Raw genomic sequence first — 115,343 nt, 5'->3', positions numbered from 1 at the left:
TTGAATGTGGCAGCGGGTGGGACTTTAATAATTAATTTACCTCCGGAAAGTCCTTTCCCCAAATAATCATTACAGTTTCCATGTATTTTAAAGGACAAGCCATTAGTTGCAAAAGCACCAAAACTTTGACCTGCTGAACCTGTGAAATCTACCAATATGGTATCATCTGGTAATCCTTGTGCACCATATATTTTTGAAATTTCATTACTCAATATAGCTCCAACGGAACGATCTGTATTTTTAATATCAAATGTAACTCTCGTTTTCTCTTTCCTGTAAATGGATGGAATAGCGGCTTTTATGATGTCAAAGTCAAGCACGTGTTCTAGTGCGTGATCTTGTGTTGTAGTATTGTGGTTTGGAACCTCTTTTGCTTTTTCAGGTTTATACAAAATAGCCGATAAATCTAATCCGCTGGCTTTATAATGCTTGATGGCTTTATTGACATTTAATTTTTGAGATTGTCCCACCATTTCTTTTAAGGTTCTATATCCGAGTTGTGCCATGATTTCTCTTAACTCCTCAGCAATAAAATACATAAAGTTAATAATATGTTCCGGTGTTCCTTTGAAATTTTTTCTCAGTTCTGGATCTTGTGTCGCAATACCTACGGGGCAGGTGTTCAAGTGACAGGCTCTCATCATAATACAACCGGATGCGACTAAAGGAGCAGTCGCAAATCCAAATTCTTCAGCTCCAAGTAAAGCTGCAATAGCTACATCACGTCCTGTTTTCAATTGTCCGTCACATTCTAATACGACACGGCTTCTTAAATCATTCAAGATTAAAGTCTGTTGCGCTTCGGCAAGGCCAAGTTCCCATGGAATACCGGTGTGTTGTAGTGAAGTTAATGGTGCAGCTCCAGTTCCTCCATCATATCCTGAAATCAAAATCACATCGGCTTTTGCTTTGGCAACACCGGCAGCGATCGTTCCAACGCCCACTTCTGAAACTAATTTTACATTAATTCTAGCTTCACGATTGGCATTTTTTAGATCAAAAATTAATTGGGATAAATCTTCAATAGAATAAATATCGTGGTGTGGCGGCGGTGAAATTAATCCAACATAAGGCGTAGAATTTCGTACTTCGGCAATCCAAGGCACTACTTTTTCGCCGGGTAATTGTCCACCTTCTCCGGGTTTTGCACCTTGAGCCATTTTTATTTGAATCTCTTTGGCATTGGTCAGATAATTAATAGAAACTCCAAATCTTCCGGAAGCGACTTGCTTGATAGCACTATTTCTAGAATCTCCATTTAAGTCTTTTTGGAATCGTTTTGGATCTTCTCCACCTTCTCCAGAGTTGCTTTTTCCACCAATTCTATTCATAGCAATTGCTAGATTTTCATGGGCTTCCTGACTGATTGAACCATAGGACATGGCTCCAGTTTTGAATTTTTTTACAATTTCGGTCCAAGGTTCGACTTCATCAATTGAAATAGGATCCAGATTATTGAACTCAAACAAACCTCTAATTGTCATTAGATTTTCACCTTGGTCATTGACCATATCAGAGTATTCCTTATAACTTTCAGGACTATTTAAACGTACCGCTTGTTGTAATTTAGAAATCGTTGTTGGATTAAACATGTGTTTTTCTCCTGATCTTCTCCATCTATAAATTCCGCCAATTTCCAGAGGCAGTAAATTACTCACTTTCGAATTTGGAAAAGCCTTCTGGTATCTTTTTTTGATTTCTTTTTCGATTTCCATTAGACCAATTCCTTCAATTCTGGAAGGAGTGTAGGGAAAATATTTAGAAGTGAATGTTTTATTTAATCCCAAAATTTCAAATATCTGTGCTGCTCTGTACGAATGTAGCGTAGAGATACCAATTTTATTCATGATTTTTAGGATCCCTTTTGCAATCGCTTTATTATAGTTTTTAATGGCATAATCTGCATTAATACCAGTAATAAAACCTTGGTTAACTTGGTTATGAATGATTTCATTTACCATATAAGGATTGATTGCACTAGCACCATAACCAAATAATAAGGCAAAATGATGCGGCTCTCGTGGCTCTGCAGATTCAATGATGATTCCAAACTTAGAACGAGATTTCAGGATGTTCATCGAATGATGAATATAGGAACAAGCCAATAGCATTGGGATTGGAGCCATTTTTTCGCTCACGCCTCTATCCGAAATGATTACAATATTACAGCCTTCAGAAACGGCTTTGAAAGTAGCTTGAACCGCTCTTTCTAAAGCGCGTTCTAAACCATTTACTCCTTTTTCGATATCGTATAAAGTTGTAATTGTTACTGATTTGAAATCAGCATGATCAATGTTTTTTACTTTATCTAAATCCTCATTTGAGATTACTGGATTTTGGATTTTTAGTTTCTTACAATGTTTTGGAACAATATCAAATATGTTATAATCTCCCCCAATAGCCAGGCTAATATCAGTTATGATTTCTTCGCGAATCCCATCTAATGGTGGATTGGTAACCTGAGCAAATAACTGTTTGAAATAGTTGTACAAAAGCTGTGGCTGATCTGACAAAACCGCTAAAGGAGTATCATTTCCCATAGAACTTAATGCCTCTGCCCCTTGGATTCCCATAGGATTTATGATGGTCTTTAAGTCTTCTAGTGTATATCCAAAGAGTCTTTGTCTGGTCTCAAAATCAATATTTTCTACAGGAATTTGATTATGAGTATACGGTATTTGAGATAATTGTACTAAATTTTCATCCAGCCATTGCTGATAAGGACGTTTTGTGACAATTGCATTTTTGATCTCGTCATCTTCTATAATCCGGCCTTCATTCATGTCCACGAGAAACATTTTTCCGGGTTCTAAACGACCATGTTGCACTACATCTTCGGGTTTAATATCAAGAACACCAATTTCTGAAGACATAATTACGAAACCACTTTTAGTCAATGTATAACGAGATGGACGCAATCCATTTCTATCTAACAAAGCACCAATAACGTTACCATCTGTAAAAGGAATAGAGGCTGGGCCATCCCAAGGTTCCATGATGCAAGCATTGTATTCGTAAAAAGCTTTTTTATCGGCGGACATCGTCTGGTGTTTTTCCCACGCTTCAGGGACAACCATCATCATAGCTTCCGGCAAGGAGCGGCCTGTCATCAATAACAGTTCAATTACCATATCCATTGAAGCAGAATCTGATTTTCCTTCTAAAATGATTGGAAATAATTTTTTGATATCGTCACCAAAAACATCACTTTTCATCAATTCCTCACGAGCACGCATGCGGCTAATATTACCACGTAGTGTATTGATCTCACCATTGTGGCACATGTAACGGAACGGTTGCGCTAATTCCCAAGATGGGAATGTGTTGGTAGAAAAACGTTGATGAACCAAAGCTAATCGGGTTACCAAATCGTCATCTAATAAATCCGTATAATACCTACTGATGTCTTCCGGCATCAATAATCCTTTATAGATGATTGTGGTGGTGGAACAACTGGAAAAATAGAACATGTGGCTTTCTGAAATCCTTGAATTTTGGATCGCATGTTCTGCAATTTTTCTCGCTGCAAATAATTTAGCATTAAATTGTTGTTCCGTTAGGTCTAAGCCTTTTTTACCCACAAACACTTGTTTCACGGTTGGTTCTTTCTCACCGGCAATTCGGCCTAAATTAGTGGCATCAACCGGTACGTCTCTCCATCCTAATATTTCTAAATTTTGATCGCGTATCGAAGTTTCGAAAGTCGTTTTACAAAAAACAACTTGGTTTTTACTTTTGGGCATAAAGACCATTCCTACGGCATATTGTTTTGTCTCGGGGATTTCAAAATCACAAACTTTCTTAAAAAAATCATGAGGGATATCAAATAATATTCCCGCTCCATCTCCCGTTCTGCCATCTGAACTCACCGCACCTCGATGTTCTAATTTGATTAGAATATCCAATGCTTTGTGTATGATATCATTTGATTTGATTCCATTTAGATTACAAATGAATCCTGCTCCGCAATTGTCGTGTTCAAATTCGGGCAAATAAAGGCCTTGTTCTTTAACTTTCATGCTTAATATTTTTTATACAAAATTAAAGATTTAGTAACATATAATAGGTGTAAAAGTTAAAAACGGCTTGTTTTTACAGTTATAGTAGAAAAAGGTTAAATAAAACATAATAATAGGATTTTAACGCATTCGATTTGATTTTTCTACAACGAGAAAACCAAATAGGAGCCAATGGATTGATAGTTTTGAAAGAAATATTTTACTGATCATTTTGCTTTTGAATTTATAACAAATTTGGAGTTAATCTTTATATTTTTTTATTTTGAAAGGAGTTGTAGTTTCGTTTGGACTATTGAAATTTAGACACCATTTAAATCAAAAAAAAAATAACAGTTACGTTTAATTTTGCTATTTTTGTGGCACTTTTATTCTGGAATAAATTCAGAATCCAGACAAATTCTATATTATGAACATACACGAATATCAAGGAAAAGAGATTTTAGCTAGTTACGGGGTTCGCATTCAACGCGGAATCGTTGCTAATAGTCCAGTAGAAGCGGTTGCTGCTGCCAAACAATTAACTACCGAAACTGGTACAAGTTGGTATGTTGTAAAAGCCCAAGTTCACGCAGGTGGACGTGGAAAAGGTGGTGGAGTAAAGCTTGCTAAAAACTTACAACAAGTAGAAGAAATTGCAACACAAATCATCGGGATGCAATTGATTACACCTCAAACTTCTGCAGAAGGTAAAAGAGTACATAAAGTTTTAATTGCTGAAGATGTTTACTATCCTGGGGAAAGTGAAACTTCAGAATTTTATGTTTCTGTATTATTAAATAGAGCAACTGGACGTAATATGATCATGTATTCTACTGAAGGTGGAATGGATATTGAAGAAGTTGCGGAGCATACACCACATTTAATCTTCACTGAAGAAATTGATCCTTCTGTTGGATTACAAGGTTTTCAAGCAAGAAGAATTGCTTTTAACTTAGGTCTTTCTGGTAATGCTTTCAAAGAAATGGTAAAATTCATCGATTCTTTATATAACGCTTATATTGGATCTGATGCTTCGATGTTTGAAATCAACCCGGTTTTAAAAACATCTGATAATAAAATTATGGCTGTAGATGCTAAAGTAAATATCGATGATAATGCTTTATACAGACAAAAAAAATATGCTGATATGCGTGACATTCGTGAGGAAAACCCAATCGAAGTGGAAGCAAAAGAAGTAGGTTTGAACTATGTAGATCTTGACGGTACAGTAGGATGTATGGTGAACGGAGCTGGTTTAGCGATGGCAACTATGGATTTAATTAAATATGCTGGTTTTGAACCTGCTAATTTCCTTGACGTAGGCGGAACAGCTGATGCAAAACGTGTTGAAACTGCTTTCCGTATTATCTTAAAAGATCCAAATGTAAAAGCTATTTTGATTAATATTTTTGGTGGAATCGTTCGTTGTGACCGTGTGGCGCAAGGAGTTGTTGATGCATACAAAAATATGGGAGATGCCATTAAAGTGCCTATCATTGTTCGTTTACAAGGTACCAATGCAGCTATTGCAAAAGAATTAATTGATAATTCAGGAATGCCAATTTTATCTGCTGTTGAATTTCAAGAAGCTGCAGATCAAGTAAAAGCTGCACTTTCTTAATTAGAAAATTGTTATATATTGAAAAATCCTGAGTGAAAGCTCAGGATTTTTTTATTTAATAAATTTTGTAATATTTTAAAATTCGATTATTATTGGCATATGATCGCTCAATTCTAACCAGTCATTTTGGTGACCTATTTTAATGTTTTTGATTTTGTTGAAGGTTTTCTTATCTGCAAAGGTATAATCTATATGATATGGTTTTAAAACATTTTTTTGTAAATAAAAAGTTGGAGTTTGTTCTTCTCCTTGTTTTTCATTAAAATATTCATGATATAAACTTCTGATTTCTATTTCTTCTAATTCCTTTACAACATCTGAATGATTCCACCATCTGTCCCATTTATCCCAGATTTTATTGCTATTAAAGTCTCCTGTTATTAAAGTTTTTGTCATTAATGTTTTATTTATTTGCAGATATTTCCAAAACTGACCTATGTAACCAAAAGTTGGTGAGTTTGCATGATGATTCCATAAACCAATGATGTTGAAATTATTGTCAATATTGGCAGATATAAAATATTTAAGTCCATTTGTATTCCAATTATTGTCCAATAACTTAACAGATCTTTTGCAAAATATTCCTAGTCCTTTATTTTTATTTTCTCCTATCCAGATAAAATTGCAGGCCCATTCTTTGTATTTTTTATCATTTGACATCTTTGGATCTTCACATTCTTGTATTACAATAATATCTGCATCAAATGATTCAAGTTGGTGAAATTTTTTTCTAAATGCTCCGTTACAATTCCAAGTGATTATTCTCATGTATAAATTATATATTGACTTCTCAAATATATCAAATTAATCTTAAGTTTAAACTTAGGATTTTCTTAGCGATAGATTTGGAAATCAATTTTTTGAGTTCACCTTTAATAAATAAAATGACTTTAGTTATATAATAAAGTTATCATAACAGTTCAATTATGTCCTAGCTATCGAATACCTTTGTATTAGACTGGATTGTTCCTAGTTTATATAAATCTGTTGCCAAATGAAACTCCACATAAAAAATAATTTCACTTCTGAATTGCCTGCTGACCCCATTGAAATCAATACACCAAGACAGGTTCAGCAATCGGCATATTCGTATGTGTTGCCAAAAAAACCATCCAACCCATCACTAATTCATGCTTCTAATGACGTGGCTCATACCATTGGCATTTCTGATGAAGACCTACTTTCAGCTGATTTTTTGGACATTTTTTCAGGAAGCACCGTTTATCCGGAAACAAATCCTTTTGCCTTGTGTTATGCCGGACATCAATTTGGGAATTGGGCCGGACAATTGGGAGATGGTCGCGCCATCAATCTCACCGAAGTTATTCATGAAAATAAGATATATACTTTACAACTAAAAGGAGCAGGTCCAACTCCATATTCCAGAACTGCAGATGGTTTTGCGGTATTGCGTTCTTCCATACGGGAACATTTATGCGCTGAAGCCATGCATTATTTAGGTGTTCCCACAACACGTTCGCTATCGCTTATGCTTTCTGGTGATCAGGTATTGCGCGATGTAATGTATAATGGAAATCCTGCCTATGAAAAAGGCGCTATCGTTTGCAGAGTGGCTCCGTCATTTATCCGTTTTGGTAGTTTCGAAATGTTTGCTTCTCGAGAAGATTATGTTAATCTCAAATTACTGGCTGATTTTACGATCAAACATCATTTTCCTCACATTCAAGGGGAAGGTATCGAAAAATATCTCGCCTTTTTTCAGGAAGTAACCCGAACTACACTTAAAATGATTGTACACTGGCAACGCGTTGGTTTCGTTCATGGCGTTATGAATACTGATAATATGTCTATTCACGGGATCACGATTGATTATGGGCCTTACGGTTGGTTGGAAGATTATAATTCCGGCTGGACACCTAATACAACGGACAGTCAACATAAAAGATACCGTTTTGGCAATCAACCTGAAATTGCACTCTGGAATTTGTATCAATTGGCGAATGCGTTGTATCCTTTGATTAAAGATGCAAAACCACTTGAAACTATTTTGGACGCTTTTAGTACGGAATACGAAAAGGAGTATTTGGATATGATGCGAAATAAACTCGGTTTCCAAATTAAAAAAGAATCCGATATTGTTTTGATTCAGAGTTTGACCCAATTGCTGGAACGGGTAGAAACAGATATGACGATTTTCTTTAGAAATCTGAGTGATGTTACTAAAGCTGATCTTGCAATTACCGCTTTCGGTTCAATAAATGACGCTTTTTACAATGAAAATGATTTAAATGAAACGGTCTTGAAAGATTGGTACGATTGGTTGGAGAAATACAGTATTCGAATCAATGAAGAAATACTTTTGGATACAGAAAGAAAAAATCAAATGAATGCCGTGAACCCAAAATATGTATTGCGGAATTACATGGCGCAATTGTGTATTGATGACGCGGATACAGGAGATTATGCTTTGTTGAAAGAATTATTCGAAATGCTTAAAAATCCTTATGATGAACAACCAAATTTTCAAAAATGGTTTGCCAAAAGACCCGATTGGGCTAGAGATAAAGTGGGATGTTCTATGTTAAGTTGTAGTTCTTAAATTGAGATTAACTATTAAAAAAAGGAACTCTATTTTATGCCAATTGCTTCATGACCTCTTAATAAAATCTTATTTTTATTTTCTAAATTCTCTTTCGTTTTTCCCAAGATGTTGATAATGTCAAATTTTGTATCGCTTTTCCTTAAATTGTAAAATGCTTCTGAATTAGTGACTTCAACTTCTAAAATATAGTTGCGGTCTAATTTGAAAGTATCAATATTATCTTTTATAAATGTTCCATTTACCATATAAATGATATCGTTACTTTTTATATTGGTAAATTCAGTTTTGATTTTTTCTAAAGTTAGAAAGTCGTATTTCTTGGGTTTTTTTAAACTAATAAAAAGTTGACCTTGGTACAAAACATTATCTATTAAAGTGTCATTTTTAATAACATTTACAGATTCAATTTCACTTTGGTTAATATATTCAATTGCATTTCTTGCAATTAAGTTAGAATCAATAAACACCGCTGGTTCTTCTGTTTTATTGTTTTGTCCAAAAAATAGTGTTGTAAAAAATAATGTGTAAAGGATAAAGAGGCATTTCATATTTGAAGGTTTGAATTCATTGATACAAACAAACTTACAGAAAATCCTGAACTCTCATTCAGGATTTTGCTTTTGTATTACTTTCCAATTTCTTGAGTCACATCCGATTCGTATATTTTGAAACCTATATTATTAGTTTGAGCAATTTTCAAAAGTGCTTTTGCTACTGTTTTGGCTTCAATGGGTTTGTATTTTTTCAAGTTACCAAGGAATAAGAAGGAAAGTGATTTCATAAAAAAGGCACCAACTATTTCTCCGAATCTAAATTCTGCTCGGTTTCCTAAAAGTAGGGAAGGTTGCACTACAACAGCGCTTTTAAAATTACAATCCTTAAGAAAATTTTGAATTTCTCCTTTTGTTTTCAAATAGAAATTTCCAGAATTTGCATCAGCACCCAAAGAGGAAACAATCAAATATTGGTTGACTTTATTGTACAGTGCAATAGTGGCAAACTGGCGTGGATATTCAAAATCTACTTTTCGGAAGGCTTCTTTATTTCCTGCTTTTTTGATTGTGGTACCAATGGTACAAAAGAAATCATCACCAATAACTAAATGTTTATACGTTTCCGGCTTGTCAAAATCAATAAGGTGTTGGGTTAGTTTTTTATGCTTTATGCCGGTATCTCTTTTTACGAAAGTGATTACTTTTAGATAGTCATTGCTATCTAAAAGTAAATTCAACAATTGAGATCCTATCAGACCGGTGCTTCCAATAACGAGGGCCGTTTTCACTTAGGATTTTTTATTCTTTCCGAAATTAAATTTCACTTTCTCCACTATTTGGACTTTTGAATTTCCTTTTGGATACTGTTTTTTAGAAGTGTTTTTTGTAGCAGGTCTTGATTTTGAAGGTGCTTCATCACCTCTTGATTTTTCTTCGTCTCTTGGTTTTGCCTTAAACTCGGGTCTATCTTTAGCTCCTTCTTTTGCAGGAATTTGAGCTTTGTGCTTGGCTAAAACATCATTTGGGTTTTTTGGATTTTCTTTGGTTCCACGCAAGTGAATAACCAATGCATTTAGAAAATTACGCAACACCTGATCACCACATTCTATGTAATTTTCATGTTTTTCATCGCGAAAAAAAGCACCTAATTCGGATTTAGTGATTCTAAAATCTACCAATTCCAATATTTCAACTATTTGATCGTCACGCAGCATTAAAGCGACGCGAAGTTTTTTAAAGATATCGTTGTTTGTCATCATATTCTAATTTTTTATAAAGGTACGGTTTAAAAGCAATTGCAACACAATTTTAGATTTAGAATTGGTTGCATTTCAAAATCTGAATTAGAGTATCTAAATCTTCTTTCCTATGATTGGCAGTAATTACAATTCTATTTAAATTTTGAGTATCTGTTGAGTATTTAAAATTGGTTACTATGATCTTATTTGCGGTCAAAATTTCAGTAAGTCCAATGATTTTCGGATAAATAAGCGGATACTTGGGGTCAAAATGAATGGCTTTATTTTTAATTAAATGAGCATCTATATACTGAATATTTTCTTTTAGTTTTTGATGCTGTTGCAAATAAATTGCTGCTGCATCAGCCATGGTTTGTACAAATGCGGCATTCATTCCAGCACTGGAAATATAAGTATCACAAGTTTTTATCTGATTAATAAATTCAGAATCACTGGCAATTACGCCTCCTGTCAATCCAAAGGCTTTCCCTAAAGAGGCCACCATGATTTTTCTTTTGATGTTAGGAAGATTGATGGTCGAATAAATTCCGCAACCATTTGTTCCCAAAATTCCAAGCGAATGCGATTCGTCAATAACCAAAGTGATTTCTTTATTGGACGGAATCGAATTTAAAATCGAAAGATCAATTGGTCTTATCTGAAAGGATGGAACAGAATCCGTTAGAATCGTAATTTTTTCAATTGTGGTATCTAGTAAACGAGGATTTAATTCATTTTCAGTAAAAACAGGTAAGCTGTTAGGAGCTTTGATGGCGGCGTGTGTACCTGGAAAATGAAAAAAACAATTGGTTTGCGACTCGAGTATTTCAACAACTATTTTCCCTGCCAGCATACCGGACGAAAGCGTAAGTGCAGCATCTGCTTTGATAAAATGGGCTATTAAGCGTTCGCCGTTTTCATAAGCGGTCAGTTGAATATTGGCACTTCTGGAACTTCCGTAAGCCGTTCCCCATTGCAAAATATTTTTGATAATTAATTTTTGAAATTCGGGATGCGTAGGCAAACCCAAATAAGCTGTTCCGCCAAAATAAAGATATTCCTCATTTTCTACTTCAATTATTCGATCTGGAAATTGATTGACTTTCATTTAAAACTACATTAAAGTTACACCGGTTCCATTCAAGTCAGAATAGCTTATTTTGCCGAAATCAATGGTAATACCAGTGGCAATATCCTCGGACAATAGTAGTGCGCCATCCATATCTACATAATCCAATTGCGGTAATAAGTGCGCAATTGCGGATATTCCAACTGTTGATTCGGTCATGCAGCCCACCATGGTTTTTAACCCTAATTTCTTGGCTTCCTGAATCATCCGTCTTCCGGGAGTTAGTCCGCCACATTTTACTAATTTGACATTTATCCCATGAAAATGATTGTGACATTTGGCTACATCTTCTTCTATAATACAACTTTCGTCGGCTATAATTGGTAACACAGAATGTTTGAAAACTTCCTTGTGTCCTTCCCAATTGCCTGCCTTCATGGGTTGTTCCAAAAACTCGACACCTAATTTTTTTAGTTCAACGGCATTGTTTATGGTTTCTGCTACACCCCAGCCGCAGTTGGCATCAATTCTAAAAACAGCATCAGTATGTTTCCTAAGTTCAGTAACAATGGCAATATCTTCCTTTGTACCTAATTTTATTTTATAAATTGGCCAAGGTAATTCTTTCATTTTAGCCACCATTTTTTCTATCGATGCAATTCCTATTGTGTAATCTGTCAATGGATTTTTATCGGTAGTGTAATTCCACAATTGGTACAGTTTTTTTTCTTTTTTACGAGCATACAAATCCGTAAAGGCCATATCCAAAGCGCATAAGGCAAACATATTGTTTTTTAAATACGGATGAATCGCTGCCCAAAATTCTTCAGGGGTTTCATTTGTTATAGTTTCAATTACAGATCGAATTTTTTCCAAGTCCTGCATCATCACCGGAACAGTTGTCTTGTAGTACGGATTGGAAGTTGCCTCGCCAAAACCTGAATAACCATCACTTTGTAATTCCACAATCAAAGAAGGCTGAAAGTCTATCGATTCTCTCGAAATCGTGAATGTATGTTTCAGTTTAAGGTTGTATGCTCTTAAGATTAGTTCCATAAGGAATGTGATTTTAATGTTTGTTGTGTTTACTTGCAGCAGAATAATTTAGTAACCAAGCCATAAAACAGCTTTTACAAAACCATCACGCCATAATTTTTCATTGTGTTGTCCGCCTTTTACAATTTTCTTTTCATTCAAATTAAGGCAGGAACATCTATTGGAATTCAGTAAATATTCCATTTTATTCAAATCGGTCACCATATCTTCACTTTCATTGTCTCCACATAGAAAATAGACTTTAGACTTTATTTTTTTAGACTTTTCAGTCAGATCATAAATATCTTTGGTAAACCAAAAGGAAGGGGAGAATACTCCCGCTTTTCCAAATATCTCTGGGTATTTTAAAACAGCGTAATACGAAGTAAGACCGCCAAGGGAACTTCCCATGATGATAGTGTTTTTCTTGTCGGTTTTGGTTCTGAACGTTTTATCGATGTGCGGTTTTAAGGTTTTTACGATAAATTCTAAATAACGGTCTGCTTTTCCTCCTCCATATTTCTCGTTTTTAAAAGGCGTCAGTTCATCAATGCGTTTTTCATTTCCATGTTCAACTCCTATAACAATAACGGGTGCTTTTAGGCTATCCAGTTTTTCGTCTATATTCCATTCACCTGAATAAGAAGTTGCAGCGTCAAATAAATTTTGAGCATCATGCATGTAAATTACGGATAATTTTCTTTTGGATGTGGCATAATTTTGGGGTAAATACACCCAAATTTTCTTTGTCGATTGAAGCTGTGGAGCCTCGATAGTAAAAGTGGAAACTTGTTTTGATGCCGTACGCTGCTTCGAAGTTCTAACTGAAGGTGTTGGCTCTTGAGCGTTGATTTCTGGTATCAAAAAAAGGATAAACAGCAATAATAGGTATCGTTGAATCATTAGTTCGTTTTGTAATTCAATTTAAAAACAATATTTTAGCTAAAAATAATAATTTGATGGATACATTCGAAGAAAAGAGAAGTTTACTTTTGGAGATGATTGCTTTTTCTACAGTTGATGGTCATTTACACAAGAAAGAATATGATTTTTTGTTTATTGTAGCCAATGAATTGAATATAGAAAAAGGAGGTTTCAATGATTTGTTTCATTTAGAATTGCCACAGTTGCCCATTAAATCCGAATTTCAGCGGATACAGCAATTTTATAGATTGGCTTTACTGATGCATAGCGACGGAATTTTGCACAAGAAAGAAGCCGTTAACATCCAACAAATAGCAATTGAAATGGGACTTAATCCTGCTGCAACAAAACGAATTCTGAAGCTGATGGATGAAGCGCCAAACGCAATTATTAATTCTGAAGTCTTATTGACTGTTTTTCAAGAGCAACATAATTAAGTTAATTGTTGCTGCAATCTCTTGATGTCATCCCGTAATTTTGCCGCCTGCATAAAGTCCAGATCTTTTGCGGCTTTTTCCATCGATTTCCGTTTTTCCCGGATAAGTTTCTCGATTTCCGTTTTTGATAGATATGCAGTTTCCGGTTCGGCTGCGGCATTCAAAGTGAGACCCAATTCATAGTCTGCCAAAGGATTTTTGGTAAATGCACTTTCTATTTTTTTGTTTAATGCCTGTGGTGTCTGATTGTTTTCAGTGTTATAATTGATTTGTTTGGTTCTGCGATAATTTGTTTCATCAATGGTTTTTTGCATGCTGGCGGTTATTTTATCCGCATACATAATTGCTTTACCGTTTAGGTTTCTTGCTGCGCGACCAATTGTTTGCGTAAGTGAGCGGTGGCTTCGTAAAAAACCTTCTTTGTCTGCATCTAAAATGGCCACCAAAGAAACTTCCGGTAAATCCAGACCTTCACGAAGTAAATTGACACCAATTAATACATCAAAAATTCCTTTTCGTAAATCTTGCATGATTTCTATTCGTTCCAAAGTGTCGACTTCAGAATGAATATAGCGACAGCGAATATTGACTTTCGTTAAATATTTTGCGAGTTCTTCTGCCATTCTTTTGGTTAAAGTTGTCACTAAAACGCGCTCGTCAATTTCTGCCCGAACCTGAATTTCTTCGATTAAATCATCAATCTGGTTTAAACTTGGTCGGATTTCGATAATGGGATCCAATAATCCTGTCGGACGAATTACCTGTTCCACAATGACACCTTCCGTTTTTTGCAATTCATAATCAGCAGGTGTTGCTGAAACATAAATTACCTGATTTTGCATGGCTTCAAATTCTTCAAACTTCAAAGGACGATTGTCCATTGCTGCAGGAAGTCGGAAACCATATTCCACTAAGTTCTCTTTTCGGCTTCTGTCCCCACCATACATCGCACTAACTTGTGAAAGTGTTACGTGACTTTCATCCACCACCATCAAGTAATCTTTTGGAAAATAATCCAGTAAACAAAAAGGTCTTGTTCCGGGTAAACGACCGTCCAGATACCGGGAATAATTTTCAATTCCGGAGCAATAACCTAGCTCCCGAATCATTTCCAAATCAAAATTGGTGCGTTCTTCTAATCGTTTAGCTTCCAGATGTTTTCCAATTTCTTTAAAATAATCGACTTGTTTTACTAAATCCTGTTGGATTTCCCAAATCGCACCTTGTAAAACATCCGGTGAAGTCACGAACATATTGGCCGGATAAATCGTCAGTTTATCAAATTTTTCAAGAACTTGAGAGTTCTTGGTGTCAAAACTTTCGATCTCTTCAATTTCATCACCAAAAAAATGAATGCGGTAGGCTTCGTCAGCATAACTAGGATACACATCAACGGTGTCTCCTTTTATTCTAAAACTTCCAGGATTAAAATCGGCTTCCGTTCTGGAATATAAACTTTGCACCAGTTGATGTAATAATTTGGTGCGGGAAATAATTTGTCCTTTTTCAATTGGTATCAAGTTTTTCTGAAATTCGACAGGATTTCCAATACCGTACAAACACGAAACGGAGGCCACAACTAAAATGTCTCTTCGTCCAGAAAGCAAGGATGCAGTGGTTGACATTCGCATTTTTTCCAGTTCTTCATTGATGGATAAATCCTTTTCTATGAAAACGCCGGTTACAGGCATAAAAGCTTCGGGTTGGTAATAATCGTAATAGGAAACGAAATATTCCACGGCATTGTTCGGGAAGAATTGCTTGAATTCCGAGTATAATTGTGCCGCCAACGTTTTGTTGTGTGCCAAAACCAAAGTGGGTCTTTGTACTTCCTGAATTACATTGGCTACCGTAAATGTTTTTCCGGATCCGGTAACACCTAATAAAGTTTGGAATTTATCACCATCAATAATCCCCTGAACTAATTTGTCAATCGCTTGTGGTTGGTCGCCTTTGGGCTGGTAATCGGATACTACTTGAAAATTCATTGGTGTTAAGTGGCAAAGTTTTAGAGCTGTAAAGATACAAGTTTGGATTCTTTTTTTTACCAAAGGATGAACCAAAAAAAAACCATTCGCGTGGGCGAATGGTTTTTAGTGTAAAACAGGGAGTTCTAGAAACTCAAGCTTAATCGAGCGAAAAGAAATCTTCCGTTTTGACCAAATTGAGAGGTGTTTCTTGAATATGCAAATTGATTTGCATTTGACAAGTCAATTGTTGTTGCATTGGCAGCATAAGTTACATTGCCATTTGTGTCAACACCATTTGCTCTTTTTGCAGTTTGTGTACCAAGATTTACATCAGGATAGATATCAAAAATATTGTTAGCCCCAATTACAACTTTTGTAGTTTCCGTAATTTTGAAACCAACAGATAAATCAGTGATTATTTTTGCGCCCCAGATTGGATGCTCAATTTCGACTGCTAGACCATTTATTATTGCTCCTTCAACTCTTCCATCTCCATTTACATCAGCCGTATTTGGATCAGTAACCTGGCCGAAGTAAACATTTCTCAAAAAGAAATCGAATTTTTTATAAGTAAATGAGTTGGTTAAATTTCCTTTAACTCTTGGAATGGCTTCTTCTAGATAGACTCTGCTCATTTCAGAAAAATAGCGGTTGATTTGACCATTAGCAACTAAAGTAGGTGAACCTTTAATCGCGCCCACTTGTCTTGTTTGAGAAAAAGTAGTAGCTAAATCAGATTTGATTACTATGGCTCCTAAATTTAGCTTATGTGTTATAATGATATCAATTCCTTTAGACTCTGTACTAATAGCATTGGCAAAAAAGGTTGCCGCATTTGCTCCAGCGAGATCAAATTGTTCTTGAAGTTCTCTCTGTGGCGTTCCGTCAGCAAACGTTCCCGATGGACGAGAAAATTGATCAGTCAAAGTTACTCTGTCATCTATTCTTACAATATAAGCATCGGCAGTCAAAGTAATGTTTCCTTCTGGAATTTTAGCGGTAAAACCAATACTAGCACTTTTAGATTCTTCTTGTTTCAATTGTGGGATTCCAAGGGCTTGCGCTGCCGGGGAATCATTACTAAATGTACTTACTTCAAATGGTACACCACCAACAAATTGAGTCGCTGTAGCATTAAAATTGATTTGATGTAAGGAAGGAGCGCGAAAACCTGTGGAAACAGCACCACGCAAATTAATGTTGTCTGTTAGTTTATAACGACTGGCAACTTTAAAATTAGTAGTGTTTCCGAAATCAGAATAGTTTTCAAAACGAACGGCTCCGTTCAACAACCATTTTTCTGTAACATCATATTCAAGATCTCCATAAATAGCGGTACTGTTACGACCTTTGTCAATAGCATTTGTTGGCCTGAAACCCGGAAATACTTGGGAGCCATTCCCTCTAATAGATCCAAAGAAATCAGTTACTATCAGATTAGCGGGCGTTACTCCAGGTAAAGCAACATTACCGTTTATATCATATAAATTATATGATTCAGGTTGTCCTGCACCAATACTATAGTTTTCATTTCGGTATTCAGCTCCAAAAGCAACGTTCAAATCACCAAATTTTCGGTTCATGTCGAAATTAGTTGTGTTTTGGCTAAAGGCTAATCCACCAGCGTCAAATTCAGTAGGAGAGTTTTCTCTTAGAGAGGCATTTACGGTATTTTCAACTCCATAATCAAATGCATTTCTTCCAAAAGTATTGCTTAAGTCAAAATTCCAATTTTCGAAAATTATACCTCTAAGACCCGCTGCTGCTGAAATGTCGTTAATTGTCGAGTGGATTTCTGGCAAAAAACCATTTGGATACAAACCGGTATACGATCTAGATTGATTTGGTCTTCTGTAAAAACCGGCAGCTTCACCAGTTCTGTAGCTGTTCCCTCCAAAAGCATACAATTCTAATTTATCAGTTAAAGGATAGGCAGCATTTACAAAGAATTGTGAGCTTTGAAGTGATGATTGACCTACTCGCATATTAAAATCATTTCGTACTAAACCTCTAAAGGCTAGTTCGTCAGTTGTGGCATCAACTCCTAATAAAGTTCTCATCCCGGATAAATTTCCATTCGATGCGGCAGTTTGAATAGCAGTTTTTGTTGTTGCATCAAAATAACTTACTTGTTGCGCATACGTATTAATTGTGTTCAGCAAACCGTTGTAAAAGCCAGGGGTAGTGTTTAACGTATTCGCATACAAACTATTAATGTTAACACCTGCTATTCTAGCTCTTTCTTCAACAGCATTGTATCGGTTAAATAAATTTCCTTTAACTTCTTTAGCACGACTTGTTTGACCTCTCAATTGAGCACTTGCCGTAATATTAATGAAACTTTTTTCCTTTCCTAAATTTGTTCCGTAGTTCAAATCAATTTGAATGTTGTTTCCATCATTTCCACCGGTATGGTCGTTAGCATTTTTAGAAAAATGACTTCCTCCAAAAAGGTTTATTTCTAATTTTTTAGTATCTTTTTTCATGTTGATGTTGATTACACCAGCAATAGCGTCTGAGCCATATTGAGCTGAAGCGCCATCTCTTAATACTTCAATTTTTTCGATGGCAAAAGCAGGAATAGAATTCAAGTCGGTACCTACAGCTCCTCTACCAGGTGATCCATTGATGTTTACTAAAGATGACGTATGACGTCGTTTTCCATTGATCAAAACCAATACTTGGTCTGGTCCTAAACCTCTTAATTGTGCAGGGTCAATGTGATCTGTTCCATCAGCTACAGTTGTTGTATTTGAGGTAAATGATGGCGCAACCATATTTAAAATCTGATTCAAATTCGTTTGAGCACCTTGTGAAGCGATTTCTTTCATAGAAATAACATCAATAGGTACTGCAGATTCCGTTACGGTTCTGGTAGGATTACGGGAACCCATAATAACTATATTTTGTAATGTTTCGCCACTTCCCGTTAAAGTAATGTTTAGTGTACTTCCTGTGATTTTAACTGATTTTGTTTCTAAACCTACATAGGAGAATTGTAAAATATCTCCAATTTTTGCAGTAATGGTGTATTTACCCTCTATATCTGAAGTCGTGCCTTTTGCAATTCCTTTGATCATAATGGTTGTTCCAGGTAAGGTTGCGTTGGAGTCGTCAGTAACAACACCGGAGACTCTAATTTCTTGGGCAGTTATTCCTGCTGAAAAAATTAAAGTTAGAATAAAGAAAAGTTTTTTCATTTTTAGTCATTTAAAGTTAGATTCGTAAAAATACTACTTAAATAACGTTAATCAGAATAATAACAAGCAAGATATTTGTTAAATGGCAAATAATTATTATTTACATTTTTTTTTATGAAAAAACTAGTTTGAGTTCTTTTTGTTGAAGATGTACTATTTTTATTGATAAAGATCTTTCATTTCCAACCAGAATGAGGAGTAATTAGGATGATTTTTTAAAATTTCCAAGCTTTCTGTTGTGCTTTACTGAGGAAAGTCCAGGCTATGATTCGGCTTGTTTTTTGGCCTTGAGCCATATCGATTGTTTTAATTTCGACTGCACTTACCTTGTTTAATGTTTTATAAAGACTGGAAAGATTTTCTTTTTTAGAGACCAAAGTGGTAAACCATAAACACTGCATTGGATATTTTGCACTTTCGAAAATCATCTGGGTAACAAAACCTAATTCACCACCTTCACACCACAATTCAGCATTGTGACCACCAAAATTTAAAACAGGTTTAGCTTCACCTCGCTCGGCTGTACCGCGGGTAGTAGTTTTAGCATTTTCTAAATTGTTGATTTTTCGAACCGTGCTTTTCGTGGCTTCATCCTGTGATGCATGAAAAGGAGGATTACAAATAGTGAACGTGAATTTGTCTTCGGGAGTGATTATATTTTTAAAAATAAAACGCGATTCCGTTTGTTGCTGTAAACTTATGGCATCAATCAATTTTGGATTTTCTTCAATGATGGCACTGCAATTTTCAATTGCTTTTAAATCGGTATCAGTTCCTACAAAACTCCATCCGTACGCTGAATTACCAAGTATAGGATAAATGCAATTCGCACCCACACCAATATCTAAACCTTGAACAGTTTCTCCTTCAGGAATGATTCCGTTGTTGCTTGAAGCTAATAAATCAGCGAGATAATGGATGTAATCTGCTCTTCCGGGAATGGGCGGACAAAGATAATTTTTAGGAATGTCCCAGTTTTGAATGTCGTAATGGGATAATAACAAAGCTTTATTAAGTGCCTTAACCGCATCAGGATTACTAAAATCAATAGTTTGGATTTTATACTCATTGACAGAAACGAAATGCTGCAATTCTGGGGATTTTACTATTAATTCATCAAAATTGTATCCAAATCTATCCAGATTTCTAGGATGTAAATTCGTCTTTTCGGTAATCGTTTTCGCTTTCATTTTCTTTATTTCGATGCAAATATAGGCATAACTATTTTGTAAATGGATAAAGACGTTTTCGGCCTATTAAACAGACGAAAAATAAATCATAAAATTAGAATATTGTGTTTTTTCGAAAACTAAAAACGGTTACTTTTATAAAAAATACAAATAGTATGACTTTTAGGCTCACTTCATTTCATTTCAAAAAGAGATACTTAGCGTACAGTTTTGTGTTTTTCTATATTGTTATGTGTCAATCTTGTATGACGATGCGATTTTCCAATAAGGAAACAACAAAATTTTTTGGTGCCTCTAAAACGGAATTTCAGGATAAAACAATTGCTTTTGAAGGTTATAAAATACATTATGTGGCAACAGGTAGTATGCAAAACGCGACCTTGTTTTTTATTCACGGCTCGCCTGGCAGTTGGAATGCCTTTAAAGAATATCTTCAGGATACTTTATTGCTTAAAAAATACCGAATGATCGCGATTGACCGACCGGGTTTTGGATTCAGTGGTTTTGGCGATGCTCAAAATTTAAGGGTACAATCTCAAAGAATATCAGAGTTTATAAAAAAAATCGATAATAAAAAGCCGCTGATTTTGGTGGGACATTCCGTAGGCGGGCCCGTTGTGGCTCGGTTAGCCGTGGATAATCCATCTTGGTACAAAAGAATGGTGATATTGGCAGGCTCATTGGACCCAAAAGCTGAAAATCCAGAGAAATGGAGAACGGTTATTAAGGCGTCGCCTTTGCGGTATTTGATTCCCGGTGCATTGCGTCCTTCTAATGATGAGTTGTGGTGGTTGAAACAGGATTTGGTAGACTTAGAACCAGCGCTAAAAAAAATCAAATGTGATGTTACGATTATTCATGGAACAAAAGATGTTTTGGTGCCGTACAGCAATGTTGCTTTTATGCAAAAAAAGTTTACCAATGCTAAATCAATCGATGCAATAACGATCAAAAAAGCGAATCATTTTATTCCTTGGAGTCATTATGAAATTATAAGAAATGTATTACTGAACATACAATAAAACTAATCCAGGCATTCCATCATTAATAAATCACCTTCATTGTGTTCTATTGTTACGATTCCGTCTTTGAGGACGTGGTTGCTGCTGCCGGTTCTGTAACCAATAGTCAAACTATCATCTTTCAGCGGATAAAATAAATTATCAGAATGAATTCCAGTCACATGACCGATGGGAATTAATGAAATGGGGGTGTTTGCCGTGTACCATTTTTCGAATTTTTTAGGCAAAAGGAATACTTTTGAGTGATCGTCCAAAATAACAATTTTCAATAAATTTCGATATCTCGTAATGTTGGTAATATTGGTTATGGTATGATCAGCTCTTCGTCCGGTGGCCCAAACGACGTTTACAGCAGGAATTTTTCTTTCGATTAAATAGTCAAAAGCTTTTTCTAAATCGGTTTTATTCTGATCTGGCGTATGTATAATTTCGATGGGATATTGAGATGTTTTGTAAATTTCAGGATCAAATCCTCGGTCAAAATCTCCTAAAAGCACATCGACTTTAATGTCTAGTTCCATAACGCGGACCATAGCCGAATCTAATACGACCACGAGTGGTGACCATTCCAGTAATTGGCCCAATAGTTCCGGGTTACAGGAAGCGCCGTTGGCAATGATTAAAGCAGGTTCTTGGTCGTCGCGAACGATATGGTGTGAAGACATTATAAATTATGAATTATGAATTATGGTGTAAAAGTAAATAAAAGTTCTCGTTTTATCTCTCACGTACTAGCCCGGATGGCAATAAAAACCAAAACTGTTTAGAACCGGTTTTTGGTTGCAATGAACAGCTGGATTAGCTCCAAATTATTCAATTGTATAATTACTGACATCAACTTCGCTAAGCGAGAAATAACCCAAAGGATAATTAGCCGCATTTGTGGTGTTGATGATGTTTCCTCTTACGGTAGCAGGCGGAGATTGAAACGGTCCGCCACCATTATTTCCTGCGATACTCACTAATACACTCATATAATTGTAGTATGCTTTAGAAATTCCAAAGTGGCTTATTTCAATTTTATCGTCTTTTTTTAAATCATCATTTTGTGAGATACTGAAAAATTTGTTTCCGTTGAAAAACTCATCTTGATCTACATAAAAGTTTGATTTTACTTGGTTTGAATACACATATTTATAGAGGTAATAATTGGTTTCACCCGCTGGATCTTTGAAGAATGTTTTAATTTCAATGTCAGTCCCTGTAAAGCCGCCTTGATTGTTTTGAATAATTTTTGTAATTGGCGTAACGGGTTTCAGTGTTTCGGTTGCAGTATACGTATTACCATTGCTGATAACGGTCAGCGTATAGGTTTTGTTGATTACCGGTATAAAAGTAGCGCATTTATATTCGCCGGTATTCGCAATTTCCGAAAAAGTAAAAACCACATTAGCACTATTTTTTATAGACACTGTTGCTCCGGAAACTTTTGGAATAGTTGTACCGTAAAATCCAGTTGTTGTAGTCAGTTTTATTTTTTGTTGATTTCCCGAAGTTCTTTTTTTCCAATTAATTGCTGCTTCAATTACCAGTTTTGGCGGAGCATTATCTAAATCTACTTCGACAACATCTTCGCAACTTGCCGAAAAAATAGCGATGAGAAGTACCAGATATAGTGTTGTTTTTTTCATGATTTTATTTTTTTATTTTGTTGCCTTATGGGCTAGTAAGCTTAAAATTTAAAGTTATAACTCACCGCTGGAACTACACCAAAAATCGAAGTTTTTACAGCTTCATTGGTTCCGGTATCTGCATTTTGTCTGAAATTGATAGAAGCGGCATTTTTCCGATTGTACAAATTATAAATGCTAAAAACCCATTCGCCTTTCCATTGGCGGTCTTTGTTGCTTTTTGGAGTCAAAGTAGCGGCAATGTCAAGATGATGGTAAGCGGGGAGCCGATTTCTATTTCTCAATCCATAACTGGGTACATTGATCCCTAAGTATTCATATTGTCCAACAGGATACGTCACCGGTTGACCAGTTTGCAGCGCAAAATTAGCTCCAAAAGACCATTTTTCATTTAGATTGTAGGAACTGGTTATTGCAATATTATGCAGTTTGTCATATACGGAATTGTACCATTGGCCGCTGTTGATTCCTGTTTCTATTGGTGTTCTTCCGGGAGTTTGTTGCTCTGATTTGGATAACGTATACGAAATCCAGCCATTAAATTTCCCTTCGTTTTTTCGGAACATGATTTCTAAACCATAGGATCGTAATTGCCCATTCAGGATTATTTGTTCAATGGCTTTATTGGCAATCAAATTAGCACCGTCAATATAATCTAAGCGGTTTTGTACTTCTTTATAATACGTTTCTACTTCAAGGGAATACATGTTATCGTTGAAATTTTTAAAGTAACCTAAAGCCACCTGATCGGCAATTTGAGGTTTTATGAAATTATCGCTTGGCGTCCAGACATCAAGTGGAGTTGGCGATGTGGTGTTCGAAATTAGTTGTAAATACTGTACCATTCTGTTATAACTCGCTTTTATGGATTGGTTGTCTTTGATTTGGTAGGCTAGTGAAAAACGTGGTTCCAGATAATTATAGCTTTGAATGACTTTGTTTTTGTCGTAGAATTTGGAGCCAATTGGAGTTGCTTTTTCATAAATCTGTAATTCTGAATTGAAGAGAACCGGATTGTCATTTTCATAAATATTCACTGTAGATTGACCTAAACGGTAAAACATACTGTACCGAAGTCCGTAGGAAAGGGCTATTCTGTCGGATATTTCGTGATCAGCGTTGATGTAAACCGCGGGTTCAAAAGCATATTTTTTATCCAATTGGTCGAAATTTATTCCGGAGTCCGCATCAGATGGTTTGATGGTTCCCGGATTGAATTCGTAATAAATCCCGTTTACTCCGTAATTCAATTTGAATTTATCCGAAATATAATTTCTGAAATCGTATTTGATATTGTAATTTTTAATGCCGGAATCCCATTTAAAACCTACGAAATCTAAATCCAAACCGTAATAGTAATCGCTGTAAATGAGCGATAAATTAGAAAATAATTTTTCAGAAAATAAGTGGTTCCAGCGCAAGTTTACTGTGGTGTTTCCATAAACATTGGTAAAACTTTTGTTCAGGCTGAACACATCTCGGCCAAAATAACCCGATAAATACAGACTGTTGTTAGCATCTAATTTATAACTCAACTTGGTATTTAGGTCATAAAAATAAGCCGTATTGTTTTTTTGTTCTTCGGAAAGCTTCAGGAATAAATGCGCATAGGAACTTCTGCCACCAATCAGGAAGGAACCTTTGTCTTTTACCAATGGTCCTTCGGCCAAAATGCGGCTGGAAATCAATCCGATTCCTCCATTGACATGAAAATTTTTGCTATTGCCATCTTTTTGATAAATATCCAACACCGAAGAGGCTCTTCCGCCATAGCGGGCAGGAATGCCGCCTTTGTACAACTTCAAATCTTTGATGGCATCCGGATTAAAAACAGAGAAAAAACCAAAAACGTGGGAAGAGTTGAATATGGTAGCTTCATCCAGCAGAATCAAATTTTGATCGGCACCGCCACCACGAACATTAAATCCAGAAGCGCCTTCACCAGCATTTGTGACTCCGGGAAGTAATAAAATAGATTTCAAAACATCAACTTCACCCAGCACAACGGGCATTTTCTTGATCGCTGAAATGGAGAGTTTATTGACACTCATTTCGGGTTTTTTGATGTCTATTTTGTTTCTATTATCCGTAATAATGACCTCTTTCAGCGCTGTTTCATCACTGAATAAATTGAAATTGTTTTTTAGGTTTTGACTCAAGTAGATTAACTCTTCCTTGCTTTGAAATCCCAAATAGCTAATTTGTACGTTATAGATTCCTTTTGGAACTGTGATGGAGTAAAATCCATATTCATTGGTAGTTACTCCGGTTTTGAGTTCAAGGATTACAATGTTGACTCCTATTAAAGTTTCGTTGCTGTTGGCGTCAATAATAGTTCCGCTTAGCGTAAATTTCTCTTGAGAGAAGCTTGAAAAGGAGCATAGTAATACCATTAAAAAGGGAATAATTTTCTTTGGAGTCATTGTTTAAGTTTTTCTAAATACAAAAATGCAAATTACATTAAACAGAACAGCATTTGACATATAACAACTGTTAAGGTATTGCTAAGGTAAAAAAAAAGACAACCGTTTCCAGTTGTCTTTTTAATATTATGTAGTAAAAAATTTAAGCTAGTTTAGCATCTAAATTTTCTTGTATCGCTGCTAAGAAAGCCTCGGTAGTCAAGTAATCTACGGCAGTCAATCCTTCAGGTTTTACTAACATAGCTAAATCTTTAGTCATTTTTCCGCTTTCAACAGTATCAATACATACTTGTTCAAGAGTATGACAAAAATCAATCAAAGCTTGATTTTTATCCAGTTTACCTCTGTGTTCCAATCCTCTTGTCCATGCAAAAATAGAGGCAATCGGGTTAGTAGAAGTAGCTTTTCCTTGTTGGTGTTGTCTGTAGTGACGAGTAACTGTTCCGTGAGCCGCTTCTGCTTCTAGAGTTTTTCCATCAGGAGTAACTAATACTGAAGTCATTAATCCTAACGAACCAAAACCTTGTGCAACAGTGTCGGATTGTACATCACCGTCATAGTTTTTACATGCCCACACAAAACCGCCACTCCATTTCATTGCAGAGGCAACCATGTCATCGATCAAACGGTGTTCGTAAGCAATTCCTGCTTCAACGAATTGTGCTTTGTAGGTAGATTGATATACTTCTTCAAAAATATCTTTGAAACGTCCGTCATAGGCTTTCAAAATAGTATTTTTTGTAGAAAGATATAAAGGCCATTTTTTTGTCAAAGCCATTTGGAAAGAGGAATGTGCAAAACCGTAAATACTTTCATCCGTATTGTACATGGCCATTGCGACTCCGTCTCCTTTATAATCGAATACTTCCCAAGTTTGAGTTTCTCCCTCTTCAGGAACAAAAGTCATAGTTAGTTTCCCTTTTCCTTTAATAACAGTATCTGTAGCTTTGTATTGGTCCCCAAAAGCATGACGACCAATAACGATAGGCTGTGTCCAACCCGGTACTAAACGAGGTACGTTTTTCATGATAATTGGTTCACGGAAAACGGTTCCACCTACAATATTACGGATAGTTCCGTTTGGAGATTTCCACATTTTTTTTAAACCAAATTCGGTAACACGGTCTTCATCAGGAGTAATTGTGGCACATTTAATACCAACATTGTATTTTTTAATTGCCTCAGCAGAGTCAATAGTGATTTGGTCATTGCTAGCATCTCTGCTTTCCATTCCTAAATCGTAATATTTAATATCTAAATCTAAATAAGGAAGAATTAATTTTTCCTTGATAAAGGACCAAATAATTCGTGTCATTTCGTCACCATCCAATTCAACTATCGGATTAGCTACTTTAATTTTTGTCATAATGTATTGCTATATGTAATTCTTAATTTTTAAACGTAGCTACAAAGGTAATAAAACGTTATCGTAAAAGAAAATGCGTTTTCACTTGTTTAAAATGAATTGTCAAATTATTACTTTAGGATAATCAAAATAAGAATATGGAAAATATATTCCTTATTTCTTGTCAAAAAATAAGTGCTTAAATCGCATTCAATTTTATAAAATTAGTAGATTAATATTGAGTAGCTTGACTTTAAACCAAAAAAAAGTCCTGACATCGTCAGGACTTTTATAATAGAGAGATATTTGACTATCTTCTTTTGTCTTTAATTTTAGCTTTTTTACCAGTAAGTTCTCTGAAGTAGAAAATTCTAGCTCTACGAACTGCACCTTTTTTGTTGATCTCTACTTTTTGTAAAGCTGGTAAGTTTACCGGGAAGATACGCTCTACACCAATAGCACCTGACATTTTGCGAATCGTAAACGTTTCTGTATTAGCAGAACCTCTTCTTTGAATAACAACTCCTTTAAAAAACTGAGTTCTTGTTTTTTCACCCTCTCTAATCTCGTAGTAAACAGTGATCGTATCTCCGGCTGCAAAAACTGGGAAATCTTTTCTTGTTACAAATTCGTCTTGAACGAATTTCATTAAATCTGCCATGATAATTTTTTTAATTATGGTTTGTATTAAATCAACATTCACGGATTTCGCCAGAGGTTGAACTAATGTGGGCGCAAAAGTAAATAAAAAAGTTTAAAGTTTAAAGTTTTTCTTGTTTAAAGTTTATAAGTTCTTGAATACCACCTTTAAACCTTTAACTTCAAACAAATTTTTAATCTTCCAGCAAATCCGGTCGTCTGTTCTTCGTGTGTTCGTAGGCCATATCCTCACGCCATTTGTCAATTTTAGCAAAATTCCCGCTGGTCAAAACCTCCGGAACTTTCCATCCGTTGTAATCTGCCGGACGAGTGTATATAGGACCTGATAATAATCCGTCCTGAAAACTATCCGTCAATGCAGAGGTTTCATCACTCAAAACGCCAGGGATCAATCGGATCAATGCATCTGATAATACTAATGCGCCTAATTCACCACCACTCAAAACGTAATCACCAATAGAGATTTCCTTGGTAATAAAATGATCACGTACCCGCTGATCTACTCCTTTATAATGTCCGCAAAGGATAATAATATTTTCATACATAGACATCGTATTGGCCATTTTCTGGTTCAGAGTTTCCCCGTCCGGCGACATGTAAATGATTTCATCGTAGGTTCTCTCGCTTTTCAAATGCGTAATACAGGCGTCGATAGGCTGTACGGTCATCACCATTCCGGCGCCACCGCCATAGGGATAATCATCTACACTTTTTTGTCTGTTGGTCGTGTAATCCCGCAGATTATGAAAATGAACTTCCACCAGACCTTTGTCAATAGCGCGTTTCATGATCGAAGCCTCAAACGGACTTCGCAATAATTCGGGCAGAACAGTAACAATATCAATGCGCATAATTTTAGATCTAAGTTTGAAAGGGGCAAAGGTACAAAGAAGCCAAGGTTTTCAAATAACCATTTAACCAATTCAGCGATTAAACTTTTCTTTAGGACTTATTTCCAGCTTTACACTGTATCTTTCCTTGCTTAAAGAAAGCAAGAAAAGGATGCCGTTTCAATCTGGGCTAGGTTTTTGTCCAAGTAGGATGTTTTTAATTCATAGTTGTGTCAAACATGGCAACAGTATTTTTTTTAGGGTGCTTTCTAAACGCTATCATAAAGGAAATATGTGTTAAACATTGCGCTCAAATATTTGAAAATGAATATTTGAATTCGTGTATTGTAAGCTATATTTGAAGGGGGTTATTACGCTTTGAATCATTAAACCCAACAAGTCACTTTTGTTTGTATCAAACGTTAGCAATTGTAGAATCTGTTATAAAACCAAACTTTATCTTTCAACGTATATAATTTAATATTTAATTATACAGTTTACGGCGATGGGTAAAAAAACAGATAAATGGATTTATGTTTCTGTAGTTGTATTGTTTTTTACTAAATCATTTTCTCAATATGAATTCAGTAATGGAACTATACCCAAAGAAGTTTCATTGCACAATTACACTACAGTTGCAGATGTTGGTCAAAGAAATTTAGATATTCACTATGTCGTTGCCAACTTTAATTCATTTGATCCTAAAAAACTTCAAACTGAAAATGATGATTTAGGTTTTTCTCAAAATAATTTTTGGTCAAAAACGGAGCTTATAAACTCTAGTGATCGGACTTTGAATTATTATTTAGAAACGGCCAGACCTATAACGGATTTAGTAGAATTGTATTTTATTGATAGCACTTCGGGAAAAATCACCAAAATGGTAAGCGGTGATAATATGCCCTTTGCTGAACGAAGTTTTGATAATCGTAAAACTATTTTTAAAATTAAAATTTTACCAAATTCGAGGCAGCAATTATTTTTGCATCTAAAAAGTGATGGTGAAGTTGTCAACATGCCGGTCATGTTGTACTCTTCAGAAAACTTTATAAAGTTGATCTCAAACGAGCAGTTATTTTTTGGTATATTCTATGGGATTTTAGCAACTGTTTCTGTTATTTATTTTTTCTTCTATTTTGCTTTACGCCAAAAAGCATTTTTATATTATAGCTTATACGTGGTTTTTATCGGCTTAATGCAGTTCTCTTTAGATGGTTATTTTTATAAGTTAATTACCCCTCAAGGCGGTTGGTTTTCGCTTCGTGCAGTGTTGTTTTTTGCGATGATCGCAGGTTTTTTACTGGGCAAATACAGTGAGGTTTTTTTGAATATCAAAAAACATAATAAAATAATTTACTTTTTATTTACTGTCCTTTATTTTTTAACTTTTGTTTTAATTGTATGTATTTTATTTGTCCCTAAGGCTTTAGCTTTGTGTTATCCATTGGCAAATGTGTTGGGATTGCTGATTCTTATCTTGATTATAAGTTCTGTAGTGTATTTGTATTGTAAAAAAATACATGTAGATGGTTTTTTTACAATAGGCATTTTCTTTTTGGTGCTCGGCTTTGGCATTTTTATTCTCAATAACTTCAGTCAAATTCCCAATTCGTTTCTAACAGAAAACAGCTCTAAATTAGGTACTGGTTTGGAAGTTATTTTTCTTTCCCTTTCTATGGCTAATTTGATTCGGAATCTTAAAAATGAAAAAGACAACCTCAATCGTCTTGCTTTGATTCGTTCTGAAGAAATGAATGATTTGAAATCTTATTTTTTATCAAATATTAGTCATGAATTACGTACTCCATTGAATGCTATTATGAATTTGATTGAGTCAATTTCTAATGAAGTTGAAGATGATACGATCAAACATAAATGCAAAATCATAAAGTATTCTTCGAATAGTTTATTGAGTTCGGTCAATGATATTCTTGATTTTTCTAAAATCGAAAAAGGGGAATTAAAACTGGAAAATAATCCATTTGATCCCGTACAGGTTTTAGAGTATTTAAAGAATAATGCAATCAATATAGCTAAAGAAAAGGGACTTGAGTTTCAATTCTCGAAATCAGAGAATATTCCTGATTTTTTGATTGGAGATGCGAATCGATTGGTTCAGATCGTTAATAATGTATTAAGTAATGCCATTAAATTCACCTTAAAAGGGAGTGTGAAGTTTACTATTGATGCGGAATTATTGCCCGGCAACAGGGCGAGCTTGATATTGATCATTTCAGACTCTGGGGTGGGAATTTCTCCTGATAAAAAGGAACGTATTTTTGATTCTTTTTATCAAAAGAGTAGTGATAATAAGAAAAAATTCAGCGGACTTGGATTAGGACTTTATATCGTGAAAACATTGGTAGATATGCAAAACGGAAGTATTAAAATGGATAGCGTGATTAATGTGGGAACCACCTGTGTCCTGACAATTGATTTTGAGGTCTCTGAACAAAAAAAAAGCATAGGAACAACTGCTAAAATAGGAATTGAAAATGATTTAGAAGGGAAAACCATTTTAGTAGTTGAAGACAATCCCATAAACCAGATGGTGATCAAAATGATTACTAAAAAATGGTTGAATACCACAGTTATGTTTGCTAATAATGGTCAGGAAGGAATAAAGGCATTAATTAAAAATCAATTTGATATTGTACTGATGGACCTTCAAATGCCAGTAATGGATGGTTATGAAGCTACAATTGCAATAAGAAATGGAGCGGCAGGTTTACGAAACAGCCATATTCCTATTATTGCTGTTACAGCGGATGTCATGGAGGCCACAAAACAGCGGGTTAAGGAAATAGGAATGAATGATTATTTGTCTAAACCAATCAAAAAAGAAGTGCTATATGAGGCAATCAAAAAATTAGTTAACTAAATCGCAATCGTACATAAACGTGTTTGATTCCTTTTTTATCGGAGTCTCTTTCGTCAATTTCTAGAATATCGGTCAATGATTTTAACATTGGAGTTAATTTAGAAAAGCCATAATTTCTAGGATCAAACTCTGGTTTTTTCTTCACAATAAGATTTCCTACGTCACCGAGAAATGCCCATCCACTGTCATCACCTATATCTTCAATGGTTGATTCTATTAATTCAATGGTGTGCAAATCAATTTTGTTTAACGTTTTTGGGGCAACTTTTTTAGGATCAGTGGCCGTTGGTTTTTTTGTTTTTTTCTTGATTGCGCCATCCAGAACCTCAATATAGATGAAGCGATCACAGGCAACAATAAATGAATTGGGCGTTTTTTGCTCTCCAATACCAATTACTTTCATACCGGATTCTCTAAGTCTAATTGCTAAACGGGTAAAATCAGAATCACTGGATACAATACAAAAACCATCCACTTTGTCAGAATATAATAAATCCATTGCGTCAATAATCATCGCTGAATCTGAAGAGTTTTTTCCTACAGTATAGCTGTATTGTTGAATAGGCGTAATGGCATGCTCTAATAAAACACTTTTCCATCCACCGGCATTAGGTTTCGTCCAATCAGCATAAATACGTTTAGTGGTTGGAGTGCCAAATTTAGCAATTTCTTCCATCATTCCCTTTACATTGCTGTAGGGAACATTATCAGCATCAATTAGAACCGCTAATTTTAACTCTTTTGTGTCCTGTGCCATAAACTTTAGTATTGAAATATTTATTCAAAGATACAATGTTTATTGATAAAACGATTTTGAATCAAGATCGTTTCAAAGTTTTGTGAGATATCCTTTTTGTTGTGTTATTAGCAGGAATGAAGCATTTTTTTTTAGATAGTGTAACAGATATCGTATATAGTAGGAAATTGTCAGGGATTATCGTTGTAATAAACTAAAAATAAATTTGTTTTCAAGTCCTTTATAAAATATAAATAATTATTTTTGCAACTTCTTAAAAATTAAAATTATTACTTCATATATTATGGTAAAAGATTTATTCGAAAGGATTCAAAACAATAAAGGACCATTAGGAAAATGGGCTTCACAAGCGGAAGGTTATTTTGTTTTTCCTAAATTAGAAGGTGAGTTAGGTCCAAGAATGCAGTTTGATGGGAAAGATATTTTGAATTGGAGTTTAAATGACTACTTGGGTCTCGCTAATCACCCGGAAGTACGGAAGGTAGATGCTGATGCGGCTGCACAATATGGAGCGGCTTACCCAATGGGAGCCCGAATGATGAGTGGACATACCAAATATCATGAGCAATTAGAAAATGAATTAGCTGCTTTTGTAAGCAAAGAATCAGCATATTTATTGAATTTTGGCTACCAAGGAATTATGTCTACAATTGATGCTTTAGTAACGAAAAATGATGTCATTGTGTATGATGTTGATGCACATGCTTGTATCATTGATGGTGTTCGTTTGCACATGGGAAAACGTTTTACATACCGTCATAACGATCTTGCTAGTATGGAAAAAAACCTGCAACGCGCCACAAAATTAGCTAAAGTAACTGGAGGAGGAATCCTTTTTATAACGGAAGGCGTTTTTGGAATGCGTGGACAGCAAGGGAAATTGAGAGAGATTGTGGATATGAAACAAAAATATAATTTTCGTTTGCTTGTTGATGATGCACATGGATTTGGGACACTGGGAAAAACAGGTGCCGGAGCAGGTGAAGAGCAAGGAGTTCAGGATGATATTGATGTTTATTTTTCCACTTTTGCTAAATCAATGGCTAATATTGGTGCTTTTGTAGCTGCTGATAAAGACATTATTGATTACCTTAAATACAACATGCGTTCTCAAATGTTCGCTAAGTCCTTGCCAATGATTCAAACAATTGGTTCTCTGAAACGACTGGAATTGTTGCGTAATCACCCAGAATTGAAAGAAAAACTTTGGGAGAATGTTAATGCTTTACAAAACGGATTACGAACCAGAAACTTTAATATTGGAGACACAAACACATGTGTTACTCCTGTTTATTTAGAGGGCAGTGTTCCGGAAGCTATGGTTATGGTGAACGATTTGCGAGAAAATTACGGAATTTTCCTTTCGATTGTAATTTATCCTGTTATTCCAAAAGGAATTATCTTATTGAGAATGATACCTACGACCTCACATGAATTATCAGATATTGAGGAAACACTACTTGCTTTTGAAGCCATTCGTGAAAAATTAGAAAATGGAACCTATAAAGAGATTGCAACTAAAACAAAAGTTGATTTAGACGCTTAGTCTAATGAAAAAAGTTATTCTAATCCATCCTGCTTTCTTTAGCAGGATGGATTTTTTTATACTTAAAAAGAAGTGATATCTTAATACAACAAAAACTAAAGGGTATGGTGATGTCATAAGTAAAGTATATCCTTTGACTTATAATTTTCTTCCAAAAAAACAGCATGCAGGCATTTAAAACTAAAAAATCATCAGCAAAACTGATGATTTTTTTTAATTCAATACGTGTCAAATACTACAATTCTAACCGATACGTGCATCTTCGTTTGTGAATTAATGGATTAAAATGTTTCCACAAGTTTAGACTGGGAGCATTATCAGCTAATTCAGGGGTTCTAAAACAATTAATAATCCCTTTTTTTCGGAAAGTTTCATAGTATTCTTTAAAAATAATGGCGGTCACGGCTTTGTTTTGATATTCCGGCAATACGCCTATCAGATAGAAAATGACATCTTTGCTGTATTTTTTTGCCAGTAGTAAATGCAAAAATCCAAACGGAAATAATTTTCCCTTGGATTTTTGTATTGCCTCGGCAAAAGAAGGCATCACAATGCTAAAGGCCACGATATTATGATCTTTGTCTTCTACAAATTTTATAAATTCAGGATTGATAAAGCTGATGTATTTTTTCTTGAAATACTCTTTTTGAGTGTCGGAAATAGCCACAAATGAAGATAGGGAAGCATAGGATTTATTAAATAAATCAAACATTTTATCCACATGAGGCATGACCTCTTTAGTTGTTTTGAAATTAAGCGGACTTAATTGGTATCTTTTTTTGACTAAATCATTTGCTTTTTCAAAAAATTGTAGTTTTACGTTTTCAAAAGGAAACTTACTCTCAATATATTCTTTCTCTTTTACATAGCCCAATTGCTCAAAATGACGTGCATAATATTCATGGTTGTACCAAGTAATCATGGTTCCTATTTGGTCAAAACCTTCGGTCAGGATGCCTACTTTGTCTAGATTTGAAAATCCCATCGGGCCTTCAACATATTCTAAATTGTTTTTCCTTCCTAATTCATATACTTTTTCTAAGAGTGCTTTCGTTACCTCGATGTCATCAATGACGTCAAACCAGCCAAAACGTACTTTCTTTTTTTGCTGATCATTTACCTCACTCCAATTGATAATTGCCGTAATTCTGCCTACTATTTTGGTATTTCTTTTAGCAACATAAAAATAGGCTTCAGCAGTTTCAAAAGCGGGGTTTTTTGTTTTATCAAATCCTTCCAGTTCTTCAGCGATTAGTGGTGGAACCCAGTTTTTATTGTTTTTGTATAAAGAAAAAGGGAATTTGATAAAATCAGTTAATTCGCTTTTTGTTTTCGCTTCTTGTATGGTGATCATTGCGTAGGATTGATTCAATGTATAGTTACTGTTTTTTTGAGGCACAAAATTACGAATATAATTAACTTATACATGAAAAAGAAAAAAAAGGGCTATTTTATTCCTTTGTGTGAAGGACTCGTTTTTTAGGTTTTGATTGGTCGGGAATATGTTACGGATATTTCTATCACTATCGCTGTATTTGAGTTTGTCGATGAAAAGCTGGTTTTTCCTTATGGATTGGCGTTGTATAAATAGTTAAAATAGTATATTTATAATTCAAAACTAAAACTAATATTTTATGGAATTATCTTGGACTGAATTCGAAAAAGTAGAGATGCGTATAGGAACAATTCTGGCAGTGAATGATTTCCCCGAAGCGAGAAAACCAGCGTATCAGCTCACAATAGATTTTGGCTCCGAAATTGGAATACGAAAAACATCCGCACAAATAACGAAACGGTACGCGAAAGAGGATTTACTCAACCGACAGATTGTTGCCGTAGTCAATTTTCCTAAAAAACAAATTGGAAAATTTAGTAGTGAATGTTTAATTTTAGGAGCAGTTGGTCAGGAAGGGGATGTGATTTTATTGACCCCGGATTTCAAAATTGAAAACGGATTGCGAATTGGCTAATTTGTGAAAGTAATTCTTTTAATCAACTGTAAATTGATTTTCTAAAATAAAAAAGTCCAAAAATCAGATGATTTCTAGACTTTTTTATTGGTAAGTAAGGAACTAAATATTAAATATCATCAAATTCTATATCGGTAAAAGTTGATGTTTGCGGTATGATTTCATCTTCTGATTTCTCAGAGGCATATTCTTTTTTGAAATCTTTTTGGTGTCTTTCTGAAATTACTTCTTCGCCTTTATGGTTCAAAACATAAGAAGTCATTTCGCCAAGAATTTCTGCAAAAGCAGCAAAATCTTCTTTGTATAAATAGATTTTATGTTTTTTGAAATGGAAAGATCCATCTTCTTCCGTAAATTTCTTGCTCTCAGTAATAGTAATGTAATAATCATCTGCTTTTGTCGCTCTCACATCAAAGAAATACGTTCTTCTTCCAGCTCTTAAAACTTTAGAAAATATCTCTTCTTTTTCTAACATGTCATGTTCTCTCATAATCCTTTCTGTCAATTTATGGTTATTAACTAGTATCCAAAAATCTATAAAAAATATGTATTATACAACAATTATAGCATTTCTTTTTCTGAAAGTTGTTTCAAATACAAAGCAGCATAATACCCTTCTTGATTTATCAATTGATTATGAGAACCTTGTTGTATAATTTGTCCTTTTTCAATAATGATAATTCGATCAGCATTTTTAGCTGATGATACGCGGTGACTCACTATAATCGTTGTTTTGTCCTTGCAGATTTCTTGCAAATTGTTTAATATCGCTTCTTCGGTCTCAGTATCCACTGCTGACAAGCAATCGTCCAAAAGTAAAATAGGGGGATTCTTGATAATTGCTCTGGCGATGGAAACTCTTTGTTTTTGACCTCCGGAAAGTGTAATTCCTCTTTCGCCAAGAACCGTTTCGTACTGTTTGTTGAAGCCCATAATGTTGTCATGTACCACAGCACTTTTGGCAGCAGATTTCACTTCCTCTTCTGAAGCATTTTCTTTCCCAAACATAATATTATTCTTGATACTGTCCGAAAACAAAAAGGCATCTTGTGGAACAATACCAATGCTGTTGCGTAAATCAAACAGATTAATGGCGCTTATTTCATTTCCGTCAATATTTATTTTCCCGGCTGTAACATCATACATTCTGGAAATCAACGATAAAATAGTCGATTTTCCGGAACCTGTTTTTCCTAAAATGGCTAAGGTTTCTCCTTTTTTTACTGTGAACGAAATATTTTGTAACGCTTTGATATTAGTGTCCTCGTAGGTATAACTTACGTTTTCAAAAGAAATAGAACCTTCAATTATGGATTTGTTTTCGTTTTTGTTTTTTATCTCGGGTTCAATTTTTAAAAATTCATTTAACCTTTTTTGAGAGGCTTCGGCCTCCTGAACCATTGACGAAACCCAACCTAGTGAAGCCACGGGCCAGGTCAGCATGTTGACATATAGGATGAATTCAGCGATGGTTCCAATGCTTTTGATCGTTCCATCAATGTACATCAGACCTCCAAAATAGATGACCACTAAGTTACTGATTCCTATAAGGGCAAGCATTAATGGTCCAAATAAAGATTGTACTTTGGCTAAATTCAAGCTTTTGCTTTTGCTTTCATGGGCTAAATTTACCATGTTTTTTTGGTGTTGATCTTCTAATGAATATGCTTTGATCACTCGGATTCCTGAAAATATTTCCTGCGAAAAACTGGAAACTTTAGATAAATATTGTTGAAAAATGGTGCTTCTTACGTTGATTTCGGAACTAAGTTTAAAAATGGCATAGGACAATAGCGGCAAAGGCAGCAAGGTATACAGAGTCAATCTTGGCGATACGTTATACATATACACAATTACAATAGCAAAACGAATTACGGTATTTATAGTATACATCACCGCAGGACCTACATACATTCTGACTTTGGATACATCTTCGCTGATTCGGTTCATCAAATCGCCAGTACGATTTTGTTTGTAAAAATTTTGAGATAAATTCTCATATTGCCGAAACACTTCGTTTTTTAGATCAAATTCGATGTGGCGCGACATCACGATTAGGGTTTGTCTCATCAAAAAAGTAAGAAAACCAGCAATGATTGTTGTGGCAATAATTAGTAAAATATTCGCAACTAATTCCTCGTGAATGACTGACTTGGCTACGGTTTTATCTTTGGCGAAAGCCTCAATTACCTTAAAAGACTTGCTGATCAGCTTGGGTGTAAAAAGCATAAAGATCTGTGCAATAATGGTAAAAACAATCCCCAGTAAAAAACTGTATTTGTATTTGACGAAATATTTATTTAAATAACGTAATTCTTTCATTTTTTATGATATTCTATGTTGAAATAGCTTTATTGATGGTGTAAAATTTTGCTTTTAGTAATTTTAATAATAATTTTTTGATTGTGTAAATTGCTGAATAAACAATTTTCCCATAAGATGTTACCTCATATTTATTTTTTGTGTAATTTTGGATCGTCTTTTTGACAAATTCATAATTTTATCATTATAAAAATTTCACGCTATGAATGCAGCTTTCACTACTGTAAAGGAACTTCAAAAAATGGATCCCGTTTTTGGTCAATTATCATTTGATGATCATGAACAAATTGTATTTTGCAACGACAAAGATACAGGTTTAAAAGCAATTATTGGTATTCATAATTCGGTTATGGGTCCCGCTTTGGGTGGTACGCGGATGTATAATTACGCGAATGAATGGGAAGCCCTAAACGACGTACTGCGACTTTCACGCGGAATGACTTTTAAAGCAGCAATTACAGGATTGAATATTGGTGGCGGTAAAGCGGTGATTATTGGCGATGCCAAAACACAAAAAACCCCGGAGTTGATGCGTAAATTCGGTGAGTTTGTTCATTCTTTAAGCGGAAGGTATATTACTGCTGAGGATATGGGAATGGAAACTAAAGATATGGATACAGTTAGAGATGTAACGCCGTATGTTACTGGAATTTCTGAATCAAGAGGTGGTTCCGGAAACCCATCACCTGTTACGGCTTACGGAGTATATTTAGGCATGAAAGCGGCTGCAAAACAACAATTTGGGTCGGATGTTTTGAGTGGTAAGAAGGTATTGGTACAAGGAATTGGTCACGTTGGCGAAACATTAGTTGATTATTTGACTAAAGAAGGAGCTATTGTCACCATTGCTGATATCAATGAAGAAAAACTGAATGAAGTAGGAGCGAAGTACCATGCAGCAATTTTCAGAGGAGACGATTTGTACAGTGCTGATGTTGATATTTACGCGCCTTGTGCCATGGGAGCAACGTTAAATAATAATACTGTTTATAAAATTAAAGCCAAAGTTATTGCTGGAGCTGCTAATAATCAATTAGCGGATGAGAATGTTCATGGCGCAATTCTGCAAGAAAGAGGCATTTTATATGCTCCTGATTTTTTGATTAATGCCGGAGGAATTATCAATGTGTACGCTGAATTAGCACATTATGATAAAGCGGAGATCATGCGTAAAACAGAAAATATTTACAACACAACCTTAGAAATATTTGATTTTGCCCTCGCAAACAAGATGACAACGCATCATGCGGCTTTGACTATTGCTCAAAATCGCATCAATCAAAGAAAAATAGAAAATAGTAAAAAGTAGTTTTTAAGGTTCAATTTTCAGTATTCAGTGAATATTTTTGTACCATTCACTGAATACTGTTGATTGAATACATTAAAATAACCGATTATATATTTTATTTTAAAAAATGAAATACTTATTTTTGCACCCTAATTAATAAAAGTTCTTACAAGGTGGTAAATAGAAGACACATTCGCGTCAAGGTTATGCAGTCCATTTATGCGATGCATCAAAGCGGTTCAGATAATCTGGAAAAAGAAGAAAAATTCCTTTTTTACAGTATCGACAATATTCAAGATTTATACCTTATAATGCTTTCTTCGCTGATTGAAATTTGCAAAACAGAAACTATTTTTTTGCATAAATCCAGTTTGAAACATCTTGCAACTCCTGAGGAACGTAAACCAAACGAAAAATTCATCAAAAATAGAATCTTTCAAATTCTTTCCGAAAATAATTCATTAAGTATCGCGCTGGAAAACCGTAAAATCAATAATTGGACGTTAAATGACGATTATATTTTATTGCTTTTGAATGATATTAAAGCCAGCACATTGTATGCGCAATACATGAATAATGCGGTGAACACCTTTGAGGAAGACCGACAGTTTATTGTTGATTTATTCATGGATGTAATTGTTCCTAACGAGAAATTGTATGAGTATCTGGAAGATGACAAATTGACTTGGGTGGATGATATTCCGTTAGTAAACACACATATTATCAAACAATTGAAAGCGATCAAATCTGGTGAAGATGATAATTTCAGAGTGCCAAAGTTATATAAAGACAATGAAGATAGGGATTTCGTGAAAGACTTGTTCCGAAAAACAGTCTTGAATGAAACGGAATTAGCTAAGGAATACGTGGATAAAACGCCCAATTGGGACAGTGATAGGATTGCCGAAATAGATACTATCATTCTAAAAATGGCAATTTGTGAGTTCTTGAAATTCCCGTCTATTCCCGTAAAAGTAACTCTTAACGAATATTTAGAGGTTGCCAAAGAATATTCTACACCAAAAAGTAGTATTTTTATCAACGGAATTTTAGATAGTCTCGTAAAAGAGCTTCAAGCCAGTAAAAGAATTATAAAAGCCGGTCGTGGCTTAATGTAATAATTAACAAATAAAAATAAAAATAAAATTATGGAACAATTAACTCAATTTGCACCCTTTATATTAATGTTTGTGGTGATCTATTTCTTTATGATCAGACCACAACAAAAAAGAGCGAAAAATGAAAAAGAATTTGAAAGCACACTTAAAGTAGGTGATAAAATCATTACAAAAAGTGGTCTTCACGGAAAAGTTTCTGAACTAGCGGATACAACGGTAGTAGTAGAGACAATGTCTGGAAAATTGAAAATGGAGCGTTCTGCAATTTCTATGGAAATGAGTGCAGTATTGAACAAAAAATAATTTTTGGTTTCAGAAATTAAAAAAGTCCCAACCGGTTTCGGATTGGGACTTTTTTGGATAAAAAATAATCAGATTATTTTTTGTTTTTCTTTGCTTTCTTTGCTTTCTTTGCTTTCTTTGCTTTTTTAGATTTTGCTTTTGCTTTCTTCGCTTTTATTTTGACTTTTACTTTGGCTTTTTTTGCTTTATCTTTTTTTGCTTTTTTTGCCTTTTTTGCTTTCGCTTTCGCTTTTTGTTTTGCTTTCTCTTTTGCGTTCGCTTTTTTAGCCTTTTTCTTGTCTTTGTCTTTCATGTCTTTTATTTTTAACTTCTTTTTAATATCTTTTTTGTCTTCTTTTTCATTTAGCCCTTCCATAGTTGTATCGTCTTTGTCTTCTAATGAAATTTCTATGGTTTCTTCTATTGTTTCAGTTATTACTACTTCATTAAGTGGTGCTATAGTTTCTTCAGAAGGTTTGATAACTTTGTTTTTGGATGCTCTTACAGGTTTATCAATTTCAGGCTTTACTGAAGTAGGGACTGTTGAATTTTCTTCTTTTTGTATCATAGTGAGTATTATTAGTGTCGTTTGGATTTTATTTAAAATTTTCAATGTTAATAAATAGTTAAGTAATTGTTAGCAAATATAGTGATTTAATTTACTTTCCAATGTTAAGCTTTTCAATATTCTAAATTGGAAGGTTCGGGTATGCCATAAATAGTGCGCAAGAGACAGTTGTATATGAAATACAAAGAATAAGATTTTAAAAGTAGTTATTCCGAATGATTTGTAACTTAAGGAAGTCAAAAGTTTAAACACCATAAGGTGAAAAGTAGTAATATTGTAAAACAGTAGTTTAAATTCAATCTGTTGCGTTATTTTGTCTAATGTTACTACACGAACTTATATAATGGTTGTTAGCTATATTGTTTTCGAGGTGTTTTTAAAATTAAAAAGCCCCATTCTAAATTCTTAGAAATGGGACTTAATGTTATTGGTATTTGTCATTAAACTTAATGTTTTCTTATAGTATTCGTATTCTTTTTTCAATACTGGAACGTCTCTTTTTGCTGTTTTAATATACTCTAAGAATTCTTATTGTTTGTAAGGATAGAATCTCTGAATTTCTGCTGTTAATTTTGTTGTAGGAATAATTAATTTGAGAAATTATAATTTGGCATACCAATTATTATTTTTATCTCAAGAATAGGTATTGGTTTTTGAATATTCTAAATTAGGCTTGTTTTATAATTTAATCTCCTAATGCTGTCAACTCAGCAATTTTTACGATTACTTCAACTGCTTTTTGCATGCTTTCAGCAGGAATATATTCGTATTTTCCGTGAAAGTTGTGTCCTCCTGCAAATATATTAGGACATGGTAATCCTTTATAGGACAATTGTGAACCGTCTGTTCCACCACGAATAGGCTTAATAAGCGGTTTGATTCCTATTTCTTTCATTGCTTTTTCAGCAATATCTACAATGTGTTTTACAGGCAGAACCTTTTCTTTCATATTGTAATATTGATCTTTAATCTCAGTGATAACTATGTCTTCACCAAATTGTTTTGCAAATTTCTTATTGATTTTTCGAACAATTTTCTCGATTAATTCTTTACGCCTTTCGAACTTTTTCTTGTTGTGATCCCGAATAATAAGTTCTAAAACGGTTTCTTCGATGCTTCCTGTTATGTGATGCACGTGAAAGAAACCTTCGTATCCTTTAGTTTCTTCAGGTGTTTCTCCGGAGGGGAGTTCATTGATAAAATCATTGGCAATCAGCATAGAGTTGATCATTTTCCCTTTGGCATAACCAGGATGTACGCTTTTGCCTTTGAAAGTGATTTTGGCACCAGCTGCATTAAAATTTTCATACTCTAATTCGCCTACCTGGCTACCATCCATAGTATACGCCCATTCAGCTCCAAATTTATCTACATCAAAATGGTGGGCACCACGACCAATTTCTTCGTCTGGTGTGAAGCCAATTCGTATTTTTCCGTGTCTGATTTCCGGGTTATTGATCAGAAACTCCATTGCGGTAACAATCTCTGTAATTCCGGCTTTGTCATCAGCTCCTAGTAATGTTGTGCCATCTGTAGTGATTAGTGTTTGTCCTTTATACTGCAGTAAATCTTTGAAATAACTTGGGGATAATACAATGTTTTTATCCGCATTTAATACAATATCTTTTCCATCATAATTGCGCACAATTTGAGGTTTTACATTGGCTCCACAAAAATCCGGAGAAGTGTCAAAATGAGAAATAAACCCTATGATTGGCACTTCATGAGCCACATTACTGGGCAAAGTAGCCATAATATATGATTTGTCATCTATTGTTACGTCTTGCATTCCTATAGCTTTTAATTCGTCAACCAGTTTATGGGCTAAAGTCCATTGTTTTGGGGTGCTTGGAGTAGTTTCTGAGTTTGAATCAGATTCGGTATCAATAATTACATAACTGATAAAACGGTCTATGATATGTTGCATTTTTCTTTGTTTTATGCAAATATAATCATTTTTTAAGGAGCATTTTTAAGTAAATGTTGGTGTGAATTTTGTTTATTTTAATCTTTTGAAATAACAATGCCTGCACTATTATTTTCGTGTCGGTATAGGGAAATAATGAACAATTATATTTTGCCATTGGTATATCAGCGTAAAAACAGTCGCGGAAAAGTTTCCATTTTCCATTTTTTTTGTCCAAAGTGCCAGTGATTTTCCTCTATCAATATAGGTGCTATTTTTATATAAAAGGCGGTGATTCCGTCTTTTATTAAACCACTAAAATAGGAATTAGATTTTTTCGGACTACTATTGCTTTACTGTTGGGCATCATGAATTAAAAGCATTACAATTTGTAATTCCTGCCGAGTCACCATTTTTACGGATCAGTAACTCTAATACGCGTTGTACTCCTGGATATTTTTAGTAATCAAAATGATTTATATAAATTATTTTCTAAATATTTATTTATCGGTTAGATAATTCTATTTTTGTACTCCATAACAACGCACCCATGTACAAATTACTTTTACGTCCCATACTTTTTTGGTTTGATCCTGAAAAAGTGCACTATTTTACTTTTTCATTAATTCACTTTTTGTCTAAAATCCCAGGGTTTTCTTCTCTTTTTGAACTTCTTTATGAAGTCAAGGATCCCCGACTAGAAACAGAAGTTTTTGGACTAAAATTTAAAAATCCCGTAGGACTTGCGGCTGGATTTGATAAAGACGCCAAGTTGTATAAAGAATTGTCCAGCTTTGGTTTTGGTTTTATCGAAATAGGAACACTTACCCCAAAAGGGCAGGAAGGAAACCCTAAAAAACGCTTGTTTCGTTTGAAAGAAGACAGCGCCATTATTAACCGAATGGGTTTCAATAACGGCGGAGTTCAAGAAGCGGTGGAACGATTAAAAAATAATAAAGGCATTTTGATAGGTGGAAACATTGGAAAAAATAAGTTGACACCAAATGAAGAAGCGACTTCAGATTATGAAATATGTTTTGACGCTTTGTATGATTATGTGGACTATTTTGTAGTTAATGTGAGTTCGCCAAACACGCCTAATCTCCGTGCTTTGCAAGACAAAGAGCCATTGACGCAACTGTTGCAAACGCTGCAGAATAAGAATTTGGCAAAGCCAAAGGAAAAGCCAATTCTGCTAAAAATCGCTCCCGATTTGACAGATGAGCAGTTACTTGACATTATTGCTATTATAAAGGAAACTAAAATAGCAGGCGTTATTGCTACTAATACTACAATTTCCCGTGAAGAATTGCAATCCGAAAATAAAGCCGAATTAGGGGGTTTGTCAGGAAAACCATTATCAAAACGGTCTACTGATGTAATCCGTTTTTTAGCTGAGAAAAGCAATAAAGCCTTCCCGATTATTGGAGTAGGTGGAATTCATTCAGCCGAAGATGCGATAGAAAAATTAGACGCTGGTGCAAGTTTAATTCAGTTGTATACCGGTTTTATTTATGAAGGACCAGCTTTAGTGAAAGCCATAAATATGAAAATTTTAGAAAAATTCTAATATCCCATATTGTACTAAAAGCCCTGTCAATAAAGCAATTCCAAAACTTAATAAGGTTCCGATAAGAACATATTCAGTAAGTTTACGGTCCTTGGCTTCTTTTAAATCTCCAAAACGGAAGATAGATTTTGCAGCCAATAGAAAACCGATGGCTTCAAAATGGGCACTAATTACAAAGTAAAAGACAAATAAGCGTTCTAATATTCCGATGTAATTTCCAGCATTGGTTAGAGAATCATCGTTTTTTTTGTTTTCTGGAGTCCAAATCGAAATGATATTTTTTATCAGTATCGATGTAGGTTGTGTCAGTAAAAGTATTCCGGTTGCAAAGATCCAAAATTGATTGTCAAATGATGCAAAATCGATACGGTCGTTATTGTAAAATAGTGTAATTGCTATGAGCACGATAAGATGTAAAAGTTGGTCAATTAGGAACCAATTGCGTTTTGTTTTGTCTTTTTGAACGTGTAATTTCATAAAATCAATTCCTCCATGTGTTACCGCTAGTACAGTCGCAAACCAAACAAAATTAGTTTTACCAATTAAAATCCAAGCCAGAAAAAAGTGAATAAACGTGTGGATATAAAGATAAATACTTTTATGTTTCCTGTTTTCTTTATCTAAAACCCAAGATGTGGGTTGCAACAAAAAATCACCAAGTAAATGGGCCAATAGTAGTTTTACAAAAATAATCATACACGGAGGTTTTTAATTTTTTTTCGGAAATGATTATCTAATTCCAATACCAGATCAAATTGTGCTCGTTTTCGTCTCCGACTTACAGCGGCTTGATTGATACCTAATTTAGTGCCTATTTCTTCTTGAGAAAGCATTTTGTTTGCCATAGAAACCACAATAAATTCAGCCGATTGCGCCAGCCAATTGTCCATAAAGGTCAATCCTAAACGCAGCATTAAATTTATTTCAGTATCTAAATCGCTAGTGCCGGAATTAATGGCTAAGGTCGTTTTTAGTTTTTTTAAAGTTTCAAAAAGTTCCCCCGATCGAACGAATGCAGTTCCGTTACTTTCGGAAATTGTTGCTCCAGAATAGGTTTTATCACCAAAACCAATACTCATTCTCGCATCGAGTTTCAGCGTTTTTAGATACGCCTTAATTTGCAAAGCTGTGAGTAGTGCTTCTTCAGGATTTGTAATTTCTATTTGAAATTCGTCACCCCGATAAATTTCCCATTCACTCGGATTTTTACCTTTGGTATTCAATAGCTCTTTCAAGCCATCAATCCATATTGCAGAAGGTAGTTTTCTCGAATTAATAATGTCTCCTGTGATTATACTTATCATATTTCAACTGTAATTAAAAAATCAAATTCAATTTCAAAAGGTTAGAATCAAATTATTACCAAATTACGTAATAATATTTATTATTACCAAATTACGTAATATTTTAATTTATTACCAAAATAGGTAATAATATCAATTTTAGAAATTTTAAAAATCATAATTTAATAATCTTAATTGTTTTTCTATCTTTGGCTTTCTATGGAACCAATAAAAATTATAGAATGTCCACGGGATGCCATGCAAGGCATCAAACCTTTTATTCCTACGGCAAGAAAAGTGACTTATATTCAGTCTTTGTTGCGTGTGGGTTTTGATACTATAGATTTTGGAAGCTTTGTTTCACCAAAAGCAATTCCGCAAATGCAGGATACAGCAGAAGTTCTGGCACAACTTGATTTATCTCAAACCAAAAGCAAATTATTGGCTATTATTGCCAATACACAAGGAGCAACTCTTGCGGCTGTTCATCCTGAAATACGCTATTTGGGCTTCCCATTTTCGATTTCTGAGAATTTTCAAATGCGGAATACCCACAAAACCATAGCTGAATCGTTAATTACCTTACAGGAAATTCTTGAAATTGCAGCTAAAAGCAACAAAGAAGTCGTGGCGTATTTATCAATGGGTTTTGGAAATCCTTATGGTGATCCATGGAATGTTGAAATTGTTGGCGAATGGACTCAAAAATTAGCCAGTATGGGAGTCAAAATCCTGTCGCTTTCGGACACAGTAGGAAGTTCTGCCCCTGATGTAATCTCGTATTTGTTTTCAAATTTAATTCCACAATATCCAGAAATAGAATTTGGTGCTCACCTCCATACCACACCTGATAAATGGTTTGAAAAAATTGATGCCGCTTATAAAGCAGGATGTCGTCGTTTTGATGGAGCCATTCAGGGTTTTGGTGGTTGTCCAATGGCTACTGATGATCTGACTGGGAACATGCCCACGGAGAAATTATTATCATATTTTACTGCCCAAAAAGAATATACAAATAGCAGTCCAATGAGTTTTGAAAGTGCTTATAATGAGGCTTCTAAGTTGTTTGGAGAGTTTCATTAGAAATAAAAGAAAGGAAACTGGAGTGGAACTCTTTTATTTTGGCAATAATAAGTTTATCATTGATGCGTTAATCATACGAATCAAATTTTTTTCTTTAACGAATCATACCATGAGACTACTGGCTTTCAATAGAGTTATAGGAATACTAATATTATTGTTGTTTTCTTTTTCATGCGCGAGTGATTTAGATTATGATCAGGTGGACACTTTAAAGTTAGAGCCTGTTTTTGTATCTAATTTAGCACATTTTGACATTCTGGCAAAAGATTTTGTCACTAATGGAGTAGAGCAAAGCGTGATCTTTGATGCACCCGTATTGGATGTGTTTAATGATGATTTTTTTAGACAGCGATTAAAAAAAGTGGAACTTTCATTTGAAATGGAAAATACCATTAGTAGAGCATATTCAGTGGATTTAGTGTTTTTGGACAAAAATTACCAACGCGTTCACGCTATAAATTTTACTGTTCCGGCTTATACCGGTTCGGAAAACAAAATGACTAAGACAGAAACTTTCGAAAACTCCCAGCTTGATTTATTAAAAAGAACTACCAGAATTGCTTTTACACTGACAATGTCGCCTGGTGCACCATTGAACGAGGATAGTGCTGGGAGTTTGAAACTGCGTTCAGGTGCAACCGCTTATTTAGTGCTGGAATGAGAAAAGTAATCTTAATTTTTATTTTATTTCTAGCTGTAGATGGCTTTTCGCAAAACAAACAAATTTTATATAATTTCACTTCAGTTCCTCAGTCTTTGATGACTAATCCGGGAGCAGATTTCAAATATAATTGGTATTTTGGAGTTCCTTTATTGTCCGGAATTTCTGCAAATGTAGGCTCAAGCGGATTTTCGGCGTATGATTTATTTGCGGATAACGGAGTCGATTTTAATGTAAAATTACGCAATGCAGTATTCTCATCTTCTAGAAAAGACAGAGTAGCAATCAATGAACAAATAGAACTTTTTAACGGAGGTTTTAAAATCAAAGGAGAACAAAATGATTCTTATATTTCGTTTGGGATGTATCAGGAATTTGATATGTTAAGTTATGTTCCTAAAGACATTGCCATTTTAGCTTTAGACGGAAATGAAGGTTATCTGGGTAAAGTTTTTAATTTAGGAGATCTGAATGTCAAAGCAGAATTGCTAACGGTATTTCATGTTGGATTTCATAAAAACATCAATGAAAAGTTTATTTTAGGAGTACGAGGTAAAATTTATTCGAGTATTTACAATGCTAATTCTACCAAGAACTCAGGCTACATTTACACTATTCCTTCCACTACAGGAGCCTATGAACAGATAATTTATTCACAATTACAACTCAATACGTCTGGAATTGCTCAATATAATGATGAGAATTACGAACCTAATGTGGCGAAAGACATTACTAAAAGAGCTTTTTTAGGAGGTAATTTAGGACTGGGATTTGATGCTGGTTTTACCTATTATCCAAAGAAAAACATACAGCTTACGGCCAGTGTTATTGATGTGGGTTTTATTAAACACAGCAAAGAAGTAGAGAGTTTAACATACAAAGGAACCTATAAGTATGAAGGTGTGATTCCGAATTTCAGCTCCGGTAATTCACCAGGAAACGGATACAAGGAATTCAATGATGCCATTCCTTTGGACACCTTATATGCGGATTATACGACTTGGCGCCCGGCAAAATTCAATACTTCGGTTCAGTATTCGTTTGACGAAGAAAGACCAGAAGATTGTAATTGTCTTAATTATGATCCGGAAACTATTTATAAAAGTGCAGTTGGCGCCCAATTATTTGTTATGTCTACACCACGAACTCCACTAGTCGCTTTTACCACCTATTACAGGCGAAAACTCTTCAAGGCATTGCAAATGAAAGCCACATACACCATAGATTCGTATTCGTACAAGAATATAGGATTGGGATTGTCCAGTCATTTTGGACCAGTAAATTTCTATATTCTTGCTGATAATCTTTTGGAATACCGCGATGTTACCAAGGCAAATAGTCTTTCTTTTCAACTGGGGTTAAATGTTATTTTCAAAAACAGTAAAAGATAAAGTACTATCTAACATTACTTCGTTAGTTTTTAAGTTGCTATTTTTTCATAATTCAAGAGTTGCCGAATGATTGCCCTATTTTATGCCTAGTTGCGTTTTGTTGCCAACAACTATTTCCTCGCTTGAAATTTCAATGATTTAGCCGTTGCAAATGACTTTGCTTTTGGGTCGGGATAATTTTTTAAGGCTTCAATTGCTGTTCTGCTTTTGGATTCCGGATACAGTGAAATAGTTGAAACTAATACAATTGCTACACTCATCAAAATTCAGTTTCCATAATCACTAATAATGAAATAAGCACTAGTTGCGGAGAGTAATAGTAAGAACATTAGTTCCTTTACCATTTCGAATAGGGATTTCAAAAACTGATTTTTATTCTGATTCACTATTGTATTCGAGCCTAATTTTGTTCTCGAAAGTAAAACGGCTTCATTAGAAAGTCCTTTTAATTGGTGTGGGTTTTTGTCATAGCAAAATAAATTAAACCTATTTTTTGGATTGGAAACTAAGACGTATTTTAGAACCAAAGAATTGACTTTGAACTGCAATTTAATTATTTATTGGGAAATGATAGCTATTTGTTGCCTAAAATTATCTATATTTGCACGCAATTAAACTCCAACTACAATTGCAATGATCGCACACAACTCTAAGATTATCGGTGAAGGATTAACTTACGATGATGTTCTATTAGTTCCCAACTACTCAAATGTGCTTCCTCGCGAAGTGAGTATTCAATCCAAATTTTCAAGAAATATAACGTTAAATGTTCCTATTGTATCCGCTGCTATGGATACCGTAACCGAAAGTGCGATGGCAATTGCGATGGCTCAAGAAGGCGGAATAGGCGTTTTGCATAAAAATATGACCATCGAACAGCAAGCTGCGAAAGTTAGAAAAGTAAAACGAGCCGAATCCGGTATGATTATCGATCCCGTTACTTTGCCATTAACTTCAACAGTAGCAGATGCCAAAAATGCCATGAAAGAATTTGGTATTGGAGGTATTCCAATTGTAGATGAAAATCAGATATTAAAAGGAATCGTTACCAATAGAGATTTACGTTTTGAAAAAAATAGTTCAAGACCTATTGTTGAGGTTATGACCAGTGAAAACTTAGTAACTGTTGCCGAAGGTACCTCTCTGGAACAAGCAGAAGTAGTTTTGCAAGGTCATAAAATTGAAAAACTTCCAGTAGTAAATGCTGATTATAAATTAGTGGGCCTGATTACCTTTAGAGACATCACTAAATTGACTCAAAAACCAAATGCAAACAAAGACAAATACGGACGTTTACGTGTAGCTGCAGCGTTAGGTGTAACTGCCGATGCTGTTGAAAGGGCTACTGCTTTGGTTAATGCCGGAGTAGATGCAGTTATTATCGATACTGCTCATGGACATACAAAAGGAGTTGTCGATGTACTAAAATTAGTTAAAGCGAAATTCCCTAACTTAGACGTTATTGTTGGTAATATCGCCACTGCTGAAGCCGCTAAATATCTAGTTGAAAATGGTGCAGATGGAGTAAAAGTAGGGATTGGTCCAGGGTCTATTTGTACGACTCGTATTGTAGCAGGCGTTGGTTTTCCTCAGTTTTCAGCTGTTCTTGAAGTAGCTGCGGCGATCAAAGGTTCTGGAGTTCCAGTTATTGCTGATGGTGGAATTCGTTACACTGGAGATATTCCAAAAGCTATTGCTGCAGGAGCTGATTGTGTAATGTTAGGATCATTATTAGCAGGTACCATGGAATCGCCAGGAGAAACTATTATTTTCGAAGGCAGAAAATTTAAGTCGTATCGTGGAATGGGTTCTGTTGAAGCAATGCAAGAAGGTTCTAAAGACCGTTATTTTCAAGATGTGGAAGATGATGTAAAAAAGCTGGTTCCGGAAGGAATTGTAGGAAGGGTTCCCTACAAAGGGGAATTGAACGAAAGCATGCAACAATTTATTGGTGGTCTTCGTGCCGGAATGGGGTATTGTGGCTCTAAAGACATTCCAACTTTACAGGAAACCGGTCGTTTTGTTCGCATAACAGCTAGCGGAATCAATGAAAGTCACCCTCATAATGTAACCATTACAAAAGAAGCGCCTAATTATTCAAGATAATTTTTAGTTTTTTTTAAACAATAAAAAAAGGCATAATTAATTCCGCTTAAGGTTTTAATTATGTCTTTTTTTAGTTTTCGGAAAATCGTTATTCTGTAGTATCTGCTAAGTTGTTTTTCAAATGCTCGCTGTCCCAACTGTGATTGGTGGCAGCAACTTGGGAATAAATATCACTTTTCAACAATTGTTCCTGTAATTCAATTTCTTCTTTTACGGTGATCAGATAGGCCATTTTATCATGACGTTTTTCCGCCAATTTTCGGGTGGTAATTTCATCATATTTTATAAATTGCTGCCCTTGTCTGGTAGCGGTATATTTCCTGTGACCTAATTCTACTAAGGCATCTACCCCCATATTGACCGCACTGTATAACGTTTCCCGATAAATGTGTTCTACTTTATGGTCAATTAATTCATAGGCATCAATTCGGTTTCGGGCACGAGTTAAGATCTTTAAATTTGGGAAGTGTTTTTTTAAGGTTTCAATTACTTGCAAATTTACCGTAGGATTATCAATGGCAGCAATAAAAAGTTTGGCAGTATCACAACCTGCAGCTTTCAATAATTCTAAACGAGTGGCATCTCCATAATATACTTTGAATCCCATTTTTCGTAATACATCTATTCGATCAGAATCATAATCTAGGATCGTTGATTTTACGTTATTGGCTCTTAATAGGCGGCCAACTGTACTGCCAAAATGACCAAAACCAGCTATGATTACAGGATTGTCTTCATCAATATAATCACTGTCTTTTTTTGTTTCCTTTTCTTGAAATTTTGAATTAGGATAAATTAAGCGTTCATTTATTAACAGTAAAAAAGGTGTTGCTATCATACTCATAGCAATAACGGCCATGATTTGATTGGCCAAAATGTTAGGAATGATGTTTAGCTGCATAGAGAAGCTCATGATTACAAAACCAAATTCTCCTGCCTGACTTAACCCAAAAGCAAATAATAGGTTTTGGTCTATTTTCTTTTTATGAAAGCGGCTGATTATAAATAAAACGAAAAACTTAACCAAAGTAAGAATAGCTCCAAAAACAAATATGAAAAGGGGATTGTCAAGAATCAGTTTAAAGTTTATCGATGCGCCTACTCCAAGAAAAAAAAGACCAAGCAGTAATCCTTTAAACGGAGCAATATCCCCTTCCAGCTCATGACGAAATTCAGAGTTGGCCAGTACGACTCCAGCCATAAATGCTCCTAGAGCGGGACTTAACCCAACCAGCTGCATCAAATAAGAAACGCCTACAACTAATAACAATGCCGATGCGGTGAACAATTCCTGCAACCGAGTTTTGGCGATAATATGCAGTAGCGGAACAAATAAAAAGCGGCCTGCAAAATATATTGTCGATATACTTCCGATGACTATTAAAGTTTGCAACCAGCTGGGAAACCCTGTAATTAAGGATTGTTGAATTTCATTTGTAGTTTCAAGATTTACGGTAGATAAAAGCGGCAGAAAAGCTAAAATCGGAATTACGGCGATGTCCTGAAAAAGAAGAACAGCAAATGACGAACGTCCCACGGAAGTATTAGATAATCCTTTTTCTTTTAAAGTTTGCAATACAATGGCCGTAGAGGATAATGCGAGCGCTAAGGAAACGGCCAGTGTGGTTTCCCATTTCCAATCCATAAAATAAAGACATCCAAAAAATAGAAGAAGCGTTGTCCCAAGTAATTGTGCGGAACCCATTCCAAGAATAAATTTCCTCATTTTCCAAAACTTACTGGGTTCCAGTTCTAAACCAATTAAAAACAACATCATCACAACGCCAAATTCAGCAAAATGCATAATATCCTGGCCTTCCTGACCAATAAATCCCATTACATAAGGGCCAATTATTATACCGGCAAATAAATAGCCTAAAATAGAACTTAATCCTAATTTTTTAGCAATAGGAACACAAATAACGGCAGCTGATAAATAAATAATAGCCTGAAGTAAAAAATTGGTATCCATGTTATTGTTGTATTGTGGCAAACCATTCGTTTAAATAATGGTACTGCAAAAGTACTTCCGTATCTAAATTATTGTTGTTTATGTAATCTAGAAAATGGCCATACATTAAACCGTTTTGTTTATAATCATCTTTGGACATATTGTGTGTGCCATGCACAACAAAAGGGGGTAAATATATCATGTTACATACTTTTGCAGTTTGGTTAAACGGTTCGAGCAATTCGGGAATACTGTACCGTTCACTGCCGGTTTTGCAATAATTTTCTTTGTCTCCACCGGTTGTAATTACTTGAAAAATAATTTTATCTTGCAAGGCCTTTCCTTTTTTTCCGTACGCCCAGTTGTGTTCCAGTACCATATCAATCCATTGTTTCATCAATGGCGGACAACTATACCAGTACATGGGATGATGCCAAATGATGATGTCATGCTGACTTAACAAAACCTGTTCGTGTTTTACATCAATATCAAAATCAGGATACTCTTCGTATAAATCATGAAAAGTTATGTTTTCTGATTCTGGAATATTTTCCACCAAGGCTTTATTTGCGTGCGATTTCTCGTAAAGTGGATGGGAAAATAGGATTAATATTTTGTTTTTTGACATAAAATTGATAAAGTGATTAGCTTATTGAATTATATTTTTTTTCGGATTTAAAATTTAATAATGATATTAATTGCTGCAGTACTCCTACAAATAAAACAAGAAATCCCGGCAAAAAAATCGATAGATTTATTGAGAACGGCTCTTAATAAAGATAATAATTTATTTTAGACGTTGGTAAAATACATCTCAAATAAAAGAGGACCCTGTTGAATTATAATTTCATCAAACTTGGAGTACAACAAAAGACCTTGGTTTACTTTTCAAAAAAGGCAGTAAGTAATTTTTCGTTTCCTGCAATCCAAAGAATATCATTTTTCTCTAAGATAATATCCGAATTCGGGTTAAGAATCCGTTTTTCATTTCTTTCAATTCCGACGATCAGACCATGCGTTTTTTCTCTTAGCTGTGATTTCCGAATGCTTTTTCCGATAAATTCTTCATTTTCTAGTTCTACTTGTTTTAATATTATAGCGGTTTCTTGTACTAATTCAGGAACTTCAAATTCATTTTGATCCAGATAAGATTTAAATATTTGAACTTGGTCATCGGTTCCAATGACGCAAATTTCATCACCGGGAAATACGCGTTCATTGCCATCAGGAATATTTATAGTAATACCTCCACGTTTTATAAAAGCAATATTAATACCCATGTTTTCTCGGATTTCAAGTTCATTCAATGCTTTACCTGCCAGATTTGATTCTTTGGTAATTTCGAAAAATGCCATATGCCCGTCCCAAGGAGTTAAATCACTTCGTTTCTTCTGTGCTTGAGAAATTTCTCTATCATTGAAATTTCGAAAAAAGTGAAGCTCAATTTTATTGTACAAAGTGTTTAATTTTTTTGGGAACAATAAATAAACAGATATTGCGGCGATCAAAGCGACGAAGGCTATCCAAGGCGATAAAAAATTATTTAATAAGAAGCCAATAAAAAAGATTCCTAAACTAATTCGGATTAGAATCAATACCATTATTGGACCACGATGTTTGCCTGCTTTTTGCAAAGCTTCAATCTGCTCTACCGCCACTTTTCTGAAGGATAATGCCCATAAAAAAGGAGCTATTATTATAGATGTTACCAAGGCTGCTGCTGCGTTTCCAAATTTAGAACTTTCTGTCATTGGAATAATATAACGGTCAGATAAAATAATTATGGCAATAATAATTACAGAATGAACCACAATTTGTGACAACTTTGCTTTCAAAACAATCTGCCAATTGCTGGTCGTTTTTACAGATTGTGAATTCACACTATATCGATCTATAGCATCTATCAATTTTTTAGGCAGTATTTTTATTAAGCGTTCATAAACTGGCAACGCTATTTTGATCATAAATGGGGTAGTGAAAGTCGTTACTGCTGAAACTGCAACAATAATTGGATACACAAAATCACTTGTCACTTTTAATGTCATTCCCAAGGTGGCAATGATAAAAGAAAACTCGCCAATTTGTGCTAAACTCATCCCTGACTGGACTGATTGCTTTAGGGGCTGACCGGCAATTAGCGCTCCAAACATCGTACTTATCGATTTTCCAAAAATTGTAATTAACGTGATTACTACAACAGGGACTGCATATTCTACTAAAGTATTTGGGTTGATTAACATTCCTACCGATACAAAGAAAACAGCTCCAAATAAATCTTTTACGGGTTTAATTAAATGCTCAATTCTTTCTGAATGAATGGTTTCAGCAATGATAGAGCCCATTATAAAGGCACCTAGTGCTGGGGAAAAACCTGCTTTTGTAGCTAAGATAACCATCATTAAACAGAGTGCGATTGATATTATCAATAGGGTTTCCTCATTGAATAAATTTTTTGCTTTTTTAAGAAGGGTGGGTATGAAAAAGATACCACCTACAAACCATAATATTAAGAAGAAAAAGAGTTTTAAAACAGATTCGAATAACTCCATTCCTGAAAATTGTTTACTCACCGCTATTGTTGAAAGTAAGACCATCAGCAAAATGGCTACAATATCCTCTATTATCAAGGTTCCAAAAACAATTCCAGCAAATTTTTTCCCCTTTACATTCAGCTCATCAAAAGCACGAAGAATAATTGTTGTTGAAGACATCGATAAAATAGCGCCTAAAAAAATACTATCCATCAAGGACCATCCCATCCATTGTCCGACGAGATACCCTAAAACGATCATAGTGGTTATTTGAAACAGCGCCGTTATAGCGGCAGTACCTCCAACTTTCATCAGTTTTTTAAAACTAAATTCCAGGCCTAAACTAAATAAAAGGAAAATAACACCAATCTCAGCCCAGACTTCGATACTGTTTATTTCTTGTACTGATGGGAAAAAAATAAAATTTGGCCCCGCTAAAAAACCAGCGATTAAATATCCTAGGACTAAAGGTTGTCTTATTTTTTTGAATAAAAGTACCGCAACTGCAGCGGTCATTAATATTAATCCTAAATCACTGATCAGAGGATGTAAATGTTGTGTTATTTGTGATGTTGCTTCTATGGGATTCATTGATGGATGTACTGATTTGTATTAAATGTTTTTTGGTATTGTTGTAATATATAATTTTATTATTATTTATCAAAAAAAACGTTAAAGGATAACTTTTTTTTATGATAATTTTAGTCTTAAAAGAAAATTCTGCTCCCATAAAACGTTAAAATTTTATAGAAGCAGAATTTAATAAGAAGACGGGTTATTTTTTTTTAGCTGATTCCCAAAAAATTACTAGGAGTTATTTGCATTAATTCAGCTTTAATGGCATCCGAAACTTCAAGTGTTGCTATAAAACCGTGAATCGCTTTTTTATCAATAGCTTCATTGGTTCTGGTCAATCCTTTTAATGCTTCATACGGATTAGGATATCCTTCACGACGCAAAATTGTTTGAATTGCCTCGGCAACTACGGCCCAGTTTTTTTCTAAATCTTCGTGGAATTTTGGCTCGTTCAATAACAATTTGTTCAAGCCTTTCAAAGTAGCTTCAAAAGCGATTAACGTATGTCCTATTGGTACACCAATATTTCTCAAAACGGTACTGTCCGTTAAATCACGTTGCAATCTAGACAAAGGTAATTTAGCTGATAAATGTTCGAAAATCGCATTGGCCATTCCTAAATTTCCTTCTGAATTTTCAAAATCAATAGGATTAACTTTATGTGGCATAGCCGAAGAACCTATTTCTCCCGCTTTGATTTTTTGCTTAAAATATTCCATCGAAACATACGTCCAAATGTCTCGGTCCAAATCAATGATGATCGTATTTATTCTTTTCAACGCATCAAAAAATGCAGCAAAATGATCGTAATGTTCAATTTGAGTAGTAGGGAAGGAGTGGTGTAAACCAAGGTTGTCCTCCACAAATTTTCCTCCAAATTTTCTCCAGTCAATTTGAGGATACGCCACATGATGCGCATTGTAATTTCCAGTTGCACCACCAAATTTAGCTGCAAAAGGAATATTAAACAACAAACGCATTTGTTCTTCCAGACGTTCTACAAAAACACCAATTTCTTTACCCAAACGAGTAGGTGAAGCCGGTTGTCCGTGGGTACGGGCAAGCATTGGAATATCGCGCCATTCGATACTTAAATCTTTTAATTTTGATGTCAAAGTGATCAAGGAAGGCATGTATACTTTCTCGAAAGCTTCTTTTGTCGAAAGCGGAATCGCCGTGTTATTAATATCTTGAGATGTTAATCCAAAGTGAATAAACTCTTTATATTGGGATAAGCCTAGTTTTTCAAAAGCATCTTTGATGAAATATTCTACCGCTTTTACGTCGTGGTTGGTTACTTTCTCCGTCTCTTTGATCCAAAGGGCATCTTCAGTAGAGAAGTTTTTATAAATATTACGTAAACTGTCGAATACATCTGGGTTTACGGTTGCAAGTTGAGGTAAAGGTACTTCGCACAAAGCAATGAAATATTCAATTTCAACCAATACACGGTATTTGATTAAGGCTTCTTCAGAGAAAAATGGAGCCAGCGAAATAGTCTTGTTTCTATATCTTCCATCAATAGGAGAAATAGCATTCAATTCGTTTAAAGTAGTCATTGTTTTGTTGTTTGTTCGAAAGGCGCAAATATAACCCTTTCGTGACAAAATAGAAAACGAATGGTTTTTAAATAAAGCCGATTAGCTTCTTTTTTAGTGTTTTCATTCCTTCTGATGCCACTTCAGGAATCACATCTAATGGATTTCGGAGATTTGGAATTTTTATGGGTTTTGGATCAATATAAAAAATAGGTGTTTCGCGGGCTGTAAAATCGATTAATCCGGCTGCAGGATACACTTGCAAAGATGTCCCAATCACCGCAAAATAATCTGCACCTTCACTAATTCTAATGGCTTGATCAAGTGCTGGAACTTCCTCGCCAAACCAAACAATATGTGGACGCAATTGATTTTTATTTTCATCGCAATCGCCAAAATTCAAATCGTCCTGCCAATCCAGAATGTAATTTGGGTTTTTGGTGCTTCTTACTTTCAACAATTCGCCGTGCAAATGCAACACATTCGTGCTTCCGGCGCGTTCGTGTAAATCATCTACATTTTGTGTGATGATGAAAACATCAAATTCATTTTCTAATTCAGCCAGAATTTGGTGGCCTAAATTAGGGTGCACTTCCTTGAGTTGTTTTCGTCTTTGATTATAAAAATCCAGCACCAAAGCCGGGTTTTTATGCCAACCTTCTGGAGTGGCCACATCCAGCACATTATGCCCTTCCCAAAGTCCGTCGCTATCCCGAAAGGTTTTGATGCCACTTTCGGCACTAATTCCTGCTCCTGTCAAAACCACTAATTTCTTTTTCATTTTATATCCATTTGGGCGTGACCACAAGGGTCGGGCTTTCAGCTTTATCTTTTTGGCTAAAAAGCCCAAAAAGGATACCGCCTCTATCCCTCACGCAAATTCCGCAATCATTTATAATTCAGCTTTTATGGAACAATCCCAAAAGCAGCAATCAGAATCTATTTTGGAAGCTATAAAGCTAGTCTTTTTTACTATTTTTGCATAAATAAATATTCTAATGATTGACATCGATTACCTTAATTTTCTTGAAAATATCCTGACTGATAATCGCAAAGAAAAATTTTTGAAAGTATTGGAAAACAGAACCAAGCATTTTACGATTGCTGTAGAAGATATTTTTCAAATGCACAATACCAGTGCAGTGATGCGAAGCTGCGAGATTTTTGGAATTCAGGAGTTGAACGTTATCGAGCAACGCTACGGAAAAAGTATCGACAAGGAAATTGCCATGGGCGCCCAAAAATGGGTCGATATCAATACCTTCGACAGCATTACAAACTGTGTGGACGCGTTAAAAAGTAAAGGATATCAAATAATCGCTACCACGCCACATGAGAATGATTGTTTGATGGAAGATTTTGACATTTCGAAACCCAGCGCTTTATTTTTTGGAACAGAAAGAGACGGATTATCAGAAGAAATTTTGAAGCGCTCCGATGGTTTTCTAAAAATTCCCATGGTGGGTTTTACTGAGAGTTTAAACATCTCGGTTTCGGCGGCAATCATCATTCAAAACCTGACGAATCGATTGCGCAATTCAAATATTGATTGGCATTTATCCGAAAATGAAATTTTAGAAAAGCGATTGGCTTGGGCCAAAAATTCAATAAAAGACATTAAGCGAATTGAAGAACGGTATTTTGAGGAGCATTAAAACGTTGTTTCACTTTCTAGTTGTATGTCTTTTATATTGTTCGGATTCATTTTATAGCGATAGACGCCGTTATTTCCAATGACAAATAAAGCGAATCAAGGGTTAAAATATTAAGTTTATAAAGGCAGCTGCTATCTTGCCAAGCAGCTGCACTAATAATCCTTTTGCGGATCTAACTTTGCATGCTCTTTGAATATTTGTGTTTTTAATCAACTAATTAAAAAGAGATTCTATAGACTGTCTGATTCTAGACCTTCGCTAGCGCGAGCGTCCCGCTCGTGCCCACAATCTAAATCAATTCAAATCAATTTCTAAAATCGTTTGGTCGTTATTTCCATAATTCCTAGCACTACTATATTTCCAATCTATCGGATCGGTTACAAAACCAGATTCTACAGGGTTTTGATGAATATAGGTAAGCTTTTGTTCAAAAACTTTTAACGACCAAATCTCAATGGGATGATTATCCTGTTGCCAAAATTGTCTATGCTTTACATTGCTATTCTTTTTTCCTGCTCGTTCCATAATCCAAAGCATCCATTCTCTTCGACTTTCTTGAGCGTTTTCTTCAATTGTTTTGAGCAATTTTTTTGATGTAAAACCTTTGAAGTCACGCATCAATCCTGATGGGTCTCCATTTTCGGAACGAAATATTAAATGCACATGACTAGGCATAATACAATAGCCGTAAATCTCCATTCCCTTTTTCTTTCGACAAAAGTCCAATGACTCAATAATATTACAAAAATATGCGTCTCTAGTAAATACATCAATCCAATTTACAGTTGCGAAGCTCACAAAATAAGCTCCCGTTTTCTCTCCAAATTTATATTTTGTGCTCATTTAGTTTATATTGTTTCTGCTTTGTGGGCACGAGCGAGATGCTCGCGCTAGCGGGGTTGCTAAAACGTTCGCAAGTATATTTTAAATCTTTTTCAAATCTGTCGCAGATTATTGAGTAGATTTTTATTAATTTTAGGGCTTTAGGCTGATTAATCATATATTTAAACGTGCGTTAGATACACTATAAATATACTGGTTATCAGCTTATTAATATAATTTTAAACAGATATTTCTTTCTTTTTAAACCCTTGATTCGCATTAATATTGTGTTTACTTTGTGGGCACGAGCGAGACGCTCGCGCTAGCGGGGGGTTTGTTAGTGAAATATAAAGGATATAAAATAACAGAACTATAAATCCTCTTGAAAAACGCTCTAAAATCTTTACGACAACTCCATAGTGTTGACGGACGTACAATCGGTTCTGTTCAACCCGGGTTTCATTGTTCGTGCTGCGCACGCAACGAATCCCTAGCTGTTAGCGATAGTTTTTTATTTCGTTTCTAATAATCTTCAAAATCTCTGTATGATAATAAAACGTTTTCTTTAAATCATCAGTATCATATGCAATGTTTTCAAGTACAATGACATTTGTTTGGCTTTTCGGAAAGTAATAGCTCATTGAAACAAATCCAGGAGCAAAGCCTGTCTGTCCTAATTGTAATATATTCTCATTTGTGTCAATAGTTATTCCATAACCATATTCTGTAATTCCAAAAATTGGATGCTTTCTGACTGCACCTTGTTGTTTTGTTTCTAACATTTTCATAGTTTCATTTTCTAATAATTTTCCACTATAAAATATTTTGTTCCAAATATTTAAATCTTTTGCGGTTGATATGAAAGAACCTGCGGCAACATAGTTTTGAAAAGTTTTATTTTCAAATTCAAGCTTACCACTTTCAATTTCCGTGTAGCCTTTTACCAAATTATCATATTCTTTAATATTTGGATGAAAAGTATTTTTCATTCCACATTCTTTGAATAAGTTTTTTGAAAGTTCTGCAAATGATTTCCCCGAAGTTTTTTCAATTATTTTAGCTAATAAATCATAGCCAATTTGTGAATATGAATATTGAGTTCCAACTTTAAAGGTTGTTGGTCTGTCAATTTGGGTTATACCGTGCATATGTGTCAATAGATGATGAGCAGTAACTGTGTCTGCCCAACTTTGGGTCAACTCTGGTAAATAAGTATGAATTGGCGTAGATAAGTCTAGATGTCCTTTGTCAAATTCCCGAAGCACTAAAACGGCTGTAAATTGTTTGCTAATTGAGCCGATAACAAATTGGTCATTAATTCTTAAGACCTTTTTTTTGTCAATATCCGAATAGCCATACATTTTTGAATATTTTGTCTTTCCTTTTTGGGAAATAAGTATTATTCCATTAAATTGTTTTGTTGTTTTGGCTGAAATTAAAATATCAATTTGTTTCTCAACATTATTTTGCTGACCAAAAGTTACAATTGTAGTTTTAAAAAAAATGAGTAAAAATAATATGAATTTCATTATTGTTCTTTAAGTTTCTGTGTCCTTCAAAATTATCGCTAACTAGTATATAGGCGATACAAACCTTCGTATATACACCCAAATATGGGTAGATTGGCGAAGGTTTGTATCGCTTTATTATTTTCCAAATATATAAATAATTCTTTACAAATCATTAAACGCATTTTTTATTTATTGTAAGTTTTTTTTTGTAAACGTGTGTTTGATCGCTGCTCTTTTATGTATCGCAAAACCCCTTGCCCTGACCGCAGCGAAAAACGCATGCCGGTTGCCAACCACTTTTTTCTGGTGGTGGCAGAGCGATCAAAGGAAGCTCCTGCCAGCGCCTAGAAAATGGGTGGGCGACCAAATAGCTTGCAGCGTAGGGCGGGAATGGCTCCAGAAATTAGATCCTGAAATAAATTCAGGATAAAAAAAATTCCCCAACTACTTTCGTAATTGAGGAATTTAATTTAAGGTATCGAAACGGTTATTAGTTCACGATAACCCATTGTCCTGAAGCGATTAGACTCTCTGCTTTTTTGTATTTCATTTCTTGTGTTTGTCCGTTAGCCACGTTTTGAATAGTTACGTTGTCATTACGATTAATTTTTGGCATATCGCGCACAATCGTTTCGGTTACTTGACGTTGTTGGGTTTGTCCGGCCTCACGGTTGGCTGCTTCGCTACTCACAATCTCGTCTTTGCTCAATTGATAATCGTCTTGTTGACGTACTTCTTTCGCTTCTTGAATTTGTTGGTTTTCTTGAGCCGGTAAATCCCCTTTGAACAAGAACGAAATCACTTCTTTATTTACATTGTCTATCATGGCTCTAAACAAATTGAACGCCTCGAGTTTGTAAATAAGTAATGGATCTTTTTGTTCGTGAACCGCAAGTTGTACCGATTGTTTCAACTCATCCATTTTGCGCAAGTGTTTTTTCCAAGCTTCATCTACAATAGATAAGGTAATATTTTTTTCAAAATCAGCAACAAGTTGAGCTCCTTCAGTTTCGTAGGCTTTTTTCAGATCAGTAACTACATTCAACGATTTGATTCCATCTGTAAATGGAACTACAATGCGTTCAAATTGGTTGTTTTTGTCTTCGTAAACATTTTTTATAATAGGAAATGCTTCTCTCGCGCTTCGTACTGTTTTTTCGGTGTAATATTCTAATGTAGCTTTGTACACTTTACCTGTTAATTCCATTTCGCTGAGTTTTATGAACTCACTTTCAGTAACCGGTGATGTAATAGAGAAATAACGAATTAACTCAAACTCAAAGTTTTTGAAATTATTAGTCGCTTTGTTTTGATCAATAATAAGTTCGCAGGTGTCATACAGCATGTTGGCAATATCCAATTTCAATCGCTCTCCAAACAAGGCATGACGACGGCGTTTGTACACTACTTCACGTTGCGCATTCATGACATCATCATATTCCAGTAAACGCTTACGAACACCAAAGTTATTTTCTTCTACTTTTTTCTGGGCACGTTCGATCGATTTAGTCATCATGGAATGCTGAATCACTTCGCCTTCCTGCAATCCCATTCGGTCCATTACTTTTGCCACTCTTTCAGAACCAAACAAACGCATGAGGTTGTCTTCCAGAGAAACATAAAACTGAGAACTTCCAGGATCACCCTGACGTCCTGCACGACCACGTAACTGACGGTCTACACGACGCGAATCATGACGTTCCGTACCTACAATTGCTAATCCACCTGCGGCTTTCACTTCGGCAGATAATTTAATATCGGTACCACGACCCGCCATGTTTGTTGCAATTGTTACCACACCAGGTTTCCCTGCTTCTTCAACAATTTGCGCTTCTTGTTTGTGCATTTTTGCATTCAAGACATTGTGTGCAACACCTCTCATTTTCAACATTCGGCTTAACAATTCTGAAATCTCTACTGAAGTTGTGCCAATAAGAACCGGTCTCCCTGCTTTAGATAATTCTGAAACGTCTTCGATTACGGCATTGAATTTTTCACGAGTAGTTTTATAAATAAAATCTTCTTTATCTTTTCTGGCCATTGGTCTGTTCGTAGGAATCTCTACCACGTCCAGTTTGTATATTTGCCACAACTCACCTGCTTCAGTAGAGGCTGTTCCTGTCATTCCTCCCAGTTTGTTGTACATTCTGAAGTAATTCTGTAATGTAACTGTTGCAAATGTTTGTGTTGCTGCTTCAATTTTTACATTTTCTTTGGCTTCAATGGCTTGGTGTAAACCGTCAGAATACCGACGACCGTCCATGATACGTCCCGTTTGCTCATCAACAATCATGATTTTGTTGTCCATGATTACATATTCTACATCTTTTTCGAATAAAGCGTATGCTTTCAAAAGTTGTGTCAGGGTGTGGATGCGCTCACTTTTGATTCCGAAATCTTGAAATAATTTTTCCTTCTCTTCCGCTTCTGCATCTTTATCAAGTTTTCTTTTTTCGATAGCGGCAATTTCGGTTCCAATGTCCGGAAGTACAAAAAAGTCAGAATCAGTATCTCCGGAAAGGAATTGGATACCATTGTCAGACAGTTCTACCTGATTGTTTTTTTCTTCAATAACAAAATACAAAGCCTCATCAATCTTGTGCATTTCTCTTTTGTTATCCTGCATGTATTGATTTTCGGTTTTTTGAAGCAATTGTCTAATTCCTTCTTCACTCAAAAATTTAATCAATGCTTTATTTTTTGGTAATGCTCGGTAGGCTCTTAACAATTGGAATCCACCATCTTTGGTATTTCCTTCTTTTATTAATTTTTTAGCTTCAGATAGGAAGCCGTTTGCCAATTGACGTTGTAAACTAACCAAATTTTCAATTTTCGGTTTCAATTCGTTAAACTCATGGCGATCTCCCTGAGGAACTGGACCTGAGATAATTAATGGTGTTCTTGCATCATCAATCAAAACAGAATCGACTTCATCGACAATCGCATAATTGTGTTTTCTTTGCACTAAATCTTCTGGAGAATGTGCCATATTATCTCTCAAGTAGTCAAAACCAAACTCATTATTGGTTCCGTACGTGATATCAGCATCGTATGCTTTTTTTCGTCCTTCTGAGCTTGGCTGATAATTGTCAATACATTCTACTGACATACCATGAAATTCAAATAAAGGTGCTTTCCATGTACTATCTCTTTTTGCCAAATAATCGTTGACAGTCACTAGATGTACTCCGTTTCCTGTCAATGCATTTAAGTAAAGCGGCAAAGTTGCCACTAATGTTTTTCCTTCACCTGTTTGCATTTCTGCTACTTTTCCTTCATGTAAAACCATTCCGCCAATTAATTGTACGTCGTAGTGAATCATGTCCCAAGTAATTTCTTTACCCGCAGCACTCCAAGAATTTGCCCAGATCGCAGTGTCTCCATCTAGAGTTATATAGCTTTTTGTTGCCGAAAGTTCACGGTCTTTTGCAGTGGCAGTTACAATTACTTGTGTACTGTCTTTGAAACGTCTAGCCGTTTCTTTGACTACAGCAAAAGCTTCCGGAAGAATTTCTAACAACGTTTTTTCCGAAATATCATAAGCCTCTTTTTCCAGCGCATCAATAGCGACGTAAATATCCTCTCGTTTGTCGATATCTTCAATACTTTCAACTTCTACTTTCAGAGCACTAATTTTAGCATCTTTTTCAGAACGGTCTTGTTTTATTTTTTCTTTGAAAAATGCAGTACGCGCTCTAAGCTCATCATTAGATAATGCCATTAGAGGAGTTTCAAAAGTTTTAATTTTGTTAAGATACGGCTGTAAAGCTTTCACATCTTTTTGAGATTTATCCCCAACAAAGACTTTGATAATACTATTTATAAAACTCATAATATGTTTTTATTTCTGTTTGTGTAATTCTGTAAATTTAAACAAAAAAAAAGCCTCTTTAGAGACTTTTTCTTGGTTTACTTTTTAATATTCATCCTCATTCCAAAGATAATCTTCGTCTGTAGGATAATCTGGCCAAATTTCTTCCATTGATTCATATATCTCGCCTTCATCTTCTATAGACTGAAGGTTTTCTACTACTTCTAATGGAGCTCCTGCTCTAATAGCGTAGTCAATAAGTTCGTCTTTGTTAGCAGGCCACGGTGCATCACTTAGATAGGATGCTAATTCTAATGTCCAATACATCTTGTTGTCTGTTTAGTTTTGTGCAAAAATAAATTTTTTACTGAAAAAGACAAGTAAAAAATCATTTATTTTAATAAAAAGTTAAGAACGTTTTTTTTGATTTAAATTTTGCGGTTAAAAAGTTTGCATTTTTTCACTATAAATACAACTGAAAAAGACCTTAAATGCTGCAAATTATTTTCTAGGAATCCATTGAACTTCCGTAGCTTTCAGATCATGAGACAACTTTCGTGCCAACACAAAAAGGTAGTCAGAAAGTCGGTTCAGGTACTTTATTGCGATTTCTGCAACCGGTTCGTTGTGGCTTAAATGAACTGCTAAACGCTCCGCTCTACGGCATACGCAACGTGCTATATGACAATATGACACGGTTGTATGTCCGCCAGGAAGTACGAAATGAGTCATGGGTGGTAATGCTTCTTCCATGCTGTCAATTTCATTTTCCAACAGTTCAATATCTGATTCAATTATTCCGAGTTTTTTCAAACGAAGTTCGCCGTTTTTCAGTACTTCTTTTTCCGGTGGCGTTGCTAATATAGCGCCTACTGTAAACAAACGATCCTGAATCTCGATTAGAATTTCTTTGTAATGGGAATTCATCTCCTGATCTCGGATTAGTCCAATGTGAGAATTCAATTCGTCTACCGTACCATAACTTTCTATTCGTGCATGATCTTTTGGGACTCTGGTTCCGCCAAAAAGTGCCGTGGTTCCTTTATCACCAGTCTTTGTATATACTTTCATCCAAGGTTTGTGTTAATTTGTAATTTGTTTGATGGAAACAAATTTACTGTATTAATTCCACTATTGCCGTAACAAATCGTTCCAGTGAACCTTCACTTAAATTGAAATATAAATCAGGTTCAATGCATTCAATTTCCATTAAATAAAGTTCATTATCAATCAGTATCCCATCTACCCTGGCGTACAGTAAGTTCTCTTGAAAAGTATCAACAACTTTTTGTGCTTTTTCAATCAATTCTGAACTGGGATGTACCAAATTATAGATACCACCAAATAGGGACTGTACTCTAAAATCTCCATCTACCGGCTTTTTGTTAACCGCATGAGAGAATTTTTTATTGAAAAAGATAAATGAAGTTTCACCTAGAGTTTGAATCTCCGGCATAAATTCCTGTAACAGCAATTCTTTCTCTGCAGCTATGGTCGCATATTTCTGGTTTATTTCTTCACTATCTGATGTTTCAAAAACTTCAGTGAGATACGATCCTGCCGAAAATGCAGGTTTTATGACTGCTTTTTTCCAATGGGAAGGTAGGTGTTCAGCTAGATTCAGAGTGTCTGTTTTGTCAATAAATACGGTTGGTAATATTGTGATTCCTTGCTTTTGCATTTCACGCAAATAAAACTTGTGTATGTTTTGTTTGATTATTTCAATCGGGTTAAGTGTTTTGATACCTAGTTTTTCTATTTGGTGGAGCCAAATATTAAATTCGGTTTCTTTTTCGAAATAATCCCAAGTATTGCGAAAAATTAGGTAATCAAAATCAGCCCAGTTAATGGTTTTGTCACTCCAAATCACCGCTTTGGCGTTAATATTATGTTTGGCTAGTGCAGGAATTATTTTTTGATCTTCAGGATTTAAATCGGGAAGTTTTTGGCAGGTTAGTATGGCGATATTCATTTTAGGTACTAGTTTTTATTTGGGGTTTAAAAGATATTTGTAAGTGAGATTTTTTAGCCCGGATAGAAGCGGTATCCTGTTTCTTTTTTCTTTTTAAAAAAGAAAGAGATACAAGCGTATAGCCGGAAAAAGCTCCTAAAAAAAATTATTTGGTCGTATCGCTTTCAATAATTCCGTCACGCAATCGTATAATTCGATGCGCATACGCGGCAATTTCTTCTTCGTGCGTTACTAAAATAACGGTGTTCCCATTGGTATGGATGTCTCCAAAAAGTTTCATGATTTCAAGAGAGGTTTTGCTGTCTAAATTTCCTGTAGGTTCATCCGCTAAAATGATGGACGGCTTATTGACCAAGGCACGTGCAATTGCCACCCGCTGGCGTTGACCTCCTGAAAGTTGGTTGGGTTGGTGATCCATTCTGTCAGCAAGATTTACTTGTTCTAAAACTTCCGTGGCGCGTTTATTTCTATCAGATTTAGAGAAACCGGCATAAATCATGGGTAAAGCTACATTGTCTAGTGCGGTAGTTCTGGGTAAAAGATTGAAAGTTTGGAAAACAAATCCTATTTCTTTATTGCGAATTTCGGCTAATTCATCATCTTTCATCTGGCTGACATCCTTCCCATTCAGGATGTAATTACCAGAAGTTGGCGTGTCTAAGCAACCTAATAAATTCATTAAGGTAGATTTTCCGGATCCTGAAGGTCCCATTAATGCTACGTACTCGCCTTTATTTATTTCTAAATCAATGCCTTTGAGAACATATACAATTTCATTTCCAAGCACAAAATCTCGTTTGATATTGGTTATTTTGATTAGCGGGTTTGCCATTAGAATGTATGATTTTTTGACCTTCGACGGTGCGTAGGGTGCTATTAAATTAGATTTTAAAAGTACAAAAGACTTTTGAATTATTAATAAGTAGATGTTTTTTAAATTTGTTACATTTTGAGCTTAGATTTATGCGGTCAGATAATTTTTTATTAATGAAGCACTTGCGTTTTTTTCTATTTTCTTTGTAAATGTATTTTTTAATACGTTAAATCATTCTATTAAATTTTATGTTATTATAGTATAAATTTGTATAATTCACACTTTATTGGTGTTTATTTCGTAATTATTTTAATTATTTATAACATTTTTTGGTTATAATTGATAATATAATAATATTACTTATTTTTGTTAAAAGTATTAATCAAATCAAGAAGTTATGAAAAGTACAAAAATGGTGTTAGGAATAGCGGTAGTCGCTTTAGGATTTGCCTCCTGTAAAGATGAAAAAACAGAGCAAGCGGAGAAAATAGTGGATTCTTATGTGATGTATGTGGATTCATTAGGGAATGTTTCTTCCGAGGATGCTAAAGCAAACTGGCGAGGAATTGAAGCTACGTATCAATTAAAAAGTGGTGATGCAAAGGCAGCATTGGGAAATATGAAAGACAATGCGGAGGCGCAGAAATACCTTGATGAAGCAAATGCTAAATACGAGGCTTTGAAAGCAAAATACGAAGCCGAAATAGAGGCTCAAGATAAAGCCGCCGCTGCTGCAAACTCAAAACAACAAATGAGGAACGCTTTATTTGGTGAAGGGAAAGTGGGTGAGGATATGAGTTTTGCTTGGGTGGATAAAGACAATATTCTTAGCGTGTACCAGCAATTTGTAGATGCTGTTGAAACGAATAAAGATAAGTATTCTCGTGAAGACTGGGACGAAATCAAATTGATGTATGAAGCATTGGACAGTAGAAAAAATACAGTTGAAAAAGAAGGACTTTCAGTGGATGCTAACAGAAAAATTTCGGGTTTAAAATTAAAATTTGCACCAATTTATACGCTAAACAGAATGGGAGCAAAATCTGGAGAAATGAAAAAAGCTAAAGAATAAAAAGTAGTTATTCGATATTGAAAATGGCAGTCAGCAATGGCTGTCACTTTTTTTAGGTTCGAATCACAAAATGTTCTTTTGGTTGTTCTCTCCTAAATAATACCAATCCCCACTGAAATGTGTCAATTGTTACCGTTACTTTGGGATGGTTTTTTATAATTTCCCAAGCTTGTTCCATTTCTGGCGACCAGTGAATGTCATCGAATATCCAAAGGGTTTCGTTCGTAATGGTAGGAAGTAATACTTCAAAATAGTCTAATGTTGCTTTCTTGGAGTGATTGCCGTCGAAGTAAATTAAAGAAAAGTGTTCAGTGTTCAGTGTACAGTTTTGCAGATAAGCATTGAACTCTGTTATTTCGGAACATATAGTATTGAAATTGAATTTTTTAAATTGCAATTGAGCTTGTCTAGCGGTTTCAGGACAACCTTCTAAAGTGATTATTTGGACTTTTGAATTGCCTAAAGCTAGGGCAGAAGTCGCCAATCCCAATGAAGTTCCAATTTCTAAAATAGAGTCCGGTTGAAAATAATTGGTGATTCTAAAAAGTAATTCAGCTCGCTTGGGAGAAATTCCTGCTGTTTTGGCAATCTTGGCAATTACTCTGGAATTCGATTTAAACACTTTGGAACCCGCACCAAAATCAGTGACTTCAATGGTATTATTATTTGCTAAAAGCGAGTTTCTATATTTTCTTAAAATCGTATATTCCGGTTTTGATTTTTTATCATAAAAGCATCTCGTCAATAAAGTAAACACAAATGGCGAATGCACCGCATGCTCATTTTTTGAGTGCCAAAGGAATTGTAAATACGATTTGATTTGAAACAGCATGAAACTTTTTTGTTACACAGAGATTCTCAGAGAGAAAACACGAAGATACACTGAGTTTTTCAATTTTGTGAATCTTTGCGGTTGCTTCGTGCATCTTGGTGAAAGAACATTGTGGGTGCGAAGATAGTAAGATAATAGTCGAAAGTCAAAATACAATTCTATCATCTTTGCGCTTCGACTTCCGACTGTATTGCTTTGAAACATTACGACTTTAAAAAGGCTATCTTTGCGCCCTTGGAATTTACACAAGAATAATATCCATTTTTTTTACGATGATGATTGAACAAATAGAACATAAAACTACGATAAGCTCTGAAGAAATTGACCGCTGCATCGCTATTTTAGCACAATTGAATACGGATACGGATCAAATATTTGATATTCCAAAAGAGCAACGCACCGCTTTAATCAAAGCGGCAGGTATGTTTTCCAGACCCGATCGTGACGAGCTTTCTCGGAGAAAAAAAGACGGTAAAGTGGCTGCTAAACGCAAAATGGAAAAGCGTGACAGAACCGCCCGTAAGGTAACCGGAATCCGCCATGCGCGTGAAGCAAGTGTTTTTATGGCGCCAAAACTTTTGGCTTACAATGATCTTGTGAACAAAGAACAATTGGAACTGGAAACTCCACGAAACTGTTACGTGTGTAAAACGGAGTTTACTAAAATGCACCACTTTTACGATACAATGTGTACCGATTGTGGCGATTTTAATTATGCCAAACGTTTTCAAACCGCAGATGTAAATGGGCAAGTTGCCGTTATCACAGGTTCTCGTCTAAAAATTGGATATCACATTACATTGATGTTGTTGCGTGGTGGAGCAACCGTTATTGCAACGACTCGCTTTCCGGTGGATTCCGCATTGCGTTTTTCTAAGGAAGACGATTTCATGGATTGGGGACATCGTTTGAAAATTCACGGATTGGATTTGCGACACATTCCAAGTGTAGAGATTTTCTGCAATTTTATAGAGCAAAAGTATGAGCGTTTGGATATTCTGATTAATAATGCAGCGCAAACGGTGAGGCGTCCTGCGGGATTTTATACGCATCTAATGGAAAATGAGGAGCGTTCTATCGGTTCTTTGCCGCAACAGGCACAAGAATTATTACTGGATCATACGAATTGTCTGGATGAATTAAAAGTTTTGACAGCAGGGGCTTCCTCCAATCAGAATATGCCGGTGACTTGGCACGGACCAGAACCTGGAATTGGGTTGCGGGCTTCCGCTAAATTGTCTCAAATTCCGTATTCGTTTGATAATGCTTTGGTGGCAAATGAAGTTTTCCCGGAAGGGGAACTTGATGCCGATTTACAGCAAGTCGATTTGAGAAAAACCAACAGCTGGCGTTTACGTTTGGGACAAATAGAAACCACAGAAATGATCGAAGTGCAACTGGTAAATTCCGTGGCGCCTTTTGTATTATGTAACCGCCTTTCGGAAGTGATGAAGAAAGAGAACACTGGAAAAAAACACATCATTAATGTGTCGGCGATGGAAGGGAAGTTTCATCGCTTTTTCAAAGAAGACCGTCATCCACATACCAATATGGCCAAAGCTGCTTTGAATATGCTGACACATACTTCCTCAGGAACTTTAGCAAAAGACGGCATTTTTATGAATGCGGTTGATACCGGCTGGGTAACCGACGAAGATCCTGCAGAATTAGCCAAAAGAAAACAGGAAGAAGAAGATTTTCAACCGCCATTGGATATTGTAGATGGCGCAGCACGGGTTATGGATCCGTTGTTTGACGGTATTAATACAGGAAAACATTGGTGCGGGAAGTTTTTGAAAGATTACAATCCGATTCCTTGGTAGAAATCCCCCTAACCCCCGAAGGAGGAATTAAAAATGGTTAAAAATAAAAGAACCACAACAGAATTAAATTTGTTGTGGTTTTTTTGTGATTACTATTGTGAGCGCAAAGTCAGAGACATTTGCGCAGCATAATCAAGAACTATTGTATGCTTTGAAGAGCGGGCGCAAAGTCAGAGACATTTGCGCAGCATAATCAAGAACTATTGTATGCTTTGAAGAGCGGGGCTGCAAAAAAATAAGGAAAAAATCTGAAATTATATTTAAACCAGACTTTTTTTCAGGGTAATAAAATACTTAGAGCCTGTTTAGATGAGCTAGGAAGGGAATTTTTGATTTTTATTAAAACTTTCGGATAGCTGTGAAAATAAAACTACAAAGCATCGAATGGACTTTCTATTAATTCTAATATTTCTTACTAATTTGTAATCACTGTTTTTTCTAAAAAAAACACAACCCCAACATTTCTAGCGTTACCGCTAAAAATATTAGGGTTGTGTATTGATAATTAGTCAGTTTTGTCATTGCGAGGCACGAAGCAATCACATAACGAGAGCAACAAATGGGATTGCTTCGTGCCTCGCAATCACTCTAGCCTTCTATCTTCGCGCTCAGTTCAAACCATCTCTCCTCTTTCTCTTCAATTTTATTGATGATGTTTTTCAATTCGTTCGCTTTCTTTTCAATGTCGGTGTCGGCAATTTTCCCGTCTGAGAATAATTGCTCAATAGCTATTTTCTGAAACTCTAAATCTTTGATTTCTTTCTCGGTTTTCTGGAATTCTTTTTGCTCGTTGAACGTCAGGTTTCCGGTTGGATTATTTTGTTTCCAGTCCTTCTTATCCGCTTTGTTTTCCTCTTTTTGAGCAACATCAGCACTGTCTTCATAAGCTCTAAAATCAGAATAGTTTCCAGGAAAATCTTCCACTACACCTTGTCCTCTAAAAATGAATAAGTGATCCACAATTTTATCCATGAAATACCTATCGTGAGAAACAACTAAAAGGCAACCCGGATAATCTAAAAGGAAGCTTTCTAGAACATTCAGCGTTACAATATCCAAATCATTCGTAGGCTCATCCAGAATCAAGAAATTTGGATTCTGAATCAAAACCGTACACAAGTACAAACGTTTCAATTCTCCACCACTCAATCTATCCACGAAATCGTATTGTTTTTTAGCATCAAACAAGAAACGCTCTAACAATTGTGAAGCCGAAATCAATTTTCCTTTCATCAATGGAATGAATTCTCCATATTCCTTAATTACATCAATCACACGTTGACCCGGTTTTGGGTTTATTCCGCTTTGTGTGTAGTAACCCACTTTTATCGTTTCGCCAATCACCACTTTACCGCTATCAAGCGAAACGTTTCCGGTCAATAAATTCAAGAAAGTAGATTTACCAGTTCCGTTTTTCCCAATGATTCCAATGCGTTCGCCACGTTGAAAATCAAAACTGAAATTATCCATGATCACATGATCCTTGAATTTTTTGGAGATTTTGTGAAGCTCGATAATCTTGCTTCCCATGCGTTCCATATTAATTTCAAGCTCTACTTTATTTTCACGACGGCGACTTTGTGCTTTTTCCTTGATGTCATAAAAATCATCCTGACGGGATTTAGATTTGGTCGTTCTCGCTTTCGGCTGACGACGCATCCATTCCAGTTCTTTTACAAAAAGGTTTTGCGCTTTATCCACACTCGAATTTTCTGATGCAATGCGTTCCTCTTTTTTCTCTAAATAATACGAGTAATTTCCTTTGTATTGGTATAATTTTCCGTTATCCAGTTCGATGATTTCGTTACAAACACGCTCCAAGAAGAAACGGTCGTGAGTCACCATAAACAACGTAATATTTTCTTTAGTAAAATAGCTTTCCAGCCATTCAATCATCTCTAAATCCAAGTGGTTGGTAGGCTCATCCAGAATTAATAAATCGGGACGATTGATCAAAATAATAGCTAATGAAAGTCTTTTTTTCTGTCCACCAGAAAGATTTTTTACTTTCAGTTTGAAATCTTCCAACTTCAGTTTGAACAGGATTTGCTTGTATTGTGTTTCAAAGTCCCACGCATTGTGCTGATCCATTCCGTCAAAAGCTTTTTGGTAGGCTTCTTCATCTTCCGGATTTTCTAATGCTTTTTCATACGCTTCAATCACTTTCAAAGTCTCATTATCCGATGCGAAAATGCTTTCTTCAATCGTCAATTCTTCCTGCAAATTGTTATTTTGCGAAAGGAAGGCCATTTTGATACCTTTTCTGAGTACAACTTGTCCGGTATCTGATTCTTCCAAACCGTTAATGATGCTCATGATAGTCGTTTTTCCAGAGCCATTTTTGGCAATGAAGGCGATTTTTTGGTCTTTACTAATTCCAAAAGAAATGTTTTCAAAAAGTGTTCTTTCTCCAAAAGATTTAGAGATATTTTCGACAGATAAGTAATTCACTTTGTAGGGTATGAGTTATAAATTATAAGAGATGCCTGCATTACTAAACATAACTTTTTTGCAAAAGTAATTCATTTATATTAGGTTTCAAGTTTTATCGTTTAAGTAATGTTAAAACTAAACATGATAACCTGTTTTTTAGGAGCGAATGACTTGGTTTTAGTTGGAACTAAAGGTCCAGCTTTCATTCTAAATGAAATTCACTGAACACCGATGAAAATATTAACTTAGTGAAGTACTCTTTTAGTTTTTAAAGAATAAAAAGGATTTTCCCTTCCATCGGGGCTAGTGGAGAAACATGTTTTTTTTAATTTTCAATAAAATGACGTAAATTTGAGTGGTTAAAAATTTGTATCATGAAAACGGAGACTTTAAAAATCAGCATCACGCAAAGAATCTTAAGTATTAACGACAATAAGATTCTTAGTAAAATAGCAAAACTTCTTGATGAAGAAAATATAGTTGGTTATGACGCAGATGGAAACCCAATTTCTGAAAAAGAATATACTAAAGACATTCATGAGGCTTTACATCAATTGAATGAAGGAAAGTTAGAAACCTATTCTAGTGAAGATGTCAGAAAAAAAATTCTAGGTTAATGAGGGTGCTTTGGAGTAAAAAAGCATCAAATGAACTAGAAGCTATTTATAAGTACATAAAAAAAGAAAGTCCTCAAAATGCTATTTTAGTATTTAATGAAATTTATGATTTGGCAAATTCTCTGCCGAATTTTCCTTATAAATTTCCGGTTGAGCCAATAATTAATATCCAAAAAGTTAGATTTGTGGCCATTTGGAGTTTTAAAATTAATTATTCCGTAGAGAAAGAAAGTGTTGTAGTTTTGAGAATTTTCAACACGAAACAAAATCCCAAAAAACTAAAACAATAAGCTTTGCAACTATCCGTCATCATTCTCAATTACAACGTTCGCTATTTTCTGGAGCTCTGTGTTTTAAGCGTTCAAAACGCATTAGAAACCATTGACGGCGAAATTATTGTAATTGATAACAATTCTTCGGATGACAGTTGTGCAATGATGCAAAAGCTTTTTCCTAACGTAAAACTCATTCAAAACAAAGAAAATATTGGCTTTCCTAAAGGCAATAACATTGGGGTAGCCCAAGCGCAAGGCGAATACATTTGCGTTCTGAATCCCGATACTGTTGTTGCCGAAGATACGTTTGTGAAAGTATTGGCTTTCGCCCAAAAACAATCGGATTTAGGAATCGTGGGCTGTAAGCTCATCGATGGAACCGGAAGATTTCTGCCCGAAAGCAAACGTGGCGTTCCGACACCTTGGGTCGCTTTTACCAAAATCACAGGTTTATACAAATTATTTTCTGGAACATTCGGGAAGTATTATGCGCAACATTTAAGTGAAAACCAAACCGGAAAAGTAGCCATTCTTGTGGGTGCTTTTATGGTTATGAAAAGAGATTTGTATCTTGAAGTAGCCGGATTTGATGAAGATTGTTTCATGTATTCTGACGATATTGATTTGTCGTATCGAGTCCTGAAAGAAGGAAGATTCAATTATTATTTCCATGAAACGACCGCAATTCACTACAAAGGAGAAAGTACGGTTAAGGATGAAACGTATATGAAACGGTTTCAGGAAGCGATGAATTTCTTCAACAAAAAGCATTTTAAAAGTGCTTTATTTTTCTCCCTTTTTATGAAAATTGGGATTGTCTTTTTTTCTTTGGCGAAAATGTTTCAAGGGAAACCAGGAATAAAAATCATTCCAAAATCATATCTTTTGTATTCAGCTAACCAAAAATTAGCAGATAAGCTCCATTTGGTTTTGCAAAAAAAAGTCCTGTTTCACGATTTGAAAACAGAAAAAACAGTAATTTCGTCTGCTGTTAAAAGTAAAATAGGTGCAGAAATTATTTTAGATAACGAATTCATTTCTTTCAAAAAATGTATCGCAATTCTCGAATCTTCAAGGAATAAAGGATTTACCTTTAAAATTATACCAAAAAACGCTAATTTTTTAATAGGAAGTAATAATAGTAATGAGAGAGGTGAGATTATAGAAATAGAGTAAAAAATTACATTTAATGTAATTTATGTTTGAAATATTTAGTAATTTCGCAAACTGAAAATCAATATCACCTTTTAGGTTAACAATATGGCAAGATTTGAATTAAAACTTCCAAAAATGGGAGAAAGCGTTGCAGAAGCAACCATTACAAACTGGTTAAAAGAAGTTGGCGACAAAATTGAAGCGGATGAAGCAGTACTTGAAATTGCTACTGATAAAGTAGACAGTGAAGTGCCAAGCGAAGTTTCGGGAATTTTAGTAGAACAACTGTTTGGTAAAGATGATTTAGTTCAGGTAGGGCAAACTATTGCTATTATTGAGACTGAAGATGGAGCGTTTGTTCCAATTGTTAAAGAAGCTGTAGCTCCTGAGGGTATTGCTGAAGTAACAAAAAAGGTTAATCCCGAAGCTTCAGGATCCAACGAAAGTGTTGCGACTCCGGTAGATTTGTCTTCCGATTACTCGGAATCTGAAAAATTCTTATCGCCTTTGGTAAAAAATATTGCTAAAGAAGAAGGAGTTTCTGTGGCTGAATTAGCAGCAATTTCGGGAACAGGAAAAGAGGGAAGAGTGACTAAAAATGATATTTTAGAGTATGTAAAAAACAGAACGAGTCAGCCTGCTATTGCAGTTCCGGTGGCAGCAGTTCAAAAATCGGTTGCAGTTCCAGCAGCTCAAAAAGCAGCTCCGGTATCCGTAAGCGGTGGTGATGAAATTATAGAAATGGACAGAATGCGCAAGCTAATTGCGGGATACATGGTCGCTTCTGTACAAACTTCGGCTCATGTACAATCGTTTATCGAAGTCGATGTGACAAATATTGTAAAATGGAGAGAGAAAAATAAAGTTGCTTTCGAAAAAAGAGAAGGGGAGAAGTTGACGTATACGCCAATTTTCATGGAAGCGGTTGCTAAAGCGATAAAAGATTTTCCAGGAATGAATATTTCTGTGGATGGCGATTATATTATCAAGAAGAAAAACATCAACTTAGGAATGGCTGCTTCGTTACCAAACGGAAATTTAATTGTTCCCGTTATTAAAAATGCGGATCAGTTAAATTTAGTTGGAATGGCTAAAGCGGTCAATGATTTAGGAGGTCGTGCAAAAGCTGGAAAACTAAAACCGGACGATACTCAAGGCGGAACCTATACGGTTACTAATGTGGGAACTTTTGGAAGTGTTTTTGGTACGCCAATTTTAAATCAGCCTCAAGTGGGTATTTTAGCCCTTGGAGCAATCCGTAAAATGCCGGCAGTAATCGAAACTCCAGAAGGTGATTTTATTGGAATTCGTCAGAAAATGTTTTTGTCACACAGCTATGATCATCGAGTGGTAGATGGAGCTTTAGGAGGCAGTTTTGTAAAAAGAGTCGCTGAATACTTAGAAGCCTTTGATGTAAACAGAGATCTTTAAAAGTTTTACAGATCATAAAAACCCGATTGATTTTTGAAAATCAATCGGGTTTTCTTTTTTTTGAGTTTTTCTTCAACTTTAAGCCTTGAACTTTGAACGAAATTAAACCTAAATTTCTATATTTGTATCCACACAAAATTTAAAAATGGAACTCAAACTCAATAAACCAATTTGCTTTTTCGATCTTGAAACCACAGGAATTGACATCGGAAAAGACAGAATTGTTGAAATCTCAATATTCAAAGTTTTTCCAAACGGAAACAAGGAAAGTAAAACGTGGTTAGTTAATCCAACGATTCCAATTCCAGCACAAACTACCGCTGTTCATGGTATTACTGATGAAAAAGTGGCCAATGAACCTACTTTTAACGAACTGGCGACTCAAGTGTATAATATGATTAAAGACAGTGATTTAGCTGGATTTAATTCGGATCGTTTTGATATTCCGTTATTGGCTGAAGAAATGCTACGTGCCGGAGTAGATTTTGATATGAAAGGAAGGGTTTCTGTTGATGTGCAAACCGTTTTTCATAAAATGGAAGAGCGTACATTGAGCGCAGCTCACAAATTTTATTGTGGAAAAACGCTTGAAAATGCACACTCTGCAGAAGCAGATACCATGGCAACTTACGAGATTCTGAAAGCGCAACTGGATCGCTATCCGGAACTTGAAAACGATATGAAATTATTGTCCGAGTTTACAACAAGAAAGAAAATTGCTGATTTCGCAGGAATGATTGCTTTTGATAAGGATGAGGAGGAGATTTTTACTTTTGGAAAACACAAAGGAGTCAAAGTGGGTAAAATTCTGGAAACAGAGCCCGGCTATTTCAGTTGGATTCAAAACGCCGATTTTCCGTTGTACACCAAGAAAGTTTTAACGGCAATTAAACTACGAAAACTGAATACAAAATAGGTTTTAGTGTATTGGGTATTAGGTGTTGGGGATAAGAAAACCCAAAACCCAAAACCCAAAACCCAAAACCCAAAACCCAAGTTATGAAAATAATCTGTATCGGTAGGAATTATACCAATCACATAGAGGAATTACAAAACGAGCGGCCCACGGAACCTGTGGTTTTCATGAAACCGGATTCAGCCGTTTTATTAAAACAACATCCGTTTGTAATCCCGGAATTTTCGGAAGAGGTGCACCACGAAATCGAAATTATAGTCAAGATAAGTAAAGTAGGGAAATACATCGAGCCTAAGTTTGCTCATAAATATTATGACGAAATTAGTGTGGGAATCGATTTCACCGCTCGGGATTTACAAGACAAATTAAAAGCAAAAGGGCTGCCTTGGGAAAAAGCCAAAGCATTTGATGGCTCGGCAGTTATAGGTGAATTTGTATTAAAAAATGAATTTAGTTCCGTAGAAAATATTACTTTTGAATTAAAGAAAAATAATGAAACGGTTCAAATGAGTAATTCGAGTTTGATGCTCTGGAAAATTGATGAGCTGATTTCATACGTTTCTCAGTTTTTCACATTAAAAATTGGCGATATCATTTTTACAGGAACCCCGGAGGGAGTGGCAGCGGTAAAGCCGGAGGACGTTTTAGAAGGATTTTTAGAAGGACAACAACTATTTAGAATACAAGTAAAATAATGGCAATAAACTACAACCTGTCAAAAGTGTACGCACTGTCGGACAACGACCCTGAATTTGTAAATGAAATTCTGACTTTGTTTGTGACTGAAGTTCCGGCAGATCTAGAGCAAATTAAAGAAGGAATAAAAAAGAAAGACCACAAGCATGCCTATGCTTATGCACACAAAATAAAGCCAACCCTGGATTTGATGGGACTTAATGTTGCTTTTGAAGAAATTCTTCAAGTTGAAGCCTGGACAAAGACTGAAGGTAAAAAGAAAGAAATCAAAGAAACGTTTAAGAGTGTAAAAAATCAGGTGAAAGAAGCCATTAAAGAAATTAAAAAAGACTTTGATTTGTAAAATTTGGGTGTGACCACGCTTTCACTTACGTTACAGCGTGGTCAGGCTATCCGTTGCAAACGACGTTCACTGAACTCCTATTGAAATAATTGTTAGGTGAAGTAATCTCCGGGAAAAACGGGAGGATTTTCACTATTATCCCTCACGCAAAAAAAGGAATCTGCCAATTTACACTTTCCTTTTTTAAATACAGTTTTACAAAATAAGCAGCACCAAAAAAAATGAAAGCAACCATAGTTACCATAGGTGACGAAATTTTAATAGGCCAAATTGTCGATACAAATTCTGGTTTTATAGCCAAATCGTTAGATAAAATTGGTGTTGAAATCAACGAAATGATTTCGATTAGTGATGATAAAAAACACATTTTTGATACGTTTACAGCACTTCAAAACAAAGTCGATTTGGTTATTATAACTGGAGGTCTAGGACCAACAAAAGATGATATTACCAAGAAAACATTTTGTGATTACTTTGAAGATGAATTAGTTGTTGATCAAAAAGTGTTAGCTCATGTCACGCAACTTATAGAAGGTTTTTATAAGCGAACCATTACGCAAATCAATAAAGATCAGGCGCTGGTTCCTTCAAAATGTACGGTGCTTCACAATCAGTTGGGTACGGCACCAGGAATGTGGATGAAAAAGGAAAACACTGTTTTTATTTCGCTTCCTGGAGTTCCCTATGAAATGAAATATTTGGTTGAACATGAAATCATTCCAAAAGTAGTCCGAGAATATGAACGTCCTTATATAATTCACAAAACAATTCTTACCTATGGACAAGGCGAGAGTCTGGTGGCGGAACGAATAGAGGATTGGGAAAATAACCTTCCTGAATTTATTAAGCTGGCTTATTTGCCTGCTCCGGGACGCGTACGATTGCGTCTTTCGGCACGTGGTACAGATAAAAATAAATTAGAGACTGCGCTACTTGAAAATGTGAACTTGCTGGACGCAATTATTCATGATATCATCGTTGGTTATGATGAAGACGAAACGATTGAAGTTGCAGTAGGTAAACTTTTGACCCAACAAAACAAAGCCATAGCCACAGCCGAGAGTTGTACAGGGGGTAAAATAGCAACGCTTTTAAGTGCTGTTGCCGGTGCTTCCAATTATTTTGCAGGAAGTGTAGTTTCGTACTCAACCCAGGCTAAAATAGATGTTTTGGGTATTCCGGAAAGTCTGATAAAGGAATATTCCGAAGTCAGTAAGGAGGTAGCTTCTGCAATGGCTTTGAGCATAAAAAAGAGAATGAATACGGATTATGCAATTGCGACAACAGGAAATGCCGGACCAACAAAAGGCGACTCAAATGCAGAAATTGGCACTGTTTTTATTGCAATAGCAACACCAAAGGAAGTAATTGTTGAAGAATTCAATTTTGGTCAACCCCGTGAAAAAGTGATAGATAGAGCGGTAATAAAAAGTTTAGAACTAGTACAGAAAGAAATTTTAAAAAATGTGCAGTAAATATGTTGCTTAATAGGTTTATTTTTCTTTTCTTTGCACCCTGATTTTGAATAACGATAAAAGATAAGTATAATGTCAAGAGTTTGTGACCTTACAGGTAAAAGAGCGATGGTAGGAAATAACGTTTCTCACGCTATGAACAAAACTAAGAGAAAATTTTCTGTAAACTTAGTTAAAAAGCGTTTTTATCTTCCAGAAGAAGATAGATGGATTACTCTACGAGTAGCTGCATCTACGGTAAAAACAATTAATAAAAATGGAATCGCTGCAGTTTTGAAAAAAGCAAAAGCAGAAGGATTTATTAAATAATCCCTTCCAAAATAAAAAAATAGCAAGATGGCAAAGAAAGGTAATAGAATCCAGGTAATTTTAGAATGTACTGAACACAAAACATCAGGTGTTGCAGGGACTTCAAGATACATAACAACAAAGAACAAAAAAAATACTCCAGACAGATTAGAGATTAAAAAATTTAATCCAATCTTGAAAAGAGTAACTGTTCACAAAGAAATTAAATAATAATTAGAGATTTTAATAGAAATCTAGAAATGGTCACATTTAGAGATTTTATTTAAATTTAAATAACATTTGAATCATGGCAAAGAAAACCGTAGCATCGTTACAGACATCTTCTAAGAGATTATCAAAAGCCATCAAAATGGTGAAATCTCCAAAAACAGGTGCATATACATTCGTAGAATCTATTATGACTCCAGAATCAGTTGATGAATTCTTGAAAAAGAAATAATTTACAACAGCAGTATATAGAAAAGCTACTTTCATTCGGAAGTAGCTTTTTTATTTTCTAGATTTACCATTAGAAATTGTATTTGTTCTTTGGACTTAAATACTTCATTCTTAATACTATTTACACAATGAGTTTTTTCAAAAGAATATTTTCAGCAGACAAAAAAGACCCGAGCCTAACCGAACAGGCGAAGCAAACATTAGATAAAGGTCTTGAAAAATCAAAAACAAATTTCTTTTCTAAGTTAACCAAAGCGGTTGCCGGAAAGTCAAAAGTGGATGAGGAAGTCCTGGATAATTTAGAAGAAATTCTGGTTGCTTCCGATGTTGGTGTCAATACGACTTTGAAAATCATTAAAAGAATAGAAAGTCGGGTAGCAGCAGATAAATATCTGGGAATTGAAGAACTCAATCTGATCCTCAGAGAAGAAATTGCGGCTTTATTATCAGAGACTAACTCCGGTGAAGCCACTGAGTTTGTAATTCCAACTCAGACTAAGCCGTATGTTTTGATGGTAGTGGGTGTAAATGGAGTTGGTAAAACTACTACTATTGGTAAATTAGCCTTTCAGTTTAAAAAACAAGGATACAACGTTGTGCTGGGCGCAGCTGATACTTTTCGGGCCGCTGCCATTGACCAGTTGCAAATTTGGGCGGATCGAGTAGGAGTTCCTATTGTTCGTCAGGATATGGGAAGTGATCCGGCTTCGGTGGCTTTTGATACCTTGCAATCCGCGGTGGCGCAAAATGCGGATATCGTTATCATTGATACCGCAGGTCGTTTGCATAATAAAATTAATTTAATGAACGAATTGACCAAAGTAAAACGAGTGATGCAAAAAATTGTTGAAGATGCGCCACATGATGTTCTGCTAGTTTTGGATGGTTCAACGGGTCAGAATGCTTTTGAACAAGCCAAACAATTCACTGCCGCTACTGAGGTTACTTGTTTAGCGGTTACAAAACTTGACGGCACTGCCAAAGGCGGTGTGGTGATAGGAATTTCAGATCAGTTTAAAATTCCTGTAAAATATATTGGTGTTGGAGAAGGAATTGAGGATCTTCAGGTTTTTAATAAATATGAATTTGTAGATTCATTCTTTAAATAAAAGACAATTATGGATTTTTCTTCTTTAAAAAATGTACCACCACTATACCTTTATTTTGGGAGTATAGTTTCTTTTATAATGGCTAATCTTATTCGAGATATAAGTATTAGTCTGTATTATTTTTTGATACTTATGGGATTGGTTTTCTTTGTTTTAGGTTTTCTTAAACGTTTGAAAGCCAAGTAGATTTACTGAGGTAAAACGCTAGGTTTCTGCTGTAATATTTCATCAAAATCAGATAAAGCTAAAGTTGGATTATCAAGGTTTACCACCTCTCCCATTCTGATAACGACCATTTTCTTGCTCGGAATGACATAAATTTTTTGATCGTTTTTGCCTAGGGCCATAAATATGTCGGCAGGAGCTGTTGGTATTAAACTACCGTTGAATTCCAATTGGCATGATGACCATTGAAATAATTTTCCATAACAATTCGGCCGTTGACAAGAATGATACTAGATTTTGTTACCCAAGTGGCGTCGGTTAGTGGAAGGAAATAGAGTGTATCTGTTGGAGTAGGCGTTTGTTCTGAAGTTTCAGAATTGTAGCTTATGCAAAATATTGTGAGGACGATACGGTAGATTATTTTTTACATTTTGCTCTAATTTAGTTCTAATTACCTTATGGTTAGTGATATATAAAATAGTTTAATGTGTTCTGCTTTTTTTGTTTTCTGTGAATTTAATAAGAGTAACTTTGTTGTATGCAATTTAAGTATGGTTACTTCAAAATACCTAGCCCTGATTGAAGCGGAAATCCTTTTTTAGCCGTTTTTTCGGCGGATAAAAAGATTGAAGTGAAAAGCAGGAAATAGCTCCTAAAAATATTAATTATATGAAAAATACATTTAGCTTTCTTTTTATTGCATTCCTTTTTGTGGGATGCCAGCAAGAAATTATACCTGCTGATATTGCCAACATAAACGGCTATTGGGAAATTAAAAAGGTTGTTTTTGATAAGGGGGAAAACAAGGAGTATAAGATGAATGAAGTGTATGATTATTTTGAAGTTGACAAAAAGAATAAAGGGTTTCGAAAGAAAGTCATGCCACAACTAGACGGTACTTTTATGGTGAATGATGCGTATGAAAAGGTTTCAATTCGATTTGCAGATGACAAGGCGTTTGTGGATTATTCAACACCTTATATGAAATGGAGTGAGGAAATAATTGCAGTGTCAGCGGAAGAATTAGTATTACTGAACAAAGAAAAAACAGCATATCATTACAAGAAAGCAACACCAATAAATTTACTGGGCGATGGCAAAGAGACTAAATAATCAAAGTACGATAGGGGATGTTTTGAAACAAATTATCCAAGTAAATAAGTTGCAGCCCGGAATGGATCAAATGGACGTAAAATACGCTTGGAAAAACTTGATGGGTAACGGTGTGAACAGTTATACCAATAATGTAGTTTTGAAAGGAAGTACGTTGTATGTAGAGTTGACCTCGTCCGTTTTACGGGAGGAATTAAGTCATGGCAAATCAAAAATTGTGGCTATGATTAATGAGGAACTAAGACGAGATGTGGTGAAGGATGTGGTTTTAAGGTAATGATTTTAGATTGTTGATTAACGAATTTAGATTTCAGATTTTTGATATAAAAAAATCCCGTTTCAATTTTGAAACGGGATTTCTATTTTATTATAATTCGTAACTGTCAATTGCGACTGAAAACCGATACTAGAACTGCTCTCTTCCGGCAAAATGGAACGCACCTTCGATAGCTGCATTTTCATCGCTATCAGAACCGTGAACTGCATTTTCTCCAATCGAGGTTGCGTATGCTTTACGGATAGTTCCTTCAGCAGCGTCAGCTGGGTTTGTAGCTCCAATTAGAGTTCTGAAATCTTCAACAGCGTTGTCTTTTTCTAAAATAGCAGCAACAATTGGTCCTCTTGACATAAACTCAACTAATTCACCATAAAAAGGTCTTGCAGCGTGCACTTCGTAAAAAGCTTGTGCATCAGCAACAGTTAATTGTGTCAATTTTAAAGAAACGATTTTGAAACCTGCCGTAGTAATCATTGCAAGTATGTTTCCGATGTGTCCGTTAGCAACAGCATCAGGCTTGATCATTGTAAAAGTTCTATTAGTAGCCATTTTTATTTTTTTAATTTTATGCAAAATTAGCATTTTTTTATTGAATATTTTTACAAATATTGCACTCAAATAATCATAATTTGATTAAAGTACAATAATTTCAAATTTGTTGTCTAGCGGTTGGAGTTGGTTGATTAATGTAGGAATCAGTTTATCTCCGTATTCCAAATAAAATTCGGAAAAATTAGTTTGTCGTTCCTGTAAACTTTGGTTGGGAAACAGCTCATTTTGCAAGTAGGTGATGCGTTGTAAAACGTCACTTAGTTTTCTTTTTTGTGCTTTTAGCAATCGTTTTTCCAGATTTTCTAATCCTTTGTTTTGTTTTGTTTCCTGAGCTTTTACCGCTCCAATAAAAGATTTATCGGTTTTGGTCGCAACATCATAAAGCTCCTGAAATTGTTTTTCCAATTGGATTTTGAGATGCGTTAAATCGACTGGGAAATCTGATAATTCTTTGGTTTTAGTAGGTACTAAATTCGCCTGTTTCGAAAATAAATTTTCCCAATTCAATTCTAATTTATCTGCTTTTTTAGCTTGCTTTTCGGTTGCTAATAGTACAGAATTTCTAATCAAAAGTATTGGAAAAGTTACTTTTGCAGCGGCAAAAAACGATTGTAGTTCTAGCCAATAGGCAATCTCTCCTCCTCCGCCAATGTAGCATAAATTGGGGAGAATCACTTCTTGATATAACGGACGCATAATCACGTTAGGACTGAATTTCTCCGGATGATTTTCTAAAAGGGATAGAATTTCTGTTTCAGAAAACTCAATTTTAGTGTGGTTTACTTTGTATCGATCATTTTCAAAGATAATGCGTTCTCTGATACTATCTTCAATATAAAACAAATTGATTTCACGAGGATTCACTTGAATGGTATACTCTTTTAATTTTTCGGCAGTTTCTAGTACTAATTTATGCGAGGATTGGTGTAGTAATTCTTCTTTTGCAAATGGAATAAAAGCTCTTTTTAAGTCTGAATTATCCGCATCTAAAATGACTAAACCATTTGCACCAAATAATGCATTTGCCAAAAATCGTGTGGCATCGGCTAAATTATCGTGTTTCAGATAAGAGTCTTTGAATAATTTTTTTAGAGTATCTGCATTCGTACCGGAACCTAATTCCAGCGCATATACTTCTAGAAAATCGGATAAACCTTTAGTAGACAATCGTCCAACAGGACCTGTACTTTCTTTGTTCCAACGGAATTTTTTGCCTTTAAAATTAAAATAATTGATTTCTTCAAAATCATGGTCTTCGGTAGCCATCCAGTAAATGGGGACAAAATTATAGGTGGGATATTTCGCTTTTAATTCGGTTGTCAAATTAATTGTCGAAATAATCTTGTATAAAAAATATAAAGGTCCACCGAATAAATTTAGCTGATGGCCAGTGGTTACAGTAAATGTATTTGGAAGTGCCAAAGTTTCAATATTTTGTTTTGTTAAAACAGAAGTTGAAATAGCCGAATATTGTTTTTTTAAGACTGAAACTAAAATATTTCTTTTATTGTCATTGACAATTTTTTTATCCATTTCGACTCCCTCTCCTTCGGGGAGGGCTGGGGAGGGGAAGTTATTTTGCTTTTCAAGGATTTGCTTTTCAAAGTTTTCCAGCGTTGGAAATCTATTGTATAGAGAATGTAAATTATTTTTTTGATCTAAATAATCGTTCATCAAAGAAGAGAAATATCCTGAATTTTGATAGCTGATACAGTCGGTTGGCATATGGAATTTTATTTGAGGCTAAATTACCGAAAAATATTGGAACTATAATATTTGTTACTTTCGAAAAATAGTATCAATTTTATCAAAAAAAATTAACAATTTTATGAAAGATAATTTAAAGCTTACGAATAAAAATTCTTTAAAACATGTTCTTTTTGGCAGTTTAATTGGTACAACTATAGAGTTTTTTGATTTTTATATTTATGCTAATGCAGCAGTTTTAGTTTTTCCTCAATTGTTTTTTCCTTCAACAGATAATACTAATTCTGTTTTATTATCTCTTGCAACTTTTTCGATTGCTTTTCTTTCCCGACCTTTAGGTTCCGCAGTCTTTGGCCATTATGGTGATAAAATTGGACGTAAAACCACCTTAGTAATTGCATTATTAACAATGGGGATTTCAACTGTTTGTATTGGTTTTTTACCAAGTTATGCCAGTATTGGAATTACAGCTCCTTTATTACTTATGTTGTGTCGCTTTGGTCAAGGAGTTGGTTTAGGTGGCGAATGGGGTGGAGCGGTTTTATTGGCAATCGAAAATGCTCCGGCTAATAAGCGTGCTTGGTATGGTATGTTCCCGCAATTGGGAGCTCCAATAGGCTTGTTGCTTTCAGGTGGTACTTTCTTGATTTTGACAGACACAATGAGTGCCGAAGCTTTTCTGGACTACGGGTGGAGAATTCCGTTTATAGGGAGTTCGTTATTGGTTGTTGTAGGTTTCTATATCCGATTAAAAATTGATGAAACTCCTGCTTTCAAAAACTCTAAAAAAGAACAACAAGAGGTTAAAATTCCCTTTTTTACTTTATTAAAATTTTATAAAAACCAATTGATTTTTGGCACATTTGCGTCGATTACAACTTTCTTGGTTTTTTATCTCATGACGGTGTTCACGCTTAGCTGGGCAACGTCAGATTTGGGTTATTCCAAAAGGGATTTTCTATTGATGCAATTGTTTTCGGTATTGTTTTTTGCGTTTTTCATTCCTGTTTCTGCTTTAATTGCGGATTGTATTGGGCGTAGAAAAATGCTTATTTATGCAACGATAGCAATAGCTGTTTTTGGTTTTGCATTTTCATTTTTCTTAAATTCTGCCAGTTCGGTTCTTGTGACTTTGTTTTTATGTGTTGGAATGGCGCTGATGGGATTCACATATGGCCCATTGGGGACTTTTTTATCGGAACTGTTTCCTACAACGGTGCGTTATTCAGGGACCTCTTTGGCATTTAACATGGCAGGAATTATCGGAGCCGCTTTTGCCCCTATGATTGCGATTTGGTTAGCTACACAGTATAGCCTGACCTACGTTGGGTTTTACTTAAGTACGGCAGCCTGTGTCTCTTTATTTTCATTGTTGATGGTCAGCAAAAAAGAGCATAAGTTTTGATAATTTGCTATCGCTTCAAACTAAAATGACCTTTGTATTCATTTTCATCAGTTCTGGTTGCTGTATACCAATAATCACCTGATGGAAGTTGATGACCATTAAGACTTCCGTCACATGAACTATTTTTGAGTTAATGGTTTAATTCTTTGCTAGGTATATACCATCGCTTGCTTTCTTTAAATCGGCAGTAGCATCATCATTGCAACCACGTAGGTTTTTGGCACAATCAAAACATTGACTTTGCATTGTAAATGAAAAAGGAAAAATTCGCTTCAGAAGTAAGATTTACAGCACGATAAATATAATTAAATACCTATATATTACGTTGAAACTAAAAATAGCTTTGTTTTATATTTGAATCCAAAGAATAAATAATAATATGGACTTTTACTTTGGTGATAAGAACAGAATTATCCCTTATTTTTGCACAAAACTTATTTCTTTTGAAAACCAAATTATTCATCATCACGCCTCCGTTTACCCAACTCAACACTCCGTATCCGGCGACCGCTTATATTAAAGGGTTTCTGAATACCAAAAACATTGAGTCTGTTCAGGCGGATTTGGGTATTGAGGTGATTTTGGAATTGTTTTCTAAAGAAGGTTTGCAAAATGTGTTTGCTATTGCCACAGCTAGGACCCAAAAGCTAACACCCAACTCCCAAAGAATTCAAGCTTTGCAAGATGAATATGTAAAGACGATTGATCCCGTGATTGCTTTTCTGCAAGGAAAAAATCCAACATTGGCGCTTCAAATTTGTCAGGAAGATTTCTTGCCGGAAGCGTCCCGTTTTGCACAATTGGAAGAACTTGATTGGGCTTTCGGAACGATGGGAACACAGGACAAAGCCAAGCATTTAGCGACTTTGTATCTCGAAGATATTTCAGATTTTATTGTGGAATGTGTAGATGCTAATTTTGGTTTCAGCCGTTATGCAGAACGTTTGGGACGAAGTGCGAATTCTTTTGACGAATTGTATGAAGCCTTGCAACAGGAACCAACTTATATTGATACCGTTCTTCTTTCTATTTTAAAAGAAAAAATAGAAACTATAAAACCTACATTATTCTTGATTTCAGTTCCGTTTCCAAGAAATTTGTACTCGGCTTTTCGTTCGGCACAATGGGTTAAAAAGCATTATCCCAATATCAAGATTTCGATGGGTGGTGGTTTTCCAAATACAGAATTGCGTTCGCTTTCAGATGCTCGTGTGTTTGAGTTTTTCGATTTTATTACTTTGGACGATGGGGAAATGCCAATAGAAGAATTAATCTCTAATATTGAATCCCGAAATTTCGGGACAGATTACAATTCTTATAAACGAACCTTTCTGTTGGAAGACGGAAAAGTAGTTTATAAAAATAATTCCCTGAAACACGATTACAAACAATCACAAGTAGGAACTCCGGATTATTCGGATTTATTTTTGGATAAATACATTTCGGTTATCGAAATTGTGAATCCCATGCACCGCATGTGGAGTGATGGGAGATGGAATAAACTTACCATGGCACATGGTTGTTACTGGGGGAAATGTACGTTTTGCGATATTTCTTTGGATTACATCAAAATTTACGAACCCGTGGCGGCCAATTTATTGTGCGACCGAATGGAGGAAATGATTGCCCAAACAGGTGAGAACGGATTTCATTTTGTAGATGAAGCGGCGCCACCGGCTTTGATGCGGGCTCTAGCTCTCGAAATTCTTCGTAGGAAAATAGCCGTGACGTGGTGGACGAACATTCGATTCGAAAAAAGTTTTACCAAAGACTTGTGTTTGCTACTTAAAGCTTCCGGTTGCATTGCGGTTTCTGGCGGTCTCGAAGTAGCTTCTGATCGATTATTAAAATTGATTGACAAAGGCGTTACGGTGGAGCAAGTGGCTAAAGTCACCAGAAATTTTACCGAAGCAGGAGTTATGGTTCATGCCTATTTGATGTACGGCTATCCTACACAAACCATTCAGGAAACAGTGGATAGTCTCGAAATGGTGCGTCAATTATTTGAAGTTGGGGTATTACAATCAGGATTTTGGCATCAATTTGCTATGACGGCGCACAGTCCAGTAGGCTTGTATCCGGAGAAATTTGGTGTGACAAAAGAAACCGAAATCATTGGAACTTTTGCCAATAACGATATTAATTATACCGATGCAACAGGAATCGACCATGATAAATTCAGTTTTGGACTTAAGAAATCGTTGTTCAATTTCATGCACGGAATCTGTTTTGATTACGAATTGCAGGATTGGTTTGAATTTAAAATTCCAAAAACTAAAATTTCACCTGATTTTATTTTTGATGCTCTACAAGAAGACAATGATTTTAGCGTCAAACCCACTGCTAAAATCGTTTGGTTAGGCGGCAAACCATTTGTGGAACATTTTACCAAATCTAAAAAAGGAAATTCTTGGGAACTAATGACTTTGATATTTCATGATAAAAAAGAAAGTTTCAGTATTCAAACGAATAAAAGGGAGGGAGAATGGCTGGTAGAAATGCTACAGAAAATCGCTGTTTCGAATTCTAAAACTCACAGCTTTCAAGAAATAAAAATAGATTTCGAATCATATCTGGAGGACTTTGAATTGTTTTGGTACTCCAAACCAATTAAAACGCTGCGAGAATATGGGTTGTTAGTATTGTAATTTTATTTTTGACACCTATACTAAATTTGCATAAAACTTTCTTCATTGGTTTACGAAAACGTTTTCTTTTGCCTATTTTTACGACCATAAAATAAAAGCAAATGAGTATTGGTTATAAAGTTAATGTAAATGACACTTTTCATTTTGATTTAGAAAAGAAAAGTATTTCACAACTGGATGCAGTAAGTGTGGAAACGAATAAGTTTCATGTTTTGCACTCAAACACTCCTTATCAAGCGGAAATCATCACTTCTGATTTTCTTCAAAAAAGCTACACCGTAAAGGTAAACAATAACACCTACACCGTTGCCATTTCAAATCCTTTGGATGTTTTGATTAAGGAAATGGGATTCGAAGTAGGGCTTACCAAACAAGTCAATTTTATCAAAGCACCCATGCCAGGTTTAATTCTCGAAATAAGTGTGGTAGTAGGACAAACCGTCAAAGAGAATGACAATCTTATTATTTTAGGGGCCATGAAAATGGAAAATAGCTTTCTTTCTCCGCGTGATGGCGTTATCAAAACCATATCAGTAATGATGGGTGATGCCGTAGATAAAGGACAGTTGTTAATTGAATTTGAATAAAACACCACTGATTTAAAAGAGAATTTTAAATTATACAACGCAATTGATTGTGAGAGAATTAAAATTAGCGAATCTGCGGTTAAAAAATATAAAATGAAAAAATTATTAGTTGCCAATAGAGGTGAAATCGCCATAAGAGTGATGAAAACCGCAAAAAAAATGGGCATTAAAACTGTAGCAGTATATTCTACTGCCGACAGAAATGCACCGCACGTAAAATTTGCTGATGAAGCCGTTTGGATTGGCGAAGCTCCTTCTAATCAATCCTATTTATTGGGAAGTAAAATCATAGAGGTTGCGAAATCATTAAACGTAGATGCAATTCATCCCGGGTACGGATTCCTGAGTGAAAATGCTGATTTTGCCGAAGAAGCAGAGAAAAATAATATCATTTTTATTGGTCCAAAGTCGAAAGCGATCAAAATCATGGGAAGTAAATTAGCGGCGAAAGAGGCTGTTAAGCAATACAACATTCCAATGGTTCCGGGCTTTGACGAAGCCATTACGGATGTCGAAAAAGCGAAAGTGGTTGCCAAAAAAATTGGTTTTCCAATTCTGATTAAAGCCTCTGCAGGTGGTGGCGGAAAAGGAATGCGTGTGGTAGAGAGTGAAGCTGATTTCGAATCTCAAATGGATCGCGCCATCAGTGAAGCGATTTCCGCTTTTGGTGATGGTTCTGTTTTTATCGAAAAATATGTGGGTTCGCCACGGCATATCGAAATTCAAGTTATGGCAGACAGCCACGGGAATGTGTTGTATTTATTCGAAAGAGAGTGCAGTATCCAGCGTCGTCACCAAAAAGTAATAGAAGAGGCGCCTTCTTCGGTTTTAACACCTGAATTGCGTAAAAAAATGGGTGAAGCCGCTGTTTTGGTAGCTAAATCCTGTGATTATTTAGGAGCAGGAACTGTCGAATTTTTATTGGACGAAAACAACAATTTCTACTTTCTTGAAATGAATACTCGTTTGCAGGTAGAACATCCTGTTACGGAATGGATTACAGGAACTGATTTGGTTGAACTACAAATTAGAGTAGCTCGAGGCGAAGCATTAAACATAAAACAAGAAGATTTAAAAATAAAAGGACACGCGATGGAATTACGCGTATATGCCGAAGATCCTATGAATGATTTCTTGCCAAGTGTAGGTCATTTAGATGTATATCAGTTGCCTGTTGGAGAGGGAATTCGTGTGGATAATGGTTTTGAACAAGGCATGGATATTCCTATTTATTACGACCCAATGTTGGCCAAATTGATTACGTACGGCGAAACCCGAGAAGAAGCAATTCAAGTTATGTTAAAAGCTATTGAGGCGTATAAAATTGAGGGTGTACAAACAACCTTGCCTTTTGGGAAATTTGTTTTTGAACATGAGGCATTTCGTTCTGGGAAATTTGACACGCATTTCGTAAAAAACTATTACAATGCAGATGTGTTGAAAAAACAAATGGCTAAAGAAGCCGAAATTGCTGCTTTGGTGGCTCTGAAACAGTATTTTGAAGATCAAAAAATCGTACGCCTACTACACTCTTAAAACGTCAGTTCGAGTTGAGCAAAGGTTTTAAACAAAAAAACCTTTGAGAAGTATCGAGAACTATACATTTCACAAGGCTTCTCGATACAATTTTAAACATTAAAGCTATCGCATTACTGTTCAAAACCACTGAAAGTGGCGAAATTTTAAAAACAATAGTATCCAATTAAATAAAGTATGGAATCTAAAATAAAAACATTAAACGATAAAATTGCTGAAGCTCATTTGGGCGGCGGTAAAAAACGTATCGAAAAACAACATTCCAATAAAAAACTATCGGCAAGAGAGCGCGTCAATTATTTGATGGATGAAGGCTCTTTTGAAGAAATCGGGATGTTAGTTACCCATCGAACGTCTGATTTTGGAATGCAAAAAGAGCTGTTTTTTGGAGATGGTGTCATTACCGGATACGGAACTATAAACGGTCGATTGGTCTATATTTTTGCGCAGGATTTTACCGTTTTTGGGGGATCATTATCTGAAACTCATGCCGAAAAAATTTGTAAAATTATGGATATGGCAGTCAAAATGGGCGCACCCATGATTGGCCTGAATGATTCTGGTGGGGCACGTATTCAGGAAGGTGTTCGTTCGTTGGGTGGTTATGCTGATATTTTTTATAGAAACGTACAAGCCAGTGGCGTAATTCCGCAAATCTCTGCAATTATGGGTCCCTGCGCTGGTGGAGCGGTATATTCACCAGCCATGACTGATTTTACGATGATGGTTGAAGATACCAGTTATATGTTTGTAACAGGCCCGAATGTCGTGAAAACAGTAACCAATGAAACGGTGACTTCAGAGGAATTGGGAGGGGCAAGCACGCATTCTACGAAATCTGGTGTGGCGCACATTACTTCTGCTAATGATGTGGAATGTCTGGAAGATTTGAAACGCTTGTTGAGTTATTTGCCACAAAGCAATAAAGAAAAAACACACAGTGTACCGTATGAACTTAATGATGAGGTTCGTACCAAATTAGCGACTATTATTCCGGATAATCCCAATAAACCGTACGATATGCACGAGGTAATTAGCGGCATTATTGACGAAGATTCGTTTTATGAAATTCATAAAAACTATGCCGAAAATATCCTGGTGGGTTTTGCTCGATTGGGAGGAAAAAGCATTGGGATTATAGCCAACCAACCGATGATTTTAGCCGGTTGTCTGGATGTGAACAGCTCGAAAAAAGCAGCTCGATTTACTCGTTTTTGTGATTGTTTTAATATTCCGTTATTGGTTGTAGTGGATGTGCCGGGATTTTTGCCAGGAACTGACCAAGAATGGAATGGAATTATCGTTCACGGAGCGAAATTATTGTACGCACTTAGCGAAGCGACCGTGCCAAGAGTGACTGTGATTACCCGAAAAGCTTATGGTGGTGCGTATGATGTGATGAACTCGAAACACATTGGTGCCGACATGAATTTTGCTTGGCCGTCAGCTGAAATTGCTGTGATGGGAGCAAAGGGAGCCTCTGAAATTATTTTCAAGAAAGAAATCAATGAGGCCGAAGATCCTGCCGCTAAACTTTTGGAAAAAGAAGCTGAATATGCGAATTTGTTCGCAAATCCGTATACCGCAGCGCAACGTGGTTTTGTGGATGAGGTAATCTTACCGGAAGACACCAGACGCAAACTGATAAAAGCCTTTAGCATGCTAGAAAATAAAGTTAGTGTTACTCCAGATAGAAAACACGGGAATATTCCGTTGTAGTATTTTTTTAAGAAATGAAAAAACCACCTGATTATTTTAGGTGGTTTTTTAGTTTTACATTTAATATCAAAAACTAGTTGGTGTTTTGTGGGATCATTTGACGTTTTAGTATCTTTCAATCGGACTATAAAAATTAAATTAGAATTTGGCTAAAAAAACAACTAGATGAAATAGGACAGATGTGGAAAAAGTGATTTGTTACTGCCACAAATTTCTTTTTTATTCGAATCGTTTTGATCCGGAAACGCTATTGGAGGAAACCATGATGGCGCTGGATTACGCCGTACGAAGCGGAAAAGCATTGTATGTGGAAATTTATAATTATACAGCAGCGCAAACTAAGGAAACTACTGAAATACTGAAATACTGAAACAATTGGGGATACCCAGCTTGATTCATCAACTGAAATATTCCATGTTTGTGCGGCAACAATAAGCGGAATTATTAGATGTTCTCGAAGACAAACGAGTGGGTTGTATTGCTTTTTCTCCTTTGGCACAAATGGCATTGGCTTGTTTGCTTAAAGAGAACCGAATCACTTCTGTTTTGACAAGGAAAAAAAATAATCTTTTTTTAATTCTGAAAAAAAATGAAAAGTTGCCATTTAAAAGAGATTTAAGAAAGATTAGAATGCTTTTTTAAAAGTACACCGCTGATAAATAAGGTTTTAATATAAAAAAATTACTTAGTTTGAAGTGGCTTGTTTTTTTTATTGATAAAAAAGGTTAACTTGCGGCATAGAAAAAAAACTGATATGTCTTACAAAAGTAGGCTGTATTTTATTTTTAGTCGAGTGAATTCCATGAAAAGATTAATTAGATTAAATACGTACTCTAAACTACTGATGCTGATACTTTCGGCAAGTATTTTCTTTTTCGTAATTTACATCACCTTGTATCTTTATACTATTCAGGAAGAACGTCATTTTTACAAAATCACTTACAATCAATACGATAAAGAAGTGAGATCTTTGTTCAGACTCAATTCTAAAACCACTACCGCCATCATTATTGATGTTACCCACTGGGATAATTTGGTTAGTTATACAATAACAAAAGATAAAAAATGGTATGATAAATATATTCTAAGCGAATTTGAAACCTATTCTGCTGATTACATTGGTGTTTATGGTTTAGATCAAAAAATAATAAATAAAACAGTTTCCTCTAAGATTAAAAGCCTTGACTTTATCCCAAAAGAGATGATGACAGTGCTTTATAAATCGAAACTAAAAAAATTCTATATTAAAATTCCAGAAGGAATTGTGGAAGTTTTTGGTGCAACGATTCATCCTTCAATAGATCCCAAAAAGAATAAAACAGCGCCGTCTGGTTACTTTTTTATAGCTAGACTTTTAGATAAGCCTTTTTTGAATTCTTTAGGAAATATAAGCAGTTCGAAAGTTAATTTAGTTCCGGCACATCTTACGGATCTTGAAGAAAGTGATTTTGTAATTGTAAGCTTAGATCTGAAAGACTGGAAAGATGACGTTGTGTCTACATTACTTTTCAAAAGGCCATTCAATTTGAATTACAAAAATTCAAAAGAAATTCTTTTTATTGTAGTGCTGGTTTCTTTATTGAACATTTTTATTTTTGTGTATTATACAAAACGATGGGTTTATAATCCACTAAAATTAGTCAAAAGTATTCTAGAAACAGGTAATATAACAGCGATTTCTTCTTTAAGAAAATTCAAAGGAGAGTTTGGGTATATAGGAAATCTTTTTGAAGAGAACAGCAATCAAAGGCGACAATTAGAAATATCCAAACAAAAAGCGGAGGAAAGCGATACCTTAAAATCTTCTTTTTTGGCTAATTTATCGCATGAAATCAGAACTCCTATGAATGCCATAATGGGATTTAGTGATTTGCTAACGGATGCAAATTTGACAGAAGGGGAGAAATTGGAATATTTAAAAATAATAAAAAACAGTGGGAACAACCTGGTTTCAATCATTGAAGATCTTATTGAAATGTCTAAAATTGACGCCAAGCAAATTACGCCAAATTATAAAGGATTAGACATTGAAAAATGCATAACAGAGTTGTATGATTCTATCAAAGTTACGATTTCTAAAGATAAAAATATTCAATTTTATATTCTTGAAAATTCAGCTAGAATTACAGAAAAAATCCTTACTGATGAAACAAAGCTGAAACAAATTATTGTCAATTTAATAACAAATGCAGTAAAATTTACAGATAATGGATTTGTTGCTTTTGGGTATACAGTGCACAAAGAAAAAGGAATTTTAGCGTTTACTATTGAAGATTCAGGAATCGGTATGAGTACAAATCATTTAAAAGTGATATTTGATCGTTTCCGAAGAATTGAAGGGGACGGCAGTACTGAATTAACGGGATTAGGACTTGGCCTATCCATCACGAAGGCGTATGTAGAGATGCTTGGAGGAGAAATAACAGTAACATCTAAAATTGGAGTTGGATCTGTTTTTACTTTTTCGATTCCATTAAAATTTGAGCAGACTGAAAAAGACATTGTGTCAAGTAAGACGATATATTTTTCAGAAAACCAGGAGAATGAAATAATTTTAGTCGCTGAAGATGATACTATCAATTTCTTGTTGTTAAAAAAAATTATTGAGTCAAAAAATCATACAGTTTTGCGTGCTTTTAATGGTCAGGAAGCAGTTACTATTTGTACCGAAAATCCGGATATCAGTTTGGTTTTTATGGATATAAAAATGCCTGTTTTGAATGGTTATGAGGCTTTTGAAAAAATAAAGTTAATTAAACCGGGACTTCCGGTGATAGCCCAGACAGCATATTCATCTGCAGAAGAGAGAGAGAAAATACTTCAGTGCGGCTTTCATGACTACATTACGAAACCTTTGGACAAGGAAAAAGTCTTTGCGCTATTGGATGTTATTTTTATGGAAATTAATTCTTAGAATTCTTTGAGGAATTCCTCTTGTATCACTTTTTAATTTTTTATTCTCAACCGCGAATGAAAGGCATTAACCAAATTTTTTTTGTCTGCTTTTTTTGGTCATTTACTAAATTTTCTTGTGGAAAAAATGTATTAATTCATGTGCTCGTCTGCTATTTTTAAAGCTTCAGAAATAATTGATAAACCTTCGTCAATTTCAGTTTCGTTAATCATTAATGGTGGTGCGATAAAAATATAACCCCAGCGAACAAAGGTATATAATCCTTGCTCTCTTAACTTGGCACTCACTTTGTTCATAACTTCCATTTCGACAGCATTAGCATTGAAAGGAGCCATTAGTTGATATGGTTTTTTGCTTTTCACAATATCCAAACAACCCAATAATCCTTTGTTTCTAAAATCACCCATTGAAGGATGTTGGGCACGCATTTTGTTAATTTGTTTTTCCATGTAAGTACCCATTTTGACTGCGTTTTCTATCAAATGATCACTTTCGTAAATATTGATAACGGCAAGTGAAGCTGCCAGAGCCACTGGATGTGAATTATAAGTCAATCCCAACCACAAAGGGGAATCGTCATATTTTGCTGCAATTTTATCCGATACCATCAAACAACCTAAGGGTAAATAAGAAGAAGTCAGACCTTTGGCCATACAAATCATATCTGGAATGATGTCGCTATGTTGAAAACCAAACCATTTTCCGGTTCGGCCGAAACCACTCATTACCTCATCGGCAATAAATAGAATTTCATATTTTTCGCACAAGGCTTTAATCCCTTTTAGATAGCCTTTTGGATAATGCAAGCAACCTGATGACCCACTTTCGCCTTCAAAGACAAAGGCTGCAATAGTGTGCCCGCCTTCATACCGAATGATTCTTTCTACTGAATCAAGGCTCCATTTTAATTTCGTTTCTTCGTCTTGATCACTCAAACCATAAAAATCGTAGGGATCATCTAGGTGAAAAATATTAGTGGCTTGTTGGGCATCACTAAAAAGTTTTCTAGGATCTCCGCCTAAAGTCATACTGGCAGAAGAGTTTCCGTGGAATCCTCTATATCTTCCAAAAATTTTGTGCTTTCCAGTGTATAAACGAGCCAGTTTTATTGCATTTTCGATTGATGAAGCGCCACAAAGTGTAAAAAAAGCTTTGTTTAAATCACCGGGACAAATTTCGGCAAGTTTTTTTGCTAAACGCGCCCGGATTTCTGTAGTGCAAGATGGGGTCACATAACTCACTTTTTGCATTTGTTCGACAATTGCATCTGTGACCCGCTGGTCGCCGTGACCGATATTTACTGACATTAATCCGCTGGAGAAATCAATTATTTTTTTTCCTCCAACTTCATATAAATAAACGCCTTCGGCTCTTTCGATAGGGATTGGATTTACATTTTTTTGAGCAACCCAAGTAAACAAACTGAATTGTTTACTATCACTTATTATTTGTTCTTTACTTAACATTATATTTTAAATTTTAGTTTCAATTGGTTAGACAACAAAACCATAAAGTAGGACAGAATTTGCATCTTATAAATTTTGTTTGTCGATGTAAGCTTTGTGCAATTGTATTGTTTTGATATTAAATTGGACATGATTTGTTCATCTATGAATTTGTTCTTGCTTTTTAAAAAAGTATAGTTTTTCAAAATTCCTTCTTTTGTGAAACCTACACTTTTATATAGTTTTATGGCTTTCAAATTATGAGTGTCGACACTCAATTCAACTCTGGAAACAGATTTTATTTTACATATATTAATGATTTCTAACATCATTTTTTTTCCTATCCTTTTCCAAAATAATCAGGATGAATAGCTACTCCTCCCAGATACATAATGTGGCTATTTCTATGCTTTTGTCGGATGATTTTACACATTCCGACAGTTTTTGAATCTTATTTATGTAGATATAAAATTTCTTCTTTTAGCAAGTCATTAAATATAGGTCTAAAACTTTCCTAATCCATTATTTCGTAGAGCAAAAAAGGGTTTACTTCTGGATGCATGTAGCATTCATAAATGAATATAAAATCGGATGCTTTAACTTTTTCGATCATAATTATTTAACTCATCCAGTTGGTTCCAGCTTCAGGATTCCATTTGGTGGTTGTTTTCTTTTCTTTTGTAAAAAAGCCAATAGCGCTTTTCCCCGTAATATCTCCAGAACCAAATCTCGATTCATTCCATCCACCAAAACCAAAAGGTTCTCTGGGTACAGGAACTCCAATATTTACCCCGCACATTCCTGCTGAAGCATTTTCGGTTACATAATTTGCTAAACCGCCACTTTGTGTAAATACGGAACACGCATTTCCATAAGGATTGCCATTTTCAATTGCTAAAGCTTCATCAATTGTACTAACACGAACAATGGTTAGAACTGGTCCAAATATTTCCTCTTTTGCAATTTTCATATCAGCAGTTGCGTAGTCAATAATCGTTGGCCCGACATAAAAACCATTTTCTTTTCCCATAACTATCGTATTTCTGCCATCCAAAACGATTTTGGCACCTTGTTGTTCGGCTTCAGTGATATATAACTCAATCCTTTCTTTGGCTGCTTTCGAAATTACGGCACCTAATGTTGTACCACATTGAATTTTATTGGCGTCTTTAATTAATTTACCCAGTATCACATCGCAATTTCCAACAGCGATTAAAGTTGCAGCCGCCATACAACGCTGCCCGGCACAACCGCTCATAGAAGCTACAATATTAGAGGAAGCCATTTCGGGATTTGCATCCGGTAATAAAATGATGTGGTTTTTTGCTCCGCCAAGTGCTAAAACCTGTTTCAAATTTTGACTTGCTCTTTGATATACTATTTTTGCTACTTTCGTGGAGCCGACAAAAGTTATGGCTTTAATATCCGGATGGTCGCAAAGATTTTCAACTGTAGATTGTGTACCATTAATGATATTGAATAAGCCATCAGGAAGTCCGGCTTCTTTCAAAAGTTTTGCTGTATATTGACTGCTGATTGGTACCGCTTCGGAGGGTTTCAAAATAAAAGCATTTCCAAGAGCCAAGGCATTTACAATAGTCCAATGCGGAACCATGCTTGGGAAATTAAAAGGAACGATAGAAGCAACGATCCCCAAAGGAACTCGGCTTGAGGAGCAATAAACACCTTTACTAACTTCCATGTTTTCTCCATTTACAAATTGAGGCAAAGCACAGGCAAATTCTGTAAGTTCGATGGCTTTATCAATTTCAGCTTTGGCTTCCCCATGAATTTTCCCGTTTTCGAGGTAAATAATTTCGGTCAGTTCCTCTATGTTTTTTTCTAATAATTGTTTGTATTTATAGAAAACCTGGACTCTTTCTTTTAAGGTAACTTTTTGCCAGGCTTTTTGAGCTTTTTGAGCAAAAGCGATAATTTCATTCAAATCATCCACGGTAGATTCTTTGAAAGTAGTTAATTCTTGACCATCTAAAGGGGAGATAATAGTATGAATTTTGCTGGAGCTTCCTGATTTAAACGCTCCATTTATAAAATTTTTTACTTCATTAAATATCATAATTAATTTATTTTAGTTTTTCAAATGTACACTTTTAAATAAAAAATTTAGTAATTTTTTTGTTATTATATCTAAATTATGGTTAGATTTACAAAATAAACATATATAAATTAATTTATTTACAATATTTAGGTTTTTTATTAATGTCAAATTTGAGTTTAAATATTAACCAATTTAAATTATTTTCTATTAACCAAACCATAAAATCAATGAAATCAATCTCAACCATTATTGGAGTCGCCTTATTATTCCTGTCAGCCTTGTGTTATTTTATTAATTGGGATGCTTTAGTTCCTGCATTTACTGTATTAGGGATTGCTATCATTACCAGAAAAGCGTTGGAGCCATTAATTATTGGATGTGCTTTGGGTTTTATTTTGTTAGCATCAAAAGGAGGATCTACAGAATTTTTTCCAGAGGGGAAAGGAATGATTTTTCCTTTAAATATGTTTGATGGTTTGTTCAGTTCGATATCAAGAGATGCGCATGATCAAGGTTTAATTTGGGTAATATTGGTATGTATTTTATATGGTGCTTTTGTGCAATTATTAGTTGCATCTGGAGGAATAAGAGCAGTTGCAACCTATTCTGAAAATCACGTAAAAACGAAACAGCAATCACTAATCATGACTTATTTTTTAAGTTTTTTCTTTTTCTTGGATGACTATTTAAGTGCTTTGTCTGTGGGAAATACGATGCGGCCTATAACAGATAAGTTTGGAGTTTCCAGAGCTAAATTAGCTTTGGTTCTGAGTTTTGTTTGTGTGCCCTTGACTGTAGTGTTTCCTATTTCTACCTGGACTATTTTTTACGGCACACAATTGTCGGCCCTAGGAAATATTGGGGATGTGAGTGTGAGTCCAAGTGCAATTCAAGCATTTTTAGGAACAATTCCTTATAATTTTTCGGCTTGGATTTCCTTAATTTTGGGAGGTTTAGTGGTATTTAAAGTTGTTCCAGATTTAAAAGGGATAAGAGATGCCGAGGCAGAAGTAGTCATTCCAGAACCTAAAGAGGAAAAAATCAGAAAGAATCCTGCTAAAAAAGCGGGAAAATTATATTATTTTATCATGCCGTTACTTGTTTTGGTATGGTGTACCATTTTCCCTTATCCTTATGATATGGATTATTGGGGAAGTTTAACTTTTTCGTCTGATATGATTTTTGGAAGTATTGATGCTTTACGCGGAATTGCTACTGCGGTAGTCTTTACGTATCTCTATTTTCTTATTTTTAGAGTTATTAAATTTGATAAAATTTCCAGACATTTTGTAATGGGACTGGAAACCATCACTTTTGTATTAGCCGTTTTAGCTTTTACTTATTTGTTAAAAGATGTTCAAAATGCTTTAGGGTTTAATGAATTTGTAACGTCTCACTTGCAAGGAATTAGCTGGTTAAATAGATCGACCTTACCCTTTATTGTTTTTGCTTTGGTTTCATGGATCTGTTGGGCAACGGGGTCTAATTGGGGAATATACGCTATTTTAGTGCCAACGACAGCCTTATTGTCACATTCATTAGGCGCTAATTTCTGGCTTTCTCAGGGTGCTTTAGTATCTGGAACAGTTTGGGGAGCAGCGGCCTGTTTCTTCTCGGATAATAGAGTTCTTACTGCACAATCCTGTAAAGTAGATATGATGAAACATGGTATTTCACAATTTCCATATCAATTAATAATATTTGGAGTTTCGGCTGTGATGTATTTTATCTGTGGATTTATTATGTAAACTTTTTGCCTATGATTTATAAAAACATATTACACAATCAGTTTTTCATCAGGAATGCTGTTCCGTCTGATGCGGATCATATGGAATATGTTCAGTTGCAGTGTTATCCCTCACTACATGAATCAGAGATTATGAATAGAAATCATTTTGCAAATCATATTAAGGTTTTCCCGGAAGGGCAATTAGTAGTTGAAAAAGAAGGGAAGTTAGTAGGTTCTGCAAGTGCCTTCAGATGTGATTTTCCGGAACATGACAGTACTTTTCTGGAGGAAACCGATAATTTATGGATTACCAATGTTCAAATTGCTCGTGGCGATTGGTTGTACGGAATCGATATGGGGATTTTGCCAGAATATCGAGGTTTGGGTCTTTCGACAGAAATGTACAAAGCCCGAACCGAAATCTGTAAAACCCTTGGGTTAAAAGGGCAAATTATTGCCGGAATGACCATTGGTTACGGAAGATTTAAAGATAAAATGACTATTGAAGACTATTGTTTGGCTTTGCAAATTAATAAATATACAGATCCTACAATCACCCCTCAAAGGAAAGCGGGATTTAGATGGATACGACCTTTGTATAACTATATTAATGATCCGGATTGTGGATATGCAAGCATGTTAATGTACCTTCCGGTAGACGAAAATTATAGTATTTAGGCCTGCGCCAAAAAACAAAAATAAACTAATCAATAAGAATGAATGGCTATCGGCGAATGCCTTTTGCCTTTAAAAATTAAAAAAAATGGGAACTCAAATTAAAAAAGTATCAGAAATACCTGGGCCAAAAAGTAGAGAAATGTTAGCAAGAAGAGCTGCTGCTTTGCCTGCTGGTTTGGGAAAATCTACTGAGGTCGTTGTTGAAAAAGCGGAAGGTGCTTTGGTGTGGGATGTAGATGGAAATCAATTAATAGATTTTGCAGGAGGAATTGGGATGGTAAATTTGGGACACCGACCAAAAGCAGTTGTTGATGCCATAAAAGATCAAATGGATAAATACCTTCATACCGGAGCGCTAGTCACTACATTCGAACCGTATTTAGAATTTGCAGAATTACTTAATAAAATTACACCAGGAGATTTTCCTAAAAAAACCTTATTAGCTTGTTCAGGATCTGAAGCAGTAGAAAATGCAGTCCAAATTGCACGATATTATACGAAGCGACCAGCTGTTATTTGCTTTGAAGGGGCATATCATGGGAGAACATTACTTACCTTAAGTTTGACCAGTAAATATGCTTTGTTCAAAAGAGGATTTGGTAGTTATTCACAAGATATCTATCGGTTTCATTCTCCAAATGTGTACCGTAAACCGGATAACTTCACTGAAGAAGAATACATCGATTTTTGCATCGAGCGTTTCGACCAGAATTTAATTTCACACGTAGATCCCTCTTCGGTTGCAGCTATTATTATCGAACCGGTTCAAGGCGAAGGGGGTTTTATTCCTGTGCCAAAACGTTTCTTAGAAAAGATCAGAAAAGTTTGTGATGAACATGGCATTGTTTTTATTGCTGATGAGGTTCAGTCCGGAGCTGGAAGAACAGGGAAATTCCTTTCTATCGAGCACAGCGAAGTAGTTCCTGATATGGTGACAATGGCAAAATCTATAGGTTCCGGATTGCCAATCAGTGCAGTAACGGGAAAAGCAGAAATGATGGATGCTCCTCATTTAGGTGGTGTGGGAGGAACGTATTCCGGAAGTCCAATTGCTGTGGTTGCTGCTCTTGAAACGGTAAAACAAATAAACACACCAGAATTTTTGGCAAAATCAGTTCATGTGGGAGAGATCATCAGAACGCGATTAGAAGTCATGAAAGAAAAATTTCCTTGTATCGGAGATGTTCGTGGTTTGGGCGCCATGCTCGTAGTTGAATTTGTAAAAGATAGAAAAACCAAAGAACCGGATATGGATATGGCCATGGCCGTCATTAAAAAATCAGTAGCTAACGGATTAATATTAATTCGAGCAGGATTGTACACGAACTGTATTCGTTTCTTGCCACCAATTGTAATCACTGATGAGCAATTGAACGAAGGATTGGATGTAATTGAAAATGCTATCCAAGAAGTGTTGAACGAAAGAAAATAATTTAGACGCAAGTCTCAAAGTCGAAAGTCATAAGACTAGTTCGATATTAGACTTTATAATAATAGACTTTATGACTTTTAAACTGATATATAATGCCAATATTATTACAATGGATGCTGCTTTTCCAAAAGCAGATTCCATGGTAATTAATAATTTTGGCCATATTGAAGCCACTGGAAGTGTAACTGAATTGCGAAATCAATTTGGTTCTTTTTCCAATGAATTTGATTTTAGCGGACAAACGATTGTTCCGGGATTGAATGATGCACATATTCATGTTTGGAAAATTGGGCATCTTAGAACGTATATGTTAGATGTTCGGGCTGTGAAATCTATAGTGGAATTCAAAAGATTGTTAAAAGAATTTGCTGAGAAAAACCCAAGTTCCGAATGGATTATGGCTCGTGGAATCAATGAAATGATTCTCGAAGAAAAACGATTGCCGACCAAAGAAGATTTGGACGAAATTATTTCTGACCGACCTGTTTTTATAATTAGAACTTGTGCTCACATTGGAATTGCCAATTCAATAGCCATGGCAATTTCAGAAGTTGATGAAGCTACGGAAATTCCTTTTGGAGGAGAAATTCGCAAAAATAAAGATGGAAGTCTGCAAGGTATTTTTACTGAAAGAGCTTTGGGATTAATCATGAATAACATTCCAGCCTTTACTTTCGACGAATATAAAAACATGATTCTGGAAGGGCATAAGTATTTGTTGAGTTTAGGAATTACTAGTGCGACGGATCCGGCTGCAAATGAAGAATTATTGGCGGCTTACATTAAATTGGACCAAGAAGGATTGTTGAAAGTGAGAATGAATGTTTTTCCGCTTAGAATTCCGGATGGTAGTGACGAAATTCAGGTTTTACCGGAATTATATGAATCGGAATTCTTGCAAATAAAAACGGTAAAGTTTTTCTCTGATGGAGGTTTGAGTTCTGCTACAGCTGCCTTGAATGTTCCTTACAAAAATACCGAAGGATATAAAGGCGTTTTGAGATTGGATTATGACAAGTTTTTCGAAACGGCCAAAGAAGCTGTTGATAAAGGATTTTCTGTTGCAACTCATGCCATTGGTCATCAGGCGGTTGATTTGACTTTGAAAGTGTATCGAGATTTATTCAAAATCAACCCTAGTTTACGTCACCGAATTGAGCATGTTGGATTTTTATCAAATGAAAATATAAAAGATTTTAAAAATATGAAAATGACTGCAGCGATGCAGCCCATCTTCATTTACGAATTGGCAAATAATTTCAAAAGTACTTTGCCGGATGCATTATTGGATGTAGTATATCCGTGTAAAACGGTTTTAGATAATGGAATTAACTTGGCCTTATCGACCGATGGTCCTGTGGTGAAAGAAATAAATCCTTGGCTCAATATGGAAACGGCGGTTACCCGAAAAGCGATGGATGGCTTTGTCATTGGCGAAAGCCAGAAAATAACTTTTGAGCAAGCATTGCATGCCTATACTGTAGGAAGTGCGATTGCGGATCATTTAGAAAATATAAAAGGAAGTCTTTCTGTAGGGAAACATGCTGATTTTATTATACTGAGTAAAAACCCGTTTAAATTAGACGATGTTTCTACCGTTGAAGTCAATGAAACATGGGTAAATGGAGAATTAAAATATAAAAAAATATAAAACAACTTTCTCAGACTCGGTTCCCTCTACTTTGGAGAGAGTTGGGGTGAGGAAAAACTACAAACGATGAGTGTATTAGATGATGAATTAGATTACCAAATATTGAAGCTGCTTCAAAAAGACGGGAGAATGTCGTTTACTGAAATTTCTAAAGAAATTAATGTGGCAGTAAGTACCATTAGACACCGTTATATTAACTTGATTGAAGATGGGACTTTGCAAATTATAGGAAGGGTTGATCCTAACAAAATTGGTTTTAATGCTTATGCAAGTGTTTTGATTTCCGTTAAACCAAAATCATATATGAAAACCATTTTTGAGGAATTAGGAAAGTTGCCTGAGATTAGTTTTTTGGCCTCTGTTTCAGGGGATTATGATATTGAAGCTAATATTATGTGTCGGGATATGGAGCATTTGAATGAATTATTAGGCGATAAAATTCATTCAATGGAAGGTGTTTTTGACACCAAAACAAATATGTATATGAAAATTTACAAATTCGCGCAACCCGATTTAGAATTAGCAAAATTATCAAGCAAGCAAGCAAAATGAATAATACAGACAAATTATACGAAAGAAGAAAGAAAAGTGTTCCAAACGCTTTAGGAATTTTTAATCCATCGAGCATTCAATCGGCTAAAGGTGCCATAATCATTGATGCCGATGGTAGAGAATTAATTGATTTCGCAGGAGGAATTGGTGTAAATAATGCCGGTCACGGTGTTCCTGAAATTATTGATGCGATTCAAAAACAAGCCGAAAAATTCATTCATGCCTCATTTAATGTTTCTGTTTATGAGCAATATTTAGACTTAACCGAGAAGTTATGTGAGATATTGCCACACGGGGAAGCTACAAAAGCAATGTTGACTTTATCCGGTGCAGAATCAGTAGAAAATGCGATCAAAATTGCTCGTGCAGTAACCGGAAAAGCGGGGATTATATGTTATGATGGTTCTTTTCATGGACGTACAATGATGGCGATGACTTTAACTTCAAATGTAAAATATAAAGAAGGTGCGGGACCTTATGCTTCTGAAGTATATCGTTTGGAATATCCGTATTACAAACCTTCGATGAATAAAAGAATGTCGAAAGCTGAATTCGATGATTTGATGATTATGAAGTTGCATAAAACTTTTTCAACAACCGTTTCAGTGAGTCAAACCGCTGCAATCATTTTGGAATTAGTACAAGGTGAGGGTGGTTTTACTGTTGCATCTAAAAAATACGTGCAGTATTTGCGTAAATTCTGCACTGAGAACAACATTTTATTGATTTTTGATGAGGTGCAATCTGGTTTTGGTCGTACCGGAAAATGGGCATCTTATGAGCATTATGGTGTAATTCCAGATTTGTCAACTTGGGCTAAATCTATGGGTGGCGGAATGCCAATTGGTGCTGTTATAGGTAAACAAGAAATTATGGATGCCGTTAAACCGGGACTTATCGGAGGAACGTATTTGGGAAATCCATTGAGTTGTGTGGCGTCATTGGCGAGCATCAATTACATGCAAAAAAACAATATCAATGCCGCTGGTGAAAAAGTAGGTAAGCTAGTGCTAGAAAAATTCATTCAATGGCAGACTTTGTATCCAAAAAACATTACTGACGTTCGTGGCTTAGGAGCAATGTTGGCCATCGAATTTTCGAATCCAACAACAGGAATGTCTGATGGTGTTTCTACGAAAGCAATTGTGGATAAATGTTTAGAGAAAGGATTGATTATAATCACTTCTGGAGCTTACGGAAACTGTATCAGAATATTAAGTCCTTTATTTATAGAAGATGAAATTTTAGAAAAAGGCTTGTCAATTTTAGAAGAAACAATAAAAGAAATACTGTCATGAGAAAACAATATATAAACGGAGAATGGTGCGACGCCATAGATGGCAAAACCTGGGATGTACAAAGTCCTTCAACCGAAGAAATTTTAGATAAAGTTCCTTTTGGAAATGCTGCTGATTGCAAAAAAGCAATTGTTGCAGCTGATGCATCTTTTAAAGAATGGAAAAATACGACACCTTATTTTAGAGCTGAATTTTTAAAAAAAGCAGCTAATTACATGCGGGAAAATGTAGAGGTTTTCGCCAAGGAAACAGCACTGGAAACAGGAAAACCTATGCTCGAATCTCGTGGTGAATGGCTGGTTTCGGCTAATCTTTTTGAGTGGTTTGCCGAGGAAGGAAAACGCAGTTACGGACGAGTTATTCCGTCTAGCAGAATCGATAAACGTTCGATGGTTATTTATCAGCCATTAGGAGTTGTTGGTGTAATTACAGCTTGGAATTTTCCAGCTTATAATCCTGCTCGTGCCGTTGCGGCTGCTTTGGCTGCTGGATGTAGCGTGGTCATGAGAGGTTCTGAATTTACGCCTTTGTCTAGTTTCAATATGGCAAAAGCTTTACACGAAGCAGGAATTCCTAAAGGTGTTTTTAACTTAATCAATACCGAACCGGTTTCGACAGGAACAGAGATGATTGAAAATCCTTTATTGAAAAAAATAAGTTTTACTGGAAGCACTAGAGTAGGAAAAATTTTAATGGATGGCGCTTCTAAAACAGCAACTAAATTATCGCTTGAATTAGGCGGAAACGCACCAGTAATTATAGAAAAAGATGTAGATGTGGAAGCAATTGCACATCAATCCTTGGTTGCGAAACTAAGAAATTGCGGACAGGTTTGTGTGGCTCCCCAACGTTTTTATGTGCATTCGAATATTTTTAGCCAATTTGTTTCGATTGTCAAAGACGATATTTCGAAATTAAAAACAGGAATTAATGGTGGCGCTATTGATTTTGTGGGACCATTAATAAATAAAACACAGCAAAAGCATATTGTGACAATGATTGAAAAAGCCAAAGCCGATGGAGCAACCATTCATATTGGTGGTGAAATTTCGGAAAAAGGATTTTTTGTACATCCAGCTTTGATTGAAGCCAGACAAACCCAAGAATTCATCCAAACTGAGGTTTTTGGACCATTGATGATTGTGATCCCTTTCGATACTAAAGAACAAGTGTTGGAATGGGCGAATGATACCGAATTCGGTTTAGCTTCTTATGTGTTTACAAATCATATTAAGACTGCTAATTTCTATGCGGAAAACCTAGAATTTGGAATGGTAGGAATCAATGAATGGGCGGCGCATGGAACGGAATTGCCTTTCATAGGAATAAAAAGTAGCGGAATCGGTCACGAATCAGGTTCTGAAGGGTTGAAAGAATACATGGAATTGAAATTGATCAGTTATGGAAATATGTCATAGATGTTTTTAAAGTCGAAAGTCATAAATATTATTACTCTTTCAAATTTTAAATCTTTCAATCATTTAATTATAAATATATGAAAAAAGAAATTTTAGGTAAATACATTTTGCGAACAGCTACTCCTGAATATGCCAAACAAGAAGCTGAACTTCAAAAAATTGTTTTTCCAACTTTGTCTGAAGAAGAGTTGATGACTGAAGCACAATACATACGTCACATGGAGATTTTTCCTGAAGGACAAATGGTTGTTTTAGATGGCGATAGAGTTATTGCCGCAACAACAACTTTGCTGCAAAATTACCACGAAGGAAATCATACTTTCTTGGAAATTTCGGATAATTTATGGTTGGGAACACACGATCCAAAAGCGGAATGGCTATACGGATTAGACGTTTCAGTTCATCCGGATTATCAAGGAAAAGGTATTGGAAGAGAAATTTACAATGCACGTCAGGAGGTAGCTAGAGCATTGGGAACCAAAGGACAAATGACCGCAGGAATGCCTATTGGGTTTGATAATGTTAAAGATCAAATGACTATTGCTGAATATTGTGATAAATTAATTAAAGGAGAAATTATTGACCCCACTGTTACCGCTCAAACTAAATGTGGTTTTATTTTAGTGGAACCTTTATTCGATTATTTAGATGATCCCAGAAGCGGTAATTGTTCGGTTTTGATGTATTGGCCTTTGGATCCAAATACGAAATTGAGTGAAAACCATTAAAAAAGTGGTCAGTTCGAAGTATTCAGTGTTCAGTCACAATGGAGTTCTGTCAAGGAACTTTAAGCGTACAACATTAAATTTTAAACAAAAAAAATTATGATATTCAAATCAATAAATCCATTTTCAAGAGAAATCATCACGGAGCATGAAGTGTTGACGAACGCACAATTGAATCAGAAATTGGAAATGTCAGAAAGAGTTTTTAAAAATTGGCGAAATACGTCTTTTCAGGAAAGAGGAGATAAAATGAAAAAACTGGCTAACATTTTGAGAGCTAAGAAGGATGAGCTGGGTTTATTAATTACTAATGAAATGGGTAAAATTTTATCCGAAGGAATTTCTGAAGTTGAAAAATCAGCAGGAAATTGCGATTTTTATGCCGAGAATGCTGAGAGAATGCTGAAAGACGAAAAGTACGACACCCCTTTTACAAGCATGTCGGTTTACGACCCAATGGGAGCCGTTTTTGCAATTATGCCTTGGAATTATCCCTTTTGGCAGGTGTTGCGTTATGCTGCTCCTGCAATTATGGCGGGAAATGTAACTCTTTTAAAACATGCACCAAATGTTATAGGCTGTGCCAAAGCTATAGAAAATGCCTTTTTGGAAGCCGGTTTTCCAGAAGGAGTTTTCCAACAAATAACAATTGATATACCGCAGGTAGAAGCAGTAATTGCTTCGGATATTGTTCATGGAGTTACCTTGACAGGAAGTGAAATGGCCGGTTCTTCGGTAGCATCATTAGCCGGGAAATACATCAAAAAATCGGTTATGGAATTGGGTGGTTCGGATGCATTCATAGTTTTGAATGATGCCGATATTGAAAAAGCGGCGACTGTTGCCACTCAATCCAGAATGCTCAATGCGGGCCAGGCTTGTATTTGTGCCAAACGATTTATCGTTACCGAAAAAGTAGCGGATGAATTTGCGGCTCTTTTTGCCCAAAAAGTATGCGTTTTAAGTCAAGGAAATCCTGTACAAGATGGAATTAATATGGGACCATTAGCTCGTTTGGATTTGGCCGAAAAACTAAGCCATCAATTAGAAAAAGCATTGCAACAAGGTGCGAAATTAATAGTAGGAGGAGATCGTGAAAATTGTAATTTTCAGCCTACATTAATAGATTTTGTAGATTCTAATAATATTGCTTTCCAAGAAGAAACTTTTGGGCCATTAGCCACCATTGTGCGAGCTAAAGATGAAAATGATGCTATTGCTATCGCTAATAATCATCGTTATGGCTTGGCTTCTGCAATTTGGACAGAAGATCGAGAAAAGGCGTATAAACTAGCCAGAAAAATTGAAGCAGGAAATGTTTTTGTAAATTCTTTAGTGCGTTCTGATTCTCGTGTTCCTTTTGGAGGAATCAAAAAGTCGGGTTATGGGCGAGAATTATCTCAAGTTGGAATCAAAGAATTTATGAATATGAAATCCTTAGTTATTGAATAAAAACATGCTAGCTGTTTTTATGTGTGAAACGTATTAGAATATTGAATTCATGAAGATAAGAGATGCTAATTTACATCTTTATTAAAGACGTTTGAACTTAGGCTAAGAACCTAAAAAATAGATTAACCTAACCATCTGAATTAATAATGAAAACCAATTTAAACATGAAAAACCTAATCGTTTTTTTAGCATTAATGCTAAGCAGTTCCTTAATTTTTGCTCAAGAAAAAGTTTCAGACACAACCAAAACCGAAAAGAAATGGGATATAAACCTCGATATCGCCAGTAGATACATTTGGAGAGGACAATCTTGGGGAGGAAATTATCCTGTAGTTCAGTTGTATGGAAATTATAATGTAACTGATAAACTTTCTCTGGGTTTGTGGGCAACTCATAATTTCAAAAAACAATATTATGATGCAAATGGCGCTTCAAAAGGGTATCGAGAGTTAGATTTTGTTATTAATTACGCAGTTACTGATTATTTAACCGTTTCATTACAAGATTATTATTGGCCTTCCACAGACAAACAAGAAGGGGTTTCTAATGATTTTTTTAATTTTGGAAATGATGGTTCACAATCTATTGATTTACAGTTTTTATTTGATTTTTCTGAAAAAGGAGTGCCTATTTGGTTTACTCTGAGCACTTTGGTTGCTGGGAATGATTTTAGATATAAAGATGAGAATGATTTAAAAGGCAAACAAAATTTTACTACTTACATGGAAGTGGGCTATAGTTTTGAAGTTCCTTTGGGCATAAGTTTGTCTCCTGTTGTAGGAGCAGTTCTTAATAACAAAGCGGGCTATTATACCTTTGGTGATTATGATAAACTTTCGTTTGTAAACTTGGGGTGCAAAGCATCAAAAGATATTAAATTAAGTGAAAGCGTAACAATGCCTATTTGGTTAAATTACACCTATAATGCTGCATCAAACAAAGCTAATTTAGAACCATTTGGAAAGCAATTTTTAGTAGCAGGAGTTACTTTTTCATATTAAAAAATGAATTGAGTGTATTTGAAAAAAGCTGTTGTCTAAAATTTGGACTACAGCTTTTTTGCATGGTATAAATTTTCCTTTTAAAAATGATTCCTTAATACGTATAAGTAATTGCTTTTATATCGTTAGGTGTATTGGATAGAATAACAATAAACGGATATCCTTTGCGAGCAGCATTCTCTTTTAATCGCTTTTCTCCTCCATGTATAAAGGAGGTATTAGTTTCTCCTTTTGCTTTTCCATAAAAACTAGTGATGACCCCGGATTTTTTTAGACCAATTGTCTGAAAGTCTTTTAAGACGATTACTTTTTTATAATCTGATTTTGCAAGGACATTGATTTTTTCCGAAACTAGTTTTGAATCGGTAGCTGATTTTTCATTTAATTGGGCAACGGCATATTGGCTGATTTTTTTTTCTTCACTACTGCCTGGTACTGTAAAATAAACCACATTATTCTCCATTTTGATGAAGTTTACATCCATTTTTTTGTTGTCATGCGTAATGATTTCGTGAGTTTGTGCAACTAATGCAACATTGAATAAAATTGTGAATAATATAAATAGATTTTTCATGTGTTCAGATATTAAAGGATTGTTTGTTTTTGCTGTTTTGCCAGCTTCTTTGATTTAATTACAGCGCTTTACTTTCAGCTAATAAAAAAATACTAGAGTACAGTTCATTGCTATCGATAGTAAATCATATCTCAAGTGTGTAATGGCTTTATATGGGTGTAGCTTCTTTTTGTGTATTAGGAAACATATAATAAAATCAAGCGATGCCCTCCGGAGGTGGAGTTGAATTTTTTAAATGCGACTCTTTTGCTTTGAATAAATCCAAAGCGTTTATTCTGTTTGGAACAATAGAATCGTATGCTAATGCATTTGGGAGGGCTACAGTACCTATGAAAAGCGTTTTTAGTTTATTCTCGAAATTGTTTTCTTCCGTATTATTTTCAAACACTTCGTACACTTCGTATTTCCTGTCAAAGACAAAAACAGCAACTGCCTCACTAATCCATGTAACGGAAAAAGCAATAAAAAGGACTATAAGATTTAATTTAATTAGGGTACGAAGCATGGCATAAATTTAATACAATTGAATGGGAGTTACCATTAAAATTTTCATAAAATAAAAAATAGAAAAAACGTTTTTTGTTACTGTTTAATTCTCATTGGAACTCGTTTCTTAGACTTAAAAAAAAGAATATTTTTTTTTGTGTTACAAAACGTAGAACTATAAAAAACAAAATTATTTAAATTTAGTGAAAAACATATAATTTTCATTAACTGTCTTTTTAATGGGGGTTGTTGTTGTTTAATATGTTTATTTATTGATAATATTCTATTTTTTATATTTTAAATTTATTTTAATCAAAAAAATATGGGGTGTAATGTAAAATTCAATTATTGAATTTTTAAAATACTTTCGTAAAAATATGAAATTATGATTTTTTTTCATTGATTTTTCGTTATTGATAATTCTTTTCTTAACGAGATAAAAAAGTAAAAAATAGTAATTTAAGTGGAGTAAAAGTTAATAAATTCGCTTTAGGATTAGGAAAAAATTAACACCTAAAGCAGCATAAAATAATGTTTTTAGCAATTATTTTAGTTCTGATTTTTTTAAATAGTAACCAAAACCAAATAATTACCAAGCTGTATTATTAATTAAAACACCTTTAAAATGAAAAAAACAGTAGCTATCCTAGCAGTATTGCTAAGTACAACTTTTACGTTTGCACAAGAAACCCCTGCGATGCCAGTAACAACTTTTGCAGGATCTGCAGATGCGTATTACAAATACGATTTTTCCGGAATAGACAACAGTTTGACAAGTTTTACTAATTCTCATAACTCGTTTGAACTTGGAATGGTTTCTATTGAAGCGTCACATAAAAGGGGTAAAGGTTCTGTATTTGTAGATTTAGGTTTTGGAAACAGAGCCGCTCAGTTTACTTATAATGATGCCAATGCAACTTTTATGATTAAGCAATTAAATTTTACATATGAATTTTCAGATAAGTTCAAAGTTACTGCGGGTAGTTTTGGAACTCATCTGGGATATGAATTATTGGATGCTGTTGATAATAAAAACTACAGTATGTCCTATGCCTTTACGTACGGACCCTTCTTTAACACAGGGGTAAAAGCACAATATACTACTGGGAAATTCAGTTTTATGGCGGGAGTTACTAATCCTACTGATTTTAAATCTACTATTGATGCAGGCTCAACTCAAAAAACGTTTGTCGGACAACTTGCGTTCCTCGGCGATACAGGTAGCGCCTTTTTTAATGTAACATCCGGAAGTAGTAATCCAGCTTCTGATGAAAATAAGACGCAGTTTGATTTCGTTGGAACAAAGAAACTTAGTGACGCATTTTCCTTAGGTTTTAATGGTACGTATGCAATGACTGATAACGACTTTGACAGTTCATTGGATGGAGAGTGGTTTGCGTTAGTAGGCTATGCAAATGTTGCTATAAAAGAATCCCTAAGTCTTACATACAGATTGGAATATTTAGATGCAAAAGAGGCAACTCCTGCGCTGGGATTGCTTGCTGGAACTAGTGTTATAGGGAATACATTGTCATTAAACTACAAAGTTGGTAACTTGACTATCATTCCGGAATTCAGACTTGACTCCGCCTCTGAAGCTATTTTTTCAAATAATGATGCTGCTCCAAAAGTCTTGACCGCATTTGCACTGCTCGCTACAACCTATTCATTCTAGTATTTAAAACAATATTTTTTTTGCTGCCAGGATACTCTTTTGTATTTTGGCAGTTTTT

At 35.2% G+C, this 115,343-nt stretch carries 98 protein-coding genes and 2 pseudogenes (1 of these 100 only partly in view); 50 read left to right on the top strand and 50 right to left on the bottom strand.

Annotation, left to right across the window (positions count from 1 at the left end; translation table 11 throughout):
* Positions 1-4,019, bottom strand: partial view of a glutamate synthase large subunit gene (gltB, locus tag EKM00_RS06230; RefSeq protein WP_126515595.1) — the 5' portion only. Its footprint begins 499 nt before the window's first position; the window shows 4,019 of its 4,518 coding nt (coding positions 1-4,019); it begins with the start codon at positions 4,017-4,019; its stop codon lies beyond the left edge, outside the window.
* A 406-nt stretch (positions 4,020-4,425) separates the two neighbouring features.
* Between gltB and sucC the strand changes: the two genes are divergently transcribed.
* A complete protein-coding gene (gene sucC, locus EKM00_RS06225) occupies positions 4,426-5,619 on the top strand; it encodes an ADP-forming succinate--CoA ligase subunit beta (RefSeq protein WP_126454631.1) in 1,194 nt (397 codons plus the stop codon).
* A gap of 75 nt (positions 5,620-5,694) precedes the next feature.
* Here sucC and EKM00_RS06220 read toward each other — a convergent pair whose 3' ends face one another.
* Complete coding sequence (locus tag EKM00_RS06220) at positions 5,695-6,387, bottom strand: endonuclease/exonuclease/phosphatase family protein (RefSeq protein WP_126515594.1); 693 nt, start codon at positions 6,385-6,387, stop codon at positions 5,695-5,697.
* Between the two features lie 226 nt (positions 6,388-6,613).
* On the opposite strand from EKM00_RS06220, the gene EKM00_RS06215 reads away from it, so the two are divergent.
* A complete protein-coding gene (locus tag EKM00_RS06215; protein WP_126515593.1) occupies positions 6,614-8,179 on the top strand; it encodes a protein adenylyltransferase SelO in 1,566 nt (521 codons plus the stop codon).
* Positions 8,180-8,208: 29 nt separating this feature from the next.
* On the opposite strand, the gene EKM00_RS06210 is transcribed toward EKM00_RS06215, so the two are convergent.
* The 6 genes from EKM00_RS06210 to EKM00_RS06185 all read right to left on the bottom strand — a co-directional run bounded on the left by EKM00_RS06210 (position 8,209) and on the right by EKM00_RS06185 (position 12,921).
* Positions 8,209-8,730, bottom strand: coding sequence for a hypothetical protein (locus EKM00_RS06210; RefSeq protein WP_126454627.1), 522 nt, complete (start codon positions 8,728-8,730; stop codon positions 8,209-8,211).
* Between the two features lie 77 nt (positions 8,731-8,807).
* Positions 8,808-9,464 carry an oxidoreductase gene (locus tag EKM00_RS06205; protein WP_126515592.1) on the bottom strand — a complete coding sequence of 219 codons (657 nt, stop codon included), beginning with the start codon at positions 9,462-9,464 and terminating at the stop codon, positions 8,808-8,810.
* Positions 9,465-9,932: a DUF1456 family protein gene (locus EKM00_RS06200; protein ID WP_126454659.1), complete on the bottom strand. Its 468-nt coding sequence runs from the start codon at positions 9,930-9,932 to the stop codon at positions 9,465-9,467.
* A gap of 58 nt (positions 9,933-9,990) precedes the next feature.
* Positions 9,991-11,022, bottom strand: a complete 1,032-nt coding sequence (locus EKM00_RS06195; protein ID WP_126515591.1) for an aminotransferase class I/II-fold pyridoxal phosphate-dependent enzyme — start codon at positions 11,020-11,022, stop codon at positions 9,991-9,993.
* 6 nt (positions 11,023-11,028) lie between these two features.
* Complete coding sequence (locus tag EKM00_RS06190; RefSeq protein ID WP_126515590.1) at positions 11,029-12,039, bottom strand: dipeptide epimerase; 1,011 nt, start codon at positions 12,037-12,039, stop codon at positions 11,029-11,031.
* Between the two features lie 48 nt (positions 12,040-12,087).
* Positions 12,088-12,921, bottom strand: a complete 834-nt coding sequence (locus tag EKM00_RS06185) for an alpha/beta hydrolase (RefSeq protein ID WP_126515589.1) — start codon at positions 12,919-12,921, stop codon at positions 12,088-12,090.
* A 56-nt stretch (positions 12,922-12,977) separates the two neighbouring features.
* Here EKM00_RS06185 and EKM00_RS06180 point away from each other — a divergent pair, with 56 nt between their 5' ends.
* Positions 12,978-13,379, top strand: a complete 402-nt coding sequence (locus EKM00_RS06180; RefSeq protein WP_126454617.1) for an excinuclease ABC subunit B — start codon at positions 12,978-12,980, stop codon at positions 13,377-13,379.
* Here EKM00_RS06180 and uvrB read toward each other — a convergent pair.
* From uvrB to rlmF, 3 genes are all read right to left on the bottom strand, one after another.
* Positions 13,376-15,367: an excinuclease ABC subunit UvrB gene (gene uvrB, locus EKM00_RS06175; RefSeq protein WP_126515588.1), complete on the bottom strand. Its 1,992-nt coding sequence runs from the start codon at positions 15,365-15,367 to the stop codon at positions 13,376-13,378. The genes EKM00_RS06180 and uvrB overlap by 4 nt on opposite strands.
* A gap of 125 nt (positions 15,368-15,492) precedes the next feature.
* Entirely contained in the window at positions 15,493-18,549 is a 3,057-nt protein-coding gene (locus EKM00_RS06170) for a TonB-dependent receptor (protein WP_126515587.1), read from the bottom strand.
* A 215-nt stretch (positions 18,550-18,764) separates the two neighbouring features.
* On the bottom strand, positions 18,765-19,739 hold the full coding sequence (gene rlmF / locus EKM00_RS06165; RefSeq protein ID WP_126515586.1) for a 23S rRNA (adenine(1618)-N(6))-methyltransferase RlmF: 975 nt from the start codon (positions 19,737-19,739) through the stop codon (positions 18,765-18,767).
* A gap of 155 nt (positions 19,740-19,894) precedes the next feature.
* Here rlmF and EKM00_RS06160 point away from each other — a divergent pair, with 155 nt between their 5' ends.
* Positions 19,895-20,761, top strand: coding sequence for an alpha/beta fold hydrolase (locus EKM00_RS06160; protein WP_126515585.1), 867 nt, complete (start codon positions 19,895-19,897; stop codon positions 20,759-20,761).
* Positions 20,762-20,763: 2 nt separating this feature from the next.
* On the opposite strand, the gene EKM00_RS06155 is transcribed toward EKM00_RS06160, so the two are convergent.
* The 6 genes from EKM00_RS06155 to trmD form a co-directional block, all read right to left on the bottom strand.
* On the bottom strand, positions 20,764-21,426 hold the full coding sequence (locus tag EKM00_RS06155) for a thiamine diphosphokinase (RefSeq protein ID WP_126515584.1): 663 nt from the start codon (positions 21,424-21,426) through the stop codon (positions 20,764-20,766).
* A 144-nt stretch (positions 21,427-21,570) separates the two neighbouring features.
* Complete coding sequence (locus EKM00_RS06150; RefSeq protein WP_126515583.1) at positions 21,571-22,392, bottom strand: DUF4249 domain-containing protein; 822 nt, start codon at positions 22,390-22,392, stop codon at positions 21,571-21,573.
* A gap of 41 nt (positions 22,393-22,433) precedes the next feature.
* On the bottom strand, positions 22,434-24,815 hold the full coding sequence (locus tag EKM00_RS06145; protein WP_126454603.1) for a TonB-dependent receptor: 2,382 nt from the start codon (positions 24,813-24,815) through the stop codon (positions 22,434-22,436).
* Positions 24,816-24,957: 142 nt separating this feature from the next.
* Entirely contained in the window at positions 24,958-26,181 is a 1,224-nt protein-coding gene (locus EKM00_RS06140; protein WP_126454601.1) for an isocitrate dehydrogenase (NADP(+)), read from the bottom strand.
* Between the two features lie 289 nt (positions 26,182-26,470).
* Complete coding sequence (rplS, locus tag EKM00_RS06135; protein WP_126454599.1) at positions 26,471-26,821, bottom strand: 50S ribosomal protein L19; 351 nt, start codon at positions 26,819-26,821, stop codon at positions 26,471-26,473.
* A gap of 172 nt (positions 26,822-26,993) precedes the next feature.
* Entirely contained in the window at positions 26,994-27,671 is a 678-nt protein-coding gene (trmD, locus tag EKM00_RS06130) for a tRNA (guanosine(37)-N1)-methyltransferase TrmD (protein ID WP_091166587.1), read from the bottom strand.
* A gap of 484 nt (positions 27,672-28,155) precedes the next feature.
* Between trmD and EKM00_RS06125 the strand changes: the two genes are divergently transcribed.
* Positions 28,156-30,531 carry a hybrid sensor histidine kinase/response regulator gene (locus tag EKM00_RS06125; protein ID WP_126454597.1) on the top strand — a complete coding sequence of 792 codons (2,376 nt, stop codon included), beginning with the start codon at positions 28,156-28,158 and terminating at the stop codon, positions 30,529-30,531.
* Here EKM00_RS06125 and EKM00_RS06120 read toward each other — a convergent pair.
* On the bottom strand, positions 30,524-31,288 hold the full coding sequence (locus EKM00_RS06120; protein WP_126454595.1) for an NYN domain-containing protein: 765 nt from the start codon (positions 31,286-31,288) through the stop codon (positions 30,524-30,526). The genes EKM00_RS06125 and EKM00_RS06120 overlap by 8 nt on opposite strands.
* A 283-nt stretch (positions 31,289-31,571) precedes the next feature.
* Between EKM00_RS06120 and EKM00_RS06115 the strand changes: the two genes are divergently transcribed.
* Positions 31,572-32,834 carry an aminotransferase class I/II-fold pyridoxal phosphate-dependent enzyme gene (locus EKM00_RS06115; RefSeq protein ID WP_126454592.1) on the top strand — a complete coding sequence of 421 codons (1,263 nt, stop codon included), beginning with the start codon at positions 31,572-31,574 and terminating at the stop codon, positions 32,832-32,834.
* 235 nt (positions 32,835-33,069) lie between these two features.
* Here EKM00_RS06115 and EKM00_RS06110 read toward each other — a convergent pair whose 3' ends face one another.
* Positions 33,070-34,188, bottom strand: a complete 1,119-nt coding sequence (locus tag EKM00_RS06110) for a GTP cyclohydrolase (RefSeq protein ID WP_126515608.1) — start codon at positions 34,186-34,188, stop codon at positions 33,070-33,072.
* 280 nt (positions 34,189-34,468) lie between these two features.
* Here EKM00_RS06110 and EKM00_RS06105 point away from each other — a divergent pair, with 280 nt between their 5' ends.
* Positions 34,469-34,804, top strand: coding sequence for a tRNA-binding protein (locus EKM00_RS06105; RefSeq protein ID WP_126515582.1), 336 nt, complete (start codon positions 34,469-34,471; stop codon positions 34,802-34,804).
* 109 nt (positions 34,805-34,913) lie between these two features.
* Here the strand turns inward: EKM00_RS06105 and EKM00_RS06100 are convergent, their stop codons facing one another.
* Both EKM00_RS06100 and EKM00_RS06095 read right to left on the bottom strand, forming a co-directional pair.
* The gene (locus EKM00_RS06100) at positions 34,914-35,294 is read right to left on the bottom strand and encodes a PUR family DNA/RNA-binding protein (RefSeq protein ID WP_126454655.1); all 381 of its coding nucleotides are present in this window, start codon (positions 35,292-35,294) and stop codon (positions 34,914-34,916) included.
* A gap of 71 nt (positions 35,295-35,365) precedes the next feature.
* On the bottom strand, positions 35,366-37,126 hold the full coding sequence (locus EKM00_RS06095; RefSeq protein WP_126454588.1) for an ABC transporter ATP-binding protein: 1,761 nt from the start codon (positions 37,124-37,126) through the stop codon (positions 35,366-35,368).
* Positions 37,127-37,328: 202 nt separating this feature from the next.
* On the opposite strand from EKM00_RS06095, the gene EKM00_RS06090 reads away from it, so the two are divergent.
* The 3 genes from EKM00_RS06090 to yajC all read left to right on the top strand — a co-directional run bounded on the left by EKM00_RS06090 (position 37,329) and on the right by yajC (position 39,835).
* On the top strand, positions 37,329-38,435 hold the full coding sequence (locus tag EKM00_RS06090; protein WP_126454586.1) for a Glu/Leu/Phe/Val family dehydrogenase: 1,107 nt from the start codon (positions 37,329-37,331) through the stop codon (positions 38,433-38,435).
* 185 nt (positions 38,436-38,620) lie between these two features.
* Positions 38,621-39,532, top strand: a complete 912-nt coding sequence (nusB, locus tag EKM00_RS06085) for a transcription antitermination factor NusB (RefSeq protein WP_126515607.1) — start codon at positions 38,621-38,623, stop codon at positions 39,530-39,532.
* A gap of 30 nt (positions 39,533-39,562) precedes the next feature.
* Positions 39,563-39,835 carry a preprotein translocase subunit YajC gene (gene yajC, locus EKM00_RS06080; protein ID WP_126454584.1) on the top strand — a complete coding sequence of 91 codons (273 nt, stop codon included), beginning with the start codon at positions 39,563-39,565 and terminating at the stop codon, positions 39,833-39,835.
* A 73-nt stretch (positions 39,836-39,908) separates the two neighbouring features.
* Here yajC and EKM00_RS14785 read toward each other — a convergent pair whose 3' ends face one another.
* Positions 39,909-40,427, bottom strand: coding sequence for a hypothetical protein (locus tag EKM00_RS14785; protein WP_199734598.1), 519 nt, complete (start codon positions 40,425-40,427; stop codon positions 39,909-39,911).
* A 640-nt stretch (positions 40,428-41,067) separates the two neighbouring features.
* Positions 41,068-42,309, bottom strand: coding sequence for a peptidase T (gene pepT, locus EKM00_RS06070; RefSeq protein WP_126515581.1), 1,242 nt, complete (start codon positions 42,307-42,309; stop codon positions 41,068-41,070).
* Positions 42,310-42,838: 529 nt separating this feature from the next.
* On the opposite strand from pepT, the gene EKM00_RS06065 reads away from it, so the two are divergent.
* A complete protein-coding gene (locus EKM00_RS06065; RefSeq protein WP_126515580.1) occupies positions 42,839-43,858 on the top strand; it encodes a quinone-dependent dihydroorotate dehydrogenase in 1,020 nt (339 codons plus the stop codon).
* Here EKM00_RS06065 and EKM00_RS06060 read toward each other — a convergent pair.
* Both EKM00_RS06060 and EKM00_RS06055 read right to left on the bottom strand, forming a co-directional pair.
* A complete protein-coding gene (locus EKM00_RS06060; RefSeq protein WP_126515579.1) occupies positions 43,844-44,554 on the bottom strand; it encodes a DUF3307 domain-containing protein in 711 nt (236 codons plus the stop codon). The two genes, EKM00_RS06065 and EKM00_RS06060, sit on opposite strands and share 15 nt — an antisense overlap.
* On the bottom strand, positions 44,551-45,162 hold the full coding sequence (locus EKM00_RS06055) for a hypothetical protein (RefSeq protein ID WP_126515578.1): 612 nt from the start codon (positions 45,160-45,162) through the stop codon (positions 44,551-44,553). Before EKM00_RS06055 ends, EKM00_RS06060 begins: the two co-directional genes overlap by 4 nt.
* 198 nt (positions 45,163-45,360) lie before the next feature.
* On the opposite strand from EKM00_RS06055, the gene EKM00_RS06050 reads away from it, so the two are divergent.
* From EKM00_RS06050 to EKM00_RS06040, 3 genes are read left to right on the top strand one after another with little or no spacing between them, the layout of a single operon-like run.
* Positions 45,361-46,224, top strand: a complete 864-nt coding sequence (locus tag EKM00_RS06050) for a hydroxymethylglutaryl-CoA lyase (protein ID WP_126460253.1) — start codon at positions 45,361-45,363, stop codon at positions 46,222-46,224.
* Positions 46,190-46,885, top strand: coding sequence for a hypothetical protein (locus EKM00_RS06045; protein WP_233579276.1), 696 nt, complete (start codon positions 46,190-46,192; stop codon positions 46,883-46,885). The genes EKM00_RS06050 and EKM00_RS06045 overlap by 35 nt, the downstream gene beginning before the upstream one ends.
* A complete protein-coding gene (locus EKM00_RS06040; protein ID WP_126454573.1) occupies positions 46,882-48,276 on the top strand; it encodes a DUF5723 family protein in 1,395 nt (464 codons plus the stop codon). Before EKM00_RS06045 ends, EKM00_RS06040 begins: the two co-directional genes overlap by 4 nt.
* Before the next feature lie 110 nt (positions 48,277-48,386).
* Here EKM00_RS06040 and EKM00_RS14705 read toward each other — a convergent pair whose 3' ends face one another.
* Together EKM00_RS14705 and EKM00_RS06035 are read right to left on the bottom strand one after the other, a co-directional pair.
* On the bottom strand, positions 48,387-48,536 hold the full coding sequence (locus EKM00_RS14705) for a hypothetical protein (protein ID WP_158614884.1): 150 nt from the start codon (positions 48,534-48,536) through the stop codon (positions 48,387-48,389).
* Positions 48,537-48,542: 6 nt separating this feature from the next.
* A complete protein-coding gene (locus EKM00_RS06035; protein ID WP_158614735.1) occupies positions 48,543-48,824 on the bottom strand; it encodes a cation-transporting P-type ATPase in 282 nt (93 codons plus the stop codon).
* An 85-nt stretch (positions 48,825-48,909) separates the two neighbouring features.
* Here EKM00_RS06035 and guaB point away from each other — a divergent pair, with 85 nt between their 5' ends.
* Positions 48,910-50,382 (top strand): IMP dehydrogenase, encoded by a 1,473-nt coding sequence (guaB, locus tag EKM00_RS06030; protein WP_126454571.1) that lies wholly within the window; start codon positions 48,910-48,912, stop codon positions 50,380-50,382.
* A gap of 88 nt (positions 50,383-50,470) precedes the next feature.
* Here guaB and EKM00_RS06025 read toward each other — a convergent pair whose 3' ends face one another.
* The 5 genes from EKM00_RS06025 to EKM00_RS06005 form a co-directional block, all read right to left on the bottom strand.
* Complete coding sequence (locus tag EKM00_RS06025) at positions 50,471-52,354, bottom strand: monovalent cation:proton antiporter-2 (CPA2) family protein (protein WP_126515577.1); 1,884 nt, start codon at positions 52,352-52,354, stop codon at positions 50,471-50,473.
* Position 52,355: 1 nt separating this feature from the next.
* Positions 52,356-52,961, bottom strand: a complete 606-nt coding sequence (locus tag EKM00_RS06020) for an NAD(P)H-dependent oxidoreductase (RefSeq protein WP_126456328.1) — start codon at positions 52,959-52,961, stop codon at positions 52,356-52,358.
* 253 nt (positions 52,962-53,214) lie between these two features.
* The gene (locus EKM00_RS06015) at positions 53,215-55,455 is read right to left on the bottom strand and encodes a cation:proton antiporter domain-containing protein (protein WP_126456326.1); all 2,241 of its coding nucleotides are present in this window, start codon (positions 55,453-55,455) and stop codon (positions 53,215-53,217) included.
* 194 nt (positions 55,456-55,649) lie between these two features.
* On the bottom strand, positions 55,650-56,999 hold the full coding sequence (gene purB, locus EKM00_RS06010) for an adenylosuccinate lyase (RefSeq protein WP_126515576.1): 1,350 nt from the start codon (positions 56,997-56,999) through the stop codon (positions 55,650-55,652).
* A gap of 67 nt (positions 57,000-57,066) precedes the next feature.
* A complete protein-coding gene (locus EKM00_RS06005) occupies positions 57,067-57,759 on the bottom strand; it encodes an SIR2 family NAD-dependent protein deacylase (RefSeq protein WP_126515575.1) in 693 nt (230 codons plus the stop codon).
* A gap of 217 nt (positions 57,760-57,976) precedes the next feature.
* Between EKM00_RS06005 and EKM00_RS06000 the strand changes: the two genes are divergently transcribed.
* Positions 57,977-58,633, top strand: a complete 657-nt coding sequence (locus tag EKM00_RS06000; RefSeq protein ID WP_126460277.1) for a TrmH family RNA methyltransferase — start codon at positions 57,977-57,979, stop codon at positions 58,631-58,633.
* A gap of 294 nt (positions 58,634-58,927) precedes the next feature.
* Here EKM00_RS06000 and EKM00_RS05995 read toward each other — a convergent pair whose 3' ends face one another.
* The 7 genes from EKM00_RS05995 to EKM00_RS05965 all read right to left on the bottom strand — a co-directional run bounded on the left by EKM00_RS05995 (position 58,928) and on the right by EKM00_RS05965 (position 67,581).
* Complete coding sequence (locus EKM00_RS05995; protein ID WP_126515574.1) at positions 58,928-59,476, bottom strand: REP-associated tyrosine transposase; 549 nt, start codon at positions 59,474-59,476, stop codon at positions 58,928-58,930.
* Between the two features lie 476 nt (positions 59,477-59,952).
* Positions 59,953-60,984: a serine hydrolase domain-containing protein gene (locus tag EKM00_RS05990; protein ID WP_126515573.1), complete on the bottom strand. Its 1,032-nt coding sequence runs from the start codon at positions 60,982-60,984 to the stop codon at positions 59,953-59,955.
* A 472-nt stretch (positions 60,985-61,456) separates the two neighbouring features.
* A complete protein-coding gene (secA, locus tag EKM00_RS05985; RefSeq protein WP_126515572.1) occupies positions 61,457-64,798 on the bottom strand; it encodes a preprotein translocase subunit SecA in 3,342 nt (1,113 codons plus the stop codon).
* Positions 64,799-64,882: 84 nt separating this feature from the next.
* Entirely contained in the window at positions 64,883-65,104 is a 222-nt protein-coding gene (locus tag EKM00_RS05980) for a DUF2795 domain-containing protein (protein WP_007138072.1), read from the bottom strand.
* Between the two features lie 174 nt (positions 65,105-65,278).
* A complete protein-coding gene (locus EKM00_RS05975; RefSeq protein WP_126455107.1) occupies positions 65,279-65,848 on the bottom strand; it encodes a cob(I)yrinic acid a,c-diamide adenosyltransferase in 570 nt (189 codons plus the stop codon).
* A gap of 43 nt (positions 65,849-65,891) precedes the next feature.
* The gene (locus EKM00_RS05970; protein WP_126460292.1) at positions 65,892-66,749 is read right to left on the bottom strand and encodes an ATP-grasp domain-containing protein; all 858 of its coding nucleotides are present in this window, start codon (positions 66,747-66,749) and stop codon (positions 65,892-65,894) included.
* A 145-nt stretch (positions 66,750-66,894) separates the two neighbouring features.
* Positions 66,895-67,581, bottom strand: coding sequence for an ABC transporter ATP-binding protein (locus tag EKM00_RS05965; RefSeq protein WP_126515571.1), 687 nt, complete (start codon positions 67,579-67,581; stop codon positions 66,895-66,897).
* A 379-nt stretch (positions 67,582-67,960) separates the two neighbouring features.
* Between EKM00_RS05965 and EKM00_RS05960 the strand changes: the two genes are divergently transcribed.
* A complete protein-coding gene (locus EKM00_RS05960; RefSeq protein WP_126455101.1) occupies positions 67,961-68,635 on the top strand; it encodes a hypothetical protein in 675 nt (224 codons plus the stop codon).
* A gap of 52 nt (positions 68,636-68,687) precedes the next feature.
* Here EKM00_RS05960 and EKM00_RS05955 read toward each other — a convergent pair whose 3' ends face one another.
* Positions 68,688-69,467 carry an O-methyltransferase gene (locus EKM00_RS05955; RefSeq protein ID WP_126455099.1) on the bottom strand — a complete coding sequence of 260 codons (780 nt, stop codon included), beginning with the start codon at positions 69,465-69,467 and terminating at the stop codon, positions 68,688-68,690.
* Between the two features lie 272 nt (positions 69,468-69,739).
* Here EKM00_RS05955 and EKM00_RS05950 point away from each other — a divergent pair, with 272 nt between their 5' ends.
* Positions 69,740-71,290, top strand: a complete 1,551-nt coding sequence (locus tag EKM00_RS05950; RefSeq protein ID WP_126455097.1) for an SDR family NAD(P)-dependent oxidoreductase — start codon at positions 69,740-69,742, stop codon at positions 71,288-71,290.
* Positions 71,291-71,878: 588 nt separating this feature from the next.
* On the opposite strand, the gene EKM00_RS05945 is transcribed toward EKM00_RS05950, so the two are convergent.
* Positions 71,879-73,741, bottom strand: coding sequence for an ABC-F family ATP-binding cassette domain-containing protein (locus EKM00_RS05945; protein ID WP_126455095.1), 1,863 nt, complete (start codon positions 73,739-73,741; stop codon positions 71,879-71,881).
* 356 nt (positions 73,742-74,097) lie between these two features.
* Here EKM00_RS05945 and EKM00_RS05940 point away from each other — a divergent pair, with 356 nt between their 5' ends.
* From EKM00_RS05940 to ftsY, 12 genes are all read left to right on the top strand, one after another.
* Complete coding sequence (locus EKM00_RS05940) at positions 74,098-74,340, top strand: hypothetical protein (RefSeq protein ID WP_126455093.1); 243 nt, start codon at positions 74,098-74,100, stop codon at positions 74,338-74,340.
* Positions 74,340-74,630 carry a type II toxin-antitoxin system RelE/ParE family toxin gene (locus EKM00_RS05935; protein WP_126515570.1) on the top strand — a complete coding sequence of 97 codons (291 nt, stop codon included), beginning with the start codon at positions 74,340-74,342 and terminating at the stop codon, positions 74,628-74,630. Before EKM00_RS05940 ends, EKM00_RS05935 begins: the two co-directional genes overlap by 1 nt.
* A 3-nt stretch (positions 74,631-74,633) precedes the next feature.
* Positions 74,634-75,791 (top strand): glycosyltransferase family 2 protein, encoded by a 1,158-nt coding sequence (locus EKM00_RS05930; protein ID WP_126515569.1) that lies wholly within the window; start codon positions 74,634-74,636, stop codon positions 75,789-75,791.
* A gap of 84 nt (positions 75,792-75,875) precedes the next feature.
* The gene (locus EKM00_RS05925) at positions 75,876-77,201 is read left to right on the top strand and encodes a dihydrolipoamide acetyltransferase family protein (protein ID WP_126515568.1); all 1,326 of its coding nucleotides are present in this window, start codon (positions 75,876-75,878) and stop codon (positions 77,199-77,201) included.
* Positions 77,202-77,346: 145 nt separating this feature from the next.
* Entirely contained in the window at positions 77,347-78,117 is a 771-nt protein-coding gene (locus tag EKM00_RS05920; RefSeq protein ID WP_126455085.1) for a 3'-5' exonuclease, read from the top strand.
* A gap of 83 nt (positions 78,118-78,200) precedes the next feature.
* Positions 78,201-78,812, top strand: a complete 612-nt coding sequence (locus EKM00_RS05915; RefSeq protein ID WP_126515567.1) for a fumarylacetoacetate hydrolase family protein — start codon at positions 78,201-78,203, stop codon at positions 78,810-78,812.
* Positions 78,812-79,156, top strand: coding sequence for an Hpt domain-containing protein (locus EKM00_RS05910; protein WP_126455081.1), 345 nt, complete (start codon positions 78,812-78,814; stop codon positions 79,154-79,156). The genes EKM00_RS05915 and EKM00_RS05910 overlap by 1 nt, the downstream gene beginning before the upstream one ends.
* 221 nt (positions 79,157-79,377) lie before the next feature.
* On the top strand, positions 79,378-80,631 hold the full coding sequence (locus EKM00_RS05905) for a CinA family nicotinamide mononucleotide deamidase-related protein (RefSeq protein ID WP_126515566.1): 1,254 nt from the start codon (positions 79,378-79,380) through the stop codon (positions 80,629-80,631).
* A 72-nt stretch (positions 80,632-80,703) separates the two neighbouring features.
* Positions 80,704-80,940, top strand: a complete 237-nt coding sequence (gene rpmB, locus EKM00_RS05900) for a 50S ribosomal protein L28 (RefSeq protein ID WP_126455077.1) — start codon at positions 80,704-80,706, stop codon at positions 80,938-80,940.
* A 27-nt stretch (positions 80,941-80,967) separates the two neighbouring features.
* Positions 80,968-81,150, top strand: coding sequence for a 50S ribosomal protein L33 (gene rpmG / locus EKM00_RS05895; protein ID WP_017495179.1), 183 nt, complete (start codon positions 80,968-80,970; stop codon positions 81,148-81,150).
* Between the two features lie 76 nt (positions 81,151-81,226).
* Positions 81,227-81,379 (top strand): DUF4295 domain-containing protein, encoded by a 153-nt coding sequence (locus tag EKM00_RS05890; RefSeq protein WP_091205215.1) that lies wholly within the window; start codon positions 81,227-81,229, stop codon positions 81,377-81,379.
* 127 nt (positions 81,380-81,506) lie between these two features.
* On the top strand, positions 81,507-82,487 hold the full coding sequence (gene ftsY, locus EKM00_RS05885) for a signal recognition particle-docking protein FtsY (protein ID WP_126515565.1): 981 nt from the start codon (positions 81,507-81,509) through the stop codon (positions 82,485-82,487).
* 188 nt (positions 82,488-82,675) lie between these two features.
* Here ftsY and EKM00_RS05880 read toward each other — a convergent pair.
* Positions 82,676-82,885, bottom strand: a pseudogene (locus tag EKM00_RS05880) (serine hydrolase domain-containing protein); the annotation flags it as partial.
* A 436-nt stretch (positions 82,886-83,321) separates the two neighbouring features.
* Here EKM00_RS05880 and EKM00_RS05875 point away from each other — a divergent pair.
* A complete protein-coding gene (locus EKM00_RS05875) occupies positions 83,322-83,765 on the top strand; it encodes a hypothetical protein (protein ID WP_126455073.1) in 444 nt (147 codons plus the stop codon).
* On the top strand, positions 83,746-84,042 hold the full coding sequence (locus EKM00_RS05870) for a DUF721 domain-containing protein (protein WP_126460325.1): 297 nt from the start codon (positions 83,746-83,748) through the stop codon (positions 84,040-84,042). The genes EKM00_RS05875 and EKM00_RS05870 overlap by 20 nt, the downstream gene beginning before the upstream one ends.
* 129 nt (positions 84,043-84,171) lie before the next feature.
* On the opposite strand, the gene EKM00_RS05865 is transcribed toward EKM00_RS05870, so the two are convergent.
* Both EKM00_RS05865 and bshC read right to left on the bottom strand, forming a co-directional pair.
* Complete coding sequence (locus EKM00_RS05865; protein WP_126460327.1) at positions 84,172-84,591, bottom strand: nucleoside-diphosphate kinase; 420 nt, start codon at positions 84,589-84,591, stop codon at positions 84,172-84,174.
* 84 nt (positions 84,592-84,675) lie between these two features.
* Complete coding sequence (gene bshC, locus EKM00_RS05860) at positions 84,676-86,319, bottom strand: bacillithiol biosynthesis cysteine-adding enzyme BshC (RefSeq protein ID WP_126515564.1); 1,644 nt, start codon at positions 86,317-86,319, stop codon at positions 84,676-84,678.
* Positions 86,320-86,422: 103 nt separating this feature from the next.
* Here bshC and EKM00_RS05855 point away from each other — a divergent pair, with 103 nt between their 5' ends.
* Positions 86,423-87,706: an MFS transporter gene (locus EKM00_RS05855; RefSeq protein WP_126515563.1), complete on the top strand. Its 1,284-nt coding sequence runs from the start codon at positions 86,423-86,425 to the stop codon at positions 87,704-87,706.
* A 7-nt stretch (positions 87,707-87,713) separates the two neighbouring features.
* Here the strand turns inward: EKM00_RS05855 and EKM00_RS15080 are convergent.
* A pseudogene (locus EKM00_RS15080) lies at positions 87,714-87,818 on the bottom strand (T9SS type B sorting domain-containing protein); the annotation flags it as partial.
* Positions 87,819-88,149: 331 nt separating this feature from the next.
* Between EKM00_RS15080 and EKM00_RS05845 the strand changes: the two are divergent.
* From EKM00_RS05845 to EKM00_RS05820, 6 genes are all read left to right on the top strand, one after another.
* The gene (locus EKM00_RS05845; protein WP_126515562.1) at positions 88,150-90,354 is read left to right on the top strand and encodes a B12-binding domain-containing radical SAM protein; all 2,205 of its coding nucleotides are present in this window, start codon (positions 88,150-88,152) and stop codon (positions 90,352-90,354) included.
* A gap of 101 nt (positions 90,355-90,455) precedes the next feature.
* Complete coding sequence (locus EKM00_RS05840; protein ID WP_126460338.1) at positions 90,456-90,941, top strand: acetyl-CoA carboxylase biotin carboxyl carrier protein subunit; 486 nt, start codon at positions 90,456-90,458, stop codon at positions 90,939-90,941.
* Positions 90,942-91,034: 93 nt separating this feature from the next.
* Positions 91,035-92,477 (top strand): acetyl-CoA carboxylase biotin carboxylase subunit, encoded by a 1,443-nt coding sequence (gene accC, locus EKM00_RS05835; RefSeq protein WP_126515561.1) that lies wholly within the window; start codon positions 91,035-91,037, stop codon positions 92,475-92,477.
* A gap of 177 nt (positions 92,478-92,654) precedes the next feature.
* Complete coding sequence (locus EKM00_RS05830; protein ID WP_126455056.1) at positions 92,655-94,196, top strand: acyl-CoA carboxylase subunit beta; 1,542 nt, start codon at positions 92,655-92,657, stop codon at positions 94,194-94,196.
* Between the two features lie 181 nt (positions 94,197-94,377).
* Positions 94,378-94,566, top strand: a complete 189-nt coding sequence (locus EKM00_RS15245) for a hypothetical protein (protein ID WP_255416625.1) — start codon at positions 94,378-94,380, stop codon at positions 94,564-94,566.
* Between the two features lie 432 nt (positions 94,567-94,998).
* A complete protein-coding gene (locus tag EKM00_RS05820; RefSeq protein ID WP_158614883.1) occupies positions 94,999-97,110 on the top strand; it encodes an ATP-binding protein in 2,112 nt (703 codons plus the stop codon).
* A 131-nt stretch (positions 97,111-97,241) separates the two neighbouring features.
* Here EKM00_RS05820 and EKM00_RS05815 read toward each other — a convergent pair whose 3' ends face one another.
* The 3 genes from EKM00_RS05815 to mmsA all read right to left on the bottom strand — a co-directional run bounded on the left by EKM00_RS05815 (position 97,242) and on the right by mmsA (position 100,632).
* A complete protein-coding gene (locus tag EKM00_RS05815; protein WP_126515559.1) occupies positions 97,242-98,576 on the bottom strand; it encodes an aminotransferase class III-fold pyridoxal phosphate-dependent enzyme in 1,335 nt (444 codons plus the stop codon).
* Positions 98,576-98,884 (bottom strand): GNAT family N-acetyltransferase, encoded by a 309-nt coding sequence (locus tag EKM00_RS15150; RefSeq protein WP_370453924.1) that lies wholly within the window; start codon positions 98,882-98,884, stop codon positions 98,576-98,578. Before EKM00_RS15150 ends, EKM00_RS05815 begins: the two co-directional genes overlap by 1 nt.
* Positions 98,885-99,174: 290 nt before the next feature.
* A complete protein-coding gene (gene mmsA, locus EKM00_RS05805; protein ID WP_126515557.1) occupies positions 99,175-100,632 on the bottom strand; it encodes a CoA-acylating methylmalonate-semialdehyde dehydrogenase in 1,458 nt (485 codons plus the stop codon).
* Positions 100,633-100,841: 209 nt separating this feature from the next.
* Here mmsA and EKM00_RS05800 point away from each other — a divergent pair, with 209 nt between their 5' ends.
* From EKM00_RS05800 to EKM00_RS05755, 10 genes are all read left to right on the top strand, one after another.
* Positions 100,842-102,362, top strand: coding sequence for a Na+/H+ antiporter NhaC family protein (locus tag EKM00_RS05800; RefSeq protein WP_158614882.1), 1,521 nt, complete (start codon positions 100,842-100,844; stop codon positions 102,360-102,362).
* Between the two features lie 11 nt (positions 102,363-102,373).
* Positions 102,374-103,021 carry a GNAT family N-acetyltransferase gene (locus EKM00_RS05795; RefSeq protein WP_126515555.1) on the top strand — a complete coding sequence of 216 codons (648 nt, stop codon included), beginning with the start codon at positions 102,374-102,376 and terminating at the stop codon, positions 103,019-103,021.
* Positions 103,022-103,106: 85 nt separating this feature from the next.
* The gene (locus EKM00_RS05790; protein WP_126515554.1) at positions 103,107-104,453 is read left to right on the top strand and encodes an aspartate aminotransferase family protein; all 1,347 of its coding nucleotides are present in this window, start codon (positions 103,107-103,109) and stop codon (positions 104,451-104,453) included.
* A gap of 70 nt (positions 104,454-104,523) precedes the next feature.
* Positions 104,524-106,104 carry an amidohydrolase gene (locus EKM00_RS05785; RefSeq protein WP_126515553.1) on the top strand — a complete coding sequence of 527 codons (1,581 nt, stop codon included), beginning with the start codon at positions 104,524-104,526 and terminating at the stop codon, positions 106,102-106,104.
* A gap of 66 nt (positions 106,105-106,170) precedes the next feature.
* Positions 106,171-106,656 (top strand): Lrp/AsnC family transcriptional regulator, encoded by a 486-nt coding sequence (locus EKM00_RS05780; RefSeq protein ID WP_126515552.1) that lies wholly within the window; start codon positions 106,171-106,173, stop codon positions 106,654-106,656.
* A complete protein-coding gene (locus EKM00_RS05775; RefSeq protein ID WP_126515551.1) occupies positions 106,653-107,954 on the top strand; it encodes an aspartate aminotransferase family protein in 1,302 nt (433 codons plus the stop codon). Before EKM00_RS05780 ends, EKM00_RS05775 begins: the two co-directional genes overlap by 4 nt.
* Entirely contained in the window at positions 107,951-109,372 is a 1,422-nt protein-coding gene (locus EKM00_RS05770) for an aldehyde dehydrogenase family protein (RefSeq protein WP_126515550.1), read from the top strand. Before EKM00_RS05775 ends, EKM00_RS05770 begins: the two co-directional genes overlap by 4 nt.
* Before the next feature lie 77 nt (positions 109,373-109,449).
* Positions 109,450-110,100: a GNAT family N-acetyltransferase gene (locus tag EKM00_RS05765; RefSeq protein WP_126515549.1), complete on the top strand. Its 651-nt coding sequence runs from the start codon at positions 109,450-109,452 to the stop codon at positions 110,098-110,100.
* A 96-nt stretch (positions 110,101-110,196) separates the two neighbouring features.
* The gene (locus EKM00_RS05760; RefSeq protein WP_126515548.1) at positions 110,197-111,549 is read left to right on the top strand and encodes an NAD-dependent succinate-semialdehyde dehydrogenase; all 1,353 of its coding nucleotides are present in this window, start codon (positions 110,197-110,199) and stop codon (positions 111,547-111,549) included.
* Positions 111,550-111,713: 164 nt separating this feature from the next.
* Positions 111,714-112,550 carry a hypothetical protein gene (locus EKM00_RS05755; protein ID WP_126515547.1) on the top strand — a complete coding sequence of 279 codons (837 nt, stop codon included), beginning with the start codon at positions 111,714-111,716 and terminating at the stop codon, positions 112,548-112,550.
* Between the two features lie 94 nt (positions 112,551-112,644).
* On the opposite strand, the gene EKM00_RS05750 is transcribed toward EKM00_RS05755, so the two are convergent.
* Together EKM00_RS05750 and EKM00_RS05745 are read right to left on the bottom strand one after the other, a co-directional pair.
* On the bottom strand, positions 112,645-113,124 hold the full coding sequence (locus EKM00_RS05750; protein WP_126515546.1) for a hypothetical protein: 480 nt from the start codon (positions 113,122-113,124) through the stop codon (positions 112,645-112,647).
* A gap of 196 nt (positions 113,125-113,320) precedes the next feature.
* Positions 113,321-113,629: a hypothetical protein gene (locus EKM00_RS05745; protein WP_126515545.1), complete on the bottom strand. Its 309-nt coding sequence runs from the start codon at positions 113,627-113,629 to the stop codon at positions 113,321-113,323.
* A gap of 606 nt (positions 113,630-114,235) precedes the next feature.
* Between EKM00_RS05745 and EKM00_RS05740 the strand changes: the two genes are divergently transcribed.
* The gene (locus EKM00_RS05740; RefSeq protein WP_126515544.1) at positions 114,236-115,285 is read left to right on the top strand and encodes an outer membrane beta-barrel protein; all 1,050 of its coding nucleotides are present in this window, start codon (positions 114,236-114,238) and stop codon (positions 115,283-115,285) included.
* The last annotated feature ends 58 nt before the right edge of the window (positions 115,286-115,343 follow it).

It is taken from the genome of Flavobacterium sp. RSP15 (assembly GCF_003968755.1).
Classification (GTDB): Bacteria; Bacteroidota; Bacteroidia; order Flavobacteriales; family Flavobacteriaceae; genus Flavobacterium.
This window is presented reverse-complemented; position numbering and strand designations above follow the sequence as displayed.

Bases quoted from the DNA above. Each gene is read 5' to 3' on its own strand.
- sucC (WP_126454631.1), top strand. From the start codon at position 4,426: ATGAACATACACGAATATCAAGGAAAAGAGATTTTAGCTAGTTACGGG.
- EKM00_RS06220 (WP_126515594.1), bottom strand. From the start codon at position 6,387: ATGAGAATAATCACTTGGAATTGTAACGGAGCATTTAGAAAAAAATTT.
- EKM00_RS06215 (WP_126515593.1), top strand. From the start codon at position 6,614: ATGAAACTCCACATAAAAAATAATTTCACTTCTGAATTGCCTGCTGAC.
- EKM00_RS06210 (WP_126454627.1), bottom strand. From the start codon at position 8,730: ATGAAATGCCTCTTTATCCTTTACACATTATTTTTTACAACACTATTT.
- EKM00_RS06200 (WP_126454659.1), bottom strand. From the start codon at position 9,932: ATGACAAACAACGATATCTTTAAAAAACTTCGCGTCGCTTTAATGCTG.
- EKM00_RS06195 (WP_126515591.1), bottom strand. From the start codon at position 11,022: ATGAAAGTCAATCAATTTCCAGATCGAATAATTGAAGTAGAAAATGAG.
- EKM00_RS06190 (WP_126515590.1), bottom strand. From the start codon at position 12,039: ATGGAACTAATCTTAAGAGCATACAACCTTAAACTGAAACATACATTC.
- EKM00_RS06185 (WP_126515589.1), bottom strand. From the start codon at position 12,921: ATGATTCAACGATACCTATTATTGCTGTTTATCCTTTTTTTGATACCA.
- EKM00_RS06180 (WP_126454617.1), top strand. From the start codon at position 12,978: ATGGATACATTCGAAGAAAAGAGAAGTTTACTTTTGGAGATGATTGCT.
- uvrB (WP_126515588.1), bottom strand. From the start codon at position 15,367: ATGAATTTTCAAGTAGTATCCGATTACCAGCCCAAAGGCGACCAACCA.
- EKM00_RS06170 (WP_126515587.1), bottom strand. From the start codon at position 18,549: ATGAAAAAACTTTTCTTTATTCTAACTTTAATTTTTTCAGCAGGAATA.
- rlmF (WP_126515586.1), bottom strand. From the start codon at position 19,739: ATGAAAGCGAAAACGATTACCGAAAAGACGAATTTACATCCTAGAAAT.
- EKM00_RS06160 (WP_126515585.1), top strand. From the start codon at position 19,895: ATGACTTTTAGGCTCACTTCATTTCATTTCAAAAAGAGATACTTAGCG.
- EKM00_RS06155 (WP_126515584.1), bottom strand. From the start codon at position 21,426: ATGTCTTCACACCATATCGTTCGCGACGACCAAGAACCTGCTTTAATC.
- EKM00_RS06150 (WP_126515583.1), bottom strand. From the start codon at position 22,392: ATGAAAAAAACAACACTATATCTGGTACTTCTCATCGCTATTTTTTCG.
- EKM00_RS06145 (WP_126454603.1), bottom strand. From the start codon at position 24,815: ATGACTCCAAAGAAAATTATTCCCTTTTTAATGGTATTACTATGCTCC.
- EKM00_RS06140 (WP_126454601.1), bottom strand. From the start codon at position 26,181: ATGACAAAAATTAAAGTAGCTAATCCGATAGTTGAATTGGATGGTGAC.
- rplS (WP_126454599.1), bottom strand. From the start codon at position 26,821: ATGGCAGATTTAATGAAATTCGTTCAAGACGAATTTGTAACAAGAAAA.
- trmD (WP_091166587.1), bottom strand. From the start codon at position 27,671: ATGCGCATTGATATTGTTACTGTTCTGCCCGAATTATTGCGAAGTCCG.
- EKM00_RS06125 (WP_126454597.1), top strand. From the start codon at position 28,156: ATGGGTAAAAAAACAGATAAATGGATTTATGTTTCTGTAGTTGTATTG.
- EKM00_RS06120 (WP_126454595.1), bottom strand. From the start codon at position 31,288: ATGGCACAGGACACAAAAGAGTTAAAATTAGCGGTTCTAATTGATGCT.
- EKM00_RS06115 (WP_126454592.1), top strand. From the start codon at position 31,572: ATGGTAAAAGATTTATTCGAAAGGATTCAAAACAATAAAGGACCATTA.
- EKM00_RS06110 (WP_126515608.1), bottom strand. From the start codon at position 34,188: ATGATCACCATACAAGAAGCGAAAACAAAAAGCGAATTAACTGATTTT.
- EKM00_RS06105 (WP_126515582.1), top strand. From the start codon at position 34,469: ATGGAATTATCTTGGACTGAATTCGAAAAAGTAGAGATGCGTATAGGA.
- EKM00_RS06100 (WP_126454655.1), bottom strand. From the start codon at position 35,294: ATGAGAGAACATGACATGTTAGAAAAAGAAGAGATATTTTCTAAAGTT.
- EKM00_RS06095 (WP_126454588.1), bottom strand. From the start codon at position 37,126: ATGAAAGAATTACGTTATTTAAATAAATATTTCGTCAAATACAAATAC.
- EKM00_RS06090 (WP_126454586.1), top strand. From the start codon at position 37,329: ATGAATGCAGCTTTCACTACTGTAAAGGAACTTCAAAAAATGGATCCC.
- nusB (WP_126515607.1), top strand. From the start codon at position 38,621: ATGCAGTCCATTTATGCGATGCATCAAAGCGGTTCAGATAATCTGGAA.
- yajC (WP_126454584.1), top strand. From the start codon at position 39,563: ATGGAACAATTAACTCAATTTGCACCCTTTATATTAATGTTTGTGGTG.
- pepT (WP_126515581.1), bottom strand. From the start codon at position 42,309: ATGCAACATATCATAGACCGTTTTATCAGTTATGTAATTATTGATACC.
- EKM00_RS06065 (WP_126515580.1), top strand. From the start codon at position 42,839: ATGTACAAATTACTTTTACGTCCCATACTTTTTTGGTTTGATCCTGAA.
- EKM00_RS06060 (WP_126515579.1), bottom strand. From the start codon at position 44,554: ATGATTATTTTTGTAAAACTACTATTGGCCCATTTACTTGGTGATTTT.
- EKM00_RS06055 (WP_126515578.1), bottom strand. From the start codon at position 45,162: ATGATAAGTATAATCACAGGAGACATTATTAATTCGAGAAAACTACCT.
- EKM00_RS06050 (WP_126460253.1), top strand. From the start codon at position 45,361: ATGGAACCAATAAAAATTATAGAATGTCCACGGGATGCCATGCAAGGC.
- EKM00_RS06045 (WP_233579276.1), top strand. From the start codon at position 46,190: ATGAGGCTTCTAAGTTGTTTGGAGAGTTTCATTAGAAATAAAAGAAAG.
- EKM00_RS06040 (WP_126454573.1), top strand. From the start codon at position 46,882: ATGAGAAAAGTAATCTTAATTTTTATTTTATTTCTAGCTGTAGATGGC.
- EKM00_RS14705 (WP_158614884.1), bottom strand. From the start codon at position 48,536: ATGAGTGTAGCAATTGTATTAGTTTCAACTATTTCACTGTATCCGGAA.
- guaB (WP_126454571.1), top strand. From the start codon at position 48,910: ATGATCGCACACAACTCTAAGATTATCGGTGAAGGATTAACTTACGAT.
- EKM00_RS06025 (WP_126515577.1), bottom strand. From the start codon at position 52,354: ATGGATACCAATTTTTTACTTCAGGCTATTATTTATTTATCAGCTGCC.
- EKM00_RS06020 (WP_126456328.1), bottom strand. From the start codon at position 52,961: ATGTCAAAAAACAAAATATTAATCCTATTTTCCCATCCACTTTACGAG.
- EKM00_RS06015 (WP_126456326.1), bottom strand. From the start codon at position 55,455: ATGAATCCCATAGAAGCAACATCACAAATAACACAACATTTACATCCT.
- purB (WP_126515576.1), bottom strand. From the start codon at position 56,999: ATGACTACTTTAAACGAATTGAATGCTATTTCTCCTATTGATGGAAGA.
- EKM00_RS06005 (WP_126515575.1), bottom strand. From the start codon at position 57,759: ATGAAAAAGAAATTAGTGGTTTTGACAGGAGCAGGAATTAGTGCCGAA.
- EKM00_RS06000 (WP_126460277.1), top strand. From the start codon at position 57,977: ATGATTGACATCGATTACCTTAATTTTCTTGAAAATATCCTGACTGAT.
- EKM00_RS05995 (WP_126515574.1), bottom strand. From the start codon at position 59,476: ATGAGCACAAAATATAAATTTGGAGAGAAAACGGGAGCTTATTTTGTG.
- EKM00_RS05990 (WP_126515573.1), bottom strand. From the start codon at position 60,984: ATGAAATTCATATTATTTTTACTCATTTTTTTTAAAACTACAATTGTA.
- secA (WP_126515572.1), bottom strand. From the start codon at position 64,798: ATGAGTTTTATAAATAGTATTATCAAAGTCTTTGTTGGGGATAAATCT.
- EKM00_RS05980 (WP_007138072.1), bottom strand. From the start codon at position 65,104: ATGTATTGGACATTAGAATTAGCATCCTATCTAAGTGATGCACCGTGG.
- EKM00_RS05975 (WP_126455107.1), bottom strand. From the start codon at position 65,848: ATGAAAGTATATACAAAGACTGGTGATAAAGGAACCACGGCACTTTTT.
- EKM00_RS05970 (WP_126460292.1), bottom strand. From the start codon at position 66,749: ATGAATATCGCCATACTAACCTGCCAAAAACTTCCCGATTTAAATCCT.
- EKM00_RS05965 (WP_126515571.1), bottom strand. From the start codon at position 67,581: ATGGCAAACCCGCTAATCAAAATAACCAATATCAAACGAGATTTTGTG.
- EKM00_RS05960 (WP_126455101.1), top strand. From the start codon at position 67,961: ATGAAAAGTACAAAAATGGTGTTAGGAATAGCGGTAGTCGCTTTAGGA.
- EKM00_RS05955 (WP_126455099.1), bottom strand. From the start codon at position 69,467: ATGCTGTTTCAAATCAAATCGTATTTACAATTCCTTTGGCACTCAAAA.
- EKM00_RS05950 (WP_126455097.1), top strand. From the start codon at position 69,740: ATGATGATTGAACAAATAGAACATAAAACTACGATAAGCTCTGAAGAA.
- EKM00_RS05940 (WP_126455093.1), top strand. From the start codon at position 74,098: ATGAAAACGGAGACTTTAAAAATCAGCATCACGCAAAGAATCTTAAGT.
- EKM00_RS05935 (WP_126515570.1), top strand. From the start codon at position 74,340: ATGAGGGTGCTTTGGAGTAAAAAAGCATCAAATGAACTAGAAGCTATT.
- EKM00_RS05925 (WP_126515568.1), top strand. From the start codon at position 75,876: ATGGCAAGATTTGAATTAAAACTTCCAAAAATGGGAGAAAGCGTTGCA.
- EKM00_RS05920 (WP_126455085.1), top strand. From the start codon at position 77,347: ATGGAACTCAAACTCAATAAACCAATTTGCTTTTTCGATCTTGAAACC.
- EKM00_RS05915 (WP_126515567.1), top strand. From the start codon at position 78,201: ATGAAAATAATCTGTATCGGTAGGAATTATACCAATCACATAGAGGAA.
- EKM00_RS05910 (WP_126455081.1), top strand. From the start codon at position 78,812: ATGGCAATAAACTACAACCTGTCAAAAGTGTACGCACTGTCGGACAAC.
- EKM00_RS05905 (WP_126515566.1), top strand. From the start codon at position 79,378: ATGAAAGCAACCATAGTTACCATAGGTGACGAAATTTTAATAGGCCAA.
- rpmB (WP_126455077.1), top strand. From the start codon at position 80,704: ATGTCAAGAGTTTGTGACCTTACAGGTAAAAGAGCGATGGTAGGAAAT.
- rpmG (WP_017495179.1), top strand. From the start codon at position 80,968: ATGGCAAAGAAAGGTAATAGAATCCAGGTAATTTTAGAATGTACTGAA.
- EKM00_RS05890 (WP_091205215.1), top strand. From the start codon at position 81,227: ATGGCAAAGAAAACCGTAGCATCGTTACAGACATCTTCTAAGAGATTA.
- ftsY (WP_126515565.1), top strand. From the start codon at position 81,507: ATGAGTTTTTTCAAAAGAATATTTTCAGCAGACAAAAAAGACCCGAGC.
- EKM00_RS05875 (WP_126455073.1), top strand. From the start codon at position 83,322: ATGAAAAATACATTTAGCTTTCTTTTTATTGCATTCCTTTTTGTGGGA.
- EKM00_RS05870 (WP_126460325.1), top strand. From the start codon at position 83,746: ATGGCAAAGAGACTAAATAATCAAAGTACGATAGGGGATGTTTTGAAA.
- EKM00_RS05865 (WP_126460327.1), bottom strand. From the start codon at position 84,591: ATGGCTACTAATAGAACTTTTACAATGATCAAGCCTGATGCTGTTGCT.
- bshC (WP_126515564.1), bottom strand. From the start codon at position 86,319: ATGCCAACCGACTGTATCAGCTATCAAAATTCAGGATATTTCTCTTCT.
- EKM00_RS05855 (WP_126515563.1), top strand. From the start codon at position 86,423: ATGAAAGATAATTTAAAGCTTACGAATAAAAATTCTTTAAAACATGTT.
- EKM00_RS05840 (WP_126460338.1), top strand. From the start codon at position 90,456: ATGAGTATTGGTTATAAAGTTAATGTAAATGACACTTTTCATTTTGAT.
- accC (WP_126515561.1), top strand. From the start codon at position 91,035: ATGAAAAAATTATTAGTTGCCAATAGAGGTGAAATCGCCATAAGAGTG.
- EKM00_RS05830 (WP_126455056.1), top strand. From the start codon at position 92,655: ATGGAATCTAAAATAAAAACATTAAACGATAAAATTGCTGAAGCTCAT.
- EKM00_RS05820 (WP_158614883.1), top strand. From the start codon at position 94,999: ATGAAAAGATTAATTAGATTAAATACGTACTCTAAACTACTGATGCTG.
- EKM00_RS05815 (WP_126515559.1), bottom strand. From the start codon at position 98,576: ATGTTAAGTAAAGAACAAATAATAAGTGATAGTAAACAATTCAGTTTG.
- EKM00_RS15150 (WP_370453924.1), bottom strand. From the start codon at position 98,884: ATGTTAGAAATCATTAATATATGTAAAATAAAATCTGTTTCCAGAGTT.
- mmsA (WP_126515557.1), bottom strand. From the start codon at position 100,632: ATGATATTTAATGAAGTAAAAAATTTTATAAATGGAGCGTTTAAATCA.
- EKM00_RS05800 (WP_158614882.1), top strand. From the start codon at position 100,842: ATGAAATCAATCTCAACCATTATTGGAGTCGCCTTATTATTCCTGTCA.
- EKM00_RS05795 (WP_126515555.1), top strand. From the start codon at position 102,374: ATGATTTATAAAAACATATTACACAATCAGTTTTTCATCAGGAATGCT.
- EKM00_RS05790 (WP_126515554.1), top strand. From the start codon at position 103,107: ATGGGAACTCAAATTAAAAAAGTATCAGAAATACCTGGGCCAAAAAGT.
- EKM00_RS05785 (WP_126515553.1), top strand. From the start codon at position 104,524: ATGACTTTTAAACTGATATATAATGCCAATATTATTACAATGGATGCT.
- EKM00_RS05780 (WP_126515552.1), top strand. From the start codon at position 106,171: ATGAGTGTATTAGATGATGAATTAGATTACCAAATATTGAAGCTGCTT.
- EKM00_RS05775 (WP_126515551.1), top strand. From the start codon at position 106,653: ATGAATAATACAGACAAATTATACGAAAGAAGAAAGAAAAGTGTTCCA.
- EKM00_RS05770 (WP_126515550.1), top strand. From the start codon at position 107,951: ATGAGAAAACAATATATAAACGGAGAATGGTGCGACGCCATAGATGGC.
- EKM00_RS05765 (WP_126515549.1), top strand. From the start codon at position 109,450: ATGAAAAAAGAAATTTTAGGTAAATACATTTTGCGAACAGCTACTCCT.
- EKM00_RS05760 (WP_126515548.1), top strand. From the start codon at position 110,197: ATGATATTCAAATCAATAAATCCATTTTCAAGAGAAATCATCACGGAG.
- EKM00_RS05755 (WP_126515547.1), top strand. From the start codon at position 111,714: ATGAAAAACCTAATCGTTTTTTTAGCATTAATGCTAAGCAGTTCCTTA.
- EKM00_RS05750 (WP_126515546.1), bottom strand. From the start codon at position 113,124: ATGAAAAATCTATTTATATTATTCACAATTTTATTCAATGTTGCATTA.
- EKM00_RS05745 (WP_126515545.1), bottom strand. From the start codon at position 113,629: ATGCTTCGTACCCTAATTAAATTAAATCTTATAGTCCTTTTTATTGCT.
- EKM00_RS05740 (WP_126515544.1), top strand. From the start codon at position 114,236: ATGAAAAAAACAGTAGCTATCCTAGCAGTATTGCTAAGTACAACTTTT.